Annotated in this window: 112 protein-coding genes and 2 pseudogenes (1 of these 114 only partly in view); 53 read left to right on the top strand and 61 right to left on the bottom strand. The window is 68.5% G+C overall.

All coding sequences use genetic code 11. The annotated features are described in order from the left end of the window. Nucleotides 1–160 carry the final stretch of a siroheme decarboxylase subunit beta gene (gene ahbB / locus F3H13_RS12000; protein ID WP_149799259.1) on the top strand. Its footprint begins 899 nt before the window's first position, so the window shows 160 of its 1,059 coding nt (coding positions 900–1,059); its start codon lies beyond the left edge, outside the window; the stop codon is at nt 158–160. A 33-nt stretch (nt 161–193) separates the two neighbouring features. On the opposite strand, the gene F3H13_RS16260 is transcribed toward ahbB, so the two are convergent. Continuing rightward, complete coding sequence (locus F3H13_RS16260; RefSeq protein ID WP_223174419.1) at nt 194–370, bottom strand: hypothetical protein; 177 nt, start codon at nt 368–370, stop codon at nt 194–196. Between the two features lie 207 nt (nt 371–577). Continuing rightward, nucleotides 578–1,132: a DoxX family protein gene (locus F3H13_RS11990; protein WP_149799258.1), complete on the bottom strand. Its 555-nt coding sequence runs from the start codon at nt 1,130–1,132 to the stop codon at nt 578–580. A gap of 173 nt (nt 1,133–1,305) precedes the next feature. Here F3H13_RS11990 and F3H13_RS11985 point away from each other — a divergent pair. The 5 genes and pseudogenes from F3H13_RS11985 to F3H13_RS11965 form a co-directional block, all read left to right on the top strand. Then, nucleotides 1,306–1,617 (top strand): annotated as a pseudogene (locus tag F3H13_RS11985) (aldo/keto reductase); the annotation flags it as partial. Between the two features lie 126 nt (nt 1,618–1,743). Further along, entirely contained in the window at nt 1,744–3,000 is a 1,257-nt protein-coding gene (locus F3H13_RS11980) for an RNA-guided endonuclease InsQ/TnpB family protein (RefSeq protein ID WP_149799257.1), read from the top strand. Beyond that, a pseudogene (locus F3H13_RS11975) lies at nt 2,987–3,520 on the top strand (aldo/keto reductase); the annotation flags it as partial. The gene F3H13_RS11980 and the pseudogene F3H13_RS11975, both read left to right, overlap by 14 nt. A gap of 124 nt (nt 3,521–3,644) precedes the next feature. Then, the gene (locus F3H13_RS11970; RefSeq protein WP_149799281.1) at nt 3,645–3,854 is read left to right on the top strand and encodes a hypothetical protein; all 210 of its coding nucleotides are present in this window, start codon (nt 3,645–3,647) and stop codon (nt 3,852–3,854) included. A 125-nt stretch (nt 3,855–3,979) separates the two neighbouring features. Next, nucleotides 3,980–4,384 (top strand): DUF5790 family protein, encoded by a 405-nt coding sequence (locus tag F3H13_RS11965; protein ID WP_149799256.1) that lies wholly within the window; start codon nt 3,980–3,982, stop codon nt 4,382–4,384. A 24-nt stretch (nt 4,385–4,408) separates the two neighbouring features. On the opposite strand, the gene F3H13_RS11960 is transcribed toward F3H13_RS11965, so the two are convergent. Continuing rightward, nucleotides 4,409–5,167 (bottom strand): creatininase family protein, encoded by a 759-nt coding sequence (locus F3H13_RS11960; protein ID WP_149799255.1) that lies wholly within the window; start codon nt 5,165–5,167, stop codon nt 4,409–4,411. Between the two features lie 67 nt (nt 5,168–5,234). On the opposite strand from F3H13_RS11960, the gene F3H13_RS11955 reads away from it, so the two are divergent. Further along, nucleotides 5,235–5,573 (top strand): DUF5789 family protein, encoded by a 339-nt coding sequence (locus tag F3H13_RS11955; RefSeq protein ID WP_188128058.1) that lies wholly within the window; start codon nt 5,235–5,237, stop codon nt 5,571–5,573. A gap of 72 nt (nt 5,574–5,645) precedes the next feature. Here F3H13_RS11955 and F3H13_RS11950 read toward each other — a convergent pair whose 3' ends face one another. Continuing rightward, nucleotides 5,646–7,592 carry an ABC transporter ATP-binding protein gene (locus tag F3H13_RS11950; RefSeq protein WP_149799253.1) on the bottom strand — a complete coding sequence of 649 codons (1,947 nt, stop codon included), beginning with the start codon at nt 7,590–7,592 and terminating at the stop codon, nt 5,646–5,648. 149 nt (nt 7,593–7,741) lie between these two features. Then, nucleotides 7,742–8,020: a DUF7538 family protein gene (locus F3H13_RS11945; protein WP_149799252.1), complete on the bottom strand. Its 279-nt coding sequence runs from the start codon at nt 8,018–8,020 to the stop codon at nt 7,742–7,744. A 120-nt stretch (nt 8,021–8,140) separates the two neighbouring features. On the opposite strand from F3H13_RS11945, the gene rnz reads away from it, so the two are divergent. The 13 genes from rnz (at nt 8,141) to F3H13_RS11880 (ending at nt 25,771) form a co-directional block, all read left to right on the top strand. Continuing rightward, a complete protein-coding gene (gene rnz, locus F3H13_RS11940) occupies nt 8,141–9,070 on the top strand; it encodes a ribonuclease Z (RefSeq protein ID WP_149799251.1) in 930 nt (309 codons plus the stop codon). Between the two features lie 651 nt (nt 9,071–9,721). Beyond that, entirely contained in the window at nt 9,722–10,648 is a 927-nt protein-coding gene (locus F3H13_RS11935) for a replication factor A (protein WP_149799250.1), read from the top strand. Next, nucleotides 10,649–11,314 (top strand): RPA family protein, encoded by a 666-nt coding sequence (locus F3H13_RS11930; protein WP_149799249.1) that lies wholly within the window; start codon nt 10,649–10,651, stop codon nt 11,312–11,314. Nucleotides 11,315–11,528: 214 nt separating this feature from the next. Next, nucleotides 11,529–11,933: a CopG family transcriptional regulator gene (locus F3H13_RS11925; RefSeq protein WP_149799248.1), complete on the top strand. Its 405-nt coding sequence runs from the start codon at nt 11,529–11,531 to the stop codon at nt 11,931–11,933. A gap of 332 nt (nt 11,934–12,265) precedes the next feature. After that, on the top strand, nt 12,266–13,369 hold the full coding sequence (pdhA, locus tag F3H13_RS11920; RefSeq protein WP_149799247.1) for a pyruvate dehydrogenase (acetyl-transferring) E1 component subunit alpha: 1,104 nt from the start codon (nt 12,266–12,268) through the stop codon (nt 13,367–13,369). Continuing rightward, nucleotides 13,370–14,356, top strand: coding sequence for an alpha-ketoacid dehydrogenase subunit beta (locus F3H13_RS11915; protein WP_149799246.1), 987 nt, complete (start codon nt 13,370–13,372; stop codon nt 14,354–14,356). Nucleotides 14,357–14,443: 87 nt separating this feature from the next. Further along, on the top strand, nt 14,444–16,105 hold the full coding sequence (locus tag F3H13_RS11910) for a 2-oxo acid dehydrogenase subunit E2 (RefSeq protein WP_149799245.1): 1,662 nt from the start codon (nt 14,444–14,446) through the stop codon (nt 16,103–16,105). Further along, nucleotides 16,105–17,532 carry a dihydrolipoyl dehydrogenase gene (lpdA, locus tag F3H13_RS11905; RefSeq protein WP_149799244.1) on the top strand — a complete coding sequence of 476 codons (1,428 nt, stop codon included), beginning with the start codon at nt 16,105–16,107 and terminating at the stop codon, nt 17,530–17,532. The genes F3H13_RS11910 and lpdA overlap by 1 nt, the downstream gene beginning before the upstream one ends. Before the next feature lie 232 nt (nt 17,533–17,764). Then, nucleotides 17,765–19,900 carry a catalase/peroxidase HPI gene (gene katG, locus F3H13_RS11900; RefSeq protein WP_149799243.1) on the top strand — a complete coding sequence of 712 codons (2,136 nt, stop codon included), beginning with the start codon at nt 17,765–17,767 and terminating at the stop codon, nt 19,898–19,900. Between the two features lie 303 nt (nt 19,901–20,203). Further along, nucleotides 20,204–20,533, top strand: coding sequence for a DUF5783 family protein (locus tag F3H13_RS11895; RefSeq protein ID WP_004598655.1), 330 nt, complete (start codon nt 20,204–20,206; stop codon nt 20,531–20,533). 78 nt (nt 20,534–20,611) lie between these two features. After that, nucleotides 20,612–20,992: a NifU family protein gene (locus F3H13_RS11890; protein WP_149799242.1), complete on the top strand. Its 381-nt coding sequence runs from the start codon at nt 20,612–20,614 to the stop codon at nt 20,990–20,992. Nucleotides 20,993–21,225: 233 nt separating this feature from the next. Continuing rightward, nucleotides 21,226–21,645 carry a PPC domain-containing DNA-binding protein gene (locus tag F3H13_RS11885; protein ID WP_004598657.1) on the top strand — a complete coding sequence of 140 codons (420 nt, stop codon included), beginning with the start codon at nt 21,226–21,228 and terminating at the stop codon, nt 21,643–21,645. A gap of 40 nt (nt 21,646–21,685) precedes the next feature. After that, nucleotides 21,686–25,771 carry a DNA-directed DNA polymerase II large subunit gene (locus F3H13_RS11880; RefSeq protein WP_149799241.1) on the top strand — a complete coding sequence of 1,362 codons (4,086 nt, stop codon included), beginning with the start codon at nt 21,686–21,688 and terminating at the stop codon, nt 25,769–25,771. Nucleotides 25,772–26,094: 323 nt separating this feature from the next. Here the strand turns inward: F3H13_RS11880 and F3H13_RS11875 are convergent, their stop codons facing one another. Then, nucleotides 26,095–26,736 (bottom strand): bifunctional 4-hydroxy-2-oxoglutarate aldolase/2-dehydro-3-deoxy-phosphogluconate aldolase, encoded by a 642-nt coding sequence (locus F3H13_RS11875; protein WP_149799240.1) that lies wholly within the window; start codon nt 26,734–26,736, stop codon nt 26,095–26,097. A 219-nt stretch (nt 26,737–26,955) separates the two neighbouring features. Between F3H13_RS11875 and F3H13_RS11870 the strand changes: the two genes are divergently transcribed. The 3 genes from F3H13_RS11870 to F3H13_RS11860 all read left to right on the top strand — a co-directional run bounded on the left by F3H13_RS11870 (nt 26,956) and on the right by F3H13_RS11860 (nt 31,690). Continuing rightward, the gene (locus tag F3H13_RS11870) at nt 26,956–29,145 is read left to right on the top strand and encodes an elongation factor EF-2 (RefSeq protein WP_149799239.1); all 2,190 of its coding nucleotides are present in this window, start codon (nt 26,956–26,958) and stop codon (nt 29,143–29,145) included. Between the two features lie 1,537 nt (nt 29,146–30,682). Then, nucleotides 30,683–31,090: a helix-turn-helix domain-containing protein gene (locus tag F3H13_RS11865; RefSeq protein WP_149799238.1), complete on the top strand. Its 408-nt coding sequence runs from the start codon at nt 30,683–30,685 to the stop codon at nt 31,088–31,090. A gap of 48 nt (nt 31,091–31,138) precedes the next feature. Then, nucleotides 31,139–31,690: a hypothetical protein gene (locus F3H13_RS11860; RefSeq protein ID WP_149799237.1), complete on the top strand. Its 552-nt coding sequence runs from the start codon at nt 31,139–31,141 to the stop codon at nt 31,688–31,690. Between the two features lie 106 nt (nt 31,691–31,796). Here the strand turns inward: F3H13_RS11860 and F3H13_RS11855 are convergent, their stop codons facing one another. Further along, the gene (locus tag F3H13_RS11855) at nt 31,797–32,006 is read right to left on the bottom strand and encodes a hypothetical protein (RefSeq protein WP_149799236.1); all 210 of its coding nucleotides are present in this window, start codon (nt 32,004–32,006) and stop codon (nt 31,797–31,799) included. Between the two features lie 344 nt (nt 32,007–32,350). On the opposite strand from F3H13_RS11855, the gene F3H13_RS11850 reads away from it, so the two are divergent. After that, nucleotides 32,351–32,608 (top strand): hypothetical protein, encoded by a 258-nt coding sequence (locus F3H13_RS11850; protein WP_149799235.1) that lies wholly within the window; start codon nt 32,351–32,353, stop codon nt 32,606–32,608. Nucleotides 32,609–32,671: 63 nt separating this feature from the next. Here F3H13_RS11850 and F3H13_RS11845 read toward each other — a convergent pair whose 3' ends face one another. The 3 genes from F3H13_RS11845 to F3H13_RS11835 all read right to left on the bottom strand — a co-directional run bounded on the left by F3H13_RS11845 (nt 32,672) and on the right by F3H13_RS11835 (nt 34,851). Continuing rightward, nucleotides 32,672–33,664, bottom strand: coding sequence for a tyrosine-type recombinase/integrase (locus F3H13_RS11845; RefSeq protein WP_149799234.1), 993 nt, complete (start codon nt 33,662–33,664; stop codon nt 32,672–32,674). Continuing rightward, nucleotides 33,661–34,203, bottom strand: a complete 543-nt coding sequence (locus tag F3H13_RS11840; protein WP_149799233.1) for a hypothetical protein — start codon at nt 34,201–34,203, stop codon at nt 33,661–33,663. The genes F3H13_RS11845 and F3H13_RS11840 overlap by 4 nt, the downstream gene beginning before the upstream one ends. Nucleotides 34,204–34,368: 165 nt before the next feature. Continuing rightward, a complete protein-coding gene (locus F3H13_RS11835) occupies nt 34,369–34,851 on the bottom strand; it encodes a DUF3592 domain-containing protein (RefSeq protein WP_149799232.1) in 483 nt (160 codons plus the stop codon). A gap of 410 nt (nt 34,852–35,261) precedes the next feature. Here F3H13_RS11835 and F3H13_RS11830 point away from each other — a divergent pair, with 410 nt between their 5' ends. From F3H13_RS11830 to rpsJ, 4 genes are all read left to right on the top strand, one after another. Next, nucleotides 35,262–35,897 (top strand): amino acid-binding protein, encoded by a 636-nt coding sequence (locus F3H13_RS11830; RefSeq protein WP_149799231.1) that lies wholly within the window; start codon nt 35,262–35,264, stop codon nt 35,895–35,897. Continuing rightward, nucleotides 35,894–36,904 (top strand): homoserine dehydrogenase, encoded by a 1,011-nt coding sequence (locus F3H13_RS11825; RefSeq protein ID WP_149799230.1) that lies wholly within the window; start codon nt 35,894–35,896, stop codon nt 36,902–36,904. Before F3H13_RS11830 ends, F3H13_RS11825 begins: the two co-directional genes overlap by 4 nt. A 219-nt stretch (nt 36,905–37,123) precedes the next feature. Beyond that, nucleotides 37,124–38,389: a translation elongation factor EF-1 subunit alpha gene (gene tuf / locus F3H13_RS11820; RefSeq protein ID WP_149799229.1), complete on the top strand. Its 1,266-nt coding sequence runs from the start codon at nt 37,124–37,126 to the stop codon at nt 38,387–38,389. A gap of 3 nt (nt 38,390–38,392) precedes the next feature. Further along, a complete protein-coding gene (rpsJ, locus tag F3H13_RS11815; protein ID WP_004048854.1) occupies nt 38,393–38,701 on the top strand; it encodes a 30S ribosomal protein S10 in 309 nt (102 codons plus the stop codon). Nucleotides 38,702–38,840: 139 nt separating this feature from the next. On the opposite strand, the gene F3H13_RS11810 is transcribed toward rpsJ, so the two are convergent. Both F3H13_RS11810 and F3H13_RS11805 read right to left on the bottom strand, forming a co-directional pair. Beyond that, nucleotides 38,841–39,401 (bottom strand): rhomboid family intramembrane serine protease, encoded by a 561-nt coding sequence (locus tag F3H13_RS11810; RefSeq protein WP_149799228.1) that lies wholly within the window; start codon nt 39,399–39,401, stop codon nt 38,841–38,843. Between the two features lie 164 nt (nt 39,402–39,565). Next, nucleotides 39,566–39,868: a hypothetical protein gene (locus F3H13_RS11805; protein ID WP_149799227.1), complete on the bottom strand. Its 303-nt coding sequence runs from the start codon at nt 39,866–39,868 to the stop codon at nt 39,566–39,568. A 110-nt stretch (nt 39,869–39,978) separates the two neighbouring features. Here F3H13_RS11805 and F3H13_RS11800 point away from each other — a divergent pair, with 110 nt between their 5' ends. The 4 genes from F3H13_RS11800 (at nt 39,979) to F3H13_RS11785 (ending at nt 45,919) form a co-directional block, all read left to right on the top strand. After that, a complete protein-coding gene (locus F3H13_RS11800) occupies nt 39,979–41,112 on the top strand; it encodes a lysylphosphatidylglycerol synthase transmembrane domain-containing protein (protein WP_149799226.1) in 1,134 nt (377 codons plus the stop codon). Between the two features lie 30 nt (nt 41,113–41,142). Next, complete coding sequence (locus F3H13_RS11795) at nt 41,143–42,324, top strand: alpha-1 4-glucan-protein synthase (protein WP_149799225.1); 1,182 nt, start codon at nt 41,143–41,145, stop codon at nt 42,322–42,324. A 39-nt stretch (nt 42,325–42,363) separates the two neighbouring features. Next, nucleotides 42,364–43,518, top strand: a complete 1,155-nt coding sequence (locus tag F3H13_RS11790; protein ID WP_149799224.1) for an extracellular solute-binding protein — start codon at nt 42,364–42,366, stop codon at nt 43,516–43,518. A 61-nt stretch (nt 43,519–43,579) separates the two neighbouring features. Continuing rightward, the gene (locus F3H13_RS11785) at nt 43,580–45,919 is read left to right on the top strand and encodes a DUF7846 domain-containing protein (RefSeq protein ID WP_149799223.1); all 2,340 of its coding nucleotides are present in this window, start codon (nt 43,580–43,582) and stop codon (nt 45,917–45,919) included. Here the strand turns inward: F3H13_RS11785 and F3H13_RS11780 are convergent. From F3H13_RS11780 to F3H13_RS11765, 4 genes are all read right to left on the bottom strand, one after another. Then, nucleotides 45,916–46,143, bottom strand: a complete 228-nt coding sequence (locus F3H13_RS11780; protein ID WP_223174416.1) for a hypothetical protein — start codon at nt 46,141–46,143, stop codon at nt 45,916–45,918. The genes F3H13_RS11785 and F3H13_RS11780 overlap by 4 nt on opposite strands. A gap of 496 nt (nt 46,144–46,639) precedes the next feature. Then, nucleotides 46,640–47,293 (bottom strand): dolichyl-phosphate hexose transferase, encoded by a 654-nt coding sequence (locus tag F3H13_RS11775; protein WP_223174418.1) that lies wholly within the window; start codon nt 47,291–47,293, stop codon nt 46,640–46,642. Nucleotides 47,294–47,535: 242 nt separating this feature from the next. Beyond that, the gene (locus F3H13_RS11770; RefSeq protein ID WP_149799221.1) at nt 47,536–49,194 is read right to left on the bottom strand and encodes a GMC family oxidoreductase; all 1,659 of its coding nucleotides are present in this window, start codon (nt 49,192–49,194) and stop codon (nt 47,536–47,538) included. Beyond that, complete coding sequence (locus F3H13_RS11765; protein ID WP_149799220.1) at nt 49,191–49,760, bottom strand: gluconate 2-dehydrogenase subunit 3 family protein; 570 nt, start codon at nt 49,758–49,760, stop codon at nt 49,191–49,193. Before F3H13_RS11765 ends, F3H13_RS11770 begins: the two co-directional genes overlap by 4 nt. Nucleotides 49,761–49,875: 115 nt before the next feature. Between F3H13_RS11765 and F3H13_RS11760 the strand changes: the two genes are divergently transcribed. Then, the gene (locus F3H13_RS11760) at nt 49,876–51,486 is read left to right on the top strand and encodes an ABC transporter permease (RefSeq protein WP_149799219.1); all 1,611 of its coding nucleotides are present in this window, start codon (nt 49,876–49,878) and stop codon (nt 51,484–51,486) included. A gap of 80 nt (nt 51,487–51,566) precedes the next feature. Here F3H13_RS11760 and F3H13_RS11755 read toward each other — a convergent pair whose 3' ends face one another. Next, nucleotides 51,567–52,625 carry a sulfite exporter TauE/SafE family protein gene (locus F3H13_RS11755; protein ID WP_149799218.1) on the bottom strand — a complete coding sequence of 353 codons (1,059 nt, stop codon included), beginning with the start codon at nt 52,623–52,625 and terminating at the stop codon, nt 51,567–51,569. Continuing rightward, complete coding sequence (locus F3H13_RS16255; RefSeq protein WP_188128057.1) at nt 52,615–52,779, bottom strand: DUF7512 family protein; 165 nt, start codon at nt 52,777–52,779, stop codon at nt 52,615–52,617. Before F3H13_RS16255 ends, F3H13_RS11755 begins: the two co-directional genes overlap by 11 nt. A 221-nt stretch (nt 52,780–53,000) precedes the next feature. On the opposite strand from F3H13_RS16255, the gene F3H13_RS11750 reads away from it, so the two are divergent. After that, a complete protein-coding gene (locus tag F3H13_RS11750) occupies nt 53,001–53,846 on the top strand; it encodes a universal stress protein (protein WP_149799217.1) in 846 nt (281 codons plus the stop codon). A 574-nt stretch (nt 53,847–54,420) separates the two neighbouring features. On the opposite strand, the gene F3H13_RS11745 is transcribed toward F3H13_RS11750, so the two are convergent. The 4 genes from F3H13_RS11745 to F3H13_RS11730 are packed head-to-tail and all read right to left on the bottom strand — an operon-like array spanning nt 54,421 to nt 57,827. Then, a complete protein-coding gene (locus tag F3H13_RS11745; RefSeq protein ID WP_149799216.1) occupies nt 54,421–55,596 on the bottom strand; it encodes an inorganic phosphate transporter in 1,176 nt (391 codons plus the stop codon). A gap of 12 nt (nt 55,597–55,608) precedes the next feature. After that, the gene (locus F3H13_RS11740; protein ID WP_149799215.1) at nt 55,609–56,067 is read right to left on the bottom strand and encodes a YeeE/YedE family protein; all 459 of its coding nucleotides are present in this window, start codon (nt 56,065–56,067) and stop codon (nt 55,609–55,611) included. Next, entirely contained in the window at nt 56,068–56,625 is a 558-nt protein-coding gene (locus tag F3H13_RS11735) for a YeeE/YedE family protein (protein ID WP_149799214.1), read from the bottom strand. Nucleotides 56,626–56,633: 8 nt separating this feature from the next. Next, nucleotides 56,634–57,827, bottom strand: coding sequence for an MBL fold metallo-hydrolase (locus F3H13_RS11730; protein ID WP_149799213.1), 1,194 nt, complete (start codon nt 57,825–57,827; stop codon nt 56,634–56,636). A gap of 248 nt (nt 57,828–58,075) precedes the next feature. Here F3H13_RS11730 and F3H13_RS11725 point away from each other — a divergent pair, with 248 nt between their 5' ends. After that, entirely contained in the window at nt 58,076–58,321 is a 246-nt protein-coding gene (locus F3H13_RS11725) for a sulfurtransferase TusA family protein (RefSeq protein ID WP_149799212.1), read from the top strand. 2 nt (nt 58,322–58,323) lie between these two features. Beyond that, entirely contained in the window at nt 58,324–58,968 is a 645-nt protein-coding gene (locus tag F3H13_RS11720; RefSeq protein WP_149799211.1) for a DsrE/DsrF/DrsH-like family protein, read from the top strand. 67 nt (nt 58,969–59,035) lie between these two features. On the opposite strand, the gene F3H13_RS11715 is transcribed toward F3H13_RS11720, so the two are convergent. The 7 genes from F3H13_RS11715 to F3H13_RS11690 form a co-directional block, all read right to left on the bottom strand. Beyond that, nucleotides 59,036–59,656, bottom strand: a complete 621-nt coding sequence (locus F3H13_RS11715) for a DUF1641 domain-containing protein (RefSeq protein ID WP_149799210.1) — start codon at nt 59,654–59,656, stop codon at nt 59,036–59,038. A gap of 2 nt (nt 59,657–59,658) precedes the next feature. Then, nucleotides 59,659–60,804 (bottom strand): NAD(P)/FAD-dependent oxidoreductase, encoded by a 1,146-nt coding sequence (locus F3H13_RS11710; protein ID WP_149799209.1) that lies wholly within the window; start codon nt 60,802–60,804, stop codon nt 59,659–59,661. Then, a complete protein-coding gene (locus tag F3H13_RS11705; protein WP_149799208.1) occupies nt 60,801–61,037 on the bottom strand; it encodes a sulfurtransferase TusA family protein in 237 nt (78 codons plus the stop codon). The genes F3H13_RS11710 and F3H13_RS11705 overlap by 4 nt, the downstream gene beginning before the upstream one ends. 141 nt (nt 61,038–61,178) lie before the next feature. Next, nucleotides 61,179–61,772, bottom strand: coding sequence for a class I SAM-dependent methyltransferase (locus tag F3H13_RS11700; RefSeq protein ID WP_149799207.1), 594 nt, complete (start codon nt 61,770–61,772; stop codon nt 61,179–61,181). 2 nt (nt 61,773–61,774) lie between these two features. Then, entirely contained in the window at nt 61,775–61,906 is a 132-nt protein-coding gene (locus F3H13_RS16545; RefSeq protein WP_262488606.1) for a hypothetical protein, read from the bottom strand. Nucleotides 61,907–61,993: 87 nt separating this feature from the next. After that, on the bottom strand, nt 61,994–63,277 hold the full coding sequence (locus F3H13_RS11695) for a M20 family metallopeptidase (protein ID WP_149799206.1): 1,284 nt from the start codon (nt 63,275–63,277) through the stop codon (nt 61,994–61,996). An 84-nt stretch (nt 63,278–63,361) separates the two neighbouring features. Next, nucleotides 63,362–63,778, bottom strand: a complete 417-nt coding sequence (locus tag F3H13_RS11690; protein WP_188128056.1) for a helix-turn-helix domain-containing protein — start codon at nt 63,776–63,778, stop codon at nt 63,362–63,364. 163 nt (nt 63,779–63,941) lie between these two features. Between F3H13_RS11690 and F3H13_RS11685 the strand changes: the two genes are divergently transcribed. The 5 genes from F3H13_RS11685 (at nt 63,942) to prf1 (ending at nt 69,439) form a co-directional block, all read left to right on the top strand. Beyond that, on the top strand, nt 63,942–64,382 hold the full coding sequence (locus F3H13_RS11685; RefSeq protein ID WP_149799205.1) for a DUF302 domain-containing protein: 441 nt from the start codon (nt 63,942–63,944) through the stop codon (nt 64,380–64,382). Between the two features lie 66 nt (nt 64,383–64,448). Beyond that, nucleotides 64,449–65,384: an NAD-dependent epimerase/dehydratase family protein gene (locus tag F3H13_RS11680; protein ID WP_149799204.1), complete on the top strand. Its 936-nt coding sequence runs from the start codon at nt 64,449–64,451 to the stop codon at nt 65,382–65,384. 545 nt (nt 65,385–65,929) lie between these two features. Next, nucleotides 65,930–67,738: an arginine--tRNA ligase gene (argS, locus tag F3H13_RS11675; protein ID WP_149799203.1), complete on the top strand. Its 1,809-nt coding sequence runs from the start codon at nt 65,930–65,932 to the stop codon at nt 67,736–67,738. A gap of 80 nt (nt 67,739–67,818) precedes the next feature. Next, nucleotides 67,819–68,079: a glutathione S-transferase N-terminal domain-containing protein gene (locus F3H13_RS11670; RefSeq protein WP_149799202.1), complete on the top strand. Its 261-nt coding sequence runs from the start codon at nt 67,819–67,821 to the stop codon at nt 68,077–68,079. A gap of 109 nt (nt 68,080–68,188) precedes the next feature. Next, nucleotides 68,189–69,439, top strand: coding sequence for a peptide chain release factor aRF-1 (gene prf1, locus F3H13_RS11665; RefSeq protein ID WP_149799201.1), 1,251 nt, complete (start codon nt 68,189–68,191; stop codon nt 69,437–69,439). Between the two features lie 28 nt (nt 69,440–69,467). Here prf1 and F3H13_RS11660 read toward each other — a convergent pair whose 3' ends face one another. The 6 genes from F3H13_RS11660 to F3H13_RS11635 form a co-directional block, all read right to left on the bottom strand. Then, a complete protein-coding gene (locus tag F3H13_RS11660) occupies nt 69,468–69,911 on the bottom strand; it encodes a metal-dependent transcriptional regulator (RefSeq protein WP_149799200.1) in 444 nt (147 codons plus the stop codon). 43 nt (nt 69,912–69,954) lie between these two features. Further along, nucleotides 69,955–70,440 (bottom strand): ferritin-like domain-containing protein, encoded by a 486-nt coding sequence (locus F3H13_RS11655; RefSeq protein ID WP_149799199.1) that lies wholly within the window; start codon nt 70,438–70,440, stop codon nt 69,955–69,957. A 150-nt stretch (nt 70,441–70,590) separates the two neighbouring features. Then, the gene (gene sufD, locus F3H13_RS11650) at nt 70,591–71,805 is read right to left on the bottom strand and encodes a Fe-S cluster assembly protein SufD (RefSeq protein WP_149799198.1); all 1,215 of its coding nucleotides are present in this window, start codon (nt 71,803–71,805) and stop codon (nt 70,591–70,593) included. Nucleotide 71,806: 1 nt separating this feature from the next. Next, a complete protein-coding gene (sufB, locus tag F3H13_RS11645; RefSeq protein ID WP_149799197.1) occupies nt 71,807–73,237 on the bottom strand; it encodes a Fe-S cluster assembly protein SufB in 1,431 nt (476 codons plus the stop codon). Between the two features lie 52 nt (nt 73,238–73,289). Continuing rightward, the gene (locus F3H13_RS11640) at nt 73,290–74,216 is read right to left on the bottom strand and encodes an ABC transporter ATP-binding protein (RefSeq protein ID WP_149799196.1); all 927 of its coding nucleotides are present in this window, start codon (nt 74,214–74,216) and stop codon (nt 73,290–73,292) included. A gap of 145 nt (nt 74,217–74,361) precedes the next feature. Continuing rightward, nucleotides 74,362–77,160, bottom strand: a complete 2,799-nt coding sequence (locus tag F3H13_RS11635) for a DNA-directed DNA polymerase (protein ID WP_149799195.1) — start codon at nt 77,158–77,160, stop codon at nt 74,362–74,364. A gap of 102 nt (nt 77,161–77,262) precedes the next feature. Here F3H13_RS11635 and F3H13_RS16250 point away from each other — a divergent pair, with 102 nt between their 5' ends. The 3 genes from F3H13_RS16250 to F3H13_RS11625 all read left to right on the top strand — a co-directional run bounded on the left by F3H13_RS16250 (nt 77,263) and on the right by F3H13_RS11625 (nt 78,492). Continuing rightward, a complete protein-coding gene (locus F3H13_RS16250; RefSeq protein ID WP_188128055.1) occupies nt 77,263–77,436 on the top strand; it encodes a DUF7331 family protein in 174 nt (57 codons plus the stop codon). Nucleotides 77,437–77,503: 67 nt separating this feature from the next. Continuing rightward, complete coding sequence (locus tag F3H13_RS11630) at nt 77,504–78,001, top strand: DUF7322 domain-containing protein (RefSeq protein WP_149799194.1); 498 nt, start codon at nt 77,504–77,506, stop codon at nt 77,999–78,001. A 26-nt stretch (nt 78,002–78,027) separates the two neighbouring features. Further along, entirely contained in the window at nt 78,028–78,492 is a 465-nt protein-coding gene (locus tag F3H13_RS11625) for a DUF7346 family protein (RefSeq protein ID WP_149799193.1), read from the top strand. 239 nt (nt 78,493–78,731) lie between these two features. Here the strand turns inward: F3H13_RS11625 and rad50 are convergent, their stop codons facing one another. From rad50 to F3H13_RS11605, 4 genes are all read right to left on the bottom strand, one after another. Then, nucleotides 78,732–81,425, bottom strand: coding sequence for a DNA double-strand break repair ATPase Rad50 (rad50, locus tag F3H13_RS11620; RefSeq protein ID WP_149799192.1), 2,694 nt, complete (start codon nt 81,423–81,425; stop codon nt 78,732–78,734). Beyond that, nucleotides 81,422–82,735, bottom strand: coding sequence for a DNA double-strand break repair protein Mre11 (mre11, locus tag F3H13_RS11615; RefSeq protein WP_149799191.1), 1,314 nt, complete (start codon nt 82,733–82,735; stop codon nt 81,422–81,424). Before mre11 ends, rad50 begins: the two co-directional genes overlap by 4 nt. Continuing rightward, nucleotides 82,732–83,109, bottom strand: coding sequence for a hypothetical protein (locus F3H13_RS11610; protein WP_149799190.1), 378 nt, complete (start codon nt 83,107–83,109; stop codon nt 82,732–82,734). The genes mre11 and F3H13_RS11610 overlap by 4 nt, the downstream gene beginning before the upstream one ends. Nucleotides 83,110–83,216: 107 nt before the next feature. After that, entirely contained in the window at nt 83,217–83,480 is a 264-nt protein-coding gene (locus F3H13_RS11605) for a helix-turn-helix domain-containing protein (RefSeq protein WP_004598708.1), read from the bottom strand. A gap of 205 nt (nt 83,481–83,685) precedes the next feature. Here F3H13_RS11605 and pan1 point away from each other — a divergent pair, with 205 nt between their 5' ends. Further along, a complete protein-coding gene (gene pan1 / locus F3H13_RS11600) occupies nt 83,686–84,903 on the top strand; it encodes a proteasome-activating nucleotidase Pan1 (protein ID WP_149799189.1) in 1,218 nt (405 codons plus the stop codon). Between the two features lie 79 nt (nt 84,904–84,982). Here pan1 and F3H13_RS16540 read toward each other — a convergent pair whose 3' ends face one another. From F3H13_RS16540 to F3H13_RS11545, 12 genes are all read right to left on the bottom strand, one after another. Beyond that, nucleotides 84,983–85,114 carry a hypothetical protein gene (locus F3H13_RS16540; protein ID WP_262488605.1) on the bottom strand — a complete coding sequence of 44 codons (132 nt, stop codon included), beginning with the start codon at nt 85,112–85,114 and terminating at the stop codon, nt 84,983–84,985. An 89-nt stretch (nt 85,115–85,203) separates the two neighbouring features. Continuing rightward, nucleotides 85,204–86,379 carry a DHH family phosphoesterase gene (locus F3H13_RS11595; protein WP_149799188.1) on the bottom strand — a complete coding sequence of 392 codons (1,176 nt, stop codon included), beginning with the start codon at nt 86,377–86,379 and terminating at the stop codon, nt 85,204–85,206. 123 nt (nt 86,380–86,502) lie between these two features. Then, nucleotides 86,503–87,405 carry an NAD-dependent epimerase/dehydratase family protein gene (locus F3H13_RS11590; protein ID WP_149799187.1) on the bottom strand — a complete coding sequence of 301 codons (903 nt, stop codon included), beginning with the start codon at nt 87,403–87,405 and terminating at the stop codon, nt 86,503–86,505. After that, nucleotides 87,402–87,854 carry a DUF5791 family protein gene (locus tag F3H13_RS11585; protein WP_149799186.1) on the bottom strand — a complete coding sequence of 151 codons (453 nt, stop codon included), beginning with the start codon at nt 87,852–87,854 and terminating at the stop codon, nt 87,402–87,404. The genes F3H13_RS11590 and F3H13_RS11585 overlap by 4 nt, the downstream gene beginning before the upstream one ends. An 81-nt stretch (nt 87,855–87,935) precedes the next feature. Further along, nucleotides 87,936–91,157 carry a DUF7286 family protein gene (locus F3H13_RS11580; RefSeq protein ID WP_149799185.1) on the bottom strand — a complete coding sequence of 1,074 codons (3,222 nt, stop codon included), beginning with the start codon at nt 91,155–91,157 and terminating at the stop codon, nt 87,936–87,938. After that, the gene (locus F3H13_RS11575; protein ID WP_149799184.1) at nt 91,151–91,762 is read right to left on the bottom strand and encodes a DUF7284 family protein; all 612 of its coding nucleotides are present in this window, start codon (nt 91,760–91,762) and stop codon (nt 91,151–91,153) included. Before F3H13_RS11575 ends, F3H13_RS11580 begins: the two co-directional genes overlap by 7 nt. Then, nucleotides 91,753–92,226 (bottom strand): DUF7285 family protein, encoded by a 474-nt coding sequence (locus tag F3H13_RS11570; RefSeq protein WP_149799183.1) that lies wholly within the window; start codon nt 92,224–92,226, stop codon nt 91,753–91,755. The genes F3H13_RS11575 and F3H13_RS11570 overlap by 10 nt, the downstream gene beginning before the upstream one ends. Nucleotides 92,227–92,232: 6 nt before the next feature. Then, entirely contained in the window at nt 92,233–92,733 is a 501-nt protein-coding gene (locus F3H13_RS11565; protein ID WP_149799182.1) for a DUF7283 family protein, read from the bottom strand. Nucleotides 92,734–92,814: 81 nt separating this feature from the next. After that, the gene (locus tag F3H13_RS11560) at nt 92,815–94,656 is read right to left on the bottom strand and encodes a type II secretion system protein (protein ID WP_149799181.1); all 1,842 of its coding nucleotides are present in this window, start codon (nt 94,654–94,656) and stop codon (nt 92,815–92,817) included. After that, the gene (locus tag F3H13_RS11555) at nt 94,653–96,593 is read right to left on the bottom strand and encodes an ATPase, T2SS/T4P/T4SS family (RefSeq protein WP_149799180.1); all 1,941 of its coding nucleotides are present in this window, start codon (nt 96,591–96,593) and stop codon (nt 94,653–94,655) included. Before F3H13_RS11555 ends, F3H13_RS11560 begins: the two co-directional genes overlap by 4 nt. 73 nt (nt 96,594–96,666) lie before the next feature. Continuing rightward, complete coding sequence (locus tag F3H13_RS11550; protein WP_149799179.1) at nt 96,667–97,131, bottom strand: DUF7311 family protein; 465 nt, start codon at nt 97,129–97,131, stop codon at nt 96,667–96,669. A gap of 7 nt (nt 97,132–97,138) precedes the next feature. Beyond that, nucleotides 97,139–97,735 carry a DUF7310 family coiled-coil domain-containing protein gene (locus F3H13_RS11545; protein ID WP_149799178.1) on the bottom strand — a complete coding sequence of 199 codons (597 nt, stop codon included), beginning with the start codon at nt 97,733–97,735 and terminating at the stop codon, nt 97,139–97,141. A gap of 74 nt (nt 97,736–97,809) precedes the next feature. On the opposite strand from F3H13_RS11545, the gene F3H13_RS11540 reads away from it, so the two are divergent. Together F3H13_RS11540 and F3H13_RS11535 are read left to right on the top strand one after the other, a co-directional pair. Beyond that, nucleotides 97,810–98,889, top strand: coding sequence for a tubulin/FtsZ family protein (locus F3H13_RS11540; RefSeq protein WP_149799177.1), 1,080 nt, complete (start codon nt 97,810–97,812; stop codon nt 98,887–98,889). Between the two features lie 74 nt (nt 98,890–98,963). Beyond that, nucleotides 98,964–99,671 (top strand): phosphoglycerol geranylgeranyltransferase, encoded by a 708-nt coding sequence (locus F3H13_RS11535; RefSeq protein ID WP_149799176.1) that lies wholly within the window; start codon nt 98,964–98,966, stop codon nt 99,669–99,671. 705 nt (nt 99,672–100,376) lie between these two features. Here F3H13_RS11535 and F3H13_RS11530 read toward each other — a convergent pair. Next, nucleotides 100,377–100,994, bottom strand: coding sequence for a riboflavin synthase (locus tag F3H13_RS11530; protein ID WP_149799175.1), 618 nt, complete (start codon nt 100,992–100,994; stop codon nt 100,377–100,379). A gap of 110 nt (nt 100,995–101,104) precedes the next feature. Here F3H13_RS11530 and F3H13_RS11525 point away from each other — a divergent pair, with 110 nt between their 5' ends. Next, complete coding sequence (locus tag F3H13_RS11525; RefSeq protein ID WP_149799174.1) at nt 101,105–101,377, top strand: DUF7533 family protein; 273 nt, start codon at nt 101,105–101,107, stop codon at nt 101,375–101,377. Between the two features lie 15 nt (nt 101,378–101,392). Here F3H13_RS11525 and F3H13_RS11520 read toward each other — a convergent pair whose 3' ends face one another. From F3H13_RS11520 to F3H13_RS11500, 6 genes are all read right to left on the bottom strand, one after another. Beyond that, entirely contained in the window at nt 101,393–102,406 is a 1,014-nt protein-coding gene (locus F3H13_RS11520; protein WP_188128054.1) for a BGTF surface domain-containing protein, read from the bottom strand. A gap of 72 nt (nt 102,407–102,478) precedes the next feature. After that, a complete protein-coding gene (locus F3H13_RS11515; RefSeq protein WP_149799173.1) occupies nt 102,479–103,813 on the bottom strand; it encodes a M24 family metallopeptidase in 1,335 nt (444 codons plus the stop codon). After that, nucleotides 103,810–105,654 (bottom strand): UvrD-helicase domain-containing protein, encoded by a 1,845-nt coding sequence (locus tag F3H13_RS11510; RefSeq protein ID WP_149799172.1) that lies wholly within the window; start codon nt 105,652–105,654, stop codon nt 103,810–103,812. Before F3H13_RS11510 ends, F3H13_RS11515 begins: the two co-directional genes overlap by 4 nt. Before the next feature lie 105 nt (nt 105,655–105,759). Next, entirely contained in the window at nt 105,760–105,918 is a 159-nt protein-coding gene (locus F3H13_RS16245) for a DUF7563 family protein (RefSeq protein WP_167551915.1), read from the bottom strand. 86 nt (nt 105,919–106,004) lie between these two features. Then, nucleotides 106,005–106,187 (bottom strand): HVO_0416 family zinc finger protein, encoded by a 183-nt coding sequence (locus tag F3H13_RS11505; RefSeq protein WP_017341975.1) that lies wholly within the window; start codon nt 106,185–106,187, stop codon nt 106,005–106,007. A 108-nt stretch (nt 106,188–106,295) separates the two neighbouring features. Then, nucleotides 106,296–107,006: a plastocyanin/azurin family copper-binding protein gene (locus tag F3H13_RS11500; RefSeq protein ID WP_394349066.1), complete on the bottom strand. Its 711-nt coding sequence runs from the start codon at nt 107,004–107,006 to the stop codon at nt 106,296–106,298. Between the two features lie 128 nt (nt 107,007–107,134). Here F3H13_RS11500 and F3H13_RS11495 point away from each other — a divergent pair, with 128 nt between their 5' ends. Genes F3H13_RS11495 through F3H13_RS11485 form a run of 3 tightly spaced genes read left to right on the top strand, consistent with a single transcriptional unit; the run spans nt 107,135 to nt 108,059 of the window. After that, nucleotides 107,135–107,485, top strand: coding sequence for a winged helix-turn-helix domain-containing protein (locus F3H13_RS11495; RefSeq protein ID WP_149799171.1), 351 nt, complete (start codon nt 107,135–107,137; stop codon nt 107,483–107,485). 2 nt (nt 107,486–107,487) lie between these two features. Continuing rightward, nucleotides 107,488–107,787: a DUF7521 family protein gene (locus tag F3H13_RS11490; protein ID WP_149799170.1), complete on the top strand. Its 300-nt coding sequence runs from the start codon at nt 107,488–107,490 to the stop codon at nt 107,785–107,787. After that, nucleotides 107,784–108,059, top strand: a complete 276-nt coding sequence (locus tag F3H13_RS11485) for a DUF7521 family protein (RefSeq protein WP_149799169.1) — start codon at nt 107,784–107,786, stop codon at nt 108,057–108,059. Before F3H13_RS11490 ends, F3H13_RS11485 begins: the two co-directional genes overlap by 4 nt. Before the next feature lie 20 nt (nt 108,060–108,079). Here F3H13_RS11485 and F3H13_RS11480 read toward each other — a convergent pair whose 3' ends face one another. Both F3H13_RS11480 and F3H13_RS16535 read right to left on the bottom strand, forming a co-directional pair. Beyond that, entirely contained in the window at nt 108,080–108,622 is a 543-nt protein-coding gene (locus tag F3H13_RS11480; RefSeq protein WP_149799168.1) for a CDP-2,3-bis-(O-geranylgeranyl)-sn-glycerol synthase, read from the bottom strand. After that, complete coding sequence (locus F3H13_RS16535; RefSeq protein WP_262488604.1) at nt 108,619–108,744, bottom strand: hypothetical protein; 126 nt, start codon at nt 108,742–108,744, stop codon at nt 108,619–108,621. The genes F3H13_RS11480 and F3H13_RS16535 overlap by 4 nt, the downstream gene beginning before the upstream one ends. Here F3H13_RS16535 and F3H13_RS11475 point away from each other — a divergent pair. Both F3H13_RS11475 and F3H13_RS11470 read left to right on the top strand, forming a co-directional pair. Continuing rightward, entirely contained in the window at nt 108,743–109,582 is an 840-nt protein-coding gene (locus F3H13_RS11475; protein ID WP_149799167.1) for a proline dehydrogenase family protein, read from the top strand. The genes F3H13_RS16535 and F3H13_RS11475 overlap by 2 nt on opposite strands. A gap of 108 nt (nt 109,583–109,690) precedes the next feature. Further along, nucleotides 109,691–110,419 carry a DUF502 domain-containing protein gene (locus tag F3H13_RS11470; RefSeq protein WP_149799166.1) on the top strand — a complete coding sequence of 243 codons (729 nt, stop codon included), beginning with the start codon at nt 109,691–109,693 and terminating at the stop codon, nt 110,417–110,419. Between the two features lie 56 nt (nt 110,420–110,475). On the opposite strand, the gene F3H13_RS11465 is transcribed toward F3H13_RS11470, so the two are convergent. Continuing rightward, a complete protein-coding gene (locus tag F3H13_RS11465; RefSeq protein WP_149799165.1) occupies nt 110,476–111,405 on the bottom strand; it encodes a branched-chain amino acid transaminase in 930 nt (309 codons plus the stop codon). Between the last annotated feature and the right edge of the window lie 480 nt (nt 111,406–111,885).

Genomic DNA, 111,885 nt, shown 5'->3' with positions numbered 1-111,885 from the left:
GTTCACGATGATCCACGGCCGCGAGGCCGAGGCGGTCGACGCGAAGATCGACGAGCTGGCGGCCGACCACCTCCCGTTCGACCACGAGCGGCTCTACTCGACGGAGACGCTGAAACAGACCGGCGCGCGGTACGAGGACCTCGTCGCGGACGGGGAGTAAGGGAAGAAGCGGGCGAGGGAAACGGCGCGGGACTCAGCCGTCGGCGAGGACGGTCGTCTGTTCCTCGTCTGCGGATTCGGCCGCGACGAATTCGTCTTCGCCGTTGAGCGCTCTGTCGGCGCCCAGCCGGTCGAGCGCGTCCGCGCTCGCGGCCCCTGCCTCCTCCGCGCGGAGGTAGACGATGACTCCGTATGAAACCGAGACCCCCATGACCTGATCAGCAACAGCGCGACCTTCGCGCCGTACCTCGATCGGACGCCGGAGGACGATCCCTCTCACATATGTCCTAACTAGCAGGGATCGGACGGGATAATAACTGCCACCCGAATATTATCTGTGAAACTGTGATCGGCGTTGCGTCCGTTCAGCGCGCGGTTGGCGGCCGAATCGGTCCGAGAAACCGACCCTCCACTCCTCTCACCCGAGGAGGTAGCGCATCCACGGGTACCGCTCGACGAGCGGTTGCCCGCCGACTTCGTACTCCTCGACGATGGCGTCGAGCCCGAGGATCCGCCCGGCGCCGAAGGCGGCGACCGAGAGGAACACGAGCATATACGCGAAGTCGCCGTTGATGTAGCCGTGCGAGATGTCCCAGTTGCCAAGATAAAAGAGGAGCATCATGAACGCGCCCCAGAATGCGGCGAGCCGCGTGAGGAGCCCGACGATGACGCCGAGCCCGATGAGCAGCTCGCCCCACGGCACCGCGACGTTCACGAAGTCGATGAACAGCGCGTTCTCGCCCATCGCGGCGAACAGGCCCGCCGCCGGGCTCCCGTTCGCGGCTGGCGCGTTCTGGAGGTAGCCCACGGCGCTGAACTCCCCGCTCAAGACCTTGTCGAGGCCGCTCTGGAAGAACGCGAGGCCGATCATCAGCCGGAGCGCGAGGATGAACCAGACGCTGAGCGTGTGTAGCTTCCCTTCCACCGAAACGCCGCCGATCGTGCTTCGCAGCGCGACTTCTCTTGTTGAGATAGGTTACCCGACTCTCGCAGGGCGTTTAAACACGAGGCAGGATTCTCGCCCGCCGCGATCCGTCCGATGTCGCCTCCGCGACGCGCTCAGGAGAGATCGCGACGCGCTCGGGAGAGATCGCGACGCACTCGGGGACCGGTACGTTGAGGGCGTCGCCGTCCGCACGGGAGTACATGACGACCGCCTTCGACCGCCTCGGGTACGGGACGTATAAACTGGCCGACGGCGAGGAGTGCGTCTCCGGGGTCGCACACGCGATCGAGACCGGCTACCGCCACGTCGACACCGCGCAGGGGTACGAGAATGAGGCGTCCGTGTCGGCGGGGATCGACGACACCGACGTCGACCGCGAGGACCTGTTCGTCGCGACGAAGCTCTCGACGGACAACCTCTCGTACGACGACGCGACCGCGACCGCCCGAGTGAGCCGCGACCGGCTCGGCGTCGACTCGATCGACCTGCTGTACGTCCACTGGCCGATCAACTGAAGCGGTAGCGCGGAGTCCCCTTCCTCAAGGAGCGACCGAAGGGAGTGAGTAGGGAGGAGAGGAGCGGGTTCGTATCTGTAACAAACGCCAGCTTATAAATAGCCTCTCACACACATTGAAACTGTGGCAGACGATTACGTGCGTCGGACGGCAATCACTCGTCTCTCGGTAGACGATGAGCAACGCGAGTTGCTTGAGGAAACCATCTCCGAGTGGAGGCGTGGGTGCCAACTCGCCACGGACATGGCGTGGGGGAAGTGTAACGCCAAGAGCGACGTACAACCCCTCGCTTACGACAACGTGCGCGAGGAAACCGACCTCGGGAGTCAGCACGCGATCCTCGCCACCCACCAAGCCGCCCAAGCCATCACCGGCTGTCTCGAACGCCGCTCGAACGGCAGGCAGGTCAGTAAACCCACATTCACCGCACCCACGGTAACGTACGACACTCGAACGATGACGCTGTTCAATGACGATACAGTGTCACTCTCCACGACGGAGAGTCGCGTTCGATGTGAACTTGCGCTCCCTGACGCCGAGGATGGCTACCAACGGCAGTACCTCGACGCCGACGAGTGGAGCGTCACGGAAAGCACACTCACCGCTCGTGACGGCGACTACTTTCTACACATCGGCTTCCGCCGACCCAAGACCGACATTGAGCGAGACACCGCCGAGGACGGAACGGTTCTCGGGGTCGATCTCGGTATTGAGAACCTCGCCGTCACCAGCACAGCACGATTCATCAATGGGCGCGAACTCTCACACAACCTCCGCGAGTTCGAGAAAGTCCGTGCGGGACTCCAACAGACAGGCACGCGAAGCGCCCACAGAACGCTCGAACAATCAAGTGGACGCGAACGACGATACGTTCGTGACGTGGTTCACCAAGCGTCGAACGCCATCGTAGACGAAGCACTCCGATACGAGTGCGACGTGATTGCGTTTGAGGACTTGACAGACATCCGCGACCGAACGGGTGCGTCGTGGGGGCACAAGTGGGCGTTCCGAACGCTGTACGAGCAAGTGGCGTACAAAGCCGAAACAGTCGGCATCTCTGTGAAGCAAGTGGGTTCGGCGTATACGTCGCAACGGTGCGCCGAGTGTGGATTCACGGCAGACGAGAATCGCCGAACTCGCACGGAGTTCCGGTGCGTGAAGTGTGAGTCGGAAGCGAACGCGGATTACAATGCGGCGAAGAACATCGGGATGCGGTATGTCCGTCGAGGCCGACAGTCGTCTCGGCGGACGGGCGACAGTCAACTCGTCTTAAAGTCTGGAACTGTGACGCCAAGTGGCGGATTCACCGCCCACCCGGACGGGTTCGAGGCTGAGCTCACGGACAAGCCCCTCCCTCAACGAGCGAACCCGTCAGGGTGAGCGAAGTAGGGTGGGGTTGTTGACCAGCTACGACCTCGCGGAGACGCTGCCCGCGCTCGACGATCTCGTCGACGACGGCGTGATAGATCGGATCGGGCTCTCGAACTTCCGCCCCGACCAGCTCGACGAGGCGATCGACCGGCTCGACCACGACGTGTTCGCCCATCAGGTGGAGTGTCACCCCCTGCTTCAACAGGAGCGCCTCCGCGAGTACGCCGTCGAGCACGACCACTGGCTCGTCGCCTACTCGCCGATCGCGCGCAACCGCGTCGCCGACGTCGACGTCCTCCAGGAGATCGCGACGAGCCACGACGCCACCCCGGCGCAGGTGAGCCTCGCGTGGCTGCTCTCGAAGGAGCGTGTCGCGCCGATCCCGAAGGCGGCCGACTTCGGCCACGTCGAGGAGAACTGGGCCGCCCGCGAGATCGACCTGACCGACGACGAGATCGCCCGGATCGACGCGCTCGACCGCGACGAGCGGATCGTCGACTTCGAGGAGGCGTCGTGGAATCAAGGGTGATCTCCGGAGCGCTCAATACCGGTACCGTCCCCTCATAGTCGGTTTTACGGGCTTTTCCGTCGAACGGCTGACCGTGCCGGACCCGAACCCCCAGGCGGACGTGCGTCCCGACCCCCAGACGGACATGCGTCCCGACCCCCAGACGGACATGCGTCCCGACCCCCAGCGCGATTCCGGTTCCCACGACTCCGTCTCTCACGACGGCCCGGCCCTCCTCGCGGCGACGCCCGACGCCGACGCGGTGTTCGACCGGCTCCGGACGCTCGCCGTCCTCGCGGGGTTCCTCGCGCTCCTCGTGACGCTGATCGCGGCGGAACTGCTCGTCAGGATCTGACCGGCCCGGCCGAACCGAAACTGAACGCGAGATCCGCCCGATCCGGCGACGGACCCGTCCTCACCGCCGGTTTCACTTCCGCTTTCGGGCGCGTTTTTAAAAGGTGCGGGCACGACGGTCCGGATATGGCCCAGTCCACGTTCGACGACGACGACCTGTTCGGCGAGGCGGCCGAGGAGACCCGCGCGGAGGTCCGAGAGCACCTCGCAGCGGCGCGCGAGGAACTGCCCGACCCGGACGCGGTGTGGGAGACGGACGCGGACAACGTCCTCGGGGCGCTCAACGGGCTGAAGTCCGCGCTCAACGCCGGCGACGCGGTCGACAGCGTCCGCTCGGCGAAGAAGGCGTACGTCCTCGGCGAGCGCGCCGACGCCTTCGAGGACGCCGACGATTTACAAGAAGAGATCGAGGAGCTGGAGTCGCTCGTCGGCGACATCGAGAGCGCCGCCGACGAGGTGGCCTCGCTCACCGGCACCGTCCCCGCGATCCGCGGGGCGCTCCAAGACGCGGCAGAGGAGGACGAGGAGTAGCGTCCGCGCCGCGCTTTTTCCCTTTTAAACTGCGTCGCGATCGACGACGGCCGCGGTCAGCTCCGCGAGCGACGCGCTCGCGCGGTCGAGCAGCTCCGCCCCGCGCTCGGCGTCGCCCTCGCGGGGATCGCCGACGACGCCGTTGTCGGTAAACTCGTCTGAGTCGTGCGCGAGGTTCACGCCCGCGACCCACTCGCCCCACCGGTCGGCGGCGCCCGCGCTCGCCTCCTCGACGCGCTCCTCTCGGACCAGCTCCGGGTTCGTCGCGCGCAGCAGCGCCGTCTCCAGCGGGCCGGCGTGGCCCATGTCGCTCGCGTGGTCGCCGACCGCGTCGAACCAGGTGAACGCGACGCCGTACCCCGCGTGGGCGTCGTCGCGCGAGAACTGGCGGGCGACCTCCGCGAGCGCCTCGACGTTCCCCCCGTGGCCGTTGACGAACACGACGCGGTCGACCCCGTGCGAGACCAGCGACTCGGCGGCCTCCCGGACGTACGCCCGGAACGTCTCCGGCGAGACCCACATCGTCCCGTCGAACGCGCGGTGTTCCTCTGCGACGCCGACCGGAATCGGCGGCGCAACCGCGACCTCGCCGCGGTCCGCCCCCTGCCCGTCGCCCGCCCCTTCGTAGGCGTCGGCGCCGGCCTCGGCGACCGCGACGGCGTTCAGCGCGTCGGTGCCGAGCGGGGCGTGCGGCCCGTGCTGTTCCGTGCTGCCGACCGGCAGGAACGCGACGTCGACGTCGGCGTCGCGGACGTCGGTCCACGTGACCTCGCTGAGGCGCATACCGGAGCCTCGGCGCGCGGCGTGGTATAGGCGGCGGTCACCGTCGAGCGAACGCTCCCGGGGTATTATGCCCCTCGCCGTGGATCGCGACCGTATGAGCAGTGACAACGCGGAACACGACCTGGAGGCGCACGATTCGGCTCCCGCCGTGACGTTCGGCCCGCTGAAGCAGGCGCTCCGCGAACACCGCTACCCGGTGACGGCGGCGGAGCTGATAGAGCAGTACGGCGCCGCGGCGGTGGAGACCCCGACGAAGACGGCGCGGCTCGACGGCCTGCTCGAGGACTGCGGGGAGACGCAGTTCCGGAATCCGTCGGAGGTCCGGGCGGCGGTCCTCGACGCGCTCGGCCACGCCGACGCGTCGCCTGAGGCGGCCGCGGACGAGTGGACCGAACTCCGGCGGTGACTCGTTCGCTGACCCTCGCGGTGACGGCCCGATCAGCGCGGCGCGTCGCCCCGCTCGCTCGGGCGGTCCGGATCAGTCGTCGTCGCTCTCGGCGTCCTCGACGATCCGGGCGGTGCGCTCCTGCGCGCGGTCGATGAACTCCTGGGGAAGCTCGTCTATCTCGCCCGCCTGAACGCCCCAGAGGTGCGCGTACAGTCCGTCGTTGTCGAGGAGTTCGTCGTGGGTGCCGCGCTCGACGATCCGCCCGCCCTCCAACACGAGGATGGTGTCCGCGTCCTTGATCGTTGAGAGGCGGTGCGCGATCGCGAACGTCGTCCGGTCCTCGGTGAGCCGGTCGAGCGAGCGCTGGATAAGCATCTCCGTCTCGGTGTCGACGTCGGAGGTCGCCTCGTCTAAGATGAGGATGTCCGGGTCCTTTAGCACCGCGCGCGCGATGGTGACGCGCTGGCGTTGCCCGCCGGAGAGCTTGACGCCGCGCTCGCCGACCATCGTGTCGTAGCCGTCGGGGAGGTTCTCGATGAACTCGTGGGCCTCGGCGGCCTCGGCGGCCTCGCGGACCTCCTCGTCGGTCGCGTCGAAGGTGCCGTAGGTGATGTTCTCGCGGACGGTGCCGTAGAACAGGTACGACGACTGGCCGACGTAGCCGATCGACCGGCGGAGCGACTTGAGCGTCACGTCGCGGACGTCCTGTCCGTCGATCTCGATGGCGCCCTCGTCGACGTCGTACATCCGGAGGAGCAGCTTGAGGACCGTGGACTTCCCGGCGCCGGTGGGGCCGACGAGGGCGAGGGTCTCCCCGCCCTCGACCGTGAAGTCGACGTCCTCGATGATCGTCTCCTCGTCGTAGCCGAAGGAGACGTCGTCGTAGACCACGTCGCCGTCGCCGACGGTGAGGTCCTCGGCGCCCGGGTCCTCCGCGAGCCGCGACGGCTCGTCCATCAGCCCGAAGATCCGCGCGGAGGAGGCGCGGGCGCGCTGGTACATGTTGATGATCTGGCCGAACTGGGCCATCGGCCAGATGAACCGCTGGGTGTAGAGGATGAAGACGACGAACATCCCGACCGAGAGCTCGCCGGTGAACGGCCCCGGCGGCGTCTCCTGGAACACCCAGAGGCCGCCGACGACGAACGTGAGCACGAAGCCGATGCCGGCGAGCACGCGGAGCCCCGGGAAGAACTTGATCCGGGTCGTGATCGCGTCCCAGTTGGCGTCGAAGTAGTCCATCGAGACGTCGTCGACGCGGTCGGACTCGTACGGCTCCGTGTTCGACGACTTGATCACCTGAATCCCGCCGAGGTTGTTCTCTAGGCGGGAGTTCATCTTCCCGACCGACGAGCGCACCTCGGCGTACTTCGGCTGGATGATCCTGATGAACAGGTAGGTGAACCCGCCGATGATCGGGACGGGCAGCAGCGCGACTAAGGCGAGCTGCCAGTTGATCCAGAAGAGGAGGACGCCGATGCCGACGACCATCACCGACAGGCGGAACAGGGAGTTCATCCCGTCGTTGAGGAATCGTTCAAGTCGGTTCACGTCGTTCGAGAGGATCGACATCATCTCCCCGGTCTGCTTGTCGGAGAAGAACTCCATGTTGAGCCGCTGCATCTTGTCGTAGGTGTCCGTCCGCACGTCGTGCTGGATGTTCTGGGCGAAGGCGTTGAACCCCCAGTTACGGATCCAGTGGAACCCGGCGCCGATACCGAACGCGCCGCCGATGACGGCGATGGTGAACCAGAACTGCTCGGTCTGGGCCGTCGGGAGCCACGCGTCCGGGAGGACGACGAGCGGGATCTGCTCGCTGAACAGGGCGTCTTCGTAGAACACGGCGTCGATGGCGATCCCGAGCATGAGCGGGGGAAGCAGGTCGAGCAGCCGCGCGAAGATGCTCGCGAAGATCCCCACGGTCACCTGCGGGACGTAGTCGCGGCCGTACTCGACGAACAGCCGCTTCATCGGATTCTCGATTTTGTCCCGCTGCTCCTCGAAGGGATCGTCTTCCTCCCAGTCGACGCCACTCATCACCAGTCCGTATCAGTCAGGGCGGCAAATAGGTTTCCTTCGAACCGAAATACATCGGCAGAAAACACCGGTAACACGCGTTCGATCGGCTGATCTCGTCCTCGGATGCGCGATCACCGGCCTCGGATCGCCCGGTTCCCGGAGCGGACTCAGAGGTCGCGTCGCTCGACGGCGGGATCGATCCCGGCCTCGTCGAGGTCCCCGCGAACGCGACGCCGGAGCGGGTCCGGAACGCCGTCTCGCGGGACCGGCGCGGCCGTTCCGCCCTCGTCGTCGTCGGTCGGCACGGACCAGTAGAGGACGTGGCCCGTCTCGGCGTAGAACTCCACCGCGTATCGGTCGCGGCCCCCCTCGTAGTGGACGCGGGCGGCCGCGCCCTCCGCGCGCCACCCCTCCTGTCTGACCAAGGCGGCGATCGGTTCTCGCATGGTCGGGCTCGGGCGGCCGGACACATGTGGGTGTCGACCGCTCCGCGGGCCGAGCGTGGCGTCGCCCCCCGCTTCACCCGCATCGACACCGGTTTACAACCGCCGCTCCGACGAGTGGACATGTCTCTTCGCGTCACGTTCCTCGGGACGGGCGGCGCCGTCCCGACCGTCGAGCGCGCGGCGAGCGCCGTCTTCGTCAACCGCGAGGGCGACCGCTTCCTCTTCGACTGCGGCGAGGGCACCCAGCGCGAGATGATGCGCAGCGGGACCGGCTTCGCCGTCGACCGCGTGTTCGTCTCGCACCTCCACGGCGATCACGTTCTCGGCCTCCCTGGCCTCGTCCAGACGCTCGGGTTCAACGACCGCACCGACCCGCTGACGGTCCACTGCCCGCCGGGCACCGACGACCACCTCCGCGACTTGGTCCACGCGGTCGGCCACGACCCGGCGTTTCCGATCCGGATCGAACCGGTCGCCCCGGGCGAGGTCGCCTACGAGGCCGACGAGTACGTCGTGCGCGCGTTCGAGACGGAACACCGGACGATATCGCAGGGGTACGTCTTGGAGGAGGACGACCGCCCCGGCCGCTTCGACCGCCCGAAGGCGGAGGAACTGGGCGTCCCCGTCGGCCCGAAGTTCGGCCGCCTCCACGAGGGCGAGCCGGTCGAGGCCGATGACGGTACCGTCGTCGAGCCGGAGCAGGTCGTCGGCCCGCCGCGTCCGGGTCGCAAGCTGGCGTACACCGCGGACACGCGTCCGCGAGAGACCACCGTCGAGGCGGCCGAGAACGCCGACCTGCTGATCCACGACGCCACCTTCGCCGACGACATGGCCGACCGCGCCCGCGACACGGCCCACTCTACCGGCCGCGAGGCGGGGTCGATCGCGGCCCGCGCGAACGCGAAGCGGCTCGCCTTGGTCCATATCTCCTCGCGCTACGCGGCCGACGCGCGGCCGATCCGCCGAGACGCCCGCGAGGCGTTCGACGGCAAGTGCCTCCTGCCCGACGACGGCGACCTGATCGAGGTCCCGTTCCCCGACGCGGACTGAGACGTTGCCGGTTCGACCGGTCAGTACGACGCGGACGGCTTTGCGACCGACACGGAGACCGCCGCTACATTCTCCTCCGTTCGCTTATAAATAATTGACTGCCGATCGGCGGCGAACACCGCCGAAGCCCCAGCCGCGAGGCGGGCGCACGCTCGCTACGCACCTCAGTCGTTCGCTCCGCTCACTCCTTGCGGTGCTTACGTCGCCTGCGCCCGCCTCACGGCTGCCCCTTCGAGTCCCGCCCCGCCCAGCACCGCAGCCTCACACCTCCCCAGCCTCGTCAGTCGCCTCCGCTTCGCTCCGGCGACTGACTCCCTCGCGCGTGCTGCTCGGCCGCAAACGCGGCCTCGCAGGCACGCGCCACCGCTTCGGTCCGTTGGTCTCGTCGAGTCCTCGTCCCGTACGGCTGCGATCCGTGTGATCGTTCCACTCGAAATGAAGCCCGCGCGTGGCTGACGCGCGTCTGACGCGGCCGCCGCCGGGCCGGGGTCGCTCCGGAGCCGGTCCGGCCTCGATTCGACGAACCGACGGAAGACGGCTTCTCGGGCCCGATCCGTTCACTTTCACCGCGGTTACGGGCGTTTTAATACGGTGAGGAACCAACCCTCGTACGCCTCCCACTGAAAACAAGACCGGAGGCGGAGACACCCCATGAGCGAACTGCGACAGGAAGCGAAAGCGATAGCGGAACAGTTCTCGGACCACACCGACGTCGACCCAGACGACGTCGAGGAGCGGCTGACGACGCTCGTCGACGAGTACCGCGTGCCGCTCGACGAGGCGAGCCGGAGCGTCACCAACAGCTACCTCGAAGACGCCGGGATGGAGCGCGACGAGCTCGGCCGCGGCGGCAGCGAGGAGGTCCTCGTCAACGACATCGACGAGGACGAGCAGTGGGTCGACTTGCGCGTGAAGCTGGTCGACCTCTGGGAGCCGCGCAGCGACTCCATCTCGCAGGTCGGCCTCCTCGGCGACGAGTCGGGCACAATCAAGTTCGTCGCCTTCGAGACCTCCGACCTCCCCGAGCTGGACGAGGGGCAGGCGTACGAGCTCTCGAACGTCGTCACCGACGAGTACGAGGGCAGCTACTCGGTGAAGCTCAACCGGACGACCGGTATCACCGAGATCGACGAGGAGATCGAGGTCGGCGACAACGCCGACACGGTCGAGGGCGCCTTAGTCGACATCCAGTCCGGTTCCGGGCTGATCAAGCGCTGCCCCGAGGCGGACTGTACGCGCGTCCTCCAGAACGGGCGCTGCTCCGAACACGGGCAGGTCGAAGGCGAGTTCGACCTCCGTATCAAGGGCGTCTTAGACGACGGCGAGACCGTCACCGAGGTCATCTTCGACCGCGAGGCCACCGAGGAGCTCACCGGTATGACCCTCGAGGCGGCCAAGGACATGGCGATGGACGCGCTCGACACCACCGTCGTCGCCGAGGAGATGGGCGAGGACGTGCTCGGGCGCTACTACCGCGTCACCGGCCCGACGTTCGGCCGGTACGTCCTGGTCGACGAGATGGAGGACCCGGGTACCGTCGACGTTGAAAGCGCGCTGATCGAAGCGAGGTCGATTTAAATGAGCCAATCCGCACCCACCCGAGAGGTCGCCCGGCGCGTGTTCGCGACCGAGTTCAACGACGCCGGCTACACGTTCACCGAGTCCGACGACGAGCGCGCCCCCGTCTACGCGCTGTTACCGACGGGGGAGTCCTCGAACCGCGTCTTCTTCGTGGGGACGCTCACGGAGAAGGAGGACGTCGGCGAGGACAGCGAGTACTGGCGCGGCCGCATCGTCGATCCGACGGGCACGTTCTTCGTGTACGCCGGTCAGTACCAGCCGGAAGCCGCTTCCAAACTCCGGGACTTAGAGCCCCCGGCCTACGTCGCAGTCGTGGGGAAGCCCCGGACGTACGAGACCGACGACGGCACGGTCCGGGTCTCCGTCCGCCCCGAGTCGATCACCGAGGTCGACGCCGCTACCCGCGACCGCTGGGTCGCGGAGACCGCCCGCCGCACCGTCGAGCGCGTCGCCGCGTTCGACGACGAGGGCAACGAGTACGCGCGGATGGCCCGCGAGGAGTACGACTTCGACCCCCAGACGTACAAGGCCGCCGCGCTGTCGGCGCTGGAGGACCTCGACGAGAGCGGCGACGAACTCGCGGGCGACGGGTCCGCGGACGACGACGCCGCGCTCGGCGACGCCCCGGACGGGACCGACCCGGCGGGCGCGCCGGAGCCCTGACCCGGCCGGCGTCTCGGCGGTCTGACCCGGCGGGCGCGCCGGAGCCCTGACGTGGCCGGCGTCTCGGCGCTCTGACGTGGTCGGCGGCCGGAACGCTGACGCGCCGATCCCGGGTTTTCGCGGCGTTCGGCGCGGTTCTCCCCGCGAACGCGTTTCTCGTTCTTGGGACCGTCTGACAAACGCTTAAGTGATCCGCGGAACGAACAGTCCGATAATGGGCAACAAGAACAAGACGATCTCGTTCCGCGTCAACGAGGACGCGTTCGAGACCCTCCGCGACATCGCCGAGGAGCGGGACATCTCGCTGTCGGCGGTCTTCCGGGACTACGTGGATACGCTCGTTGCCCACGACGGCCAGGTCCGGGTCATCCCGGAGGCCGAACTGGACAGCATGGGCGACAGCGGGGAGTCGTTCCCCCCGAAGATCGAGGTCCCGAAGAGCTTCGTCCGCGAGCACGAGCGGCTGGAGCTCGAGGCCGAACACCTCCGCGAGCAGCTCGAAGAGCACAAGCGGTACGTCAACTACCTCCGCGAGCAGCTTGAGGACGGCGACGAGGACGTGATCCAGCTGGAGGACCTCGACGGCGAGCCCGACGAGCCCTCGTTCCGGCTCGGATAACGGCCCGCTTCGCGTCGGCAACTCACGTCCCCCGATCACCTCGCTCTGTCTCGACCGCCGAGCCGCGGCGCCGCGACGCCCGGATCCCGCTTCCGGCGGTCGACCGCGCGCCGGAAAACCTTCCTGTTCGTCCGTTATGGACCGACGAAACGCCGATGTTGGCGAAAATATTGCCGAACAGCTCGGAGTTTGTTCAGAAATGTCCGATTCTCTCCCAGTCTGATGGACGGTCTCTCATCGCGAAGCCGCTATTTCTGAGTATAATAAATTATTTACGAAAACGATATTACCCGGGCGGTGGACGTATCGGCCATGCGAAGGTGGGTTCGACCGTGACCGTGTTCGACAGGGCGTACGACGATACGGTTCGCGTCCTCGACGAGGACGGCGAGGTCGTCGGCGATCTCCCCGACCTCGATGAGGGGTCGCTCGTCGAGATGTACAGGCACATGCGGCTGGCGCGCCACTTCGACGGCCGCGCGGTGAGCCTCCAGCGACAGGGCCGGATGGGGACGTACCCCCCGCTCTCCGGGCAGGAGGGCGCCCAGATCGGGTCGGCGTACGCGCTCGACGCGGACGACTGGATGGTCCCGTCGTACCGCGAGCACGGCGCCGCCTTGGTCCACGGGCTCCCCCTGAAACAGACGCTGCTCTACTGGATGGGCCACGAGGACGGAAACAACGCGCCGCCGGACGTCAACGTCTTCCCGGTCGCCGTCCCCATCGCGTCGCAGGTCCCCCACGCGACGGGCGCCGCGTGGGCCTCGAAGCTCCGCGGCGAGGACGACGCGTTCATCTGCTACTTCGGGGACGGGGCGACGAGCGAGGGGGACTTCCACGAGGGGGTCAACTTCGCCGGCGTGTTCGACACGCCGACCGTCTTCTTCTGTAACAACAACCAGTGGGCGATCTCCGTGCCACGCGAGCGGCAGACTCGGAGCGCGACGCTGGCGCAGAAGGCGGAGGCGTACGGGATCGACGGCGTCCAGGTCGACGGGATGGACCCGCTCGCGGTGTACAGCGTCACGGAAGCGGCCTTGGAGAAGGCGCGCGACCCCGAGGCCGACCGCCCGCGGCCGACGCTCATCGAGGCCGTCCAGTACCGCTTCGGCGCGCACACGACCGCCGACGACCCGACCGTCTACCGCGAGGACGACGAGGTCGAGCGCTGGAAGGACAAGGACCCGATCGACCGGCTGGAGGCCTACCTCCGCGACGAGGGGATCCTCGACGACGAGCGCGTCGCGGAGATCGAGTCGTCGATCGAGGCGCAGGTCGCGGACGCGATAGACGCGGCGGAGTCGATGGCGCGGCCCGAGCCGCGGGAGCTGTTCGAGCACGCCTACGCGGAGCTTCCGCCCGAACTGGAGCGGCAGTACGAGGCGTTCGCCGCGCTGCGCGACGAGCGCGGCGACGCGGCGTTCTTGGAGGAGTAAATGACCGAGACACAGAACCTCACGCTGGTACAGGCGGTCCGAGACGGATTACACACCGAACTTCGCGAGGACGACGACGTCGTCGTGATGGGCCAAGACGTCGGGAAGAACGGTGGCGTCTTCCGCGCCACGGAAGGCCTCTTCGACGAGTTCGGCGGCGACCGGGTGATCGACACCCCGCTCGCCGAGTCGGGCATCGTCGGCACCGCGGTCGGGATGGCCGCGATGGGGATGCGACCGGTCCCGGAGATCCAGTTCTCCGGGTTCATGTACCCCGGCTTCGACCAGATCGTCTCGCACATGGCGCGGTTCCGCACCCGCAGCCGCGGGCGGTTCACGCTCCCGATGACGCTCCGGGCGCCCTACGGCGGCGGCATCCGCGCGCCGGAGCACCACTCCGAGTCGAAGGAGGCGTTCTACGCCCACGAGGCCGGGCTGAAGGTCGTCACCCCTTCGACCCCCCGCGAGGCGAAGGGACTGCTCGCGGCGTCGATCCGCGACCCCGACCCCGTGATCTTCCTCGAACCAAAGCTGATCTACCGGGCGTTCCGCGAGGAGGTGCCCGAGGAGCCGTACACGGTCCCCATCGGCGAGGCCGCCACCCGCCGCGAGGGCGACGACGTCGCCGTGTTCACCTACGGCGCGATGACCCGCCCCACGCTGGAGGCCGCCGAGACGCTCGGCGAGGAGGGGATCGAGTGCGAGGTCGTCGATCTCCGAACAGTCTCGCCGCTCGACCGCGAGGCGATCGTCGCGGCGTTCGAGAAGACCGGCCGCGCGGTCGTCGTCCACGAGGCGCCCAAGACCGGCGGGCTCGCGGGCGAGATCACGGCGATACTCCAGGAGGAGGCGCTCCTCTATCAGGAGGCGCCGATCGGCCGCGTCACCGGCTTCGACGTGCCGTACCCGCTGTACGCGTTAGAGGACTACTACCTCCCGTCGGCGGCGCGCATCGAGGAGGGAATCCTGGAGGCGGTCGAATTTTAAGATGGCCGCCGGAGATACACGCATGACCGACGAGGACCGACGCGCGTTCGGCGAGCGTCGACGCGCGGCCGTCGAGGGGGCCGATCGATGACAGTCAAGGAGTTCAAACTGCCCGACGTCGGGGAGGGCGTCGCGGAGGGGGAACTGGTCTCGTGGCTGGTCGCGCCCGGCGACCGCGTCGAGGAGGACCAACCCGTCGCCGAGGTCGAGACCGACAAGGCGCTCGTCGAGGTGCCGTCGAGCTACGACGGGACCGTCGAGGAGCTGTTCGTCGAGGAGGGAGAGATGGTCCCCGTCGGCGACGTGATCATCTCGTTCCGCGTCGACGAGGACGGCGAGGCCGGGGCGGCCGCGGGAGACGACGCGGAAACCGACGCCGAATCGGAACCCGACTCGGCCGCGACCGACGAGTCCGAGCCGCAACCGGACGCGGCCGACGACGCGGCCGACGCCGAGTCTGCCGAGCCGGAGACCCCCGACGGACGCACCTTCGCGCCGCCGTCGGCCCGCCGGATCGCGCGCGAGCTCGGCGTCGACGTCGCGGCGGTCGACGGGAGCGGCCCCGGCGGCCGCGTCAGCGAGGCCGACGTCCGAGCCCACGCCGAGGGCGACGCCGGGTCCGCCGGCTCGGGCGACGCGGGCGACGGCCCCGAACCGCGCCCCGCGCCGACGCCGACCGACGCCGGTTCGGGTGAGCGGAAGTCCGCGGTCAGCAAGCGCGGCGCCGACGGCTCCGCGGACGCGGCGTCGGCGACCCCCGCCGGCGGTCCCGAGCCCGCGGGTCGCGAGACGACGCTCGCGACGCCCGCGACGCGGAAGGTCGCTCGCGAGCGCGGCGTCGACCTCGACGACGTGCCGACCGACGAGACCCGCGACGGCGAGGCGTTCGTCACGGCCGAGGCGGTGGAGGCGTACGCGGACGCGCTGGAGTCGGCGGCCGAGTCGACGCCCGAGCCGGAACCGGTCGACGTCGACACGGGCGCTGAGCCGGCTGCGACCGACGCCGCCTCGGCGACCGCGTCGGCTGACCCCGCCGACGGCGACGAGACCGTTCCCTACCGCGGCGTCAGGCGGACCATCGGGAAGCAGATGGAGCGGTCGAAGTTCACGGCGCCGCACGTCACCCACCACGACACCGCCGAGGTCGACGCGCTCGTGGAGGCCCGCGAGACGCTGAAGCCGACGGCGGAGGCCGAGGGGGTGAAGCTCACCTACATGCCGTTCGTGATGAAGGCGATCGTCGCCGGGCTGAAGGAGTACCCCTACCTGAACAGCGAGCTCCGCGAGGACGACGAGGAGATCGTCTTGAAGGGCAACTACAACCTCGGTATCGCGGTCGCGACCGACGCCGGCCTCATGGTCCCCGTCGTCGAGGACGTCGACGAGAAGGGGCTCTTCGAGCTGGCCGACGAGGTGAACGACCTCGCCGCCCGCGCCCGCGAGCGCAAGCTCAAACCGGCTGAGATGAAGGGCGGGACCTTCTCTATCACCAACTTCGGCGCCATCGGCGGCGAGTACGCCACGCCGATCATCAACTACCCCGAGACCGCGATCCTCGGGCTCGGCGCCATCGAGGAGCGCCCCGTCGTCCGCGAGGGGGCCGACGGCGAGAGCGCGGTCGTCCCAGTGCCGACGCTGCCGCTCTCGCTGTCGATCGACCACCGGGTGGTCGACGGCGCGATCGCGGCCGAGTTCGCGAACACCGTCATGGAACACTTAGAAAACCCCCTGCTGCTACTCAACGAATAATGGTCGTCGGAGACGTCACAACGGGAACGGAGGTACTGGTCATCGGCGCCGGACCGGGCGGCTACGTCGCCGCCATCCGCGCCGCACAGGAAGGGCTCGACACGACTTTAGTCGAGAAGGACGCCTACGGCGGCGCCTGTCTCAACCGCGGGTGTATCCCCTCGAAGGCGCTGATCACGGGCAGCGGGCTCGCCCACGAGGCGGGCAACGCGGAGTTCATGGGCGTCCACGCGGACCCCGCCGTCGACATGGGGAAGATGATCGAGTGGAAAGACGGCGTGGTCGATCAGTTGACGGGCGGCGTCGAGAAGCTCTGTAAGGCGAACGGCGTGAACCTGATCGAGGGGGCCGCCTCGTTCGTCGGCGAGGACACCGTCCGGGTCGCGCACGGCGGCGACGGGCAGGGCTCGGAGACGCTCTCGTTCGAACACGCGATCGTTGCGACCGGTTCGCGGCCGATCCAGATCCCCGGCTTCGAGTTCGCGGAGGACCACGTCTGGAGCTCCGCGGACGCGCTCGACGCCGACACCGTCCCGGACCGGCTCGGGATCGTCGGCGGCGGCTACATCGGGATGGAGCTGGCGACGACGTACGCCAAGCTCGGCGCGGACGTGACGGTCGTCGAGATGCTCGACGACATCCTCGACCCCTACGAGGACGATGTAAAGCGGATCGTCCGCACGCGCGCCGAGGAGCTGGGCGTCGAGTTCGGCTTCGGCGAGGGCGCCAGCGAGTGGTCGGAGGCGCCCGACGGCGGCTACCTCCTCCACACCGAGACCGAGGAGGGCGAGGAGTCGACGTACGGCGTCGACAAGATCCTCGTCGCCGTCGGCCGCCAACCCGTCTCCGAGGAGCTCAACCTCGCCGAGGCCGGGATCGAGACGGACGACCGCGGCTTCGTCGAGACGGACGACCGCACCCGCACGTCGGTCGAGCACGTCCACGCCGTCGGCGACGTCGCCGGCGACCCGATGCTCGCGCACGCGGCCTCGAAGGAGGGGATCGTCGCCGCCGAGGTGATCGCGGGCGAACCCGCCGCAATGGACCAGCAGGCGATCCCCGCGGCCGTCTTCACCGACCCCGAGATCGGGACGGTCGGGATGACCGAGGCGGAGGCCGCGGACGCCGGCTTCGAGCCCGCGGTCGGCGAGATGCCCTTCAACGCCTCCGGGCGGGCGATGACCACCGGCCACACCGAGGGGTTCGTCCGGATCGTCGCCGACGAGGAGACCGGGTTCGTCCTCGGCGGACAGATCGTCGGTCCCGAGGCGTCGGAGCTGATCGCCGAGGTCGCGCTCGCGATAGAGATGGGCGCGACGCTCGAGGACGTCGCCGCCACCGTCCACACCCATCCGACGCTCGCGGAGGCCGTGATGGAGGCCGCCGAGAACGCCCGCGGACAGGCGATCCACACGCTGAACCGCTGACGGTCCGCCCGCCGCGGGCGATCACAAACCTGTCCTTTCACCGATTTTTTCGCTCCTTCGTCTCCGGCCGTCTACCTCCGGAGGCTCTGAGAAGCGGCTTCCGGGTTTCTCGAGCCGACTTCTCGGATCCGCAAATAGAACTTCATTATTTCGATAGAAACCCTCCAGTATAACGATTTTTCTCTCTCCGACTTAGACAATATTATCAGCGAAGAGGGTCGACCATTTTTTGATGGCTAGTAACACCCAAGACTGGTGGCCGGACCAGTTGGACCTGGAGCTACTCGATCAGAACGCCGCCGACATCAGTCCGTACGGCGCGGACTTCGACTACGCGGCCGAGTTCGAGGAGCTCGACCTCGAGGCGGTCAAATCTGACCTCGAAGACGTGATGACCGACTCGAAGGAGTGGTGGCCCGCCGACTACGGGCACTACGGCCCGCTTTTCATCCGGATGGCGTGGCACAGTGCCGGCACGTACCGCTCTCTTGACGGGCGCGGCGGCGCAGCCGGCGGACACCAGCGCCTCCCCCCGATCAGCAGCTGGCCGGACAACGTGAACCTCGACAAGGCCCGGCGGCTGCTGGAGCCGGTCAAGACGAAGTACGGGAGCAAGCTCTCGTGGGCGGACCTCATCGTGCTCGCCGGCAACGTCGCGCTGGAGTCGATGGGCTTCGAGACGTTCGGCTTCGCGGGCGGCCGCGAGGACGACTTCCGCGGCGACGACGCCGTCGACTGGGGCCCCGAAAGCGAGTTCGAGACGAGCTCCGAGGAGCGCTTCGACGAGAACGGTGACCTGAAGGCGCCGCTCGGCAACACCGTGATGGGCCTCATCTACGTCAACCCGGAGGGGCCGAACGGCGAGCCGGACCTCGAGGGCTCGGCGAAGAACATCCGCCAGTCGTTCAGCCGCATGGCGATGAACGACAAGGAGACCGTCGCGCTCATCGCCGGCGGTCACACGTTCGGCAAGGTCCACGGCGCCGACGACGGCGAGAACCTCGGGCCGGAGCCCGAGGACGCCCCCATCGACCTCCAGGGCCTCGGCTGGGACAACGAGTTCGGCGAGGGGAAGGGCCCCGACGCGATCACCAGCGGCATCGAGGGACCGTGGAACGCCACCCCGACCGCCTGGGACCTGAGCTACGTCAACAACCTGCTCAGCTACGAGTGGGAGCCGGAGAAGGGCCCCGGCGGCGCGTGGCAGTGGACCACGAAGAACGACGAGCTCGACGACGCCGCGCCCGGCGTCGCGGACCCCAGCGACAAGGAGGACGTGATGATGCTCACGACCGACGTCGCCCTGAAGCACGACGACGACTTCCGGGCGGTCTTAGAGGAGTTCCGCGACGACCCCGACGAGTTCCAAGAGACGTTCGCGAAGGCGTGGTACAAGCTCATCCACCGCGACATGGGCCCGCCGGAGCGGTTCCTCGGCCCCGAGGTCCCGGCGGAGACGATGATCTGGCAGGACCCCCTGCCGGAGGCCGACTACGAACCGATCGGCGACGCGGCGGTCGCCGATCTCAAGGGCGCGCTCCTCGACTCCGGGCTGTCGACCGGCGAGCTCGTCAAGACCGCGTGGGCGGCGGCGTCCACCTACCGCGACAGCGACAAGCGGGGCGGCGCCAACGGCGCCCGCATCCGCCTCGAACCGCAGCGCAGCTGGGAGGCCAACGAGCCCGAGGAGCTCGCCGACGCCCTCTCGACGCTCGAAGACGTTCAGGCCGAGTTCAACGAGTCGCGGTCCGACGACGTCCGCGTCTCGCTCGCCGACCTGGTCGTGCTCGGCGGGACCGCGGCCGTCGAGCAGGCCGCGGCCGACGCCGGGTACGACGTCGAGGTGCCGTTCGAGCCCGGCCGCGTCGACGCGACCGCGGAGCAGACAGACGTCGACTCCTTCGAGGCGCTCAAGCCCGAGGCCGACGGCTTCCGTAACTACCTCGGCGACGCGGACGACCCCGTCGAGGACCTCATGGTCGACAAGGCGGACCTGTTGAACCTGACCGCCAGCCAGATGACCGTGCTCGCCGGCGGCCTGCGCGCGCTGGGCGCCACCTACGGCGACTCCGACCGCGGGGTCTTCACCGACGAGCCCGGCACGCTCACCAACGACTTCTTCGCGAACCTGCTCGACATGGAGTACGAGTGGGATGCGGTCACCGAAGACGAGGACGTCTACGAGATCCGCGACCGCGGGACCGGCGAGGTCGCGTGGGAGGCGACGCGCGCCGACCTCATCTTCGGCTCGAACGCGCGGCTCCGCACCATCGCGGACGTGTACGCCAGCAACGAGGAGAAGTTCGTCGAGGACTTCGCCGAGACGTGGAGCGAGGTCATGAAGCTCGACCGCTTCGACCTCGACTAGGCTCCCCGTCGCGGTCGCCTTTTTTTTGAGTTGCTCCGAGCCGACTCCCTAGCCCGCCGTCGCCGCTCGTCTGTCGCCGGCCGTCCGCGGATTCCTCCGAATCTCCGCCGAGCGCCCGGCTCGCGGCGTGAGGCCGGTCTGCCGGCTATCGTCGCGGGAAACAAATTCTATATCGCGCCATATAGTTTATACTGCCTGCTGCGTTCGGATCGCTCGTCGGACCACACGCTCGGTCTCTCCGTCCGATCCGGCGTCTCGGCGGCGATCGACCGGCTTTTTTCCCGCCGGACCCACGCTCGCGACATGGCCGACGAGTTCGACCCGGAGAAGTTCGAGGACAAGTACGCGCACTACTTCAACGAGCTCCAGCGGGCGTACAAGAACGCGTTCGAGCAGATGAACGACCGGTACGACTCGGAGCTGATCCACGGGATCGACCAGACCGTGCTCAACGAGTCGGAGCCGTTCTACGAGGACGGCGAGTTCCGCGTCGAACTCCCGGAGAACCCGCGCGAGCGCATCCGCGGTGCCGTCGCGGTCGACGACGAGACGTTCGAGGAGACGCTTGAAGAGTACGTCGAGCGGATCGAGTCCGAGCTGTACCGGACGCTCGGCGTCGACCGGCCGGAGTGAGCGGACCGACCGGAGGCCCGCAGCCCACGGATCCGGCCGAACCAAAGGCATAAGCCCGCCGCCCGCCAACTCGCGGGCATGAGCACGGACACGGCTGACGCGGACAACGAACTCCGCGAGCGGATCACGAACTTCCTGCGCCGCAACTTCCCGCAGATCCAGATGCACGGCGGCAGCGCTGCCATCGCCCACCTCGACCGCGAGAAGGGCGAGGTGACGGTCCAGCTCGGCGGCGCCTGTTCCGGCTGCGGTATCTCCCCGATGACGATCCAGGCGATCAAGTCCCGGATGGTCAAGGAGATCCCCGAGATCGAGACGGTCCACGCCGACACCGGCGCAGCCGCCGGCGCCGACGGCGACCTCGGCGGCACCAGCAGCGGCGGCGGGATGTCCCCCTCCTTCCCGGGCGAGACGACCGACGACGGCGGCGACGACGAAGGCCCGCAGGCCCCGTTCTGAGCCGGTTCGACCCGCGACGTTCCTTCTCGCTTTCCGTTTCGTGAGTCACATCGTTGTTTGTCGGTAGCTGGAAGTTTAGCGGCTAAAACGCATGTTTTCGGCTCCTCTGTCGTTTCTTCCGGGTTCCCCTCTCGATGCCAATTAAATTGTATAGCGCTATATCGAATCTACTCTATGGGGTTCACTCGGCCCGACTGAAGCCTTTTTCTCCCCGGCAGCCGTGGGGAGTTGCTATGTACCATCGCGAGGTCGAACCCACGGCGGAGTACGTCGCGCGGTTCGAGACGGGCGCCGACTGGCGCGAGGAGATCGAGTCCCTCGCCCGCGAGGAGGACGTCGAGGCCGGCTGGTTCACGGCGCTCGGCGCGGTCCAGGACGCGGACGTCTGGTTCTACGACCAGGAGGAGACCGAGTACCGCTCGGTGACGTTCGACGAGCCGCTGGAGGTGGCCGCCTGCGTGGGGAACGTCTCGCTGTTGGAGGGTGACGTGTTCGCGCACACCCACGCGGTGCTCTCGCGGCCGAGCGGGCAGGCGCTCGCGGGTCACCTCGACTCGGCGACCGTCTGGGCCGGCGAGTGTCACCTGCGCGCGTTCGCCGAGCCGCTGGAGCGCTCGCACGACGAGGCCACCGATCTCGACCTGTGGCTGTGAGCCGACGAACGCGCCGCGCGATCCCCCCGACCGAGGCCCGATGAGACCGGACGACGAGCGCTACTTCGCGCGGATCGAGGAGCGCCTCGACGAGGCGTGGGACGTCGCGGAGACGGCCAAAGAGCAGGGGCGTGACCCGGAGCCGGAGATCGAGATCCCGGTCGCCCGCGACATGGCCGACCGCGTCGAGAACATCCTCGGGATCGACGGCGTCGCGGAGCGCGTCCGCGACCTGGAAGGGGAGATGTCCCGCGAGGAGGCGGCCCTGGAGCTGGTGACCGACTTCGTCGACGGCAACGTCGGCGACTACGACTCCCGCGAGGGGAAAATCGAGGGCGCCGTCCGGACCGCCGTCGCGCTGCTCACCGAGGGCGTCGTCGCCGCGCCGATCGAGGGGATCGACCGCGTGGAGCTGTTGCAAAACGACGACGGCACCGAGTTCGTCAACGTCTACTACGCCGGCCCGATCCGCTCGGCGGGCGGGACCGCGCAGGCGCTGTCGGTGCTCGTCGCCGACTACGCTCGGTCGCTGCTCGACGTCGACGAGTACAAGCCCCGCGACGTAGAGGTCGAGCGCTACGCCGAGGAGATCGCCTTATACGACAAGGAAACCGGGCTCCAGTACACGCCGAAGGACAAGGAGTCGAAGTTCATCGCCAAGCACATCCCCGTGATGCTCGACGGGGAGGCGACGAGCGACGAGGAGGTGTCGGGGTTCCGCGACCTCGAACGCGTCGACACCAACTCCGCGCGCGGCGGGATGTGCCTCGTCGCCGCCGAGGGGATCGCGCTGAAGGCGCCGAAGATCCAGCGGTACACCCGCGACCTCGACGAGGTCGACTGGCCGTGGCTTCAGGACCTAATCGACGGGACGATCGGGAAAGACGGAGCGGGCGACGGCGACGCCGCGGAAGCCGAGGGCGACGCGGACGGCGGCGACGACGCGGACGAGGACGCCGACCCGGATGCGGCGGAGCCCGAACCGGCGGCCGACGAGGCGGATGGCCCGCCCCGCGCCGAGCCCTCCCAGAAGTTCCTCCGGGACCTCATCGCGGGGCGGCCCGTGTTCACGCACCCGAGCGAGGCGGGCGGGTTCCGGCTCCGCTACGGTCGCGCGCGCAACCACGGGTTCGCGACCGGCGGCGTCCACCCCGCGACGATGCACATCGTCGACGACTTCCTCGCGGCCGGGACGCAGATCAAGACCGAGCGGCCGGGGAAGGCGCACGGCGTCGTCCCCGTCGACTCCATCGAGGGGCCGACGGTGCGGCTCGCGAACGGCGAGGTCCGGCGGATCGACGACCCCGAGGAGGCGAAGGCGGTCCGCAACGGGATCGAGAAGGTGCTGGACCTCGGCGAGTACCTCGTCAACTACGGGGAGTTCGTCGAGAACAACCACCCGCTCGCGCCAGCGTCGTACGCCCCCGAGTGGTGGGTTCAGGAGTTCGAGGCGGCCGGCGCCGACGTCCGCGCGCTGCGCGACGACCCGCACGTCGACCTCGAACACCCGACGGTCGATCGGGCGCTCGACTGGGCGCGCGAGTACGACTGCCCGCTCCACCCCGAGTACACCTACCTCTGGCACGACGTGTCGGTCGACGCGTTCGAGGCGCTCGCCGACGCGGTCGCCGCGGGCGAGGTCGTCGAGGGCGTCCTCGCCATCGAGCGCACTGACGCGGTCCGGGACGCGCTGGAGTCGCTGCTGGTCGAGCACGCGGCGACCCCGGACGCGCTCCGGATCCCGACGTGGCGCCCGCTCGCGCGGTCGCTCGGGATCGACGACGGGCTCCGGAAGGAGTGGAGCGAAGCGGACCTCTCGACACCGGCCCGCGGCTACGCCGACGGCGAGAACGCGATCCGCGCCGTCAACGAGGTTGCCCCGTTCGAGGTGCGCGAGCGGGCACCGACTCGCATCGGTAACCGGATGGGCCGCCCGGAGAAGTCGGAGAGCCGAGACCTCTCGCCGGCGGTCCACACCCTCTTCCCGATCAACGAGGCGGGCGGCCCCCAGCGCGACGTCGCCGAGGCCGCGAACGAGATGGACGACACCGGTCATCGGGGACGGCACGAACTCCAGGTGTCCGACCGCGTCTGTCCCGACTGCGGCGAGCACACTTACGCCGCGCTCTGTCCCGACTGCGAGACGCACACGGAACCCCACTACGAGTGCAACGACTGCGGCACGGTCTGCGAGCCCGACGAGGCCGGCCGCGTCGAGTGCCCGAACTGCGAGTGGGAGGTGACGGCCGCGACGTATCAGGAGGTCGACGTCAACGACGCCTACCGCTCCGCGCTGGAGACCGTCGGCGAGCGCGAGTCCGCCTTCGAGATCCTCAAAGGGGTTCAGGGGCTCACCTCGCGGAATAAGACGCCCGAGCCGATCGAGAAGGGCGTCCTCCGCGCGAAGAACGGCGTCACGTCGTTCAAGGACGGGACGGTCCGGTACGACATGACCGACCTCCCGGTCACCGCGGTCCGGCCCGAGGAGCTCGACGTCACCGCCGACCACTTCCGCGAACTCGGGTACGAGACGGACATCGACGGCGAGCCGCTGCGCCACGACGACCAGGTGGTCGAGCTCCGCGTCCAGGACATCGTCCTCTCGGACGGCGCGGCCGAGCACATGCTCAAGACCGCGGACTTCGTCGACGACCTGCTCGAACAGTTCTACGGGCTCGACCGCTTCTACGAGGTCAACGAGCGCGACGACCTCGTCGGCGAGCTCGTCTTCGGGATGGCGCCGCACACGAGCGCCGCGACTGTCGGGAGAGTGGTAGGATTCACCTCGGCCGCGGTCGGATACGCGCATCCGTACTTTCACGCCGCGAAGCGAAGGAACTGCTTCCATCCGGAGACCGAGATTGAGTATCAAGACGACGCGGGGTGGCACCGCAAAACGATCGAGACGTTCGTGGAGGACCGGCTGGACGATCCGCGGACCGACGACTTCGGAACGCTCGTTGAAGAACTCGACGGCGCGATCGAAGTCCCATCGATCGACGAACGCGGAAACAGGTCGACACAGTCGGTGACTGCCGTCTCGAAACACCCGAGTCAGGATCATCTCGTACGGATCGAGACACGTCGTGGGCGTTCGATTCGCGTGACGCCCGACCACACGATGCTGCGAGTCGTCGACGGGGGAATTCAAAAGATCGCCGCGAACGAACTGGAGGTCGGTGATACCGTTCCGTTGAGTCCTTCGCAGCAGAACGTGCCGATGGATGCCGCCACCAGCACGGCGACGGACGGGAGAATCAAAACTGACGAGGTTACGTCGGTTTCGTTCCTCGAAAGCGACGTCGAGTACACGTACAATCTCACCGTTGCCGAGACGCACACGCTCGCGGCGAACGATTTGTCAGTATCCCAATGTGATGGCGACGAGGATTGCGTGATGCTCCTCATGGACGGACTTCTCAACTTCTCGAAGACGTTCTTGCCGGACCAGCGTGGCGGGCGCATGGACGCACCACTAGTGATGTCCTCGCGGATCGACCCCTCGGAGATCGACGACGAGGCGCACAACGTCGACATCGTTCGTGAGTACCCGCTGGAGCTGTACGAGGCGTCGCGCGAGCTGGCCGATCCCGAGGAAGTCGAGGAGCTGATCCAGATCGGCGAGGACACGCTCGGCACCGACGGCGAGTACCACGGGTTCGACCACACCCACGACACGACGGACATCGCGATGGGGCCGGATCTCTCGGCGTACAAGACGCTCGGCGACATGATGGAGAAGATGGACGCACAGCTGGAGCTGGCCCGGAAGCTGCGCGCGGTCGACGAGACGGACGTGGCCGAGCGGGTCATCGAGTACCACTTCCTGCCGGACATCATCGGGAACCTCCGGGCGTTCTCGCGGCAGGAGACGCGCTGTCTCGACTGCGGTGAGAAGTACCGCCGGATGCCGCTTTCGGGCGAGTGCCGCGAGTGCGGCGGCCGCGTGAACCTCACGGTCCACGAGGGGTCGGTGAGCAAGTACGTCGACACCGCCATCGAGGTGGCCGACCGGTTCGGCTGCCGTCCCTACACGAAACAGCGGCTGAAAGTGTTAGAACAGTCCCTCGAATCGATCTTCGAGGACGACACGAACAAGCAGTCGGGCATCGCCGACTTCATGTGACGCTGCGGCCCCCGTCGCCGCGGCGCGGGTCGCGGCGACGGGGGCGGTCCCCCCGCCAGAGGAGACGGTGGCTAGTAACCGTGGTTGGGTGCCGGTAGCGTTTCGTGACTCCCAGACAGGTGGCTCTCGACTGCGGGCTGGAAGTCACACGACGGTTGTGCCCTCGCACGCCTATCTATTTGGCATGACACACAAAACCATTGAAAGGGCGGGCTCCTGCGAGGTCCCTTCGCCGCCGCCGTCGTCGCCTCGGTCCTCGGTCGCTCGGTCGTCGCACCGTCTGTCGTCCGGGACTCGGCTGGCCGCGCTCGGTCGTCCGGCGCTCAGTCGGCGCGCGCCTCTTCGACCACTCGCGTGAACTCGCGGGCGGTCTCGGTGATGCTCTCGTAGTCGCCGCGCTCGGCGGCGTCGTAGTCGACGAGCGCGCCGCCGGCGCCGACCGCGAACGCGCCCGCGTCGATGTAGTCGGCGGCGTTGTCGGGGCTGACGCCGCCGGTCGGCATCATCGGGATCTGTCCGAGCGGGCCCTTCATCGCGCCGAGGTGAGCCGGGCCGACGGTCTTCGCGGGGAACACCTTCACGAAGTTGGCGCCAGCCTCGTAGCCGCGGACCGCCTCCGTCGGGGTCATCACGCCGGGCGCCGTGACGGCGCCGTAGCGGTTACACGTCTCGATCACGTCCTCGTGGAGGCTCGGCGAGACGACGAACTCCGCGCCCGCCATCAGCGTGGTCCGGGCGGTCTCGCTGTCGAGGACCGTCCCCGTGCCGACGACGACCTCGTCGTCGAAGGAGCCGGCGACCTCGCCGATGAGGTCGGCGACGTCCGGCGTGTCGGCGGTGATCTCGACGGCGGTGACGCCGCCCTCGCGCAGCGCCTCGGCGATCTCGATGAGCTGGTCGGCGGGGACCCCGCGCAACACCGCGACGACGCCGCTGTCGTCGAGCCGTGAGAGCGTCTCGTTCATGCCTCCCGTTTCCCGAGTCGGGACTTAAAACTGCGCCGATGGCCGGGGGCGCTTCCGCCCGCGGCGCGCGCTGGCGTCGCCCTCGACCGAGCGGCGCTCCGCCGCCTGCGCCGTGACACCGGTCGACACGAAATCGGCGGCGATCGGGGGTACTCGCCCGCGAAACGGCCGCGACGAAACACTACCCTTTTGACCCTGCTTTCGGTAACACTCGGTATAATGGGCCGACGCAAGAAGATCGTTCAGGAATGTGAGCGGCTGATGGACAACCCGGAGCACATCCGGAACATCGCCATCGCCGCCCACGTCGATCACGGGAAGACGACGCTCTCCGACAACCTGCTGGCGGGCGCCGGCATGATCTCCGAGGACACCGCGGGCGAGCAGCTCGCGATGGACACGAAGGAGGACGAGCAGGAGCGGGGCATTACCATCGACGCGGCGAACGTCTCGATGACCCACGAGTACGAGGACACAAACCACCTCATCAACCTCATCGACACCCCGGGCCACGTGGACTTCGGGGGCGACGTCACCCGCGCGATGCGCGCGGTCGACGGCGCGCTGGTGGTCGTCGACGCCGTCGAGGGCGCGATGCCCCAGACGGAGACGGTGCTCCGGCAGGCGCTCCGCGAGGGCGTGAAGCCGACGCTGTTCATCAACAAGGTCGACCGCCTCATCTCGGAGCTTCAGGAGGGGCCTCAGGAGATGCAAGAGCGGCTGATGTCCGTCATCGCCGACGTCAACGAGCTCATCCGCGGGATGGCCGAGAACATGGACGACATCCCCGAAGACTGGACCGTTTCCGTCGAGGACGGCACGGTCGGGTTCGGCTCCGCGCTGTACAAGTGGGGCGTCTCCATGCCGTCGATGCAGCGGACCGGCATGGACTTCGGCGACATCATGGAGCTCGAACAGAACGACAAGCGCGAGGAGCTCCACGAGCGCACGCCGCTGTCGAACGTCGTGCTCGACATGGTCTGTGAGCACTTCCCGAACCCGGTCGACGCGCAGCCCCGTCGTGTCCCGCGCATCTGGCGCGGTGACGCGGACAGCGAGCTGGCCGACACGATGCGGATGGTCGACGAGGACGGCGAGGTCGTCTTCATGGTCACCGACATCTCGATGGACCCGCACGCCGGCGAGATCGCGACGGGCCGCGTCTTCTCCGGCACGCTGGAGAAGGGTCAGGAGCTGTACGTCTCGGGGACCGCGGGCAAGAACCGCATCCAGAGCGTCGGCCTCTTCATGGGGTCCGAGCGCGAGGAGGTGGACCGCGTCCCGGCGGGGAACATCGCGTCGGTCACCGGCCTCCGTGACGCCATCGCCGGATCCACCGTCTCCTCCGTGGAGATGACGCCGTTCGAGTCGATCGAGCACATCTCCGAGCCGGTCATCACGAAGTCCGTCGAGGCCCAGAACATGGACGACCTGCCGAAGCTCATCGAGACGCTCCAGCAGGTCGCCAAGGAGGACCCGACGATCCAGATCGAGATCAACGAGGACACGGGCGAGCACCTCATCAGCGGGCAGGGCGAGCTCCACCTCGAAGTGATCACCCAGCGGATCCGCGACAACCAGGGCATCCCGGTCATCACCGGCGAGCCCATCGTGGTCTTCCGCGAGCAGCCCCAGGAGGCGTCCCGCGAGGTCGAGGGGCAGTCACCGAACCGCCACAACAAGTTCTACCTCACCGTCGAGCCGATGGCACAGGAGATCGTCGACGCCATCCAGCTCGGCGAGGTCTCGATGGACATGCCCGAACTGGAGCGCCGCGAGGCGCTCCAGGACGCCGGCATGGACAAGGACACCTCCCAGAACGTCGAGGACATCCACCGAACCAACATCCTCATCGACGACACGAAGGGTATCCAGCACCTCAACGAGACGATGGAGCTCGTCTTGGAGGGGCTTCAGGAGGCGCTCGACGACGGCCCGCTGGCCGCCGAGCCGGTCCAGGGGTCGCTGTTCCGACTCCACGACGCGAAGCTCCACGAGGACACCATTCACCGCGGGCCCGCTCAGGTCATCCCGGCGGTCCGCGACGCGGTCCACCGCTCGCTGATCGACGGCGAGGTCCGCCTGCTCGAGCCGATCCAGGACGTCCGCATCGACGTCCCCTCGGAGCACATGGGCGCCGCCTCCGGCGAGATTCAGGGCCGCCGCGGCCGCGTCGACGACATGTACCAGGAGGGCGACCTCATGGTTGTCGAGGGCATCGCGCCCGTCGAGGAGATGATCGGGTTCTCCTCCGACATCCGCTCGGCCACCGAGGGCCGCGCCTCGTGGAACACCGAGAACGCGGGCTTCCGCGTCCTCGTCGACAACCTCCAGCGCGAGAAGATCATGGAGATCCGCGAGCGCAAGGGGATGAAGCTGGAGCTGCCGCAGTCGATCGACTACTTCTGAATCCAGATTGAATAGGTTTTGAGTAGCCTGTTCAACTGACGGAGCGTATTTGTTTTGCGTGCGACGTTACGCACAGCCCGATTCTGACGGTCATGTGTGTATATCAAAAACGGGGTCCATGAAGAAAAGCTAAGAAACGATTATAGAAGCTAAAGGCTTCCCTCCAGTTGTTACACCAACCACTTTCCGCGCGCGCTATATTGGTAACCCGGCTCACACCACAGAGTCATTTCAGTCAGAATTTCGCGGAAATCGTAGGTGTGAATGAACTATGAGAACCTACTGTATGTCGTGTCTGTCCATCTCTGGCGTTTCTGATCGCTCCGAGGTGAGAACATCATAACGAGTCTAAGCCTCGTGAGGTGTACGCTAACCGCTTGCTGTCCAAACCTCACGGGCCGACTTTTCGAGCGCATCGGCGGCCCCGACAAGTTCCGTGTCCCCCATGTCTTGAGACTCCCGACGTAGCCGCGCCAGTTCTGCCGCTAATCTCAACGCTTTCTTGCGGTTTTGATTGTCGTCCCGACGTGCGTCATGGAGGTATCGGGCGGCTTCTAGTAATGTCCACAGTTCGCCGTTTACGTGGATCGGTGTGGTAGCCTGTTCCTCTGTCAATCCGAGCTGTTCTTTCGTCTGAACCACAGTCTACCTTTGTCGACCTATCACTTAGCTATAAGGACGAAAGCGCGAGACTTGAGTCTTAGCCGCGAGAACGGTGCGGGCGAGAGAACGATTTATTAGGTCTAGAACTACTCTAGTCTATTCTCTACGCTGTATTAATGTGAAAATCCGTAAGCCGCCTCAAAACCAGCAAATGTTGCGGGAAAGTGAAATGCGATATTCTGACGTTTTAGACTCTCTACCTCCGGCTCCACCCCACCCTATATAAACCGATGTCCTTTCATTGTAGTGGACGGTTAGCTACAGACTCCTTTCAAGCTGAAACGGGGGGTCTCACCCCCCACGGTATATAAACCCTTTACCTTTCATTGTAGTGGACGACTGGGTACGACCGTAGCCGTCCTTTCCTGAAATCAATCATGGCACGAGGAACGACGATCCGCGTTAGTCAGAACGAAAAGCAACGACTAGATGAAGCCGGCTACCAGATGACTGGAACCACCGAGGTCCCATACGGCGAGATTCTATCTCTCCTAATGGAACGCGCGCCGGACGTCGACGTCTAGGAAACAGTTGAACAGGTGGGAACGCCCCGCCCTTATCGAGTAGGATCGTGCGGTAACGACAGTCGGCGGGTTCCGGCTGAGTAGTACATCCGTTTGAGGTCATGGGCCGGTATCCACAGGGTACGGCTCTCGCGTACAGCTTTCGGTGGTAGGCCGCCACGGGAGGGACACGTAATCGGAAGGGGAACACAACCCGACTGATTGCGCCCGTGTTAGGCGTCTAAGAGCCTTTAGGAAGTAGCCGGAAAGCTCGCGCAGCCGATGGATGAAACCCATCTCAGGGGGGAGACTGCCGCTTGACAGCGGCTTCCGTCCCCCCTTCGATGGTAACGTTATCAAACAATTTCTAGATGAGTTCTACTCAGAACACGACTAGTAGGCAGTATAGAAACGCAGAGTGGCTTGAAGCGCAGTACATAGAGAAAGACCGTACTCAAGCAGAGATAGCGAGTATTTGCGGTTGCTGTCCAAGTACAATTAGCAAATGGCTAGACAAGTTCGACATAGAGAAGACTGAGGTAGCGCAGTTCGGATTACAGACAGACGGTTACGAACAATGGAAGTGTGAAGCCGGGCCGGGCAAAGCTGATACCGTGACGGTTCACCGACTGATGGCGACGTTGAAGGTTGATGATCTGTCCGAATTGGACGGGAAGGAAGTCCACCACAAGAGTGGTGTAGAGTGGCATAACACGCTTGACAATGTTGAGATATTGATCCCAAGTGAACACAGGCAGCGACACATAAGCGGCAAATAAGTAATCAACCCATAATGTAAAACGGATTGACTATAACCATTCTCTACCATGAGTCACAAGCAAGGACGACGGAAGCTGATAAAAGGAGCATCTGCTGCCATCGTAGCTGGACTTGCTGGATGTACTGGAGGTGGAGGAGGTGGTAGCGACGGGGATAGTCCAATTGATCAAGTACAAGACTCTGATGACGATGGTGTGCCTGATAGTGAAGATGATTATCCAAATGACCCTGACCGAAGCGAACAACTCCGGTCTATCTCAGACACGAGAAATCTAGAAGAGGATCAATGGCGACACATACCCCTTGAGTTTAGCCAAACTGGTTACATTGAATACGACTTTATTGTTCGAGATGGCCCCGCAATTGATGTTATATTATTAGATGAGTCAGAATATCAATACTTTGATGAGGGTGAGAGGTCTGAATACTATCCCGAACTGAGTGCGACGGACAGCACGGGAGACGACGTTCAGGGTGAGATTCCATCTGGGACCTACAGACTAATACTTGACAATTCGAATAGAGGTGAGGCCACCCCACCAACAAACTTCAGCAATGACGTAGTGTCTGTAGAATATAGTATTGAAACATCTCAATAAGTAGAGGATATATAAAATCCAAATTGTGTGGTTGGGGCGACCGTTTGCGTTGCGGTTGGTCGCCGTCGCAGACCTAGACGATCTTGATTTGATCCTTTACCACTCTTCAAGTGTTATTTTGTATTTGATAAAAAATCCCAAAGACAACAGCTATCATCGCCACCAGAAGGGCACCATCTTGTAATGGTATGTTACTCCCAAATAACAGGTAGTTTGCTGGCAGTTCGCCATTGTATATGAGATAAAAAGGAACACCGCCAAAGACTATGCCAAGAATAGTCCAACTTGGTACATCAACAGGGCCAATCTCAACCATATAATCTCTATCTGTGTCGGTGTTTATGATGTTTTGGTATCAACATGTTCAAATTTAATCCTTCATTACCTAATTGTCTGTACTGCGGCGGCAGAGCAAACCGGCTTTGGCTATTCTATCCCTGTGTCTGCGGAAATCCGGGCGGAAACTGGGAGTTTGTGTTAGGAGAACGCCCCTGAACGGACTTACTCGATAAGGGGCGGGGCTTCTAACTTTCCGCAATCAGTCTGCGGTGCGGTTGCGGTCGGCGGTGCCGTCTGCCTGCCCCCGTTATCGCGTTTGACCCTGAAAGGGAATCCTATTCTTGTCGGTACTAATTTATAGTTAACCTATCAGGTCGTTGTATGGACCGAGCGGCGGTACTGGTTGCTGTTGGTAGTGTGTTGTTGATAGCTGGGCTGTTGATGCCTACTGTGTTAATTAGTGAGTCTAGGGAGTGTATGGAATTAAACCCGCCAAGTGAATCACCTCCCGCGTGTGAGGAATATGTTACCAATGATGAAGTTTCCCCAAACCAGTTTCGATTTCCCACAATACTAACTGGGTTTGTTGTCGGGGTTGTTGGGATTTCTCTCTGGGGATTAGACATCTCTGGGGATTAGCTCAGACTCCGTTTTAGCCGCCGGTCGGTGCGGTGGCGGCAGAGCAAGATCGCGTTATTACACCTACCCTAGTGGCTGAAAAGCTCTTGAATTTTCCTTAGCTTCGTCTTTTGCTTGGTCCAAGTAGATAAGAGTAGTATCAAGTTCTTCATGTCCTAATAGAGTCTGAAGCGTCTTGATGTCAATGCCTGAGTTGATTGCTCGCATTGCGAATGAGTGACGTAACGTGTGAGCCGTCACTTTGTGTATCTCGCGACCATCAACGTACTCATCAATCACTTCCTGAAGACCGGCATTTTTAGCGGCTTTCCTGACCATCCGGTTCATTGCGACACCAGAGATGTGTTCGCTGTTGTTTGTCGGAAAGAGGTATTCTGACTCTTCAGCGTAGGTCATACTATCACGACCACCGTAATCGAGCCATTGATCAAGCTGAAAGCCAAGATAATCCTCCTTGTAAGCGACAGTACGCGACTCTGGCGATTTTCGAGGAGGGATGAAAATAGATCTGTCTTCTCTGTCAATGTGTTCTATCTTTGTTTTGGCTAGTTCTCCGCGCCGAAACCCACAATTATAGAGTAACTTGATAATCAACTCGTTACGTAGCCGGGGCGATGGGACGTTATCAACAAGCTGTGAAATCTTGTCTGGTTCCAAGTATGGGTACTCGTCTCCACCACTCTCTTTCATCGCTTCTTTCTTTTTTGTATCTCCTCTGAGTAATTGCTTATCCTCGCTATCTAGCCCTCCGTATGGGTTTTCTTGTACATCCGGCATGTCGTACTTCTTTGCCATCTTTTCACAATCTTGGTAGAACTTCGAAACGGCAGACACCTGTTTAGTGATTGTTGAAGGGGCTTTGCCCGCGTCTGTCATACTCTCCATCCGAACACGGAGGTCAACCGTCTCCGCGTTCCAGAGTCCCTTATCCCGTTCCTCCGTTAGCCATTGCCGCCAATTGCGGATCTCTCGTAAGTAGATGTTTGCTGTTGTCTCACTAGAGATTCTGCTACGGCGGTTTTTGAACCGTTCTAAAATCTCGTCAAAGTCCATCATTGCCCACCCTCACGGGCGTAGAATTGCTGCCCTTCCTCGCTAGCAGTCACTCTAATGGCCCCTGTTTGTTCCTCTAGTCGTGTGAGAACATCTGAAACCCTATCTCTCTCTGAGTTGATTTCCTCCGCTATTTGATCTGCTGATTTTCCGTCCGGACTATCTTCTGACTCGTACTCAGGTAGCGCATCAAATACCTCGTTCTTTAGTTCCGCGCGCGCGGTAGCCGTGACTTCTTGTTCAACGTTCGTGAGACGGCTGTCTAAGTCTGATAGGGTTGTTTCCATCCGACTGAGTGTCTTCGTTATCTGCTCTATTGCCTCCGTTTGAGCTTCTGTCTCCGCCGGCTGTGTCGTCTCGCGGCCCTTTGCTGTGCGTGAGGCCGCGCCCGGCGGTTGGGAAAGCTCATGCGCGACTGACTGGCGGATTAGGTCGGAAAGGCTACTGTATTCTGGCGAATTTTCTTTTGCGCTATCCCATCTCTCTTTCTGGCCTTTACTAACTACGAGATTGACACGAACGTCTTCCTCTGAGTCTGCCATCGTACTTCGACTGTCACAAGTCTGTTGAATAAAACTTGTGTAAGATTATTCCAGATCGACTACTTCTAAGTCGACGGCGCGGTCGCGGTTCGCGGCTCTCGGCGGTTTCGGTCTTCTGCGGTCTCTCTCGGTACTTTCCGCGCGTTCGCCCCGACAGCGGCGAGGCTACCGGATCGCCGACCGCCCGCCGACGAGGACGAAGCCCACTCCGACCGCCACCGCGACGAGCGGCGCGTTCGACGTCTGGGACCTCAGGAACGCCGCGTCCGGGTCCGCCGGGTCGACGTACGCGGTCGCCGACTCGCCGACGGCGTACCCCTCGATCGCCGACCGGGCCGCCGACTCGGTGTCGTAGGTCGGCTCGATCGCCGCGGGGAAGACGTTCGTACTCTCGTACTCGGTCCCCTCGTACTCGTAGGCGAACCGCACGACCGGGCGGTAGTCGACAGCCGTGCTGCTGCCGGACGAGGTCGACTCCACGCCGAGCTCGGTTATCTCGGCGTCGACCTCGACAGCGTCCGCGACGGCGTTCGACTGCTGGGTGTAGTCGTACGCGCCGTACCCGGTCGCCGCGAGGCCGATCAGCAGCATGAGGACCGCGCCGCGTCTCGTCTTCGGCCCATCGATCGAGAGTCCGTCGTCCCCCATCGCTACCTCGCTTCGGGGCGGCGGAGGGCGGTTCCGGACGAGCGGTGGCGCTGCGACTGTCGCCAAACGCCGTGGAGGGAGTTCACATCGACTCGACACCCGCCCGACACAAAACTCTGCGGGGGTTCCGCGCACACCGCCTCCGCGGAGTCGCCCGGTTTCCGCTCGATCGGCGGGGACCCGTCTCGGACCGTGTGCCGCGTTGGCAGACGCGAGAGCGAGGCAACGCCTGCCAGCGCCGAAGGCTTATACCGGATCGTCCGACTCCGTTCTGGTATGCAGACGGGCACGACTCCCCCCCGGCGCACCGCGACGGAGCCACCGAGCGACCGCTCCACGCCGGGAACAGGAACGTGTCTACGAACGCGCGCCACCGACCGGGGCGCCCCCCGCGCGCCGGGGGTGGCGGCGTGAGCGACCGTCGCGACGGGACGCCGGAGGCCGCGCTCGACGCCGAGGACGCGGCCGATTCGGCCGACGGAAGCGCGGGTGCGGACGCCGACCCGTCCCCGGACGGCGGCCACGCGGCCGCGGCTCCCTCGACGCACACGGTGCGGCTGGAGCTGGTCGACGAGCCGGGGCAGCTGCTTGCGGCGCTCCATCCGATCGCGGACAACGGCGGGAACCTCCTGTCGATCTACCACGAGCGCGGGAACAAGACGCCCCGCGGGCGGATCCCGGTGGAGGTCGACTTCGAGGCGACCCCGGATCGGTTCGAGGAGATAGTCGAGGCGCTCCGCAGCGAGGGCGTGAACGTGATGCAGGCGGGCACGGAGCGGTACGCGGAGGAGGTGACCCTCCTCCTCTTCGGCCACCTCATCGACACCGACCTCTCCGACACGCTCTCGCGGATCGAGGCCTGCGAGTCGGCGTCGGTCGCCGACGTGTCGCTCGCGGCCCCGCAGGGCACCGAGGAGGTGTCGAGCGCGCGGCTTCGGCTCGAGGCGCGCGCGGGCGAGACGGACGCGGCGCTCGCGGCGGTCCGCGACCTGGCCGCGGAGAAGGAGCTCCGCGTCGTCGAGCCGCTCACGGGGGTGGAGGCGTGAGACTCGCCGTCATCGGCGCGGGCGCGGTCGGGCGCTCCGTCGTCGAACTGGCGAGCGAGTACGGCCACGAGATCGTCGCGGTCGCGGACTCCTCGACGGCGACCGTCGCCGACGGGAGCGGCCCGGACGGGACCCGAGGCGGTGCGAACAGCCCCGCTGGCGTCGACCCCGACGCTGTCGTGGCGCGGAAGGCGGAACGCGGGATCGTCGGCGACGACGACCCGGAAGACGCGCTCGCGGCCGACTACGACGTCCTCGTCGAGGCGACGCCGACGACGCTCGGCGACGCCGAGCCGGGCTTCTCGCACGTGACTCGCGCGCTGGAGCGCGACCGCCACGCCGTCCTCGCGAACAAGGGGCCCGTCGCGGAGCGGTTCGGGGACCTCCGGGCGGCCGTCGACGACAGCGACGGCGAGATCCGGTACGAGGCGACGGTGGGCGGCGCGATCCCCGCGGTGTCGACCGTCGAGGACATCGAACCCGGCCACGTCACTGCGGTCCGGGGCGTGCTCAACGGGACGGCGAACTTCATCCTGACGCGGATGGCCGCCGAGGGGCTCGACTACGACCACGTGCTCGCGGAGGCGCAGGACCTCGGCGTCGCCGAGGCGGATCCCTCCTTCGACGTGGACGGCACCGACGCGGCGCTGAAGTGCGTCATCCTCGCGAACGTGCTCTCCTTCGGCGCGGCCGACGACCCCGCGGACGCCCGGGAGTTCACGCTCGACGACGCCGACGTCTCCGGGATCCGCGACGTGCCCGGCTCCGCGCTCCGGCTCGCGGCCGAGGACGGTCGGACGGTGCGGCTGATCGGCGAGGCGACCGGCGAGACGGTCCGGGTGGCGCCGCGGCTCGTCCCGGAGAACGGGACGCTCGCCGTCTCCGGCACGCAGAACATCGTCCAGATCGAGACCTCTCACGCCGGCCGGCTCAACATCTCCGGCCGCGGCGCGGGCGGCCCCGAGACCGCGAGCGCGGTCCTCGGCGACGTCGGCCGGCTGGAGTAGAGCGGTTCGCTCGGCCGGAGTCGGTCGGTTCGCCCGGCCGGAGTCGGACGGTTCGCCCGGCGACGCCGTCGCCGGAGACCGGGCGTGTGTCGTTCTGCCGTGCCCCGCGTTGTCGAGAATCGCCGGACGGCGGCGCGATACTCTGTGGGCCGTATCGAAACCGTTTTAGTGGAATCTACCGAAACTTACTCACAGAGCGCCTTAGCGCGTGATTACCCCATGAGTGACAAACCGCACCAGAACCTGGCCATTATCGGCCACGTCGACCACGGCAAGAGCACGCTCGTGGGTCGCCTCCTCTTCGAGACGGGGAGCGTCCCCGAGCACGTAATCGAGCAGCACCGCGAGGAAGCCGAAGAGAAGGGCAAGGGCGGCTTCGAGTTCGCCTACGTGATGGACAACCTCGCCGAGGAGCGCGAGCGCGGCGTCACGATCGACATCGCCCACCAGGAGTTCGACACGGACAACTACTACTTCACCATCGTCGACTGTCCGGGCCACCGTGACTTCGTGAAGAACATGATCACGGGCGCCTCGCAGGCCGACAACGCGGTGCTCGTCGTCGCGGCCGACGACGGCGTCGCGCCCCAGACCCGCGAGCACGTGTTCCTGGCCCGCACGCTGGGCATCAACGAGCTCATCATCGGCGTCAACAAGATGGACCTGGTCGACTACCAGGAGTCCACCTACAACGAGGTCATCGAGGAGGTCAAGAACCTGCTCAACCAGGTCCGCTTCGCGACCGACGACACGACCTTCGTGCCGATCTCCGCGTTCGAGGGCGACAACGTCGCCGAGGCGTCCGAGAACACGTCGTGGTACGACGGCCCCACGCTGCTGGAGTCGCTCAACGACCTGCCGGAGTCCGAGCCGCCGACGGACGCGCCGCTCCGACTCCCCATCCAGGACGTCTACACCATCTCCGGCATCGGGACCGTCCCCGTGGGACGCGTCGAGACCGGGATCTTAAACACCGGCGACAACGTCTCCTTCCAGCCGTCCGACGTGGGCGGCGAGGTGAAGACGGTCGAGATGCACCACGAAGAGGTGCCCAAGGCCGAGCCCGGTGACAACGTCGGATTCAACGTCCGCGGCATCGGCAAGGACGACATCCGCCGCGGCGACGTCTGTGGCCCGGCCGACGACCCGCCGAGCGTCGCCGAGACGTTCAAGGCGCAGGTCGTCGTCATGCAGCACCCGTCGGTCATCACGGCCGGCTACACCCCGGTCTTCCACGCCCACACGGCGCAGGTCGCCTGTACGATCGAGTCGATCGACCAGAAGATCGACCCCTCGTCCGGTGAGGTCGCCGAGGAGAACCCGGACTTCATCAAGTCCGGCGACGCCGCGGTCGTCACCGTGCGCCCGCAGAAGCCGCTCAGCATCGAGCCGTCCGGCGACATTCCGGAGCTCGGCAGCTTCGCCATCCGCGACATGGGTCAGACCATCGCGGCCGGCAAGGTGCTGGAAGTCAACGAGCGATAATCGATGCAGCAGGCACGCGTCCGCCTCGCCGGCACGAGCCCCGAGGACCTCGACGACATCTGCGACGACGTCCGCGAGATCGCGGACTCGACGGGGGTCGCCCTGTCGGGCCCGATTCCGCTGCCGACGAAGACGCTCGAGATCCCGTCGCGCAAGTCCCCGGACGGTGAGGGGACGGCGACGTGGGAGCACTGGGAGATGCGCGTCCACAAGCGTCTGATCGACATCGACGCCGACGAACGCGCGCTCCGCCAGCTGATGCGCGTCCAAGTGCCGAACGACGTCAGCATCGAGATCGTTCTCGAAGACTGAGCGCTAGGGCGTTTCTCTTTCACCCTTTCGTTTTTCGACCCCCCTAGCCGCGGCGCCGTTGCTCCGTCTCGCGGCTGACACTCCGTTTGTTCCGCGTACCGCGGGGTCGCGCCCCGCGCACTGAGATGTTGTGCCCCGCTTACCGCGCGTCGAGAAGGCCGGCACGCCCCGCGAGGAGCCCGCAGAACGCGCCGGTCGCGTGGGCGATCAGCGCGACGCCGGGGGCCGCGGTCGTCGCGGTGAGGACGACCGCGACGAGGCCGAACAGGAGCAGTTGGGCACGCTGGGAGAGCCGAAGCCGGTCGAACAGCGTCGCGCTCACGACGTTGCCGGCGAGCAGGTAGCCGCCGAGCGCGAAGACGGCGCCGCTGATCCCCAACACGGCGGGCGAGGGGCCGAGCAGGCCCCCGAGCGTCACCTGCGCGACGCCGGCGAGGGCGCCGGTCGCGACCACGAACGCGTGGAATCGCGGGCGTGTCGTCCGGCGCTCCACGAGGGGGCCGACGAGCAGCAGCGCGAGGGCGTTCGCCAGCAGGTGGCCGACGGAGCCGTGCGCGTACACGCTCGTGACGAGCGTCCACGGGGCGACGGAGACGGGAGTCGACAGCGCGAACAGCCCCGCGAGGCCGACGACGCCGAGCGCGGCTTGCGCGGCGCCGACGAGGAGGGCGATACCGAGCGTTTCGAGGGTTGCGCGCATCGAGCGAGGGTTGGGACCGCGCGGTAAAAAGGGTGTGTGGGCCGCTTGCGGGCTCGCTCCGGTGACGGGCCTCTCACGACTCGCGCGGCGCAGTTCACCTCGGGGCGCGGCGTAGCACAGGTCGGAGCGTGGCACAGCTCACGCCGCTTACGTCGGGGCGCGGCTCAGATCACGTCGTCGGGGTCGTGCGCGTTCGCCATCCGCGTCGCCTCGGCGGCGTAGCGCTCGCGGTCGTCGGGGTCGTCGACGGTCCCGACGTTCGCCGGCGGCGCGTCGACGGCGGCCGTGGTGTCGCGCACGTCGGTGAAGGAGGTGAGCGCGCGCTCCTTCCGGAAGTAGCGCTCGCCGTCCGGCGTCGCGTACGTGAGGATCACCATGTTTTGCTCGTCGTCGGAGTAGGTGCGCTCGACGAGCCACATCCGAACGCCGCCGTCCGCGGGGTCGGCCTCCGCCTCGCTCACGTTCATGGATAGTATTTCGACATCCATGAACAAACGTGTTAGGTCGGGCCGCCTCGCCGCCGCTCGGCTCCCCGAACCGCCAGCGTTTTACCCTTTAGGCCGACCTAAACGAATAGATGAACCCGCGCGTCGCCGCTGCTCGGCTCCGCGAACGTTTGTTCCGCCTCCGTGAGCGACTCCCTCGGGGGATGCTGACGATCGCCGGAACCCTCTTGATCCTCGCCGTCGGCGGCGCGGTGCTGGCCCGCACTCTCGACGTCGGGGCCGTCGTCGCGGCCGCCGTCACCGCGGACCCGGCGCTTCTCCTCGCGGCGCTCACCGTCTACCTCGCCTCGTGGCCGGTCCGCGGCCGCCGGTACGGCGACCTGCTCGCGCCGATGGGCCACCGGTGTCGCACGGCGTTCCTCACGGCGACCGTGTTCGCGAGCCAGACCGCGAACCTGATCGTCCCCGCGCGGGCGGGAGACGGAGTGCGCGCGTACCTGCTGAACGACCGCCGCGAGGTGCCGTACCCCACCGGCGTCGCGTCGCTTGCGGTCGAGCGCGCCTTCGACCTGGTCGCGCTCGGCGTCCTCGGGGGCGCCGCGCTCGCGGTCCTCCTCCTCGACGGCCGGACGGTGGCCCCGAGCGGATCGGAGCGGGCGGTCGCGGCCGCCGCCGGGACAGCCCTCGCGGCCGCGCTGTTCTCCGCGGCCGTCGTCGCGGTCGCCCGGAGCGACCGCCGCTTCGGGGCCGCGCTCCGCGACCGGTTCGACGGCCCCCGGCTCTCGCGGGTCGTCGACGCCGCGGTCCGGTTCGGCGCCGCGGTCCGCATTGTCGCCGCGGACGCGGGCGCGCTCGTTCGGGTGTCGCTCGCGAGCGGCGTCGTGTGGGGGGCGGACGTCGTCACGGCGGTCCTTATCCTCGCGGCGCTCGTCGGCGGGTTCGGCGGGAGCGTCGCCCCCGCGACGCTGCTCGTCGTCGGTACCCTCGCCGTCTCGGCCGGGAACCTCGCGAAGGTGTTGCCGCTCTCGCAGGGCGGGATCGGGTTGTACGAGGCCGCGTTCACCGGTATCGTCGTCGCGGCGACGCCGATACCGGCCGTGACCGCGCTCGCCGCGGCGGCGCTCGACCACGCGCTGAAAAACGCCGTCACGCTCGCGGGCGGCGGCCTCGTCGCGGCCGCGTTCGACCTCTCGGTGACGGGGGCGCCCGACGACTCCGAGCGGGAACCGGACGCGGGCCCGACTCGGCCCGCGCCGGACCGCTAAGCTTTTAGGTTAGCCTAAAAACGATCGCGTATGAATCCGACCGCCTCCGACCGCGACGGTCCGGACACCTGCGTGATCGTCCCGACGATACGGGAGTACGAGTGCGTCCGCGCGTACGTCGAGAACGCCCGCGACCACGGCTTCGACGTCTCGCGGCTCCACTTCCTCTTAGTCACCGAGGACTTCTGTGAGGTCGACGAGATGCGCGCCATGCTCGACGACCTCGGCGTCTCCGGCGAGGTGTTCGACGGCACCCGCCGCGAGGAGTGGTACGCGGCCAACGACGTCGCCGAGTACGGCCACGTCGTCCCGGCGGCGAGCCACGCCGAGACGAGCTTCGGCCTGCTGTACATGTGGGCCGACGAGTCGTTCGACTACGGCGTCTTCATCGACGACGACACGCTCCCGCACGACGACGCCGACTACTTCGGCCGTCACATGGCAAACCTCGCGTTCGGCGGTTCGATCGAATCCGTCAGCTCCGACGAGAACTGGGTGAACGTCCTCTATCAGAACGCCGACGACCACGGGTTATACCCGCGCGGCTACCCGTACTCGGCGATGGACGAGACGGTAGAGACGGGCACCGCCGAGGTCGAGGCCGGCGAGGTCGTCGCCTCGCAGGGGCTGTGGACGAACGTCCCCGACCTCGACGCGGTCCGAATCTTGATGGACGGCGACTTAGAGGGCCAGGCGCAGACGCGGACGGCCGCCGACGACTTCGAGGGCGACTTCGTCGCCGAGCGCGGCAACTACCTCACCGTCTGCTCGATGAATCTCGCGTTCCGCCGCGAGGTGATCCCGGCGTTCTACCAGCTGCCGATGGACGACAACGAGTGGGACGTCGGCCGCTTCGACGACATCTGGTCGGGCCTGTTCTTGAAGCGCGCCTGCGACGTGCTGGGCAAGCGGATCTACAACGGCGGCCCGCTCTGTGAACACAACAAGGCCCCGCGCTCGACGTTCGACGACCTCGCGAACGAGGTGGCGGGATTGGAGCTGAACGAGCACGTCTGGGAGGTGATAGACAATGCGGGCGACGACGCCGACTCGTACGCGGCGGTCTTCGACGAGATGGCCGACGCGCTCGCCGAGGGGGACTTCGACGAGTGGAACAACGGCGCGTTCCTCAACCACTGCGGCGAGTACATGCGCGACTGGCTCGACTGCCTCGACGCGATCCGCCGGACGCCGGCGGTCGCGGACGACTGAACCGACACGACTAAACGTATTTAGGTAAGCCTAAAACACATGACGAACCACGAGTCCGACGGACGAGACGGGCGCGACGTTCGACGACGGAAGTTCCTCGCCGCGGCCGGCGCGGTTGGCGTCGCGGGGATCGCCGGCTGTACCGGGACCGGCGACGACGAGGGGGAGGACGGCGGCGACGGCACCGACGGCGACGCCGTGGGCCAGATCGGGTCCGGTCGCGAGGGCCGGGATGCCCCCGGCGGCACGTCGATGGACGAGATGCCGGCGCTCGAGGGCGAGCTCACCGTCTACTCCGGCCGCGGCGAGTTCCTCGTCGGCGAGCTCGTCAGCTACATCGACGACCTGTACGACGACCTCGACCTCACCGTCCGGTACAACAACTCGACCGACCACGTGAACGCGATCATCAACGAGGGCGAGGGCTCGCCCGCGGACGTGTTCTACTCGGTCAACGCGGGGTCGCTCGGCGCGCTCGCGGACGAGGGGCGCACGCAGGCGCTCCCCTCGGACGTGACGGAGAAGGTCCGCGAGGAGTTCCGCACCGAGCAGTGGGTCGGCACCTCCGGGCGCGCCCGGACGGTCCCGTACAACACGGAGGAGTTCTCCGAGGAGGACCTCCCGGACGACATCATGGCGTACCCCGAGGAGTTCGAGGGAGACCTCGGGTGGGCCCCGTCGTACGGCTCCGCGCAGGCGTTCATCACCGCGATGCGGCTCCTCGAGGGCGAGGATGCCACCCGCGACTGGCTCGAAGCGATGGTCGAGCGCGGCGCCGTGACGTACCCCGACGAGTTCCGCACGTGTCAGGAGATCGCCGACGGCACCATCGACGCCGCGTTCACGAACCACTACTACATCCAGCGCGTGCTCGACGGCAACCCGAACGCCTCGATCGCGACCGCGTTCACCGAGGGCGACGCGGGCGCGGTGTTCAACGTCGCGGGCGCCGCGGTCGTCGACACCGCCTCCGACGCCGACCTCGCCTCGAACTTCGTCCGGCACCTGCTGTCGTCGGAGGCGCAGGACTACTTCGCGCGCTCCACCTTCGAGTACCCGCTGATCCCCGAGGTCGAGCCGATCGGCGACCTCCCGACGATCGACGAGCTGAACGTCCCGGACATCGACCTGACGGAGCTGTCGAACCTCGAACCGACGGTCGACCTCATGCGAGAGGCCGGCGTCGACATCTGATCGGCCGCCGCGCTCCGTACCACGCTCCGCACCACGCTCGTTTCACCACTCCCACCCGCCCGTGTCATTCCTTCCACCGTCCGCTCGCCCTCGTCGGCTCGCCGCCCGCCTCCGCGAGCGGCTCGACCGCGCCGACCGGGTGAGCGTCGCCGCCGCGCTGGTCGCCGTCGCCGCCGGCGTCGCGACGTTCGCGATCGCGGCGACCGTCTTCTCGCACCACTCCGCGAACCACGACGAGGGGGTCTACCTCACGCAGGCCGCGCTGCTCCTCGGCGGGCAGTTGGAGTTCCACGCCGGCCCGCTCGCCGACGCCGTCCACCCGTGGTTCTTCATCGAGGACGGCGGGCGGCTCTACCCGAAGTACAACCCCGTCCCGGCGGCGATGTTCGCGGTCACGATGGGCGCGTTCGGCGAGCCCCGCGTCACGCTGGCGGCGGTCGCCGCCGGGAACGCCGCCCTCGTGTACCTGCTCGGGTCATTGACCTTCGGCCGCCGGGCGGGCCTCGCCGCGGCCGTCCTCTTCGCCGCGTCGCCGATGGCGGTCGCGACGAGCGCGGTGTTCCTCCCATACGCGCCGACGACACTTTTCAACCTGACCTTCGCGGTCGCGTACCTCCGGAGCGTCCGGGACCGGTCGCTCCGGGCCGCGGGGGTCGCGGGCGTCGCGATCGGCCTCGCGTTCTTCGCGCGGCCGTACACCGCGGTGCTGTTCGCCGCCCCGTTCATCTGTCACGCCTTGTGGCGGGTGGGGTCGGCGGTCCGTCGTTTCGGCGCCGAGACGGGGCGGTCGACGCCGCGCGCGCTCGCGTCCCTCGGCCGCCGCGCGCTCTCGGTCGGCGGCGTCCGCGGGCTCCCCGACCCGATCCGCCGCCACGGGCTCACGGCGCTGTTCGGTACCCTGTTCGTCGGCGTGACCCTCGCGTACAACGTCCGGATGACCGGCTCGCCGCTCACGTTCCCCTATCAGGTGTTCGCGCCGATGGACGGCCCCGGCTTCGGCGAGCGCCGCATCCTCGGCCACTCGGTCGACTACACGCTCGGCCTCGCGCTGGAGTCGAACCGGTACGCGCTACAGGAGATCGCGACCCGGTGGTTCGTCGCCGGCCCGCTCGGGACGGCCATGGCGCTCGTCGGCGTCGCGGTCGCGCTGTGGGGCTGGCGCGCGAGCGGCGACCCGAGCGGGCCGGTGGTCGCCGACCGGACCCTCACCGGAGATCGCGCCCCCGCCGGCTCGCCCGCCTTCCGGCGGACGGCGGCGCTGCTCCTCGTCGGCGTCGCGGTCTCGGTCGCCGTCGGGAACGTCTACTTCTGGGGGACGCACAACGCGCTCGCCGACCTCTCGGACCCGACCGACGGGCTCGCGTCGCTGTTCGGTCCGTTCTATCACTTCGACCTGCTCGTCCCGCTGTCGGCCTTCGGCGGACTGGCCGTCGCCGCCGTCGCTCGGGCGCTGTCCGCGGCCCGCGAGCGGGCCGTGGCCCGCGGCGTCTCGCCGGCGGTCGCGGGCGCCGCGCTCGCGGTCGTCGTCGCGCTCGCGGTCGCCGGCGGGGGCGTCGCCGCCGTCGACGCGGCCGCGGACCCGATAGAGCGGAACGCCGCGGTCGATGAAAAACACGAAGCGGCGTACGCGCCGTTCGACGAGACGACGTTCGAGGACGGGCTGGTGTTCCTCCCCACGCCGTACGGCGAGTGGCAGAACCACCCGTTCCAGTACCTCCGGAACGAGCCGGGGCTCGACGGCGACGTCGTGTACGCGCTCGACCGCGACCCGGTCGAGAACTTCGCGGTGCTCGACGCCTACCCCGACCGGACGCTGTATCGGTACGGCTATCAGGGGGTCTGGACCGCGAGCCCGGAGACCCGGGTCACGCCGAAACTGGAGGCGCTCGACCGGCGGTCGGGGGCCCGGATCGACGCCGAGACGACCGTCGGCGTGCCGGACCGCGTCGCCCGCGCGCAGGTCCGCGTCGACCCGCGTCGGGGCGCGGCGGGCGGTCCGGACCACGTCTCCTACGCGGTGAGCGACCTCGGCGACTCGCTCGCGGTCGACTGGACGGTGACGCCCGAGGGCGTCCGGCTCCCCGACGCGGCGGCCGCGGGCGACGCCGACGCGGCCGAGCCCGTCCCGTTCGATCCCGAGGGCGACGTGGTCGCCGTGACGGTGACGCTCGTCGACCCCGCGGGATCGACGTTCACCTACCGACAGGAGGTGACGGTTCGGGTGACCGAGGGCGGCGAGGTCGGAGCCGACGACGAGCGCGTCGAGGCTGTCTGGCCGCCCGAGCGCTCGACCTGCCGGCTCGTCTCGGAGTGCGGGACCAGGGGGACGTACCTCCCCGACGAGCCCGACGCCCACCCCGAGTGGGTCGCCTTCGAGACGGACGCCGAAACGAGCGATTAAGTGGTTGATTGCTTATAAATAGCTGTCAGTAGATCGGCGGCGAACAGCTCCAAAGCCCCAGCCGCTTGCTTATAAATGGCAGTCAGTAGATCGGCGGCGAACAGCTCCAAAGCCCCAGCCGCTTGCTTATAAATGGCAGTCAGTAGATCGGCGGCGAACAGCTCCAAAGCCCCAGCCGCTTGCTTATAAATGGCAGTCAGTAGATCGGCGGCGAACAGCTCCAAAGCCCCAGCCGCGAGGTCGCAGTACGCTCGTTGCGCTCCTCGCTCGCTCCGCTCGCTGCGGTGTCGCCGGCGGCTCCGCCGCCGGCTTTCCGTGGCGCGTCGCGCCACGCTACTTACGTCGCCTACTGCGACCTCGCGGCTGCCCCTTTGAGTCCCGCCCCGCACAGCGACCGCGCCTCGCGCCTCCCCAGCCTCGTCGCTCGCTTCGCTCGCGACTCCCTCGCGCGTGCTGTCGCCGGCGCTTCGCGCCGGCTTCCAGAGGGACCTTCGGTCCCTCGCGGCTCGGCCGCAGGGCGGCCTCGCAGGCACGCAGGGAGGCGCGACGCGCCTCTTGCAGCCGGCGGCAGAGCCGCCGGCGACGCCACCGCCTCGTTCATTTATAAAAAAAATCGGCGCCGCCGCTCACGATTTTAAAAACGTCGCCGGCGGCGGTCCACTGTGCCCACAGTGTACGTCCGGACCGCCCTCCGACGACTTCGTTGGGGGCGAAGCGCCCTCAGAAGCGCCGGAGTTGCTCTTCGAGGCAGACGGTGACGATCGACTTCGCGATGGCGGCGCCGCCGCCGATCGGGTCGAGCTTCGTCTCGCCGAGGCGCTCGGCGTAGCGGATCGGGCGCTCGCGAACGTCGTAGCCGCGCATCAGCGGGCGGATCAGGAGTTCGGCGGAGAGGCCGGTGTTCTCGGTCCAGCCGATTTCCTCGACCACGTCGCGGCGGTACGCGCGCATCCCGGTGGTCGTGTCGTGGACGCGCTCGCCCATCAGGAGGGAGGCGAGCGCGGCGAACGCGTGGTTGCCGAACCGGTTGAACGCCGGCATCGCCTCCGCGCCGTGGTAGAGCCGGTCGCCGCTCACCACATCCGCACCGTCGTTGATCTCGGCGAGGAACTCCGGCAGCGCCTCCATCGGGTAGGTGTCGTCGCAGTCGGTCGTGACGACCACGGGGCGATCGGGAGTCAAGACCGCCTCGCGGACGGCGACGCCGTACCCCTGCGGCTCCTGCTCGATGACCCGCGCGCCGTGTTCGCGGGCGATCTCCGGCGTGCGGTCCGAGGAGCCGTCGACACAGACGACCTCGGCCTTCCCGTCGGTGACCTCGTCGATGTCCTCGAGGACCGTTGCGATGGCCTCCTCCTCGTTGTACGTCCCCATCACGACGCTGAGGTCGTCGAAGGTGTACGGTTCGCCGACGGCGGCGGTGTCCGCCTCGCCCGTGGCGCCCGTCTCCTCGCGTTCGGCTGTCGCGTCGATATCGTCCATCGCGGCCGCCTCGGTGCCGTTCTCGACTGCGGCCGCCGAGCCGTTCGTCGCGTGCGCTGAGTCGCTCATTACCCGCATCTCCGTCCGCACCCACTTGAGTTTTTAGGTTTACCTAAAATAGTGGCAGCAGACCGTCAGGAGTCGTCGCCGAGCCAGTCGGCCACGTCGTCGCCGACGCGAAGCGCGAGCGCGGCGATGGTGAGCGTGGGGTTCATCGCGCCGCTCGTGGGGAAGACGGAGCTGGAGGCGATCCAGCAGTTCGTCAGGTCGTGGGTCCGGCAGTCGGCGTCGACGACGCCCGCCCCCGGGTCGTCGCTCATCCGCGTCGTCCCCATGTGGTGGTAGGCGGGGCCGGTGGCGTCCGGGCCGGCGATCCACTCGACGTCGGCGCCGAGCTCTTCGAGGATCGCCACCTGGATCTCGTTGGCGCGCTCGATCGTGTCGAGCGCGCGGTCGTCGACGCTCCACTCGATCCGCGGCACCGGGTTCCCGCGGTCGTCGGTGCGGTCGTCGGCGAGCGTCACGCGGCTGTCGGCGTCCGGGAGCTGCTCGACGAGCCCGCCCATCGCGACGTGGTTGCCGTATCCGTCCCGCAGGCGGTCGACGAGCGCGTCGCCCCAGTCGTCGCCCGCGAGCGCCATCTCCACCGGCGAGGGGCCGGCGTAGTTGAAGAACTCCAGCTTGAACGGGGCTTGTTCCTCGTCCGCCTCGTCGTAGAACTGGTCGCAGGCGCTGGTGTAGAAGCCGACGTGGTTCTGTCTCGTCTCCTCGTCGAGCGTGCCGCCTGCGCCCGCGAACAGGTGGTCCATGAAGAACTCGCCGACGTGGCCGCTCCCGTTCGCGAGCCCGTCGGGGTAGCGGTCGGACGCGGACAGCAGGAGCAGCCGCGGCGTCTCCACGCCCCCGGCGGCGACGACGAACGCCTCCGCCTCCTGTCGGTGTCGCTCCCCGTCCGGCGTCGCGTAGACGGCGGCGGTCATCCGGTCGTCGCCGTCGTGTTCCAGCCGCTCGACCGGCGCGCGGTCGATGACGGTCGCACCCTTCTCCTCGGCGCGCTCGACGTGGACCGTCGCGTCGTACTTCGCGCCGCTCGGACAGACGGGCTGGCAGGTGCCGTAGCCGACGCAGGGCGACCGTCCCTCGTACGGCTCGGAGTTGCGCGCGTTCGGCACCGAGTGCATGTCGATCCCGAGCGACTCGCAGGCCTCGGCGAACAGCGAGTCGCTGTAGGAGGGCTCGAACGGCGGCATTGGGTGGGGCTCCTCGCGCGGCGGCGCGTAGGGATTGTCCGACGCGCCCGCGACGCCCAGCTCGCGTTCCGCCTCGGCGTAGTAGGGGCGCAGGTCCGCGTAGTCGACGGGCCAGTCGGCGCCGACGCCGCGCTCGCTCGCGGAGTCGAAGTCGTCCTCGTGGAGCCGCATCACCATCCCCTGCCAGTGGAGCGTCGACCCCCCGACGCCCTTCACGCGGGCGTGGTTGAGGGGGTACGAGCGGTCGCCGGCGTTCTCGTGGGCGTCGCGCGCCCCGCCGACGCCCCACACGTCCGGTCTGTCGTAGGACGGCCGGATCGCCCGCTCCTGTCTGGCGAGCCGGTTGTTCGGGTCGAACCTCGGCCCGGCGTCGAGGACCACCACGTCGCGGTCGCTGGCGAGCCGGTCGGCGACGAGCGCGCCCGCGGGCCCGGCGCCGACGACGCAGACGTCCGCGTCCGGGACCGGGCTGCGGTCGACCGCCCCGCCGGCGTCAACGTCGGCCGCCGACCGCTCGCCGTCGACGCTCTCGGCGCCGCTCATCGCGGCCCCCGCTGGTAGCTCTCCGCGCCGCCGGCGTGCCCCTGCGGGTTCTCGATGCCGACGAGTTCGCCGCCGGTCGGCGACGAGTACAGCGCGAGCAGGAGCTCGTTCACGACGTAGTAGCGCACCCGCTCCGCGGTCGTCCCGTCGGGGTCCTCTTCGGCCGTGTCCGCGCCGAGTTCTCGGAGCAGCTCGTCCCGGTCGGCGGGCGGGAGGTCGGCGACCGGCGCGTCGTACCACGACCGCGCCGCCGACTCCACCTCGGCGACCGCCGCGCGGATCCCCTCGCAGTGGGGCGACCCGTCGAGCCGGCCGTCGAGGAACGCCCCGACGAACGCGTCGACCCCGGAGACCGCGCCGGGATACACCGCCTCCGCGACCGCGGTCATCGCCGTCCGGACCGCCTCGTCGCCGGGGAGCCCCTCGCCGTCCCACGCCGGGTCGGCCTGCTCGCCCCCCGGTCCGCCGCCCCGCCGGTCGGCCGTCCGACGGACGCCGAGCGCGACGCCGCCGGTCGCGCCGATCGCGGCCAGCGCGGCCGCCGCGTCGCGTCGCGTCAATTCCATAAAAGAGTTTAGGCAGCCCTAAATTCATATATCCGTCGGAGCGCGCTCGCCGGGCGATCGGAACCACTAACGCTCGGCGCGCCCTCATTCCGACAACTCGGCTCCACCCCGCACAATGACCCTGCGAACCCGGATCCGCGACCGGCTGACCGACGGCGACGGCAGGCTCCCGATCGGGCTCACGCTGCTTTGCGCGGCGATCGCCGCCACCCTCGTGTTCCCGCTCGCGTGGCTCGTCATCGAGGCGGTCGCCGTCGAGCGCGAGCGCGCGGTGGACCTCCTCTTTAGCACCGCCACCGCCGACGTGCTCGTCAACAGCCTCCTCCTGATGGCCGGCGTCACCGCTCTCTCTATCGCGGTCGGCGTCCCCCTCGCGTACCTCACGGCCCGGACCGACCTCCCGTTCCGCCGCTTCTGGTCGGTCGCGGTCGCGCTCCCGCTCGTCGTCCCGAGCTACGTCGGCGCCTTCTCGTTCGTCTCCGCGTTCGGCCCGCAGGGCGAGTTCCACGAGGTGCTCTCGCCGCTCGGCGTCGAGCGCGTCCCGGAGGTCTCGGGCCTCTCGGGGTCGATCCTCGTCATCACGCTGTACACGTACCCGTACGTCTACCTGACGACCCGGGCCGCGCTGCTGTCGTTCGACACGACCCTCTTAGAGGCCGCCCGGACGCTGAACCACGGCCGGATGGCGGCGTTCCGCCGCGTGACGCTCCCGACCATCCGACCCGCGGTCGCCGCGGGCTCGCTGCTCGCCGCGCTGTACGCGGTCTCGGACTTCGGCACCCCGTCGATCATGCGGCTTCCGGTGTTCACCCGGCAGATATACGTCGAGTACAACGCGTTCGGTCGCGACTACGCCGCGCTGCTTTCCCTCCAGCTGCTCGTCGTGGTGGTCCTCGTGCTCACGTTGGAGTGGGCGGTCCGCTCGGACCGCGAGACGAGCGGCGACGACGCGGGCCGGACCGAGGACCGGGTGTTGCTCGGCCGGTTACGCTGGCCCGCGACGCTGCTGCCCGCCGGCGTGTCCGCGTTCGCGCTTCTGGTGCCGCTGTGGATCCTCGGGCTGTGGCTGGTCCGGTCGGAGGCCGGGCGTCGCCCCTCGCTCGCGTTCGAGCCGATACAGGTGCTCAACTCGGTGTCGGTCTCGGCGGCCGCCGCGGTCGTCGCCGCGCTCGCCGCCATCCCCATCGCGTACTTCGCCGCGAACCACGACTCGCCGCTCGCGGTCGTCTTTGAGCGCGCGACGTACGTCGGGTTCGCGGTGCCCGGAATCGTGCTGGCGCTCGCGTTAGTGTACTTCGGCTCCGGGTACGTGCCGTGGATCTATCAGACGCTGCCGCTGTTAATCTTCGCGTACGTCGTCCGATTCCTCCCGCAGGCGGTCGGGTCCACCCGGACGTCGATCCTCCAAGTCGACCGACGGCTCGTCGAGGCCGGACGCACGCTCGGCGAGTCGCCGACCGGCGCGTTCCGCCGCGTGACGTTCCCGCTCACTCGATCCGGGATCGTCGCCGGGGCCGCGCTCGTGTTCCTCACGACGATGAAAGAGCTCCCCGTCACCCTCGTCCTCCGGCCGTCCGGCTTCGATACGATCGTCACCCAGATCTGGCGCGCGCAGTCGACCGCGCTCTACCAGTACGCGGTCGTCCCGACGCTCATCCTGCTCGTCATCTCCGGGCTCTCGATGGTCGTTATCCTCACGCAGGAGGGCGGCGAAGAGGGACTGTGAGGGAGGAGACGACGACCAGACTCGCGCGACTGTTGTGGAATGAAGGCGATTCCACGCCCGCGGGTCGAGGGGAGCAATCCTCAGTCCGTGGTGGACGGCTGCTGTCGACTCGTCACGCGGAGCGAGCTGACCGCCGTGTAGAGGACCGCGAACGCGACGACGACCGCCGCGCCGACCACGAGCACCAGTCCGAGCAGCTCCAGCGTGGGGTTGCCGAGGTAGGAACCGACCTCGCCGATGCCGACGGCGATGGAGCCGATCAGTAACATCCCGCCGAAGTACACCTTGATGCCGTCGGCGTCGACGACGGCGGTCGCCGCGGAGCCGACGCGCGCGCCGAGGGCGCTCCCGAACAGCAGCGGCGCGACGATGCCGAGGTTCACGCCCCCGCCCTGTCCGTAGAGGTAGCTGCCGAGCCCGCCGGAGAAGACGATCTCGAAGAGGTCCGTCCCGACCGCGACGGGCACCGGGACGCCGATCGCGTAGATCATCGCGGGCATCCGGATGAAGCCGCCGCCGACGCCGAGGAACCCGGACAGGACACCGGTCGCGAAGGCGACGGCCGTGATGACCCACGCGGAGACGCGGACGTCGCCGCGGAGCGTCACCATCGGCGGGATCCGAACAGTCCATTGGATCGTCTTCGCGATCTCGGGGATCTCGTACTCGTCGAGGTCCTTGTCGGCCGCCTCGTGGTCGATCCCGCCGCCGCCGTCTCCCCTTAGGGCGTCGCGGGTGACCATCGCGCCGACGCCGCCGAGCAGGACGACGTAGGCGACGCTGATGACGCCGCCGGCGAGCCCCATCGACTCGAGGTAGTAGACGCTGGCGCGGCCGACCTCGATACCGATCGTCGTCCCGGTGATCATGATCACGCCGAGCTTGTAGTCGACCTGCCCGAGGTCGTGGTGTTTCAGCGTCGCGATGACGGCCGTCCCGAAGACGAACGCCATCCCGCTCCCGACCGCGACCGGCGCCGGGTAGTCTAACATTAGGAGCGCCGGGGTGACGAGGAACGACCCGCCCATGCCGAAGAATCCGAACAGGACGCCGACGACGAGGCCGAACCCGACGAACAGCGCGAGCATCTCTGGGCTCGTCCCCAGGAAGCCGGGCCCGCTGAGAAGGCTACTGAGCACTCGTGTCACCCCCGACGATGAGTCTCATGAGATAGGGGCCAACGAGCCGTTCGAGGCCGCCGTAGCCGACGTACAGCACGAACGCTTCGAGGAGGATCGCGCCGATAAGCAGGGCCGTCTCCGGGTCCCAGCTGGGGATCTCTAGTCCCGCCATCGACTCTCCCTCCGACTTCCGTCCGCGGAAATTCGCATCTGGTACATTTCTGCTCACTCTCCCCTACCTGCCTCGTGCCTATAACGGTTTTGGGCTCACTGTACAATACTATATTCCGGTAACCTCGGTCGGAGTACCGATAACTTACGGAGAAGTTTTTGGGTGGCACGTCCGCCGACCCGAGCGCAACCGTGTAGTCGTCGCTCGCCGTACGTGTCGTCATGAGGGCCCTGTGCGCGACCGACCTGTCGGCCGCCAGCGAGGCGACGATCGAGAACGAGACCTGTCTCGACTGCCTGGGCCGTATCGGCGTCCGGACGATCCACCTCGTCACGGTCGTCCCGGCGAACGTCCACGCCGGGACCCCCGGCGTCGACTTCGAGGCGCGCCGGCGGCGGGGGCTCGACAGGTACCGGGCGGTGATCGAGGCCGCGGGGTTCGACGTCGAGACGCACGTCGTCCGCGGGACGCCGCACCGCCGCCTCAACGACATCGCCGAGACCGTCCACGCCGACCTCTCGGTCGTCGGGTCGCGGGGACAGAGCCCGCTGGAGAACCGGGTCATCGGCTCGACCGCGCGCAACCTCGCGCGGACCACCGTCGTCCCGCTTTTAGTCAACCGCGTCGAGCGCGCGGCCGACGACCCGGACATCCGCCGCGAGCACCTCTTTCGGCGGATCCTCTTCGCGACGGACTTCTCCGAGCACGCCGATCGGGCGTTCGACGCCTTCTCGTACCTCCGTCACGCGACCGAGGAGGCGACGCTCGTCCACGTCCGGTCGCCGAAAGACGCGGAGGCCGACGACGGCGTCGGCCCGGCGAAGCGGTTGGCCGAGCGGGCGCGCACGCTGGAGAAGTGGGGGATCGAGACGCGGACCGAGGTCCGCCGCGGCGACCCCGCCGAGGAGATCCTCGCCGTCGAGGCGGCGGTCACGCCGTCGACGGTCCTCGTCGGATCGAAGGGGCGGAGTCGCATCCGGCGGCTCCTCTTGGGCAGCGTCTCCGAGGACATCGTCGCGCGGGCGACCGGGAACGTCTTCCTCGTCCCGCCGCCTCGAGCGACGTAAAAAGACGAGTGCTTCGGTGGCGCGCTCGTTGCGCCGCGGTGACGCGGTCGCTGCCGTGGCGGCTACTTCAGTAGCTCCTCCCGCTTGTTTATAAATGGACGCCGGAGAACCGACGGGGAACACCTCCAAAGCCCCAGTCGCGAGGGCGCCGTACGCTCGCTGTCGTTCGAAAGGCGCTTTGCGCCTTTCGTGATGACGAGACGCCGGAGGCGTCTCGAACCACGCGCTTCAGTCGCTCACTCCGTTCGCTCCTTCCAGTGCTTGCGTCGCCTACGGCGCCCTCGCGACTGCCCCTTTGAGTCCCGCCCCGCTCCGCACAGCGACCGCGCCTCACGCCTCCCCAGCCTCGTCACCGGACTACGTCCGGTTTCAAGCGAGAGCTTCGCTCTCGCCCTGTCGGCCTCCCTCCGCTTCGCTCCGGTCAGCCGACTCCAGCGAGGGAGCGAAGGTCCCTCTGGCAGCCGGCGCGTAGCGCCGGCGACCTCGCGCGTGCGACTCGCGCCCTGCGGGCGCTCGTCGGCACGCGCCACCGCGGCGTTCATTTATACGGAATTGACGCCGCGGCGCGGCTCGCTTATAAAAGGAGCATCGCGGCGGCGTACGCGAGCGCGAACGAGAGGGCGAACGAGCCCACCCACGCGCCCACCGTCACGAGGATCTTCCGGGCGTCCACGGCGGCTCGGCCGCCGACGGCGGCGCCGCTCCCGATGATGGCGCTCACGACAATCTCGTTGAACGAGACGGGGACGCCGAGGAGCACGGCCAGCTGCGCGATCAAAAACGACGGGACGAGCGCGGAGATGGAGCGCCGCGGCCCCAGCGACGAGTAGTCCTGCGCGAGCGACTTGATCATCCGGGGCGCGCCGGTCCACGAGCCGACCAGCATCCCCAGCCCGCCGCCCACGAGGACGGTCATCGTCGAGATCATCCCCACCTCGTCGAGCAGCGGGAGCAGGGGACCGACGGCCAGCCCGACCTGACTCCCACCCGCGGAGAAGGCGACGAGCGACCCGAGCGCGAGCAGCACGCGCCGCAGCCCGCCCGCCTCGTCGCGACGCACGTCCCACCAGACGACGGCCGCGACCGCCAGCGCGGCGAGGCCGGTAATCGCGGCCGCCGACGCGAGGCCGTCGGCCGCCAGCATTTGCTGCCCGAGCCCCCGGACGGTGCCCGACGTGGCCCCCTCGCCGAGGAAGCTGAACCGAACGTTCACGAGGACGGCGCCGACGAGGCCGGCGAGCGCCGCGACGCTGTATCGCTCGGGCACTCCGGGCCGCGGGAGGACGCCGGCGATGGCGAACGCGATGCCGCCGCCGACGAACGGGGTCAGGGCCCAGACGGCGCCGATCTGCTGGTACTTCGCCCAGACCGGCGTCCCGCCGAGCGCGAGGCCGACGCCGATGACGGCGCCGGTCACGGTGAACGCGGTCGCGATCGGGATCCCGGTCGTGATGCCGACCGCCATCAGCCCCGCGCCGAGGACGAGAACGAGGATGACGCCGGCGACGGGCAGGCTGATCCCGCCGACGAGGCCGCTACCGACGGCCTCCGAGACGTTGCCGCCCTGGGTGACCGCGCCGGCGAAGCCGAAGACGCCGACCAGGAGGGCGGCGCGCATCGTCCCAATGGCGTTCGCGCCGACGGCGGGGGCGAACGGGGTCGCGCCGCTCGACCCGGCGCCGATCACCCACGCCATGAACAGGCTGGCGAGCGCCGCGCCGACGAAGAGGGCGATGAGAGCGGGGTCCATGGAGCCGGTGTGTCAGTCCGCGCCCGCCGCCGCGGCGTCGCGGGCCCCGCTCCGACTCCGCCAGTAGCCCTGCGCGTACGCCCCGACGAACATGCCGCCGAGCGCCCAGAGGATGGTGACGTTGCCGACCCCGAGGCTGGCGTACGCTGCGCCCGGGCAGATCCCGGAGAGCCCCCAGCCGACGCCGAAGACGGCGCCGCCGATGAGGACGTTCCGGTCGAACGGCTTCAGGCGTCGCTCGTAGGGGTCGCCCGTGAGGGGCGCCGCGTCTCGGATTCGGGGCAGCAGGGCGAACGCGACGCCGGAGACGATCGCGGCCCCGAACATCACGAACGGGAGGCCGAGGTCCTCGAACAGGAGGAAGTTCACCACGACCTCCGGCCGCGCCATGTGGCTGAACCCGAGCCCGAACCCGAATATCAGGCCGCCGACGAACACCAGCGGCTTGAACAGGGGATGGCGGTCCGCCATCTATGGGCTCACCCCCAACGCGGCGACGACCTGGGCCGTCCCGATCGCCACGGTCAGGAACGTCGCGACGCCGACCAGCGACGTCTTCGACGCCGAGCCGACGCCGCAGACGCCGTGTCCGGACGTACACCCCTTGCCGATCCGGGTTCCGATGCCGACGAGGATGCCGCCGAAGAACAGCCGCCACGGCTGGACGTCGGTCGTCCAGAGCGTCACGCCGGCGACCTCGTACAGCCGGCCGGTCGTCCCGGGCTCGTACAGCGAGGTCGTGACTACGCCGGACTGGACCGTCGCGGCGAACGCGAGCCCGCCCAGGACGATCCCGGCCGTGAACACGAGCCGCCAGTCCCGCGAGCCGACGTACCGCTGAAACCGCGACCGGCCGGAGACGTACGACAGCGTCGACTCGAGGAACGTGCTCGCTCCGGCCGGGATACCGGTCCCGACGTAGACGACGACGGTCCCGAGGCCGACGAGCAGCCCGCCGACGGCGTACCGGCTGACCCCGTTGGGGAACAGCTCGGCGACAGCCTGAAGCAGTACTGGGTCAGCGACCATTTGCGTCGTTAGTCACCCGCGAGCGAGTCCTGGCTGGCGGCGCAGTTGTTCGGCCCGAGCTCTAAGGTGAACGCCTCCTCGTCGTCGACGGCGTTCTGGCCGAGGTTCGTCGCGATGATGTCCTCGTAGTTGGCCGGCCGCGGGGGCATGTCCGAGAGGATCAGGTCGACGAAGTCGTCTTCGTCCATCGTGAGCGCGTCCATCTCCGCGACGAGCTCGCCGATCGGCGCCGTGTAGGTGCCGTCGTCGGCCGGGACGGCCGCGTCGCTGAAGTGCGCGCCGCCGATCAGAGTGTCGTCGGGCAGCGTGAGGACGCGCTCCTGAAGCGACTCGTACAGGGTGCGCGCGGCGTCGGGCGCGCCCTCGTCGCCCTCTTCGAGGTCCGGGCGCGCGACGCTCTCGACGAACAGCCCGTCGCCGGTCGCGAGGAGGCTCTCGTCGACGAGGTAGGAGGTCATCCCGGTGGTGTGGCCGGGCGTGTGGACGGTCTCGATCGTCGCGTCGCCGACCGAGAAGGCGTCGCCGTCCTCGGCCGTGGTCAGCTCGTCGGCGTACGTGACGCCGCGGTCGACCGCGGCCGCGGGGATGACGCCCTCGACGCCTTCCGCGTCGAGGTCGCGCACGCCCGAGATGTGGTCTGCGTGGACGTGCGTGTCGACGGCGTACGTCAGGTCGACGCCGAGGTCGTCGGCGTCGTCGAGGTAGCGATCGGTGAACGCCCGGAGGGGGTCGATGATCGCGGCCTCGCCGTCGTGATAGAGGAGGTAGCCGAGACAGCCCGACGAGGGGCGCTGGTACTGGAGGAGCGTGCCGGCGCCGTCGTAGCGCTCGACCTCGACGGCCTCGTAGACCCTCGCCCAGCCGTTCATCCCGTCTTCGAGGTGGTCGACGTCGTAGCCCCGCTCCGCGAGCGCGCCCGCGACGTACTCGCTGGCGCCGCCCTTCGCGCAGAGGACGGTCACCTCGCGGTCGTCGGGGATCCGGTCGAGGACGTCGTCATCGATGTCGTCTTCGAGGAACTCGAAGTACGGGACGTTGATCGACGTGACGTTCTCGCCGTCGATGCGCCACTCCTCGTAGTCGGACCCCATGCGCGTGTCGAGGATCGTGACGGCCTCGCCCGCGTCGATTCGGTGTTTAAACGATTCCGGGTCGACTGAGTCGACCTCGACGTCCGGCGTCGGGAAGTCGTCGGCATTCATATTTCGCAGTCGGTTCTACCGGGTCGACGCACAAAAGCATTTTCATAGTATTTCCTCATCTAAACAATACTACTGCCGGCAACTCTCCTCTGTCGTCCACTTAATGTCTCCATACAAGGTTTAATGGCCATCTAAACAAATTTCACTTTATACAATAGTTGGCGCTCTTCACAAGAATCGACAATCTTTTACTTTGCCGGGGGGTATTGTGCGCTAGCTCCAATACAGACAACCGGAGCAGATTTCCAATGAGTGCCGAATTCGACATCGCGGAGACGCTCGACGTGAAAGGCGCATCGTGCCCCATGCCAGTGGTGAAGACGAAGTCCGCCATCGACGGCCTCGCCGCGGGCGAGGTCCTCGAAGTGCTGGCGACCGACCCCGGCAGCATGAGCGACATCGACGGCTGGGCCGACGGCACCGCGGGCGTCGAGCTCGTCGACCAGACGGAGGGAGACGACGTGTACAAACACTACGTCCGCAAGACGGAGTAACGATGGGGACGGACACACCCGACGCGTCGGCCGCGGACGCCCCGGCTGACGAGGGGCCGGCCGAGGACGTTCCGGCCGACGAGGCGCCGGTCGAGGACGTTCCGGCCGGCGAAGCGCCCTCTCGCGCGGAGCTAGCCGCGCGCGTCGACGAGCTTGAGGACGCGCTCGCCGAGGCCACCGACGACGGCGGCAAGAAGATGAGCATCATCGCCACGAAGGGAACGCTGGACATGGCGTACCCGCCGCTCATCCTCGCCAGCACCGCGGCCGCATTCGGCTACGAGGTGACCGTCTTCCACACGTTCTGGGGGCTCGAGATCCTCCACGAGGAGCGCTCGAAGAGCCTCAAGCTCAGCTCCGTCGGCAACCCCAACATGCCCGTCCCGAACGCCGTCGCCGCGCTCCCCGGCATGGACCGCGTGACGACGAAGCTGATGGAAAAGAAGATCGCGGACAACGACACCGCCACGATCGAGGAGCTCCTCGAAACGAGCCTCGACATGGGCGTGGAGTTCCAGGCCTGTCAGATGACCATCGATCTGATGGGGTACGACGAGGACGACTTCTACGACGGCGTCACCACGGGCGTCGGCGCCGCGACCGCCCTCCAGGACATGGCCGAGGCGGACATCCAACTCCTCGTCTAAGCGCCGCGGAACGGACTCCGGTTCCGATTCTCGAACGCTCGTTCCCCCGCTACGACTCCGCGGCGGTTCACTCGCGGTCGGACCGCTCGCGACCGATCGCGCTCGCCACCGCCAGCAGGTAGCCCAGCCCGTACTGGACCTCCGGGTCGCGCACGCCGCGGAGCAGCCCGACGGCCCCGACCCGCTCGGGCGACTCGCTTTCCGCCTCGCCGACACTTTTCAGCAGCGTCTCGACGCCGTCGCGGGTGTCGTCGTCGGCCGCGGTCTGTGCCACCTCGCCGAGCGCGGCGCCGGTCCCGGCCAGCGACGTCACCATCTCGTCGTCGAGGGCCGCGGTCGCCAGCGACCCGACCGCCGCGACCTCGGCCAGCTCGTTGAGCGTGCCGCTCCGCTGGAGCGTGAGCAGCGTGTCGAGCGCCGCCCGCAGCTCCTCGCCGTTCTCGCCGACGGCCTCGGCCAGCGCCACGGTCTCGTCGGTGGCGAGGCCGTCGGCGGACTCCGCGAGCGTCGACCCGGTGGCCGAGAGCTCGCGGACCATCTCGTCGGAGAGCGCGCCCTCGCCCAAGGAGAGCACGTCCAGCAGCTCGTTGACCGCGTCGAGCCGCTCCACGAACGCGGCGACCGCCTCCGGGTTCTCCGCTATCGCCGCCTCGAGGTCGGTCGACTCGGAGCGTTCCGTCTCGGACATGGTCAGAGCAACCCTCGCGCGGTGAGCCAGTAGGACTCGTTGTACGCCAGCTTCGACCAGTGAAGCTTCTCGGAGGGCGGCGCGGGCGACGGCGGGCGCTCGTAGTCGAACTCGACGAACGACGCCGCGTCCATCCCGGTCTCGATGAAACACAGGGTCTTGCCGTCGTACGTCGCCGTCGCCGGCCGGTCTCGGATCTCGCTCGCGAGGCGCTGTCCGACGACGCCGGCCTGGTAGTGCGCCACGCTGCCCGCGTTCGGGACGCCGGTGTCGGCGGTGTCGCCGAGCGCATAGACGTTCTCGGCCGCCTCGGCCTCCAGCGTGTGCTTGTCGACGTCGACCCAGCCGTCGTCGCCGAGCCCCGCCGCCTCGATCAGGTCGACGCCGCCGTGGGGCGGAATCGACACGAGGAGGTCGTAGTCGAGCTCGGTCCCCTCCATCGACGTGATCGTCTCCGCGTCGGGGTCGACCGACTCGGCGTTGAAGAACGTCTCCACGTTGATCCCGCGCTCCTCCATGATGGGTCGGGCCCACTCGGCGATGTGCGGGTTCCCGTGGACGCGCTGGATCGGGTACGTGTAGGTGATCTCGACGTCCTCGCGCAGGCCGCGCTCGCGGAACCAGTCGTCGGCCATGAAGACGAACTCCAGCGGCGCCGCCGGACACATGTGGGGCGTCCCGATCACGCTCAACACGAGCTCGCCCTCTGTGAACGACAGCAGCTCGTCGCGCAGGGCGGTCGAGCCCGACTCGCTGTAGTAGTCGTGACCGCCCTCGGCGAGACCGGGGATCTGTTCTGGCTCCAGCGTCGACCCGGTCGCTAACACGAGGTGGTCGTACGCCAATGCCGGCCCGTCGCCGTCGAACCGGAGCCGCTGGGAGTCCGTGTCGATCGCGGACACGCGGTCGATCCGGAGGTCGACAGCGTCGTCGACGAGCTCGTCGAGCGCGCGGCGACCGTCCGCCGGCTCGCGTTGGCCGAACGGCACGTACAGCCAGACCGGCTTGTAGACGTGGTCGGGGCCGTCGTTGATCAGGGTGACCTCGACGTCGCCGGCGTCGAGCTCCGGTTCGAGCCGGTCGGCGAGGTCGTTGGCGAGCACCGACCCGCCGGTCCCGCCGCCCACGATGATGACGCGCTCGGTCATGCTTTCTCCACGTAGAACGCGTTGTGGTCGTCGAGCTCCTCGACGGCGAGCAGTTCGTTACCGGCCTCCTCGGCCCACTCGGGGACGTCGGTGAGCGACCCCTCGTTGTCGCTCAGGAGTCGCACGACGTCCCCGGACTCGGCGCCTCGGATCGCTCCGATGAGGTCCATCAGGGGACCGGGGCACGCCGCGCCTCTGGCGTCGACGGTGTCGTCGGGTTCGATGTCGGTCATGGCGGTCTCACACCCGACGGTTGCGGACGTACCGTATTAGTCTTGTGCGAGTATTCCACAATTCTAAAAATACCATATTCAGTGCGGTTCTGGGGTCGCGGCATCGAGGGTATCCGCGCGGTATCGAGGGGTTCAGCGCGGCTACCGACGGAACACGAGCGCGTAGTGGTACGGGGGCAGCTCGACCCGGCGGTCGAGTTCGAACGCCGCGGCTCGGCTGACGGCTTCCGCCGTTTCCTCGGGGGGCATCCGTAGCTCCGTCGGCGGCCCTCGGGGTTCGTTTCCGACCGTCGTCGCCTCGCGCGGGCGGTCGTGCCAGTTGACGACGATCAGGCTCCCGCCGGGGGCGACCGCTTCGAACGCCCCCTCGACGAATCCGGAGCGGTCGTCGACGCCGTGGAAGGTGTTCGCCACGACGAGCGCGTCGACCGGGTCCGGGAGGAGTTCGGTCAGGTTCCGGGCGTCGCCGTGGACCGGAACGACGTTCTCGATCGCCTGTTTCTCGGCGAGCGCGTCGAGCTCGTCGAGCAGCGCCTCGTCTACGTCGACCGCGTACACGGGCGCGGGCTCGACGATCCGGGCGGCCGGGAGCGCGAAGTAGCCGCTCCCGCAGCCGACCTCGGCGACCGACCGGCCGGGCGCGAGCCCGAGCTCCCGGAGCGTCGCGCCCGGCGTCGGCCAGAGCTTGCCCCACCAGTCCCAGTCGGGCTGGCCGGTGTTCTGAAACCGCTCCATCGTCAGCGGGCGTCCGTCGTGTCGGCGTCCGGCGGCCGGTACGGGAGTCGGCGTCGCTCGCCTCCGACGTCCACCGAGTCGGGCCCCTCGCCCTCGCGGGCCTGTCCGTTCGCCGTCGTCGTATTGTTCCGCATACCCACCGGTGGAACGGCCGCTTATCTATATTTTTCTCAGCCGCGCCGAATCGCCCGCGAGTCGCTCTTCCCGTCGTTCGCGGACCGCTACCGGTCGATCTCCGCCCGCCACGCCGCCGGAAGCCGGGCGTAGACGACCGCGTTGTCGACGAGCGCGTCGACCGGCACGTGCTCGTCGGGCGCGTGGACGGTGTCGGTCCCCAGCGCGAACTCGACGGTCGAGATCCCGGCGTTCCGGAGCTTCTTGGCGTCGCCGCCGCCCGTGGCGCTCCGCCTGAAGACGCGGTCGCCCGTGACGGCCGCCGCCGTCGACGCGACGGCCTCGACGAGCGGACTGTCCGGCGCCTCGGCGGTGCCGACGCTCCATGAGACGTCGGCGACCGTGATCCCCTCGCAGTCGGCGACGCACTCGCGGATCCCGGCGAGCAGGTCGGGCGTGTGGACGCTCGCCGTCAGCCGCACGTCGATCTCGGCGCGCGCGGCCCCCGGGACGGCGTTCACCGCGTCGCCGCCCTCGAAGACGCCGAGGTTGATAGACGGGTACCGGAAGAGGTCTCGCGCGGCCGCCTCGCCCATCGACGGCGCGTAGTACTCGACCGACTCCGCGACGATCGGCTCCATCTCGGTCCCGATATCCAGCCGCTCGGAGCCGAACCGCCGGCGCAGCGTCTCGACGGCGTCGTAGAGCCGGTCGACGGCGTTGACGCCGAGCGTCGGCCGGGAGCCGTGCGCCGCCTCCCCGCTCGCCTCGAGCGTCAGCCAGATGCTCCCCCGGTCCGCGACCGTGACGGAGTGGCGGCCCTCCTCGCAGGTCGGCTCGCCGATCACGCACGCGTCCGCGTCGAGCGCCCCCGCGTCGAGCAGCGCCGGGAGCCCCGCGTCGCCGCCCACCTCCTCGTCGCTCACGAAGGCGAACAGGAGGTCGACGGGCGGGTCGGCGTCAGCGGCCGCGTGGGCCCGGATAGCGAACAGCAGTGACGCCACGGCGCCCTTCATGTCGGTCGCGCCCCGACCGTAGACGCGGTCCTCGACGCGCTCGCCGAGCGGGTCGCGCGTCCACGCGTCGGCGTCGAACGGCACGGTGTCGAGGTGCCCGTTGAAAAGCAGCGTGCGGTCGGACGCACCGGGGACGCGCACGAGGAGGTTCGGCTTCGCCGGGTCGACGGCGAACCGCTCGACCGCGACCGGAAGCGGGTCGAGGAACCGCTCGATCTCGGCGACGATCCCGCGCGTGTCGCCCGGCGGGTTCGACGTGTCGACCGCGAGCAGATCGAGGGCCAGCGAGACCAGCTCCTCGCGGTTGGCCCGCACGTACGCGGCGGGAGCGTCGTCCTCGGTCGTCGTCGGGGGCGCTCCCGTGTCCTCGGCCATACGTTCCCCTTCGGTCTCTACCGATTTAGTTGTTTGTACAAATTAGACAATACTGTCGCGGAGAGCGGTGCGGCCGCCCGCGCGTCAGTCACCGGGCCGGATCGGCCGGTCCTCGCACCCGTCCGCCTCTCGGCCGTATCGGTCTTCGAACTCCTGGATGAGCTGGCCGACGGTCGCGTACCAGCTGTTGAGCAGCCGCCGCATCTCGCGTGCGGCCTCCTCGGGCGTCCGGGGTTGGTACACGTAGTAGTACCCGCCCTGCTCGTAGTTCACCTGCCGTTGGACGACGACGCCCGCCTCGACGAGCCGCGAGATCGACCGGTACGCCGTCGACCGCTCGCAGTCCAGCCGGTCCGCCACATCGTCGACGGTGAGCCCCTCGTCCGTCCCGTGGAGCGTCCGATACGCCGCTCGGTCTCGCTCGTTGAGCCCGTGGACGCACTCTAAGAGGTCCAGACACTCCATGTCGCGTTCGAGGTCCTCGCGCACTGACCCGGTCATCGTGTGGGACGGTAGGGCGGCAGAGCGAGTTAAAGTTGTTCCCAAACAGCACAATACTGCTGCGGCCGCCGGTCGGTCCGACGACGTTCGGCCGGTCCATTCTTCGATCTCTCGATGGGGTATCCGAAGAGACTTTGTTACGTAGACCCAAGACGATACACGAATGACGCTCCCAATCGACCCGAGCCAGATCGATCCGGACGACATCGGCGAACAGCAGACCACCCTCGAGATGGGTCACGAGGAGGCGATCGAACACGTCCGCGAGGTGTTCACCGACGCCGGCTTCGGCGTCCCCGTCGAGTTCTCGCCCTCCGAGATGCTCAACGAGAAGGTGGACGCGGGCCGGGACCCCTACTACGTGCTGGGCGCGTGTAACCCCGAGGTCGCCGACCGTGCGCTCGACGCGAGCGACAACAAACTGGGCGCGCTGATGGCCTGTAACGTCGTCATCTGGGAGGAAGAGCCCGGTACGCAGCGCGTCTATCACGTCTCCATCATGCGTATCGCCCGGCTCGTGGGCATGGCGCCGGACGACGACGAGATGGCGGATATCGTCGCCGACACCGGCGAGATCGTCGACGAGGCGTTCGAGAACCTGTAGTCGGGTTCCGCCGCTGGCTCCGTCTCGATTCCACACGTACTTATCCGCGACCGCCGACGGACCGGTATGAACCTCGCCGATTCGCGCGTCCTCGTCACCGGGGGCGCCGGCCTCGTCGGGAGCCATCTCGCCGCCAGCCTGCTCGACCGCGGCGCGACCGTCCGCGTCGCCGACGACCTCTCGAAGGGGACCCGGGATCGGGTGCCCGGCGGTGCCGAGTTCGTGAAGGCCGACATGACCGACCCCGACGACGTCGCCCGCGCGGTCACGGGCGATCTCGACGCCGTCTTCCACTTCGCGGCGTACACGGACACGAACTACGACGACGACCGCGCGTTATTCGAGGAGAACACCGCGATGACGTACAACGTCTTAGAACGCATGCGCGAGGTCGGCGTCGACCGCTTCGCGTTCACCTCCTCGTCAACGGTGTACGGCGAGGCGCCGCGGCCGACCCCCGAGGATTACGCGCCGCTCGCACCCATTTCGATGTACGGCTCCGCGAAGCTCGCGGACGAGGCGCTGATCTCGACGTTCGCGCACTCCTACGGCGTCCGGTCGTGGGTGTTCCGCTTCGCGAACATCGTCGGCCCGCGCCAGCGCGGCAACGTGATCCCCGACTTCATCGAGAAGTTAGACGAGGACCCGACCGAACTAGAGATCCTCGGCGACGGCCGCCAGGAGAAGTCGTACATGTACGTCTCCGAGTGCGTCGACGCCATCCAGCACGTCGTGGAGCAAGCGGACGACGACCTGAACGTCTACAACCTCGGAACGCGGACGACGACCTCTGTGACCCGGATCGCCGACATCGTGAGCGACGAACTCGGCGTCGACCCCGAGTACAGCTACACCGGCGGTGACCGCGGCTGGACCGGCGACGTGCCGAAGATGCGCCTGTCGATCGAGAAGCTGTCCGCGCTGGGGTGGGAGCCGTCGATCGAGAGCGACGCGGCCGTGCGGCGGAGTGCGCGCGAGCTTATCGACGAAATCGTCTCATAAGTAGCGGCTGACGGGCTGTGTGACGCCCTGAATCGCCGCTCAGAGTGAGCATTTATAAATCGTTGATCGCGGTCGACCGAGGGCGCCTCCAAAGCCCCAGCCGCTCGTTTATAAATAGTTGAGCAGAGATCAGAGACGAACACCTCCAAAGCCCCAGCCGCGAGGGCGGCGCACGCTCGTTGCGCTCCTCGTCGCTCGTTTCACTCGCTCCTGCGGTGCTTACGTCGTCATCAGAACGCGAAGCGTTCTGATTGGCTCACGAGAGCTTCGCTCTCGTGAACGCCTGCGCCGCCCTCGCGACTGCCCCTTTGAGTCCCGCCCCGCACAGCACCGCAGCCTCACGCCTCCCCAGCCTCGTCAGTCGCCTCCGCTTCGCTCCGGCGACTGACTCCCTCGCGCGTGCTGCTTCGCGGCCGCCGGTGGCGGCCGCTCGCAGGCGCGCGCCACCGCACCCCCGATCGTCTCAATTTCGCTCCTGCGATCACCTGTCTCTCCCGCCGAGCCGCTTCGGAAGGGCCTTTTAACCCGCCCGTCGAACGGACGGTATGTTCAGGCAGTTCCGGTCGGAGGTCGAGGCGGCGCTCGCGGACGCGCTCGGCTCGCTCGACCTCCCGACCGACGACCTCGGCATCGAACGCCCGCCCGACGACATGGACGCGACGCTCGCCTCCAGCGTCGCCTTCCGGCTCGCGGGCGAGGTCGGCGACGCGCCGCCGAACGTCGCGGCGACGGTCGCGGAGGCGGTGTCGGTCGAGAGCGCCGACTACGTCGCGAGCGTCGACACCGCGGGGCCGTACGTCAACTTCCACGCGAACGAGCGCTACCTCACGGACACGCTCGACGCGGCGGCCGTCGACGCCGACTACGGCGCGCTCCCCGACCGGGACACCTCCGTCGTCGTCGAGCACACCAGCGCGAACCCGACCGGCCCGGTCCACGTCGGCCGCGCGCGCAACCCGATCGTCGGCGACGCCGTCGCGAATCTCATGGAGTACGCGGGCTACGACGTCGACCGCCACTACTACGTCAACGACGCGGGCCGCCAGATGGCGGTGTTCACGTGGGCGTACGAGCGGTTCGACGAGGCCGACCTCGACGAGGCGCCCGCCCGCGACCGCGCGGAGTACGACCTCGTGCGCTACTACCGGAAGGGGAACGCCTTCTTGGAGGCGGCCGACGACGACGCGGTCGCGGCCGCGGAGGAAGAGATCCAGTCGATCCTCCAAGGGCTCGAAGCCGGCGACGAGGAGACGTACGAGCGGGTCGGCGAGGTTGTCGACACCGTCCTCGGCGGGATGAAGGCCTGCCTCGGCCGGCTCCCCGCCGAGTTCGACGAGTTCGTCAAGGAGACGCGGTTCATGCGCGACGGCTCGACGGACGATATCGCCGCGCGGCTCAAGGAGACCGACCAGGCCGTCTACGAGGAGGACGCCTGGCAGCTGGAGCTCGACGAGTGGGGGATCGACAAGAACCTCGTCTTCCTGCGCTCGGACGACACGAGCCTCTACACCACCCGCGACCTCGCGCACCACGAGTGGAAGTTCGACAACTACGACCGCGCGGTCACCGTCCTCGGCGAGGACCACAAGCTCCAGGCCGACCAGCTCGGCGCGACCTTAGAGCTGCTCGGCAACGACACCGACCGGCTCGGCCACGTCATCTACTCGTACGTCAACCTCCCCGACGGAAAGATGTCGACCCGGCAGGGGACCGGCGTGATGCTCGACGACCTGCTCGACGAGGCCATCGACCGCGCCCGCGAGGCCGTCGAGTCCCGGATGGACGACCGGATCCGCGACGACGACCTCACCGAGACGGACGTCGAGCGCATCGCCCACCAGGTCGGGATCGGCGCGGTCCGGTACGACATCGTCTCGAAGCAGCCCGCGAAGGCGATCACCTTCGAGTGGGAGGACGCCCTCGACTTCGAGGCGCAGTCGGCCCCGTTCGTCCAGTACGTCCACGCGCGCTGCGCCGGCATCCTCGACGAGGCTGCGGCCAAAGGCATCGACGTGCCGGGCGTGACCGCGGACGCCGACGGCGACGTCGACCTCGACGCGCTCGACGTGAACGCGGACGCCTTAGAGACCGAGGCGGCCCGCGACCTCCTCCGCGAGGTCGCCCGCTTCCCCGCGGCGATCGAGGAGGCGGCGGACGACTTAGAGCCCCACACGATCGCGACGTTTACGCGCGAGTTCGCGGACGCCTACAACGCGTTCTACCGCGAGTGCCCGGTCGTCACCGCCGAGACCGACGAGCTGCGCGACGCCCGGCTCGCGGTCGTCGCGGCCGCGAAGCACACGATGGCGAACGCGCTCGACGTGCTGGGCGTCGAGGCGCCGGAGTCGATGTAGCCCGGCCGGAAGACGCGACTCCGGGACGACGTTTCCCGTCCCCGCAAACGGTTTTTCCTCGGGCGCCGTACTGCCGACCGATGCTCGAACTTTACCAGTCGGAAGGCTGTCCGCACTGCGCGAAGGTCCGCGAGACGCTCTCCGAACTCGGCGTCTCCTACGTCGCGCACAACCCGCGGCTGCCCGGCGACGTCGGCGGCGACGTCACCAACGAGGTCACTCACGACGAGCTCACCGCGGCCGGCGACGACCAGATCCCGTACCTCGTCGACTCCGACCGCGGCGTCGCGATGTACGAGAGCGACGACATCGTCGAGTACCTCGAGGAACACTACGCCTGAGAACGAACCCGGCTTCGACGCCGCCGCTCGCCCCTGATCCGGGGGGTCTCACCGGGGAGAGCCCGCCAGGTCAAAGATTACTTACCCGCACGGGAGCGAACGGTACGTAATGAGCAGCGACGCACAGGAGGCGAACGCGGACCGCCGGAAGTACGAGTTCCGCAAGGTCATCGAGGAGCTCAAAGACTTCGAGGGCTCCGGCACCCAGCTCGTCACCATCTACATCCCCGAAGACAGGCAGATCTCCGACGTGGTGGCCCACGTCACGCAGGAACACAGCGAGGCGTCGAACATCAAGTCCAAGCAGACCCGAACGGCCGTCCAAGACGCGCTGACGTCGATCAAGGACCGACTGCGCTACTACGACACGTTCCCGCCCGAGAACGGGATCGTCGTCTTCTCCGGCGCCATCGACGCCGGCGGCGGCCAAACCGACATGGTCACCCGGACGCTGGAGTCGCCCCCGCAGCCCGTCGAGTCGTTCCGCTACCACTGCGACTCGGAGTTCCTCACCGAGCCGCTCGAACACATGCTCGAGGACACCGGGCTGTTCGGGCTCATCGTCTTAGACCGCCGCGAGGCGAACGTCGGCTGGCTGAAGGGGAAACGCGTCGAGCCCGTCAAGTCCGCCTCCTCGCTCGTCCCCGGTAAACAGCGGAAGGGCGGCCAGTCCGCACAGCGGTTCGCCCGCCTCCGGCTCGAAGCGATCGACAACTTCTACCAGGAGGTCGCGGGGATGGCCAACGACCTCTTCGTCGACAAGCGCCACGAGCTCGACGGCATCCTCGTCGGCGGCCCCTCGCCGACGAAAGACGAGTTCCTCGACGGCGACTACCTCCACCACGAGCTGCAAGACAAGGTGCTGGGCAAGTTCGACGTCGCGTACACCGACGAGTCCGGGCTGAAGGACCTCGTCGACGCGGGCCAAGAGGCGCTCGCCGACCAGGAGATCGTCCAGGACAAAAACGACATGGAGGAGTTCTTCGAGAAGCTCAACACCGGCCAGGAAGCGACCTACGGGTTCGAGCAGACCCGGCGGAACCTCATCATGGGCTCCGTCGACCGCCTGCTCATCTCCGAGGACCTCCGCTCCGACGTCGTCGTCTACGAGTGCCCGAACGGCCACGAGGAGTACGAGGTGCTCGACGCTCGCCACTCGACGCCCGACCACGAGTGTAGCGAGTGCGGCGAGCCGGCCGACGTCGAGGAGCGCGAGGACGTCATCGAACACCTGATGGCCATCGCGGAGCAGCGCGGCACCGAGACGCGGTTCATCTCCACGGACTTCGAGAAGGGCGAACAGCTGCTCGACGCGTTCGGCGGCATCGCCGGGATTCTGCGCTACTCGACGGGCGTCTAAGGGACCGAGAGACCGCCCGGCGGCCCTCTTACTGCTGTTCCGGCTCGACCGGCGCCGCCGCGACCTCTAGGCACGCGCAGGCGTCGGACTCGGGGTCGAAGCAGTCCGGACACTCCGGCTGGCGGTCGATGATCGTGTCGAGCCGCTCGGCCACCGTGTCGTCGATGACGGCCTCCAGCTCGCGGGCCTCGGCCTGGAAGTCCTCGACCGCGAGGACGTTCGCGAGGAACCGCTCGATGATACAGTATGTCTGGAGCGCGTCTCGCGCACGGACGATTCCGTCGTCGGTGAGCTTGACGCCCTTGTACTTCTCGTGTTCCGCGAGGCCGCGCGCTTCGAGCTTGCCGATCATCTCGTTGGCGCTGGCCGGGCTGACGCCGAGCGCGTCGGCGATCGACCCGGTCGAGGCGGGGCCGTCTTCGCTGTCCTGTACGACGTATATGGTCTTGAGGTACTGATCTGCGGTGTTCACGGCTGTCCTCCGTCGGCGCTCGTCGGCGACTCGTCTGCCCGGTTCATCGGCGCTCCATGACCTCCGTGACCTCGCGCACTCCCTCGGCCTCCTCGTCGCGGATCGTCGTCAAGGTGGCGAGCAGCTCCTCGCGGTCGATCGAGAACGCGGCGTCGGATCCCTCGATCGCCTCGATGAGGTCGTCGTAGAACTTGTACGCCGTCTCCTCGTTGCACAGCTGGTCGTACAACACGTCGTCGAAGTCCTCCGGTCGCGTCCGCCCGTAGCGGGCGTCGACCAGCGACTCGATCTCGCCGAACGGGACGCTGTCGACGCCGAGCCCCTCGACGAGGGCCTCCAGCCGCTCCCGGTGGTCGGCCGACTCTTCGGCGGCGTCCGCGAGTAGGGTCTCCACCTCCGCGTCGAGCTCGGCGTCCAGCTGTTGGTAGTGGCGGTGCGTTCGCGCTTCGACGACCTCTTCGAGCACGATTCCGATCTGGAGCAGCCGCGCGAGCTGGTCGTCGGAGGCGACCCGCTGGCTCACGCTCACCGCGACCACCCAAGACGGCACGATACGCGGGTACGCATACTCCGGACTCGGGCGTCGTCGGTCTTAAGCCGTTCCCCTCGCGCACCGGTCGCTCCGCGGGCGAGGCGAGACTGAAAAATTCGTTCGGCGGACGAGAACCGAGCGAGGGCCTTACTGGAGGCGCTCGATGACGAGCTCCTCGACGTCGTCGCGGAACTCGTCGACCGCGATCTCCTCTAGGACGGGCACGAAGAAGCCCTCGACGAGCATGTTCCGGGCCGTCCGCGAGTCGATCGAGCGGCTCTCGAGGTAGAACAGGTCCTCGGCGTCGACCTGACCCACCGTCGCGGAGTGGGAGGCCTCGGTGTCGTGGTTGTGGATGATCAGCTTCGGCGACGCGTCGGCCTCGGCGTCGTCCGACAGCATCAGCGTGTTCTCGCGCTGGTAGCTGGAGGTGTTCCACGCGTCCTCGCCGACGTCCTGGACGCCCTCGTAGACGGAGCGGGCGACGTCGTCGAGCACGCCGCGCGTGACGAGGTCCGCGGTCGTCTGCTCCGCCTGGTGCCACACGCGGGCGTTGATGTCGAAGTGCTGGTCGTCCGTGCCGAAGAACGTCCCGACGATCTGGCTCTCGGAGCCGTCGCCGTTGAGCTCGGTCTCGATGTCCGAGCGGGTGAGCTTCGAGCCGAAGTTGCTCTCGATCCAGTCGACCGTCGCGTACGTGTCGGTCACGCCGCGCTTCAGCGAGTAGGTGTACGCGTCGTCGTCGAGGTTCTGGAGCGAGCCGAACTGGACGTTCGCGTTCTCGCCCGCGACGACCTCGACGAGGTTCGAGAAGTAGCGGTCGTCGGCGACCTCGTCGTCACCCGTCTCGATCGACTCGAGGATCGTCACGGACGACGACTCCTCGGCGACGACGAGCGTCTGGCTGAACAGCGAGCGGGAGTTCATCTCCGCGCGCACCGTCACGTCCTCGACGTCGACGCCCTCGGGGACGTAGACGAACGTGCCGGTGGTGAACAGCGCGACCGAAAGCGCCGTGAGGTAGTTGTGCTCGGGGTCGAGGACGGAGCCGAAGTTCGCCTCGATGACGTCGCCGTACTCGTCGAGCGCCTCGGTGAACGGCAGGACGACGACCTCGTCGTCGCCCGCGCTCCGCTCGGTCGCGTCCGACTGGTTCAGCGGGTCGACGAGCGCCTCGAAGTCGAGCGCCCCTAGGTCGGTCCAGCGGCGGCCGGGCGTCTGGATGACGTCGGGGAGCTCCGCCGTCTCCAGCGCCGAAAGCGCGTTCAGGCGGGTTTCCAAGAGCCACTCGGGCTCGTCGCGTTCCTCGGCGATGCGTCGTACCGTGTCCTCTGAGAGGCTCTCGATTGCTTGCGTGCTCATGTTATCCGAGCGAGCCCTCCATTTCGAGTTCGACGAGCCGGTTGAGCTCGACGGCGTACTCGATGGGCAGCTCTTCGGTGATGGGCTCGATGAAGCCCGAGACGATCATCTGTTTGGCGTCGTCGTCGTCCAGCCCGCGGGACTGGAGGTAGAAGATGTCCTCGTCGCCGATCTTGCCGACGGTCGCCTCGTGGGCGACGTCGACTTTCGACTCGTTGATCTCCATGTACGGCATCGTGTCCGAGGTGGACTCGTTGTCGAACATCAGGGCGTCGCACTCGACGGCGGTCGAGGAGTTCTCGGCGCCGTCGGCGATGTGGACGAGGCCGCGGTAGTTAGTGCGGCCGCCGTCTTTCGCGATAGATTTCGACTCGACGGTGGACTTGGTGTCGGGCGCGTTGTGGTACACCTTCGCGCCGGTGTCGATGTCCTGGCCCTCGCCCGCGAAGGCGATGGTGATGTGGTTGTCGGAGGCGCCGCGGCCTTTCAGGATCGTCGAGGGGTACAGCATCGTCGCCTTCGAGCCCATCGATCCGGAGATCCACTCCATGCGGCCGCCCTTCTCGGCGATGGCGCGTTTCGTGTTCAGGTTGTACGTGTTCTTCGACCAGTTCTGGACGGTCGAGTACTGGACGTGGGCGTCCTCGCCGACGAACACCTCGACGCCGCCGGAGTGGAGGTTAAAGGCCGAGTACTTCGGGGCGGAACAGCCCTCGATGTAGTGGACCTCGGAGCCCTCTTCGGCGATGATGAGCGTGTGCTCGAACTGGCCCATCCCCTCGGAGTTCATCCGGAAGTACGCCTGTACGGGCATCTCCACGGTGGTATTCTCCGGGACGTAGACGAACGAGCCGCCGGACCAGATGGCGCCGTGAAGCGCGGCGAACTTGTTGTCGCTCGGGGGAACGCACTTCGTCATGAAGTGCTCGCGGACGATCTCCTCGTGCTCTTGGACGGCCTTGTCCATGTCACAGAAGATGACGCCCTTCTCCTCCCACTGCTCTTGCATGTTCTGATAGACGATCTCGGACTCGTACTGCGCGCCGACGCCCGAGAGCGCGTTCTTCTCTGCCTCCGGGATGCCCAGCTTGTCGAACGTGTCCTGGATCTCCTCCGGAAGGTCCTCCCAGCTGTCGGCGCCGCCGCGCTTGTCGATGTCCGGGCGGATGTACGGTACGATCTCGTCGATGTCGACCTCGCTCAGGTCCGGCTGGCCGGGCCAGTCGGTCGGCATCGGCATCTTCTGGAACTGCTTGAGCGCGCGCAGGCGGCGCTCCAGCATCCACTCCGGCTCGTCTTTGTCCTCCGAGATGACGCGGACCGTCTCCTCGGTGAGGCCTTTCTCGCTTTTGAAGGCGGAGTTCTCCTCCTTCTTGAACTCGAAGCGAGCCTCGGTGTCTGTCTCCTTGAGGTCGTCCTGTTGTGAACTCATAGTGTATTGTTACGGATTCCCGTGTTTACGTGTGTTGCGTGACCACATTCGATTACGCCGCCTCGAAGGCGTCCTCGCGGACCCAGTCGTACCCCTCGTCCTCGAGCTTCTCGGCGAGCTCCGCGCCGCCGCTCTTCACGACTTCGCCATCGAGCATGACGTGGACGTGGTCGGGCTCGACGTAGTCGAGGATGCGCTGGTAGTGGGTGATCTGGAGGATGCCCGTGCCCTGCTCGTCGCGGAGCGCGTTGATCCCCTTTGAGACGTCCTTCAGGCGGTCGATGTCGAGCCCGGAGTCGATCTCGTCAAGTACGGCGACGCTCGGCTCCAGCATCGCGGCCTGGAGGACCTCGTTCTGTTTCTTCTCGCCGCCGGAGAAGCCGGCGTTGAGGTAGCGCTGCATGAACTTCTCGTCCATGTCGAGCAGCTCCATCTTCTCCGAGAGGATCTCCTGGAACTCGGCGACGCCGATCTCGCCGTCGTCCGCGGGGCCCTCCATCGGGGAGGTCTCGTACCCCTCGTCGTCGTCGGCCTCGTCGGCCTCCGCCTCCTCTTCGTCTTCATCTTCGAACAGCTCCTCGCGCTCGTCGGCCTTCGCGTTGAGGGCCTGTCGGAGGAAGTTGGTCATGGTGACGCCTTCGATCTCGGCGGGGTACTGGAAGCCGAGGAAGATGCCGAGCGCGGCGCGCTCGTTCGGCTCCAGCTCGAGCAGCTCCCAGTGGTAATCGTCGTCGTCGAGGTCGGCGTCGACGTCGGCGACGTCCTCCTCGCTGAGGTGGAGGGCGATCGACCCGTCGGTCACCTCGTAGGCCGGGTGGCCGGCGATCACCTTCGCCAGCGTCGACTTCCCCGAGCCGTTGGGACCCATCAGCGCGTGGATGTCCCCGGACTCGACGGTCAGGTCGACGCCGCGAAGGATCCGTTCACCGCCCTCTTCGGCCACTCGTGCCCGAAGGTCGTTGATTTCGAGAGTTGCCATTGTGTTCTCGTGCCTCGTGTGCGTACAGTAGGTGTTGCTGGGGTTAACGGTTACGCATCTCTGCCTCAAAAATCGCAGATCGACCAAGAAATTTTCTTCCGATCGAAAACTGCTTTCGGCACGCAGTGTTTCTCCTCGCCGAAGGTCACATGAACGAGCCGAGTCCGGTCTGCTCTTGGCCCGTCTTCACCTCCTCCCACGACATCCCGAGCGCCTCGATCACGCGTTCTATCGGCCCCTTCAGCGTCTTGTCCAGCATCTTCTCCCAGTCGACCTCGAACTCGTCGGGCACCTGATCCGCGTACTCGAAGCAGATCACGTCCGGATCGCGTTTGAACTCCCCGTACAGGCGGTCGCGCTGCGGGTCGAGCCCCTCCTCGTCTTCCATCCGCGCCCAGAAGTCGGGGTGGACCTTCTCGATGTAGAGCCGCTTCGGCTTCGACCCGCTCCCGAAGTTGGTCCCGAGCAGCAGGTTCGCGTACTTCGCCCCGCGGACCTGCGCGGTCGGCGTGTCGTAGGCGTCGAGCTTCTTCCCGATCCCGCCGGGGATCCCGATCTCGTCGAGGTCCATGTCGCCGTCGAGCACGCGCGCGATGACGTCCACGAGGTACTCTTTCACTTCTCCCATGTCCTCGTCGATGTCGTCGCCCGTGACGATCGTCTCGATGACGTTCTGCTGGACTTCCTTCGTGATGCCGGCGATGTCCGAGCGCTTGTACTCGAAGCCGGTGATGTCGATGTCGTCGACGTCTTTCCCCTCCTTCCAGATGATGTGGCCGGCGTACCGCTTCTTTTTGCCCGCCTGGAAGAACCGCCGGTAGAGCTTCTCGAACTCGATCTGGAAGCGATGGTCGTCGGCGTTCAGCTCCTCGCGCGCGAAGTCGTCGTAGCGCTCGTTGATGTGGTCCTCTATCTCGAAGGAGGTCTCGATCGCCTCCTCCTTCGACATGTCAGATAAAGATAACATAACGCTGTCGGTGTCACCATAAGCAACTTGATAGTTTAGCTCCTCTGCGGCCTCCTCGGTAAAGTCGATGACTTCCCGACCGGTCGCTGTGACGGCTGCTGCGCCCTCTTTGTCGTAGAGACGGAACCGATCCCATCCCGTTACCCCATATAAAGAATTCATAATAACCTTGACAGAGGCCTGCTGTCGGTCGTACTGCTCGTAGGGTTCGGTGCCGGGATCGTGGTCGTTGCGGAGCGCCTTCTTCTCCTCGCGCTCGGAGAGGAGTTCGTCGACCATCTCGCGCATGATCCCGTCGGGCTCCTTCTGAAAGTGCGTCCCGTTGGGCGCGACGTACGTCTCGCCGTCGTACTCGTCGGGGTCGACTTTCGTCTCCGGGCCGGCGTTTATCGTCACCATACACATCGGGTAGAGGCTCTTCAGGTCCTGGACCGTCACCATCTCCTTGACGCCCGTGATCGGGTCGAAGACGGCGCCGCCCTCGAACTCCTCCGACTCCTGTTGGCCCTTCGTCGGGAGCGCGAACTTCCCGAACGCCTTGTGGAGGACGTACATGTCGACGGTGTCGCCGGGGGTCGGCGCGTCCTCGATCTTACAGCCGACGAAGGTCCGCACCTCGTCCCAGAAGGCGATCACGTCCTGTTTCCGGTCGATCTCGACGCACAGCTCCACGTCGCGGATGCTGTACTCCAGTAAGCGCTCGGGGTCCTGCTCCCAGAGGTCGCCGATGTCGCCCGTGTAGCGCTCCTTGCCGACGCCGAGTTCGCGCTCGCCGACGGCGTCGAGTCGGTACGACTCCAACTCCGTGAACATCGTGCGCTTGTAGGCGTACAGCAGGTCGAAGACGACCCGGCCCTTGACGTTGGGGCCGCCCCAGCCGGAGCGCCACACCTCGCCGATTCGAGAGAGCCGGTCGACGGAGAGGTCGTACTGGCTCCCCTCGTCGAGCACTTCCATCCGATCGAGCAGGTACGGCGCGTCGAAATCTTCGAAATTCCACCCCGTCATAAGATCTACGTCGGTTTCGCCGATGTACTCGACGAACGCGTCGAGCATCGCGGCCTCCTCTTCGAAGGTGCGGACCCTGAAGTCGAGATCTTCGCCATCGCCGACGATCCCCTCGTAGTCGGGGAGGTCTTCGGGCGGCGGCACCTCCGCTTCCGGCGCGTCGTACAGCCAGACGACGTACTCGTCGTCGTAGGAGTCGTGGCTGGTGAGACAGATGATCGGCTCCTCGCCGTCCTCGGGGAACCCGCGCCGGTCGTCCACCTCGATGTCGAAGGTGTTCACGCGCATCTCGGCGTCGACCTCGGCCGGTTCGAGCATACCTTCGTGGACCTGGATCGTCCCCTCGCCGTCGTCGAGCCGGCGCTCCTCGACGCGGATCCCGCCGTTGAGCCCGTTGTCGATCAAAAAACGGTTCGGGAAGAGGATGTCCGCCTCGAAGCTGGTCGCGAAGTCGTCGCGGATGTTCCCCACGTCGCGGGGCGTCCGGGTGACGATCCGGGTGAGCGGCTCACCGCGGATGCTCTCGTACGGCTCGCCGTCGGGGTTCTCTTCTCGGGTCCCGATCACCACGTCGTACTCCTCGACGGGGTCGCGGTCGAGGTCGGCCGTGGGAACGTAGAAGTACGGCTCGACCCCCAGCACGCGGAGGTGTTCGACGACGTCGTGGTCGGCGTCCTCGACGTGCTCCGCGGGTCGTCGGCCGAACACGTGGACGACCGGGTACTCGTCGCTGCCGTACCCCTCGACGGCGTAGTCGATCTGGGTGATCATCAGCTCGACGGTCCCGGTCGACTCCGGGAACTTCGCCTCGTCGACGTCGACGACGTCGCTGACGTGCCCGCGTCCGCCGCCGGCGACGACGGCCGCCTCCTGGGCGGCCAGCTCCTCCCGTTCGGTGTCCGTGTCGCCGTCGGTCCCGTCGCCCGCGTCCCCGGTCGACGAGAAGTCCGACAGCCCCGACTGAGTCATATCCGCCCTTCGGCGTCACCCGGCTAAAAAACTCGGCTTTCGGGTGCGGCGAGCTATCCCGCCACGGAAAGGCATATATTGTGTGATGACTTACCACGGTCCATGTCTTCGGACCCACGCTCCGAATCCGAGGTGGCTCGCCCGGCCGACTCCGACGCGGTCGACGCCGAGGTGGAAGCGTACGAAGACGACGGGAACGTGGTGCTTTTCGACGCCACGAATCCCCTCGCGTGGGTCGAAGCGAGCCGAACGGTACGGCTCGCCGACGCGCTCTGAGGCGGCGAGCCGGATCCCGCCGCCACCGGACGGAACCCCTTTGCCCCGGCGCGGCGTACGTCCGGGCGTGTTCAGCCTCGACGAGGACGACGAGGGCGAGATCTCCATCGGTGAGAGCTCCGACGCCGAGCGGGAGATGACGCCCGACATCCCGAAGGCGCCCTCGGTGAAGTCGTTCGACGACGACGGCGACTTCTCCGGTGCCAGCGACGTGGACCAGGGGACCCTCCGCGCGTTCGTCGTCGCCGTCATCTACGCGAACGCCGCCGTCCTCCTCGTCGCGCTCGGCCCGATGGTGTGGTACTTCGAGGGCTGGTCGCGCGTCGGCCCCGCACTGCTCGTCGGCGGGCTCTTGGCCGGCGTCCGGACCTACCAGACGTACCGGGCGTGGGAGCGCTCGCGGGACGAGGCCGACGAGTCAGCGCCCGACGGAGACGGCGAGGGGGACGGGGACTCCGAGGCCGGCGGAGACGCCGCGGGCGATGAAGACGCTGCGGGCGATGAAGACGCGGCGGCCGACGAAGACGACGACCGCGATTTCGACGCCGCGCCCCCGGAAGCGTAATGTCCGACGGGCACGCTGTTTCGGCCATGCAGACGGTTCGCGACGGCGACGGCGAGACGTACCTCCTCGTGAAGCACTCCGCCGAGTCGAGCCGCGTGCGGGACCCCGCCACCGGCGAGGAGCGGTACGTCGACAACGACCGACTCTCGGTCGTCGACGGCGAGTCACCGCTCGCGACAGCGGCCTCCGGCGTGCCGGAACCGGTCCGCCGGACGCTCGGTGCGGTCCGCGACGACCGGTCGCTCGGCCTGCTCGCGGTGGTCGTCGACGAGGGGCCGATCGCGGCGATCGACCTGCTCGACGCCGCAGACATGTGCGAATCCGACCTCCACGGCGCGCTCTCCGAGTTCCGCGCGGCGGGACTGGTCGCGGAGGCCGAGGTCGCCGGGCGACGGGGCTACGAGGCGACCGCGGTCGCGGAAGAGGCGCTGAGGCTGTTGCGGGGCGGGTCGGCGGACGAGGGCGCCGTTGGCGAGGGCGACGGCGACTGATACTCTATTTATACGTGCGATTCGTGGCGGTCTGCGGCCGTTCGCGTCTGAATCCTCGATCAGCCGAGCGTGAGCCTCACGCCTCCCCAGCCTCGTCAGTCGCCTCCGCTTCGCTCCGACGACTGACTCCCTCGCGCGTGCTGCTCGGCCGCAGAGCGGCCTCGCAGGCACGCGCCGACGTGGAGGTACGGGCTGTCGCTGTCGGATACTTATAAAAAGAACCGTCGCACCGGTGGCACTCAGTCGCCCGCGAGTTCCGCGACGTCGAGGTCCGCCGCGTCCTCCCGGCGGACGGTCGAGCGGTTCGAGCGCGGGTCCTTCTCGACGGTGACCAGTTCGTCGGCCGCGCCCACCAGCTCGTCGTCGTGGCTCACGATGACGATCTGTCGCACGCCGAACCCGCGCATCTCCTCGACGAGCCGGACGAGCCGGGAGACGTGGCCGGAGTCGAGGAACACCGTCGGCTCGTCGAGGATAAGCGGCGGCGTCGGGGCCGCGCCCTCGATCCCCTCGGAGAGCAGCCGGTAGATGGCACAGCGCAGCGAGAGGTTGAACAGGGCGCGCTCGCCGCCGGAGAGCTGCTCGGGGTCGAGCGGCTCCCCGTCCTTCTGGTACACCGTGAGAACGTACTCGCCGTCGAGCTCGATGTGCGAGTAGGCGTCGTTGCCGTAGACGAGTTCGAACGTCTCGTTGAGCGTGCGCTCTAGCTCGGTGACGTTGCGCTGGCGGAGCTCCGCGCGCAGGTCGCCGTACATCGACTCCAGCTCGCTCGTCTCCTCGTGGAGCGTTTCGAGGGCCGCCACCCGGTCGCCGAGCGCCTCGCGCTCCTCGCGGAGCTCCTCTAACTCGCGGATCTCGCCTTTCACCCCGCCGATCGCGTTCTGGAGCTCCTCGCGCCGCTCGTCGAGCGTGTCGAGCTCTTTGGCGACCTTCTCGAGGTACTGCTCGGCGTCTTCCTTCCGTTTCTCGGCCGTCTCGACCGCAGCCTCGTCGACCGCGGCCGCGAGCTCGTCGCGGCGCTCGCGCTTGTCGGCGAGCCGATCGCGGCGTTCGTCGTTCATCTCTTCGAGGTTCTCCCGCTTCTCGCGGCGGCGCTCGATCTCGTCTTCCGCGTCGGCGATCGCGGCCAGGTCCTCCTCGACCGCCGTCACCGCCTCGCGGGCGTCGTCGATCGCCGACAGCGACGCCTCCAGTTCCGCGACGCGTTCCGCGGCCGCCTCGGCCTCCTCGCCCTTCTCTGTGGCGACCTCGCGGGTCTCCTCGGCCTCCGCACGGAGATCGGCGGCGCGCTCGCGTTTCTCCTCGGCCGCCTCCCGCTTCCGGTCCGCCTCCGCGCGTTTCTCTTCGACCCGCGCGTCGAGGGTCTCGACCCGTTCGTCGATCTCGTCGAGCCGATCTGCCGCGCTCGCGAGCCCGTCCAGCTCCGCGATCCGTTCGTCGAGGTCGCTCTCGCGCTCGCGGGCGTCCGCCAGCTCGGCCTCGAGCTCCGCCACCCGCTCGCGGTCCTCGTCGATCCCGCTGGCGTGCGGGGAGTCCTCGACCGGCTGGCCGCACTCGGGGCACTTCCCCGCCGCGAGCAGCTCCTCGGCCTCCTCGACGCGCTCGCGGGCGTTTTTCAGCTCCGCCGACAGCTCGGCGATCCGCTCGCGCAGCGCGCCCCGCTCGTCGCGCAGCGCGTCGCGCTCGTCGGCAACGCCGTCGCGGTCGACGTCGGCGTCGGCGGCCGCGAACCGCTCGCGGAGCCCGTCGACCTCCTCGCGCAGCTCCTCGATCGACGCCTCGCGCTCGTCGGCCGCCGCCGCCGCCGCCTCGGCCTCGTCTGCGAGGCCGTCGGCCTCGGATTCGATCTCCGCGGCGCGCTCGGTCCGGTCGTCCGCTTTCCCGGCGAGGTTCGTCGCCTGGTTCCGGAACGCCTCGGCGCTCACCCGCTCGTCGTCGAGGTCACCGCGGATCGACGCCTCGCGGTCGTCGAGCTCCGCGCGGCGGTCGGCGACGGCCGCCTCGCTCGCCGCGTCGAGGCCGGCGTCGTCGAGCCGGTCGTCGATCGCGGCCTCGATCTCGTCGATCCGCTCGCGGGTCTCGCGGATCGCGTCGCGGTGGTCGTCGCGCTCGCGCTCGGCCTCGCGGATCGTGGCCTCGATCTCGTCGATCTCGGCCTCGACCGACTCCAGCTTCTCCCGCTTTTCGGCGTGGGTCTCGAGCGTCTCCGCGGCCGCGTCGCGCGTCTCCCTCGCCTGTTCTCGCTGAGACTCGTACCGGTCGATCTCGTCGGTGACTTCGCCGAGCTCGCCCTCCAACTCGTTGAGCCGCCCGTGGAGGTTGCGGTCCTCCTTCGCGGCGATCTGCTCGTCGAGCTGGTCGAGGCGCCCGCGCCGATTCTCGAGGACGTCCTCGACGCCGAGGCGCGCGTCCCCGGCGCGCTCGCGGTACTCCTCTAACTTCCCCAGCTGGAGCAGGTCGTCGATGGTGTCCTGTCGCTCCCGGGGAGTGGCGTTGATGAGCTTGTTCACCTCCCCCTGTCTGACGTACGCGCAGTTGACGAACGCCTCGGCGTCCATCCGCAACAGTTCGGTGACGAACTCGCGGACCGCCCGGGCGCCGTCGCGCGTCACGTCGCTCCCGTCGGTCGATTCGAGCGTACTCTGGTGGTCGATCCGGCCGTCGTAGGACCTGAGTCGTCGCTCGACCCGGTAGGAGACGCCGTCGTGAGTGAACCACAGTTCGACCTCCGTCTCCTCCTCGCCGTTCGTGATGACGTCTTCGAGGGTCCCGTCGAGCGCCTTCGAGCCGTACAGCGCGAAGAAGCAGGCCTCCAACAGCGACGACTTCCCGCTGCCGTTGAGCCCGTGGATCACCGTGACGCCCTCCGTCAGCCGCAGGTCGGCGTCGCCGTACGGCTTGAAGTTCGCGAGGCGGACGCGGTCGAACTTCACAGGTAGTCCTCCATGGAGACCTGGCCGTCGTTCGACGCCGGATCGGGGTCCGCGGTTTCCGCGGGGTCGGATTCGGCATCCGGTTCGTCAGTGGTCGATTCGTCGCCGTCTGGTTCGCCTGCGTCCGCCTGCGCCTCGCCGTCACCGCCCTCGCCGGCCCTGGCGTCCGTCTCGACGGCCTCGAACGCGTCGAGGCCTCCGTCTTCGTCGAGCCGCTCCTCGACCCTCCGTTTCACCGTCTCGCGGACGTTGGCGTCGGGGACGGCGTCCTCGCGGACCGCGCGTTCCACGTCGCGCGCGGCGGTCGAGAGCGATAGCTCGTCGAGGCGGTCGCGGACGGCGTCCTCCGGGTCGGCGAAGCTCACGTCCACCTCGCCGTCGGCGTCGACCTGCCGTCGGTCCGTGACGCGCGCGAAGAGCGCGCCCTCGTCGTTCGCGAACTCCTCGACGGCCGCCGGCGTCACCGGGTCGCCCTCGCCGGTGATCTCGACGTGGACGACCGCCTCCGCGAGGTCGAACTCGCGGACGCGCTCGCGGACCCGCGACTCGCCTTCCCCCTCGCGCAGTTCGACGGAGACGAAGACGAACGGCCGGGTGTCGAGCGCGCGGCGCCGGATCTCGACGCGGTCCTCGCCGCCGGCCGCGTCGGCGTCGAAGACGACGAGGTTGTAGCCGCGCCCCTCGCGCTCGCTCGCGCTCGCGCGCTCGGTCGACCCCGGGTACGTGACCCAAGTGTCCGCGACCCGCGCGGTGTCCGGCGTGTGGTTGTCGCCGAGCAGCATCGCGTCGAACTCGACGTCGCTCTCGGTCAGCACCGTCTCGGTGTCCCAGTCCGCGTAGCCGAACGGCTCGAAGAGGCCGTGCGCGACAAGCGCCGCGTACTCGGCGTCGTGGTCGGCGAACGCGTAGTCGAGCTCGTCGCGCCGGGAAACGGGGACGTGGTCGAGCCCGTAGAAGGCGGTGTCGCCCACGACGACGGGCTCGTCGCCGAGCCGCGTGGCGAGGCCGAGGCGCTCGAAGAGGTCGAGCCACTGGCCGCCCCGCGTCGACTCGTGGTTGCCGACGACCGCGAGGAAGGGAACGCCCGCGTCGTCGAGCCGGCGGAGGACGGAGATGGTCCCCATCAGGTCGCGGAGTTCGGGCCGGCGGTCGTTGAAGAGGTCGCCCGCGTGGACGACGGCGTCGACGCCGTCGTCGACCGCGTCGTCGACCACGGCCTCGAACGCGTCGAGGAAGTCCTGCCGTCTGACCGGCGAGTGGTACTGCGAGTACCCGATGTGGGTGTCGCCGGTGTGGATCACCCGTGTCATCTGGTCGCGTCTTGGCCGGTGTCCGGCTTAGGGATTCCGGGGCCGGAGCGGAAGTGGTCGCGGTCGGTGCGCCCGCCGTCGCCGCGGTCGCGGTGATCCGTCTTTTCGCCCGCCGCCGCCCGTCGAAACGCCCGGTACGCGACGAGCGCCTCGCGTCCGCGCTCTGCGGCGGCCTCGTTGCCCGCGCGATCCGCGGCGTCGACCGCGTCCGCCAGCCGATCCAGGCCGACGGCGTCGGCGAACTCGGCCGCGCGACGCAGGTCGGTTCGCGCGGCGTCCGCCTCGTCGATCACGGCGACGTATGGGCGTCTCGCGGTATCGGTGCGCGTCGCGAGCGCGGCCAGGGCGCGCTTGACGGCGGTAGTCGAGACCACGGGCGGACTGGCGCGGTATCGGATATAAACGGTCGCGGACGCCTCTCCCCTCGATGCGGCGGCTCGCGACGCCCGTCGAGTCTCGCGTTCAGCTGGCGACCCAGCGTTCAGATGCCGAGCGAGTACAGCCGCTTGCGCGCGTCGGTGAAGGAGAACCGGGAGTCGACGACGCCCTCCTCCTCGAGCCGTGACAGCGCGTAGCGGACGGTTCGCGGCGGGAGCAGCGTCTCCTCGGCCAGCTCGCTCTGGGTCAGCGTGTCGTTGTAGTCCAGCACCTTCGCGACCAGCTTCGCGCTCGGGGGGAGGTCGCGAACGGCCGCCCAGCGGTCCGCGGTCCCGTCGTCGGCGGTGACGGCGTCGGTCGTGCTCATGCGTGTCTCGATCGTCGTCATGCTAGTTGATAATATTTACTATCCATTTTAATTATCGTGGAGCATATAGCGGCGGTCGAGGGTACTGATCGGCGGGAGCGCGGCACGCCGCTCCTCGCCGCCTCGCGCCCCCGCTCGGCCCGCGGCACGGGGTATCGTGCCCCCACCCGAAGCCTCTTATCCGCGAGACGCTTTAATAAACACAATGAGCGACACGGTCGACGACGTCGATATGCCCTACGACGAGGGAGCGGCGTCGAAACAGGAGAAGATCGACTCCCTACAGGAGCGGCTCGACGTCTTAGAGTCCCAAAACGAGGAGATGCGCGACAAGCTCCTCGACGCCAACGCAGAGAACAACAAGTACCAGCAGAAGCTCGAGCGGCTCACCCACGAGAACAAGAAGCTGAAGCAGTCCCCGCTGTTCGTGGCGACGGTCCAGGAGATCACGCCCGACGGCGCCGTCATCAAGCAGCACGGGAACAATCAGGAGGCGCTCACCGAGATCACCGACGAGATGCGCGAGAAGCTCGACCCCGACGACCGCGTCGCGGTCAACAACTCCCTGTCGGTGGTCAAGAAGTTAGAGAAAGAGACCGACGTCCGCGCCCGCGTGATGCAGGTCGAGCACTCCCCGGACGTGACCTACGCCGACATCGGCGGGCTCGAAGACCAGATGCAGGAGGTCCGCGAGACCGTCGAGATGCCCCTCGAACACCCCGACATGTTCGAGGACGTGGGCATCACGCCCCCGAGCGGCGTCCTGCTGTACGGCCCGCCGGGCACCGGCAAGACGATGCTCGCGAAGGCGGTCGCGAACGAGACGGACGCGACGTTCATCAAGATGGCCGGCTCCGAGCTCGTCCACAAGTTCATCGGCGAGGGCGCGAAGCTGGTCCGCGACCTCTTCGAGGTCGCCCGCGAGAACCAGCCGGCCGTCCTCTTCATCGACGAGATTGATGCCATCGCCTCGAAGCGGACGGACTCGAAGACCTCGGGGGACGCCGAGGTCCAGCGGACGATGATGCAGCTGCTCTCCGAGATGGACGGCTTCGACGAGCGCGGCGAGGTCCGCATCATCGCCGCGACCAACCGCTTCGACATGCTCGACCCCGCTATCCTCCGCCCGGGCCGCTTCGACCGGCTCATCGAGGTGCCCAAGCCGGAGACCGAGGGTCGCGAGATCATTTTCCAGATCCACACCCGCAACATGAACCTCGCCGACGGCGTCGACTTCGCCGAGCTGGCGGAGCTGACCCCGGAGGCCTCCGGTGCCGACATCAAGGCGGTCTGTACCGAGGCCGGGATGTTCGCCATCCGCGACGACCGGACGGAGGTCACGCTCGACGACTTCCTCGAGGCCCACGACAAGCTCCGGCAGGACGAGGAGACGAGCGCCGACGACTCGCTCGCGTTCGCCTGATCGGGCCGATATCCCGCCGACTCGGGACCCGTCGCCGGGTCGCTCTTTTTGACCGTCGTTCCCCGACCGGAGCGCCGCGCTACAGCGCTGCGACGGCCAGATACGGAACGACGAAGAACAGTAGGAACACCAGTCCGACCGCGAGCGCGTAGCCGGCGCCCACGCCGGCAAGCGCGAGCCACCCGTCATCGAGCGCGTCAGCGACGTCCATGGCGGATACACCGCAGCTCGGGACTTAAATCCGAGCGCTCGTGTTCGCCGCGGATACCCCGAGCATCGGCCGGACCGCGTCGCCCCCGGTCACACGTCGCCGGCCATCGCACGGAACAACCCGTCAGCGAGGGCGTCGCGGTCGACGGTCTCCGGCTCTCCTTCCCCGGTGGGGTCGACCTCCGGTTGGATCGTCCCGCCGCCCATCCGGGAGTGTCCCCCGCCGTTCGCGTTGTCGACGTCGTTTAACACCGCTGCGATTGCGTTGCCCATGTGGACCCGATCGTCGCGCGACCGCCCCGAGAGGTGGACGGTCCCGTCTCGCTCCCCGATCACCACGACGGCGCTGACCCCCTCGAGCTGGATCAGCTCGTCGGCCGCCTGCGGGATCGCGTCGACGTTGTTCACGCCGCCGACGTCGGCGACCCCGAACGACCCTTCGATTCGGCGTCCCGCGATCGCGCGGGCCTTCACCTCCAGCACCTCCGCGTCGACCGCGGGGTTCGCGATGCGGTCGAGACGGTCCTGGTCGACGCCGGGGTAGAGGTAGGCGGCCGCCGCGAAGTCGGGTTCGCTGGCGCCGACGGTGAGATGTTTCGTGTCGGCCAAGATCCCGTACAACAGCCCGGTCGCCGTGTCGGTCGACAGCGTCAGGTCACTCGTGGTCTCGCTCGCGTGCTTGTCCGGCGGGACCGGAACGGCGTCGTTGTCTCGGAAGTACTCGGCGACGACCGAAGCGGTCGCGCCGTAGTTCGTCCGCACGTCGGTGAACGACTCGCCGGCGCCGTCGCCGGGGTGGTGGTCGACGACGGCCGTCGGCAACACGCCGTCGGCGCCGGCGAACCCCCGCGGCTCGTTGTGATCGACCAAGACGACCGACTCCGCCGCGAGGTCGCTCACGTGTTCGATCGGCTCCAGTTCGAGGTCGAGGACGGTTCGGAACGCCCGGTTCTCCTGATGGCGAATCTGACCGGGGTACTGGACCGTCGCGTCGACGTCCACCTGATTGGCGAGCGAAGCCACCCCGACCGCGGCCGACATCGCGTCGGGGTCCGGGTTCGGATGCATCAACACCGCTATCTCGTCTTCGGCGGCCAGCAGCCGGCGGAACCTCACTCCCGGCGTCCGCCGGGACCACAGTACGACGAGGGCGACTCCGACGGCGATCAGGACGGCGAGCGCCGCGGCGACGGCGATCTCGGGATTCTCCCGGGCCATGGCCTCCGCCTGCGAGAACCGGTCGCCGACCGCGCTCATCGCTCGCATGGGTTGTGGCGAATCGCTCCCGACACATGAAGGTTCGTTACCGTTCCGACGGACTGGAACCGACGGAAAACCCAGTGATCGGGCGACGACGCCCGGAACCGGCCGCCGTCCGGTCGAGCCGCCCTACTCCGCCCGCGCCCGCCACGCGCGCACGGCGCCGCGGTACCCCGACCGGAACGTCGGGTGAGCGAACTCGTAGCCGAGTTCGCGGAGCAGCGCGTTCGAACACCGCTTGCTCGTCCGGATCCGACGCTCCGCGGCCGCGGAGAGGTCGCCCGCCGCGATCCGCTCGTCCTTCGACAGCTTCTCCGGACGGGGGACGCCGCAGGCGTCCGCGAGCCAGTCGGCGAACGCGTGCTTGTCGGCCGGTTCGTCGTCCGCGACGAGGACGACGCGGTCGCGCGCGCGGTCCGTCTCCAGCAGGTGTCGGATCGACCCCGCGGCGTCGTCGCGGTGGACCATGTTCAGGTAGCCGGCCGTCACCGGCCCCTCCACGTACCGCTCCAGCCGGTACCGGTCGGGACCGTACAGCCCCGCGAACCTGACGACCGTCCCGTCGATTCCGACGTCGGCCGCGCGCTCCGTCGCGATCCGCTCGGCCTCGGCGAGGACGCGGGTCTTCTCGGTGGTGGGCTCGACCGGTGTCTCCTCGTCGACCCAGCCGCCGTCGTGGTCGCCGTACACGCCGGTCGAGGAGGTGTACACCAGGCGGTCCGGCGGGGACGCCCGCGAGCCGTACTCGTCGACGACGTTCGCCAGCCCGTCCACGTACACCTCTCGCGCCGCGTCGGCGCCGCGTCCGCCGGAACTGGCCGCGAAGACGACCGCGTCCGCGTCCGGCAGCGCCGTGAGCGAAACCGGATCGGTCGCGTCCGCCCGGACGGCCTCGACGTCGGGGCCGACGGCGTCGACCGCGTCGAGCCCGCCGTCGGACCGCCGAACGCCGGTCACCGCATGCCCCCGGGCGTCGAGCTGTTCCGCCAGCGCCAGCCCGACGTAGCCGCAGCCGACGACGACGACCCTCATGGCTTCCGGCGCTCGATGACCGCGAGGATCTCCGCGAGCTGTCCGAGCGTCATCGCGGTCCGCCCCTCCAGCGCCTGCTGGACCTCCTGGCCGGTGAGGTCGGCGTCGATCTTCGCCGCGATCGCGTCGACGTCGAGGACGGCGGTCGCCATCCCCATCAGCAGGTGATCGCGGACCTCCGCCACCATCGCGTCGGCGTCGCGGTCCGGATTCGCCGCCGCGAGGACGGCCGCGCCGTCCGCGAGCGAGAGCGCCGCGACGTTCCCCTCGCGGGCGGCGCCAGCGTCCGCCTCGCTCAGGCCGACCTCGTCGACGAGCCGGTCGCCCTCGACGCTCGCCGCCGCCTCCGTCACCATCGATCCGAAGGCGACGAGTAACTCCCCTGCCGCCGGCTCGTCAGCGTCGACCTCGGGTCCGGCTCCGCGGTCGACGACGACTTCGTGAAACATATCCTCATTCGGTCACCGCGTCTCAAAACGCCTGCGGTCGGGCGCGTCCCGGTGGTCCGACGCCCGCGACCGGCAGACACCTCACGTCTCCGTACACTCGTCGCCCGCCCCCGGCGACGCGCTCAGCGCTCCCGGACACGGCCAGCCGCCGGAGGTCTCCTCGCGCGTCCCGTCGACGTCGCCGACGCCGGGCGGCCCGGCCGGGACGGCGACGACGACGACCGTCCGCGTCTCGAACGCGATTGCCTCCGTCTCCCCGAGCGTGACCGACTCGCCGTTCACGTCCACGCCGACCGCGCCGGGCTCTCTGACGTACTCGAACGGACGGTCGGGCGTCCCGACGTTCGCCCGGAGCGCGAACCGCGGGTACTCGCCGCGAACCTCGACGTTCCACGCGTTGACCGTGGCCACCCAGTACCCGGGGACGGGCGCGACCGGAAGCCCCGCTCCCACGCTCCGAACGGGCTTCGGAACTCGCTCGTCCGGCACCGACGCGACCGCCTCCTCGGCGCGGCCCTCGATCGCCGACTCGACCTTCTTCCGACGGATCTGCCGGGACGCGGCCGTCGTCTCGTCGACGAACCGGGCCGGAACGCGGACCGCGTCCCGCCCCGCCTCCTTTCGCGTCTCGACGCGGAGGTGCGCCGCGAGCCCGAGCCGTTCGGCCGACGACAGAGATCCCATCCGGGCCGCCTCCCTCGCGACGCGGTCCGGATACTCGCCGTCGCCGACCGCGACGGCCCTGTCGCCGAGCGAGTCGTAGTCGACGGCGGCGTTCTCCAGCACCGCGTTCCGCTGCTCGCGCGAGAGGTCGGTCCGCTCTGCGAGCCGGTCCGCCAGCGCGTCGTCGACGCGCCGCAGCGAGTCGTCGACCCGTCCGGCGAGGACGTTTCGGTCGGCGCGGAGGTCGTTGTCGTCGGCCGCCGCGAATGCCTCGTCGGCCGCGAGGAGCGACCGCCCGGCGACGCCAAGCCGGACCGTGTCGTCGGTGCCGAGGATCCGGTCCGCGATCCCGCCGGAGACGTCGCTGTACGGGAGCGTGACGTAGTTCACGTTTCGCGTCGCGAGCGGCCGTGTCGTCGTGCCGTCGACGCCCTCGACGCGCTCGCCGTCGACCGCCGTCCGCGGGAGGTAGCCCGGCGACCCCTCCGGGGCGAACGTGACGGCGCCGCCCGGCCCGCCGTCGCCGACGGCGTAGGTCCCCGGGTCGCGGGCGGCCTCGCGGCTGGCGATCACCTCGCCCACCGGCGGCCCGCCGAACGCGTCGTTCACGCGGTCCAGAACGCCGTCTGTCGCCTTCTTCCTGTCGTCTGCCGCTAATTCGAGCTCCTCGATCACGGCGTCGAGATACGCGGTGCGGGCGGCGACGCGCCCGCGGTCGACCGCGCCGTCGTACCTCGACGGGGCGTCCCGGAGGCGCTCTCGTCGGTCGCGTACGGTCGCGGCGAGGTCCCGGTAGGGGGTCGACTCGCCGACCGCCGCGTCGGCCATCGACGCCTCGGTCTCTAGCTCACGGACGCGCTCCGACAGCGACGAGACGTCCGCCGCGATCCGGTCCAGATCCGCGTCCGACCGGTCGCCGTACACGACGGTCGACCGCGTCTCGTCGCCCCCTTCGACGGCGTCGCGCGCCAGCCGGTCGACGTCGCCGTCGGTCTCCACGTTCAGGTCCGCCCTCGCGGCCGCCGGCGTGTCGGCGAGGTCCGGCCCGTCCACGTCGCCGCCCTCGGCGGCGCCGAACGTCGCCGTCGGTCTGTCGGGCGCGTCGTCGCGCGGCGCGTACGTCCCGGTCACCGACACCCGGACGCGGTACCGGTCCGTCGCCTCGTCTCGCGTCACGGCGCGGTCGACGCTCACGTTCCGTACCGTCCCGTTCGGTCCCCGCTCGACGACTCGCCGCTCCCACGTCGCGGTCTCGGCGCGCTCGACGACGACCTCCCGGATCGCGCCGCCGAACGACACCGACTCGCCGGCCGACACCGTCGCGCCGTCGGTCCCCGTTCGGAGGTCGCTCCCGCCGACCACGCGGACGCGTTCCGTCCGCGACGTGTCGACCCGCCGCCACGGCTCGTCGAGCAGCGATCGGGGGCGGTCCGGCGTTACGGGCCCTCCGTCGACCACCCGCGTCGCCTCCGTCTCCGCGGTCGCTTCGACGCGGTGGCTCGCCCGCGCGATCGATTCGAGGTCGTCGTGGACGCGGGTCGCGGCGCGGTCGGCCGCGTGCCCGACCTCGACCGACGCCGACTCGCTCGTCGGATCCGCCGCCGGGTCGAACGCCGCGTCCTCGCTCGCCGTCGCGTCCCCGGTCGTCGGTCCCTGCTCTCCTTCGACTTTCGGCCTCGGCGTCGGCGCTCCGAGGACGGCGTCCGTCCAGGAGGCCTCGTCGACCCCGGTCGGCGACAGCAGATCGGTCACGCCGGTCCGGGCGGTCGCCCGCGCGACGCCGCCGCGCGCGTCGGGGTCGCTGGTCCCGAACACGTCCCGCTGAACCCGGACGATCCCGGCGTTCGTGGACAGCTCGACGTGGCGGTTCGCGACGACGTTCTCGACGGGAGCGCCGGCGTACTGACCGTATCCCCGGGCCCACGCCGTCGCGTAGAGGCTGGCGGTGACCTGTCGGCCGAGCCCGGGCCCCTCGACGGGCCCGCGGTTGAGTCGGCGCTCGAACCGCTCGGTCCGCTCGTGCGCGGCCAACGTCGGCACCGCGACCGTGACCGTCCGCGACCGCGTCCGGTTCACGACGGTTCGCCCGTCCCGGGTCGCGGTCGTCGAGACGTCCTCGAACGTCACCCGCGTCGCGGTCCCGTTCGCGGTCGGTTCGACGCTAATCCGCTCGCGCGCCGCGACGAGATCGTCGGCCGAGTCGACCGCCGGGAGCGTGGCGTTCGCCTCGACGCCGCCGACATCGCTGTCGACCGCGCGCAGCGCCTCGGCGCCGGCGATCGCGAGCCGGACCCGGAAGGCGTCCTCGAACGCGGAGCCCTCGCGGACCGCTTCGGCTCCCGGTTCCGTTCCGGTCGGCGCACGCGTCACCGGCTCCGCCGCCGCGTCGTGGGCCGCCTCACGAGCCGCGCTCCTGAGGGCGGCGGTGACGTCGGCGTCGACGCGCTCGACCGCGCGTTCGACGCGGCGGTCCTCGCCGACGAGCCCCTGCCCGGCGAGTCCCGCTGCGTAGGCCGAACTCGTCACGAGCAGCAGCACGCCGACGAGCGCGAAGGGAACCCGCGCCCGCTCGTCCACGACGATCGTGCGCCGCCGGCCGGCGCTCGACCGACCGCCGTTCCGGCTCCCCACGGTCACCACCTCCGGACGACGATCCGGACCTCGGAACCGGAGCCGCGGCCGTCCGACTCCCCAGCGCCGCTGCCGACGCCTGTCGGAAGCGGGTGTCTGACGACCGCGACGCCGACGGTGGCGTCTCGCGGCGGTTCCGCTCCGACGGCGATCGTCCACCGGTCCTCGTCCGTGGTCGCTCCGGACGAGGCGGTCGCCGGCGCCGTCCCCGGGGACGCGCCCCGCGCCCGGTATCGCTCCGGTACGCCGGCCACTCTCTCGTCCGTCCGCCTCGGCCCGTCGACGGTCACGTCGACGCGCGTCCGCGGACCGACACCGGACCGAACCCTGTCGACCGCCCGGCGGTCGAACGCCGTCCTCTCGCCTCCGTCCGCGCTTCGTTCGGCCACTAGCGCGAGCAACTCAGCGCGTGTCGCGTGGACGCGGCGCGTGTCGTTCGGCGCGTCCTCGTCGGGGTACGTCACGGTCGCGGTCTCGGTGACGAGTCTGTCCGCGGCGTCGGTCGCCGTCGGTCCGTCGGGGCCGCCGGCGTCGCTCGCGCCGAGGGCGACGACGCTCGCGGAGACACAGAGCAGCAGCACGGTCACGTCGAGGACGGTGCTGGTCACCGCCACACCACCGCCCGGAGCGTCCCGCGCACGTTCCGCCCCGGCGCGACCCGGACCGTCACCCGCCGCTCGGCGACCGCGACCGCCTCCGCCGACCGGACCTCCGGCGGCCCCGGCGCGTCCGGACCCGACGCGGCCAGCCACCGCTCGCCGGCCGCCTCCAGTTCGATCGCGGTCGCGGTCCCCGGAGCCTCGATCCGCCGCATCCGATCCGGGTCGACGACGCCGCCGACGGTGATCGCCTCCTCGGCTCGGTCAAGGGCGCCCTTCGCGGTAGACCGGTCGTCATCGGGCGCCGCGTCGGCGAACGCACCGGCGTACAGCCCCAGCGCGAGCCCGACGACCACCACCGCGACGAGCGCAGCGATCGGTTCGACGGCGGCGCGGTCGGCGTTCGAGAACGTCGCGGTCGGCCGCTTCGACTCCCCCGCCGTATCCGATCCGTCCGAACTCGCGGGATCGTATGACACGCGAGATCACCCCACGAGCGTCACGCGGACGTCGCCGTAGTGTACCCGTCGGACCGTGATCCGCTCCGGTGCGGGTCTCCACGTCGCGTCCGCCGCTCGCGCGCGCTCGGCCGCCGCCGCGAACGCAGCCGGATCGTCGAATGCGGCGTCAGGGGGAGCGCCGGCGAGGATGCGCCGAAGGCGCGCGTCAGTCGTCGCCTCCGGCGGCACGCCTGCCGCCGGTCGGACCACCGGCGTGACCCGCGCGGCGTCGAGCGTCGCTCGCGCAGTCCCCCGATCGTCACCGAGCGACACGGAGCCGTTCGCGATCCGAATCCGATCCGCTGCGACGCCGTGTTCGGCGGTCGACGGGTACTCCCCGCCCGCGACCGAGTCGACCGTGCGCGCGACGCCGTCGGCGTCCGGCGGCGGCGAGGCCGGAAAGGCGGCGGCCACGCCGACGGTCGCGACGCTCACGACTGCCAGGCCGAGCCACGCGTACGTGGCGTCAGGGTACGTCTCGAACATGGCGCGGCTGGCCGCGGCTTGGTATATAAATGATCGGCGCAGAGGTCGGGTCCGATCCCGGTCTCCCCCCGTCGCCCGGCTTCAAAACAGCAGGCCGGCGCCGGCGAACGCGACGAGGAACGTCGCGGTCGCCGTCGGCAGCGCGATGCCGATCCGATACGCCACCAGCGTCCGGTCGAATCCTCGCTCTAACCCCGTCGCGAGCCCAGTGAGAAGCGCGGCGAGCAGCAGTACGTACGTCCCCACAATCCGGCCGAGCACCGGTACCGACAGGGACCCCGCGCCGCCGCCCGTCTCGGCCGCGCCGCTCCCCCCGGCCGCACCGGCGGTGCCGCCGCCGCTCAGCCCGCTGCCGCTCAGCCCGCCGCCGCCGAGCACGTCGGCGCCCGCCGCCGCCCCGGCGCCGAGGCCGCCGACATCGACCGCGCCGATCCCCGTCGCGAGCGCGACGGTCGCCCCGCCGACGAGCGGCGCGAACACCGCGGCGGTGTTCGAGAGCGTCCCCGTGACGCTCGCTAGCTGGCGTCGCGCGTCGCGTTCGAGGTCGCGCAGCGACTCCAGCTGGTCCGCGAGTTCTAACAGCACGTCGCCCGCGGGGCGGCCCTCCCGCGCGGCGACCGAGAGCAGCGCGATAGCGCCCCGGAGCCGAGGCGACGGGACGGGAGCAGCCGGCCCGCCCTGTCCCAGGAACGCCTCGCGGACGCCGACCCGAAGCGTGTCGCTGCGCCGCCCGGCGCGTTCGAACAGCTCACCGGTCGCGCCGTCCAGGCGCTCGCCGGCGTTCGCGACCGCGGTCTCGACCGCGACGCCCTCGGCCACGTCGCCGCCGATCACGGTCATCGCGTCCGGGAGGCCGCGCTCGACGTCCCGCACGTCAGACAGCACCGCCCGGCGGGGTCGCGCGAGGACGAACAGCGCGCTTCCGACGCCGACGCCGACCCCCGCGACGGGCCACGCCCACGGCGCGACGGCCCGCGCGGCGACGACGGCCGCCGCCGCGCCGAGGGCGCACCCGGCGAGGAGCGCGTGGCCGCGACGCTCCGGCACGTCGGGGTGGTCGCCCCCGATCTGCGGCGGCGGAAACGCGACCGGTCGGCGGAAGAGCAGCCACGCCGAGGCGGCCACCAGCCCGCCGGGGAGCGCGACGAGGTACAGGCCGGCGACCAGCCCGGGGCCGATCGCGACGCCGGCCGCGGCGCCCGCGGGAAGCAGCGCGATGAGCGCCAGCGGCAGCAGCACGCCGAACGCGTACAGTGCGGAGACCGGGCCCCGAACCGCGCCGACGAACGACGCGAGCCGGTCGGTGGTTCCCGAGAGCGTCGCGTCGAGCGCGCGGTCCAGACACCGACCGCGACGCTCAGGCGGCGCGGTCGCCGCCGTTCGGACGAGCGCCGCGGCGCGATCGATCGCCGGGAACCAGGGGCGCCACTCGCGGGCAAACGCCTGAATCCCGCTCGTCGGTCCGTCCGCGCTCCCCCGCTCGTGGCGCGAGAGTGCCTCGGCCAGCGGTCCGTCGCCCGTCCGTCCGGCGAACCGCACGGCCCGTTCGGTCGAGGGGTCGAGTCGCATCCGCAACACGAGCCGCCCGACTAGGCCCGGCGCCGCGCCGAGCGCCCGCGTCCGTCGGAGCGACGCCAGCCACACCGGGGCCCGGTGGACCGCGTGTACCCCGGCGACGAAGGCGGCCAGCCCGGCGGGCGCGGCGGCGACCGCGCCGACGACGAGCGCCGCGACGGCGGTGACGACCGCGCCGGCGACGGCGCCGACGCGGTACCCGACACCCACGACCCGCTCGGCGGAGGAATCCCACCCGAGGAACGCGACCGCGCGTCGCAGTTCCGCCGAGGCGGCCGAGTCGTCCCCGGTGCCGGAACGGATCGATCTGCCGGATTGGCTCGACTGGATCGACTCACGCTCCGTCATCGATCGCCTCCATCGTACCGCGCCGGCGCGATCCGTCCCGCTCGAACCGCGTCGCGGATCCGGCCGCTCCGCCGATCGACGGCCTCCCGCACCGCGGCGTACGACTCGTCCGAATCGGCGAGGTCCTCGATCAGTCGGCTCTCTCCGCGGTCGATCCGACCCGTCGCGACGAGTCCCCGCTCGGTCCGCTCGAAGAGCGGATCGAAGCTCGCCCCGTCGTCGTGATCGCCGACTTCGACGATCGATTCGACGCGGTGGTCGTCGAGGACCGCGATCAGGTCCGTCGCGGCGAACGACGAGCGGGCGACCCCGAGATCGGTGACGACCCGCTCCTCGACGGCCGCCGGGTCCTCGCCGTGGATCGTCCCGAGGACCGTCTCACCGGCGGCTCCGACGCGCATCGCCTCGTACAGTGCCCGCGCTTCCTCGCCGCGCACCTCGCCGACGCTTATCGCGCCGCCGCCCATGCGGAGCGCGGTCCGCACCGCGTCCGCCGGCGCGAGTTCGGCGCCGTCCCCGACGCGCAGTCGCTGCGCGTCCCGGCCGACGTCGGCGAGCGCGTCCACCGGGAGTTCCGGCGTGTCCTCGATGACGATCGTCCGCGTCTCGGGGGGCAGCTCCCACAGCAGCGCTCCGAGTGCGGTCGTCTTGCCGGCCGCCCGTCCCCCCGCGACCAGCCCGGTCACGCCGCGCTCGACGGCGACCGACAACAGCCCGGCCGCCGCGGGCGTGAGCGTGTCGACGGACACCAGCCGAGCGAGCGTCCACGCCTCCGGATCGCCGCGTCGGAAGGTGAACGAGAGGCCGTCGCTCGCCGGGGCCGTGGCCGCGGCCACCCTGACCCGCCCGGTCTCGGACTCGATCGTCGCGTCGAGCGTCGGCGTCGCCCGCGAGAAGGCCCGCCCGCTCGCCCGCCGGAGCCGCGACGCGAGCGTGGCGGCCCCCTCGGGCGGGAGCCGCACGTTCGTCCGGCACCGTTCGCCGTCGAGGACCACGCGGAGGGGATTCTCCGCGACCGGCGCCGTCACCGTCGCGTCGCTCACCCGGTCGTCGGCGAAGACGTGTTCGAACGCGCCGTAGCCGTGCGTGTGCCGCCGCAGAATCTCGGTCAGGTCCGCAACCGGGTCGCCGTCGGTAGCCACCTCCCGCACCGCGCGCCCGGGCGCCCTATCACCGCCGCGGGGGTCGTCGAGTAGTCGGTCCCGCGCGGCGGCGAGGGTCGCCACGCTGTCGGCGTCGAGGTCGGCGCTCGGCGTGGTGAGGTGATACGTCCTGAGCGAGTCGTCGCCCTCGTAGAGCCGTACCGTCGCTCCGGTCGGAACCGTCCAGCGGTCGACGAGCGCCGCACCCGGCGGGGGCGCGGCCGCGACGCGCGCGGTCGCGGCGGTCGGGCCGACGTGCGCACGCAGCCGTTCGCGCATATCGCGTTCGCCCGCTCCCCCGTCCGCGTCTCCGGCGAGTTCCTCGGCGGCCGCCAGCAGCCCTGTCTCGGTCGCGATCCGCTTCGCAGGGCCGGCGCGGCCGGCCGCCTCCGCGGCCGCCCCGAGCGGATCGCGGACGACGCGGTCGGCGAGCCGCTCCTCGTGGAACCCGATCCGCTCCCGGAAGCGCCCCGCGGCGATTAAGAGGTCGGCCGCGCGGTCGGCGTAGGCGCGCTCCCGCCCGCGGTGTCGCGTCCTGATCACGTCGGCGTCGCGGTCGGTGAGCGCCGTAATAACGGTCGCGAGGCAGTCCGGGCTCGCGGCGAGGTCACCGCGTCCGGGACAGCCGTCCGTGTCGACGTCGAGTACCGCCCGGTCTTCGACGCCGGTTCCCACCGGCTCGCGGAACGTCGGCTCGCACCGGCACTCGCGGGTGTCGCCGTCGATCCACGGGAGCAGTCGGAGCGGCGTCTCGCCGCCGTTGCCGGCGACCTGCTCGACGAGATCGAGGTTCATGGCGGGCGTGGCCGCGCTCTGGTATATAAACGATCGCTCGGACGTCCGCCCGCGTCGCCTCCGGTCGACCCGCTCATCCGATGCGACGGATCTGGACCGTTGGCCCGTCGTCGTCGACGTATCGGACCCGGATTCGGTTCGCTCCGCCCGGCCGGAGCTCGATCGGCCCGCCGCCGAGATCGACGGCGGTCTCCGCGGGCCCTGTCCCGACGCGGAGCGTGCGCTCCGGCCGGCCGTCGACCCGGTACGCAAGCGCGACGCACCCCGGCCGGTCCGGCGGTTCGACGAGCGCGATTCGGTCGATGTCAGCCGCGGCGAACCCCGTCGGAACGCGGAGGAGGACGGTCGTCTGCGCCGCCATTGCGGGGTCGTTCACGGGGGTCGCATCTGCGACGACGCCGCCGATCGCGCGCTCTAACCGGTCCGCCTCGGCGCCGATCCGCTCCGCCGTCGTCGCGGTCCGAGCCGTCTCGACCGCGGGCATCGACGCCGCCAGCAGCGCGACCGCCACGAGGACGGTGAGAACCACGCGGATCACGGCTCGCTCACAGCGACTCCCGGAGCCGGTCCAGCGCGTCCGTCGCCCACGCGCCGTCGTCGTCACCCGTGGCCCCACCGTCCTCGTTGCTCCCGCTGCTGCCGGTGTGCGGTCCGGATGCCGGCCGGTCGTCCGGCAGGGCGGCGTCGAGGGCGCTCTCCGACGGCACGGCGCCGTCGGCGTGTTCTCCACCGCTCGCGCCGCGTTTGATATCGCCGTGGCCGACGCCTCGGCCGCCCTCTCGCCCGGCCTCGGTCGCCCGCGCCAGCGCGAGGTCGGCCCGCCGCTCCACCTCGCGGTTGACGGCCCTGACAGCCCCCGCGTAGCCGCGGACCGCCTGCGTCGCCGCCTCCAGCTCCGCGACGCGCTCCTCGAGGTCGTCGAGCCGCGACTCGAGCCGCTCGCGCTCGGCGGTCGCCTCCGCCTCCGCGGCGGCGTCCGCCGGCCGCGCGTCGCTCCCCGTCACCGCGCGCTCGACGGCGCGGAGTCGGGCCTCGATCCGGTCGCCCGGTCCGTTTGTCCCCGTCGGTGCCGCCTCCGTTTCTGATCCCGCGGCCTCCGTTCCCGCCCTCGACGGCTCGGTGCCCTGTGCGTGGTCGGTCATGCGACCCGTTGCCCGCGGTTTCACTCTTAAATGTCGGGGAAAGTGTATTGTCGAGGGAACTGGTACGTCTTCGTATGAAAGCAGTCCTCCTCGGCGTCGGACAGGCGGGCGGCAAGCTGACGACCGCTCTCGCGGAGTTCGACGCCGACGCCGGCTACGGCGCGGTCCTCGACGCGCTCGCCGTCAACACGGCCGCGGCCGACCTCGATCCCCTCCCGCTCGAAACGGTCCTCGTCGGGCAGTCGCGCGTCAGCGGGCACGGCGTCGGCGGCGACAACGAACTCGGCGCAGAAGTGATGGACGAAGACGCCGTCGAGGTGCTCGACGCGCTCGCGCCGAAGGTCACTGCGGAGGCCGAGGCCATCTTCGTCGTCGCCGGCCTCGGCGGCGGCACCGGATCCGGCGGCGCGCCGGTCCTCGTCCGCGAGCTGAACCGGGTGTACGACGTCCCCGTCTACGCGATCGGGGTTCTCCCCGGCCGTGACGAGGGGACGATGTACCAGGTGAACGCCGGGCGGTCGCTCAAGACGCTGGTCCGCGAGGCGGACGCGACGATCCTGCTCGACAACGACGCGTGGCGCTCCTCGGGGGAATCCATGGAGGGCGGCTACGAGGCGATCAACGCCTCGATGGCGAAGCGGGTCGGGCTCATCCTCGCCGCCGGCGAGGCGGTAGAGGGGGTCGGCGAGTCGGTCGTCGACACGAGCGAGGTGATCAACACGCTCCGCGCCGGCGGGATGGCCGCGGTCGGGTTCTCGTCGGCGCCCGCGGCCGAGGACCCGGAAGAGAACGTCACCACGGTGACGAGCGCGGTCCGCAGCGCGGTGATGACCGGCCTCTCGCTGCCGAGCGCCACCGACGCCGACGCCGCCCTCGTCGCGGTCGCCGGCGACCCGGACCGGATCTCGCGGAAAGGCGCGGAGAAGGCCCGTAAGTGGCTCCAAGAGGAGACGGGGTCGATGCAGGTCCGCGGCGGCGACTTCCCGCTCGACTCCGAGCGGGTCGCCGCGCTCGTGCTCCTCGCGGGCGTCGAGCGCTCGCAGCGCGTCGAGGCGTTCCTAGAGCGCGCGCGGCAGGCGGTGCGCGACGAGCGCGAGGAGAAGCCGGACCCCGCGGCCGCGTTCGAGAACGACGAACTCGACGACCTGCTGTAGCCTCCGCTCTCGCGTCGCCCGCTCGCGGGACAGGTTCCGCACCTTTTTGGTTCCCGCCGGTGGAGTCGCTTCCGATGAACAACCCGTGGGACGACTGGGACCACGTGCTGAAGGTCGACCCCGACAAGGACCTCCGGCCGGGGGAGACCTTCGAGGACGTCTGCCGGACCGGGACGGACGCGATCGAGATCGGCGGGACCCTCGACGTCACCGCGGAGAAGATGTCGCGCGTCGTTGACGCCGCCGCGGAGTACGACGTGCCGCTGTACCAGGAGCCGTCGAACCCGGGTGTCGTGATCGACTCGCCGGCGCTCGACGGCTACCTGATCCCGACCGTGTTCAACGCGGGCGGCCCCTTCTGGATCACCGGCGCGCACAAGGAGTGGGTCCGCATCGACGACCTCGACTGGAGCCGGACCCACACCGAGGCGTACATCGTGATGAACCCCGAGGCGTCGGTCGCCCAGCTGACGGAGGCCGACTGCGACCTCAGCGCCGACGACGTGGCGGCGTACGCGAAGGTGGCCGAGCGCATGTTCGGCCAGGAGATCGTCTACGTCGAGTACTCGGGCACCTTCGGCGACACGGAAAAGGTCGCGGCCGCCCACGACGCCGTAGCCGACGCCACGCTCTTCTATGGCGGCGGCATCCACGACTACGAGTCGGCCAACGAGATGGCCGCCCACAGCGACGTGATCGTCGTCGGCGACCTGCTCCACGACGAGGGCGTCGACGCCGTCCGTGAGACGGTGGAAGGCGCGAAGGACGCCCACGACGACTGACCACCTTTTCGCTTCCACTTTTTTCTCGTCGGGTTCCCTCGCTCACTTCGTTCGCTTCGGGAACCGCTCCTCGAAAAACCTGGAGGGAAAAAGCCAACGGCTCGGCGTTCGCCTCGCCGTCGGTGAACCGCTCGCTTCGCTCGCGGATGCTCCGTACGGGGAAGACAGTCGATCTGCTGGACCGAGTGGACCGGCGATGCGGTCGGCGCGTGCCTCCGAGTGCCCATCGGGCGCGAGGAGCACGCGCGAGGGAGTCGGTCGCCGAGCGAAGCGACGGCGACCGACGAGGCTGGGGAGGCGTGAGGTGCTGTGCGGTTGCGGTCGGGTGGGGCTCAAAGGGGCAGCCGCGAGGCGGGCGCAGGCGACGCAAGCACCGCAACGAGAGAGCGAACGGAGTGAGCGATCGAGTGAGGAGCGTGGTTCGAGACGCCTTCGGCGTCTCGTCATCCCGAAAATCTCTGATTTTCGGGCGACAGCGAGCGTGCGTCCGCCTCGCGGCTGGGGCTTTGGAGGTGTTCGTCGTCGCGCCGGGGTCAACTATTTATAAGTGAGCGGCTGGAGCTTTGGCGGTGTTCGTTGCCGATCCGCAGGCAGCGGCTTATAAACGAGCGACCTGAATTTAAAAACGGGTTTCGTAGTCTCGTCTCCGGAGTCACAAAACCGAGCAACCCTAAATTTCGATATGCCACCTCGCCGCAACAGCGCTCAGGCGTATCCGTCCAGCATGTTCTCGACGTACTTCGCAATCACGTCGACCTCCAGGTGGACCGGGTCGCCGACCGACTTCTCCGAGAGCGTCGTCAGGTCGTACGTCGTCGGGATGATCGCGACGTCAAACTCCCCGTCGCGCTTTTCGGCGACCGTCAGCGAGATCCCGTCGAGCGTCACGGAGCCCTTGTCGACGAGGTAGTCGCCGTGCCCCTCGGGGATCGCGAAGGTGAACCGCCAGTCCTCGCCGACGCGCTCGATCCCCCTGACTTCGGCGACGGTGTCGACGTGGCCCTGGACGACGTGGCCGTCGAACCGCCCGTCAGCGGGCATCGCGCGCTCGACGTTGACCGCGTCGCCCTCGGCCACGTCGCCGAGGTACGTCTTCGCGACCGTCTCGCTCGCGAGGAACACCGCGAACCAGTCGCCGCCGGCGTCGGTGGCGTCGTCGTCGCTCCCGTACTCTTCGACGGTCAGGCAGACGCCGCTCACGCTTATCGACTGGCCGTGGTGGAGGTCGTCGAACCCGTCGACGCCGATCCGCAGGCGAAGCCCGTCGTCGGTCTCGGTCCGCGCGCGGACCGTTCCGGTGTCCTCGACGATGCCGGTGAACATACCGGAACTGGGGGCGGGCGACGGATATCGGTTCTGGGTCGACGCGGTCGGGACGCCCGCCCCGTCGCGCGCCGCGTCCCTTTTGCCCCCCGGGGATCAACGGAGGGTCGATGCGACTCGGACTGCTGGACATGATCGGGCTGGCGGCGTCGCTCGTCTTCGCGCTGCCGCTCGCGAACTACGCCGTCATCCGGCTGGTCGCCGGCGAGGTCGCGCTGGGCGGCGGCCTGCTGGTCGTCGCCGTCGCGATGGTGGTCCTCCCGCAGTACTTCCTCGATCCGGCCCGGATCGTCCGCCGCCTGCTCTCCGGGCTGCTCCCCCGACAGCTCAGGGGGGACGACCCCGACGCCAACGGCTCCGAGGGCGATTCGGTCGAGAAGTAGCCCGGTCCAGCCCCGTTACCCTCGTCGCCCGGCCACGAGTGCGGCGGCGAGAAGCGCGAGTCCGCCAGCGACGGCCCCGAACCCGGGCGTCTCGACGTCGAGACCGCCGTCGCGCTCCTCGACACCGACCTCCTCGTCGACGACGAGCACCTCTCGCTCGACTGGCTCGTCGAGGGCTTCGTTCCCACGGACGGTCAGCGTCGCGCGGTCGCCGTGGGTCGCCTCGCTCAGGTCGACGGTCGCGGTGGCCGACTCGTCTTCGACGGTCGTCTCGTTCTGTACGATGAACCTCGGACTCGCGTCTCCGGCCGACCGAACCCGGACGCTCACCGTCTCGCCGTCGTCGAGGTCCACCGGAACGCTCACCTCCGTCTCCGCCGGCTCGACGAGCAGGTCGGCCCCCTCCACGTCGGACTCGGTGACGGTGGCGGGCTCGGTCGACCCCTCTTCCGCGTCGCTTTCCCCGGTCGCGTTTCCGCCGCTCCCGGTATCGTCCTCTCCGTCTTCGACGACGAGGGTACCGACGTCGGTCGGTTCGCCGCCGGCGACGAACAGCTCCACGTCGTAGTCGCCGGGGGCGACCGCGTCGTTGAGGGACGTCTCGTAGTCGACTTCGACCGTTCCGTCGCCCCGGGCGGTCACGGTTTTGCCGTCCCCGCCGGCCTCGGCGTGGTCGAACACGAGCGACGTGGCACCGTCAGCTGCCGGCGTCACCGTCGCGCGGAGCTCGTATCCGACCTCGTCCTCGTCGCCGACGGTGACCTCGAACGCCTCGACTGAGCTGCTATTGACGACGATAACGGCGGTTTCGCCCTCGCTTACGGTGCTGAGTTCCGTGTCGAACTCGGCGCTCCCGTGAGCGGTGGCGGCGCCGGTCCCGACGAGAGCGACGCCCGAGACCGAGACGCCGACGAGTGCGACCGCCGCTACGAGAAGCGTCAGTGCGGCCGGGAGTCTCTTCGGCACGATACGCCGACCCGGATCGGCCTCGTCGGCCTCACCGGTTTCGATGGAGGGCTTCGATCGCATGCGTATCGGGCTTCGACGGGTACAGAAAAAGACACGCCGATAGCTCAAACAGCGGTCGTAGCTATCGGCCGGTCACTCGCGCGCCTGCGGCACGATCCCGAACGGGTACGCGGCCAGTATCTCGTACCCCTCGTCGGTGACGAGGACCAGGTCCTCCAGTCTGACGCCGCCGACGTCCGGGTCGTAGACCCCGGGCTCGACGGTCACCACGTGGCCCGGCCGCAGTTCGCCCGCGCCCGACAGCGACGGTCCCTCGTGGAGGCTCACGCCGACGCCGTGTCCGGTGCCGTGCGTGAAGCCGGCCTCGCCCTCGTCGCCGTTCGGGTCGAACCCGTACGCGGCCAGTTCCGCGGCCGCTTCGCCGTGAACCGTCTTCGCCGGGACGCCCGGTTCGACCTCGTCGAGCGCGGCCTCGCGGGCGGCCTCGACCGCGACGTACGCGCGGCGCTCCCAGCCGCCGTCGCCGTCGACGACGAACGTCCGGGTCACGTCTCCGTAGTAGCCGTCAGGGCCGCGCGGCGAGACGTCGAGCAGCACCGTCTCGCCGGGCCGGACCGGGTCGTTGCCGACGTAGTGGAGGTCGGCCGCGGACGGGCCGGCACCGATCACCGTGTTGCCGGCATCGCGGACCCCGCGCGCGGCGAGGACCCGATTCACCTCGCGCCGGAGCCGCTCCGTCGTCAGGGGCTCGCCCTCCCAGCGGAGCGGCGGGGGGCGGCTCGATTCGGGACCCCCGTCGACCGCTTCGACGACCTCGCTCTCGGCGAGGACCGACTCGGCGCGGGCCATCCCGGCGACCGCCGCGCGCTGGACGCGGCGGAGGCGGTCGACCTCCGCCGGCGTCTTGCGCGCCCTCGCGGCCGCGACCGCGTCCGTCGATGCGAGGTCGTTGCCGGCGCGTTCCAGGTACACCGCGGCGTCGTGGGGGACCGACGCGGGGGTGAGAACGGTTCGGTCGCCGTTTTCGGCCGAGACGAGGTCGCCGAGGACGGCGGCCGCGCGCTCGCCGGCGTGGTCGCCGAGGTCCTCCGTCCGGACTTCGCGGACGACGCCGTCGTGGAACCCCGCGCTCGCGTCGTCGGTCGGCTCAGCGTCGTCGTCGGTCAACTCCGCGGTCGAGACGCGCGCGCTCGCGACGAACTCGCGTTCTGTCTGCTCGCGGAACAGCGCGGGGGCACAGAGGACGGCTCTGTCTGCGGGCTCATCCGGAACGACGACCAGCGCTGACGGTCGGTCGGGTCCAGAAAAGCGCGTCAGGTACCGCAGGTCGTCGTCGAAGCGGTCGCCGACGGCGACGAACGCGGCCGCGTCGGCGTCGCGGACCGCCTCGACGACCGGCCGGAGGTCAGTCCGGAGGGGGCGGAGGTCCGCTTCGGCGGCTTCCGGCGTCGCGTCGTCCCCGCTCACGGCTCGGGCTCGGGCACCGCCAGCTCCGCCTGGACCTCCTCGACGAGCTCCTGGGCCGGCTCCTCGCGGAGCTCGTTGAACAGGAGGACGCTGATCGGGAGCGTCGGCGCGCCGCTGATGAGGCTCTCCATGATCACGAGCCGCTCGCGGGCACGTGACATCCCGACGTAGAAGACGCGGCGCTCGTTGTCGGTGAGGACGGGCACGGGGCTCGTCGCCTTCGTGAACTCCTCGACGCCGTCGACGTCGGTCGGATCGTCGATGGAGGCCGCCATCTGCTCGACCACCTTCTCCGTGAGGTCGGTCGCGACGAACACGTGGTCGGCCTCGCGGCCCTTCGCGGAGTGGATGGTGCCGACGCGGACGCGGGTCGGGTCGGCTCCCCGGTAGTCGCCCTCGAAGTACGCGCCCATCGACTTGCGCTGGAAGCTCGTCACCTTCCGGACCATGTCGTCGGCGCTCGCGGTGTCCGGCATGAACGGGATGTACTCGTCGAGGGTGTCGGCCGCGATCTCGATCAGGGAAACGTCGTCGGCGTCGGCCGCCTCCTCGCGGTCGTCGAGGAAGTCGTAGAACTCCTCGCGGTCGTGGGTGCCGAACGCCGACTCCTGGAGCATGTCGGCCAGCCGGCGCGCCTCCAGGCCGGTGACCGGCTCGTCGGCCTCGGCCTTCTCGACCGCGCTGACGTAGTCTTGTACCCGGTCGGTCCACATCCGGCCGTCCGTGAGCATCGTGAACGGGATGCCGTGGTCGATGAACTCGTCGATAAAATCGAACATCTGGTACCGCGCCCGGAACAGGCACATCACGTCGCCCTCGTCGTCCTCGACGGTGTACCGGACGTTCCGAACGAGTTCGATCATCGAGGGCGACTCGATCGCCTCGACGGTGCCGCCCTCCTTGCGCGGGTGGAGGTCCTTCTCCTGGCGTTTGTCGATGTGGCGGATCTCCGCGTTGACGACGTTGAGGATCTCAGAGGGGAGCCGGTAGGAGTTCGGGAGGACCACGTCCTCGTCGACCTCGGTGTCGAGGAGGAGGTCGGGGTCGGCCCCCTGCCACGCGTAGACGACCTGGTCGTCGTCGCCGGCGATGAGCACCTTCTCCATGTGCGGGCGCCACTCCTCGAAGACGTTGTACTGGAGCGTCGTGATGTCCTGGAACTCGTCGATGATCAGGTAGTCGACGCTGGGGACGAGCGAGCGCTGCGCGACCCGTTCGAGCATGTCCGCGAAGCCGACGAGGTCGTTGTCGCCCTTGTACGCCCGCCACGCGCGGATCGTCTCGGGGATATCGATCCGGTCGTCGTCGGAGGGCCACGTCGGCGTGTACTTGTTCCCCTGCTGGGCGTTGGGGTCCTCCTCGGGCGGGAGCCGGACCTCCTCGACGTTCCACTGGAAGGGCACGTCGTACCAGTCGGCCACGTCGCGCTCGGTGCGCTGGAGCCACTGCGAGGTGGCGATGATCTTGTTGCCGATGGTCGTCGAACGCGCGGTCCGGCGGCCGGCGCCGCCGTGCTGGTCCTCGAACTCGATGCCGTACTCCTCGCAGAACGCCTCCTTGTCGTCCTCGCCGACGACGTCGCCCCGCGAGAGGTCGAGCAGCTCGTACGCCTTCGCGTGCATCGTGCTCACGTTCCCCTGAAGGCTCCGCGGGGAGACGTCGAGCCGCTCGGCGAGTCGCTCGCGGATCTCCGCCGCGGCCGCGCGCGTGTACGAAACGACGAGCACGTCGCGGACGTCGGCGCCCTCCTCGTCGAGGATCTCCTCGACGCGGTCGAGGAGCGCGGTCGTCTTCCCGCTCCCTGGCCCCCCGAACAGCCGCGTCACCGTGGTATCGGTCATTGTTACTCCCAGATTCCGACTCTCCTTAAACGCCGTGGCTCGGTGATACTCGACCCGGTCCCGGTTCGACCCCGGCGGATCGGCGTCTCATCTCTCCGTCGGCCGTCAGCTGCTCCGCGTCGCGCGCGCCTCGCGGACGTCGGCGCCGTCGCGGACCAGGTCTTCGCAGGCCGGACAGACGCGGGGCCGATCGACCTCGTTCGGGGTGAACACCCGAACGTAATCTGTCGTGACGAACGAACCGCAGTTCTGACAGGTCGGCATGGTAGTCACTATCGAGTAATTCCACATAATACTACCGGGGAGTATGACGGAAAGAAAATTCGCGGACCGCGTCGGCGCCGCGAGCGTCAGTTCGGCCGCCAGTCGCAGACCGAACAGCGAGCGGATCCCTCCTCGTGGAGCGCACCGCACTCGGGACACTGGAGCTTATTATAGGATCGCTCCCAGCGTACGATCTCTGTCTCGTGACCGTGATCGGAGAGGAACTCGTCGAACACGTCGTCGTCCGAGCTGGGTGCACTACTAGACATGCGTGTGAGTGAATGACACGCGAGTATAAATATCTTCTCACCGTTCCCATCTCGCTGTCGAGACGCGGACGAACGATCGATACCCTCGGCGAAAACGGGTGAATCCGATCAGTCGTGTCCGTGTCCGAGGGCCTCGTTACACATGTCGTTGAGTTCCGTGATCTTCTCGCGGACGGCGTCCGGCTTGTCCGCCGGCGGGTCGTCGAGCGCGGGCTGCTCGTGTGCGTCCGGCTCGCCGACGATCACGCTGCCGATCATCCCGCCGGCCTCGTGGGGAGCGCAGTAGTAGTGGTAGACGCCTTCGGTCTCGAACGTGTGTTCGAACGTCGCTCCGTCCTCCGAGAGCATTCCGCTGTCCCAGGCCTCGGTCCCCTCGGGGACGAGCCGCGGCTGGTCGTTGCCCGGGTGGTACGCCGCCGCGTTGTGACTCCCGCTCCCGAGGGTCCATGTGACGGTCCCACCGGTCTCGACCCTGGCGACGTGCGGTTCGAAGTGAGTCCCGCCGTCGTCGGTCGTCACCATCTCGACCCCGGCGGTCGGCGTCATGTCACCGACGCCCCCGTGCCCGTCGTCACCGTGTCCGCCGTCGTCGTGGCCGTCGCCGCTCTGTTCGTCCCCGGCCTCGTCGTGACTGTCGTCCTCGTCGCTGTGATCCTCTCCTCCGGACGTGTCGCTGTGATTCTCCCCATCCGACGTGTCGGTGGGTTCCGAACCCGACTCACCGGTGCTCCCGCTCGAACAGCCCGCGAGACCGACGGCCGCAGCAGCGCTTGACAGCTGTACCACCCGCCGACGCGTGTAGTGTTCTCGGTTTGTCATCGTCGGATTCCTCTGCACCTGAGAGTACACGGGGGAGTATCATAGACGGCTATCCTGTTTTGCGCGCGACGCAAAACGGCTCTTATATTACCACTCGACGGGGAGTATCGGTATCAGAGGGAATCTCTGTGTCAACAGACGATAGCAACGACGAGCTCCTCGAACTCCTCGGCCAAGAGCGCGTCCGACAGGTCCTGGCCGCGACGAGCCGCGGGCCGCTGTCCGCCAAGGAGCTCAGCGACGAGTGCGACGTCGCACTCTCGACTATCTATCGACGGGCGGAGGAGATGGTCGCCCACGACCTCTTAGTCGAACGGACACAGATCGAGCCGGACGGGAGTCACCACAGCGTTTTCGTGGCGAACATCGACCACCTCGACGTCGACATCGACGACGGTAAGATCGACGTCTCCGTCCACGTCCGCGAGGACGCTGCACAGCGTTTTTCGCGTATCTGGAGCGACATCAGGGAGCTATAACAATGCACATCGAACTCGTCATCGCGAAGCTCATTACGGTCGGATTAGGGCTGTTAATAACGAAACAGGCGTACAACGGCTACAGGTCCTACCGGAGCGAACCGATGCTGTACGTGGCCATCGGATTCCTCTTCATCACCGTCGGCTCGGTGCTCGAAGGGATCCTCTTCGACGTGGTCGGGCTGTCGATCTTCGTCGCGGGGACGATCCAGACCGGTCTCGTCGCCGTGGGGATGCTCGTGATCCTGTACTCGTTACACGGCCAGTTCTCCGAACCGTCGAGCGGGGGTGACACACCGTGACCGGCGACTGGGCGGTCGTTTTGACGCTCACCCGTGCCATCCTCCTCCTCTTGGGACTCGCCACCACCGCGGTCAGTTTCCGCGCCTATCTCCGCGAGGGGACACGCTACCTCCGCGACGCGACGATCGGGTTCGCGTTCATCACCTTCGGCGTTCTCATCGAGGGGTTCCTCTACCAGCTCACCGCCCTGACACTCACCCAGGTCCACGTCGCGGAGTCCGTCGCGATAGCCTGCGGGTTCCTCGTCTTACTCCGGTCGTTCCTCCGCTGATCCCGCCTCCCGAGTCGCGCCTACCACGGCTCGTTCTTCACGCCGAGCGCGTACGCGCCGACGTTCGTGACGACGTGGAGGACGGGGGTCATCACGAGGACGACTGCGAGGACGCTTGGCGTGAACACCGCGAGCGCCCAGTCGGTGTCGACGAGGAAGACGAGGGCCAGCGCGCCGACGACGAAGTCCAGCTGGTCGAGCCCCGGGAACGCCGCGCCGCGCTCGCGACCGGACCGGCGCTTGAGGAAGGAGGCGCCGATGTCGCCGCACATCGCGCCGAACGCGAGCGCGAACGCAGCCGGCAGCGCGAACGTCGGCAGCTCGGCGCCGAGCGCGGCGCTCGCGGAGTCGGCGAGCGCGTTGAGTCCGAGCGCGAGCAGGACGCCGACGAGGGTTCCGACCGCGGTCCCGCGCCACGTCTTCCCGTCGCCGAGCAGCCGCGCGCCGCGCCACTCGCGGCCGCCGTCGATGGGGCGCCCCCCGCCGGCCAACACCGCGGCGTTGTTCGGGACGTACGCCGGGAGCATCGCCCAGAACGCGGTCGCGACAAGCGTACCGATCATGTCTCCACCGGCGGCGCGCGGGGTGTTATAAACCTCGGATCGCGCTTCCGGTCGTGACCGCTCCCGGTCACGGCCGCCGGGTCGACAAAGGTAAAGTTCGCCCCGTCCGGAAGTATGAGCATGATTCCCCCTATCGCCCGGCGGTTCGTCGCCGGCGAGAGCGTTCCGGAAGCCCTCGATCACGCCCGCACCGCGAACGAGGACGGCGTCGCGGTCATCCTGAACCTGCTCGGCGAGCACTACGACGACGCCGCGGACGCCCGCGCGGACGCCGACACCTACCTCCAGTTGCTCGACGACATCGCCGACAGCGGCCTCGACGCCTGCGTCTCGGTGAAGCCCTCTCAGATCGGGATGGACGTCTCGACCGACCTGTTCGAGGAGCACTACCGCGAGATCGTCGCGCGCGCCGACGAGCTTGACGCCTTCGTCTGGTGTGACATGGAGGACGCCGACACGACCGACGCCACCCTCGACGCGTTCGAGTCCATCGCCGCCGACTACCCGTGGAGCGTCGGGCAGTGTATCCAGTCGAACCTGAGACGCACCGCGGACGACCTCGACCGCCTCGTCGACGTCCCCGGCAAGATCCGACTCGTGAAGGGGGCCTACGACGAGCCGTCGTCGATCGCGTACACGGACAAGGCGCGCGTCGACGAGGCGTATCGCGACGACCTCCGATACCTCTTCGATCAGCGGGACCGCGGGGTCGCCGTCGGCAGCCACGACCCCGCGATGATCTCGCTGGCGGACCGGCTCGCGCGCGAGCACGGCGCCGACTACGAGGTCCAGATGCTGATGGGCGTCCGCGAGGACGCACAGCGGGACCTCGCCGCGCAGGGGGTCGACGTGTTCCAGTACGCGCCGTACGGCGACAAGTGGCTCTCGTACTTCTACCGGCGCGTCCGCGAGCGCAAGGAGAACCTGACGTTCGCGGCCCGGGCGGTGTTGGGGCAGTAGTCGGGTGATGCCCGATCGCCGGCGGCCGAGCGCCGCCGACTGAGCGCCGACCGAGCGCCGCCGCGTGGAAGCGCTCTTAAGGGTCGCCGACAGATACCAACGCGATAGATGTCCACGTGGAAACGCGACTTCGCCAGCGGGCTCATCGTGCTGGCGCCGCTCCTCGTTTTACTCTTAGTCCTCCGCTGGATCTACCAGTACATCGCCTCGATCCCGCTGATCGAGGGCCTTCAGCCCGAAGTCATCCCCGCGCCGTTAGAGCCCATCTCTCGGGTCGTTATCGCGTTCGCGGTGTTCGCGACCGTCGTCCTCGCGGTCGGCTACTTCATGCGGACGACGCTCGGCCGGCTGGCGGAGTCGGCGGTGGACGACACGATAAACCGCATCCCGGCGCTCCGGGTGGTGTACAACGCCTCGAAGCTCGCGATCGAGACGGCGATCTCCGGCACCGACGAGCTGCAGAGCCCGGTGTACATCGAGACGTGGCCCGGAATCCGGATGACCGCCTTCCGGACGGGGAAGAAGACCCGCGACGGCAAGATCGTCTTATTCATGCCGACCGCCCCGAACATCACCACCGGCTTCGTCATCGAGGTCGAGCCGGAGCGGGTCGAGGAGACCGGCGAGACCGTCGAGGAGGGGATGACGCGGGTCCTCTCGGCCGGGTTCGCGGAGTCGGCCCATCAGGTCCCCGTCCACGAGGAGACCCCGGGCGAGGGCGACGGCGCGGACGCGCCGGACGGCTTCGGTCACGTCCGGACCGACGGCACCCCGGGCGACGGGGAGGGGTCGGCGACCGAGGGACGAGGGTCGGCGAGTAGCGGTCCTAGCGAGTAGCGGTTCTGGCGCGTCGCGATCCTGAAAACCGGTCGGCGAAAAGTTGGGGAGGCGGGTTAGAGGTACGTGAACCACTCGTCGTGGTCGTCGGTCCGCCGCTCGACCAGGTCGAAGAAGGCCTGCTGGAGCTCCTCGGTCACCGGGCCGCGGGTGCCCGCGCCGATCTCGGTGTCGTCGACCGAGCGGATCGGGGTGACCTCGGCGGCGGAGCCGGTGAAGAATAGCTCGTCGGCGGTGTACAGCTGGCCGCGGGAGATGACGGCCTCGTCGTGGACCTCGTAGCCGCGCTCCTCGGCGAGGGCGATCACGGTGTCGCGGGTGATCCCCTCGAGGATCGACTGGGCCAGCCCGGTGGTGTATATCTCGCCGTCGTTCACCAGGAAGATGTTCTCGCCGGGACCCTCCGCGACGTTCCCCTCCTTGTTGAGGACGATGGCCTCGACGTAGCCGTTCCGGCGCGCCTCCTCGCCCGCCAGCATGGAGTTGACGTAGAGGCCGGTGGTCTTCACGTTCGTCGGGACCTGCGAGGAGGCGTGTTTCCGCCACGAGGAGACCATCACGTCGACGCCGTCTTCGAGCGCCTCCTCGCCGAGGTACGCGCCCCACGGCCACGCGGCGAGCACGAGGTCGGTCGGGCAGTCCTTCGGCGAGACGCCGAGCGAGTCGTAGCCGTAGTAGGCGATCGGTCGGATGTACGCGGAGTCGAGGTCCTGCCGCTCGAGGAGTTCGAGCGTCGCCTCGGTGATCTCCTCCCGGGAGTGTTCGATCTCCATGTCGTACATCTTCGCGGAGTCGAACAGCCGGTCGAGGTGCTCCTCCCACCGGAAGACCGCCGGCCCCTGATCGGTGTCGTAACAGCGGACGCCCTCGAACACGCCGCTCCCGTAGTGGAGCGCGTGGGTCAGAACGTGGGTCGTCGCGTCCTCCCAGTCGAGGAACTCCCCGTTCTTCCAGATCGTGTCGACGTCCATCTCGTCGAATCCCATAGTACGTGGTTGCGGCCGGCGGGCTTAAAACTGTGACAACCGGCCGGGGACTGCCGCGAGAAAGCGAGGTCTGATCGCAGCGTGGGGTTGGGTTTCGAATACGGTGCTGCTACCGCGGTAGCCGGTTCCGGGACGCTGGCCGATGGGTTGTAAATGGATGTGCGCAGATCGCCGGCGAACACTGCTGAAGCGCCAGCTGATAACTTATAAATAGATTCCTGTGGGTTGCCGACGAACACCGCCAAAGCCCCAGCTGCTCGTTTATATAAGATCAAGGAGAATACCTGCGGCTTTAGCCGCAGGATGAATCCGACAACTTGGAATCAAACCACGTTGGACTCCCTAGTTCGAGTTTCTAATGGATACTTTGAAGTTTCAAGAATCGCTATATGTCGGTAAGGTCAGGTCGGAACGGAGCGGATTCCGAACGACCTTCGGAGGCGGCCTGTCCGCCCTCGTAACGAGGCAGTATCCGAAACG

The sequence above is a fragment of the Halorubrum xinjiangense genome (assembly GCF_900102375.1).
Lineage (GTDB): Archaea > Halobacteriota > Halobacteria > Halobacteriales > Haloferacaceae > Halorubrum > Halorubrum xinjiangense.
This window is presented reverse-complemented; position numbering and strand designations above follow the sequence as displayed.

Bases quoted from the DNA above. Each gene is read 5' to 3' on its own strand.
- F3H13_RS16260 (WP_223174419.1), bottom strand. From the start codon at position 370: ATGGGGGTCTCGGTTTCATACGGAGTCATCGTCTACCTCCGCGCGGAG.
- F3H13_RS11970 (WP_149799281.1), top strand. From the start codon at position 3,645: ATGCGTCCCGACCCCCAGACGGACATGCGTCCCGACCCCCAGCGCGAT.
- F3H13_RS11965 (WP_149799256.1), top strand. From the start codon at position 3,980: ATGGCCCAGTCCACGTTCGACGACGACGACCTGTTCGGCGAGGCGGCC.
- F3H13_RS11960 (WP_149799255.1), bottom strand. From the start codon at position 5,167: ATGCGCCTCAGCGAGGTCACGTGGACCGACGTCCGCGACGCCGACGTC.
- F3H13_RS11955 (WP_188128058.1), top strand. From the start codon at position 5,235: ATGCCCCTCGCCGTGGATCGCGACCGTATGAGCAGTGACAACGCGGAA.
- F3H13_RS11950 (WP_149799253.1), bottom strand. From the start codon at position 7,592: ATGAGTGGCGTCGACTGGGAGGAAGACGATCCCTTCGAGGAGCAGCGG.
- F3H13_RS11945 (WP_149799252.1), bottom strand. From the start codon at position 8,020: ATGCGAGAACCGATCGCCGCCTTGGTCAGACAGGAGGGGTGGCGCGCG.
- rnz (WP_149799251.1), top strand. From the start codon at position 8,141: ATGTCTCTTCGCGTCACGTTCCTCGGGACGGGCGGCGCCGTCCCGACC.
- F3H13_RS11935 (WP_149799250.1), top strand. From the start codon at position 9,722: ATGAGCGAACTGCGACAGGAAGCGAAAGCGATAGCGGAACAGTTCTCG.
- F3H13_RS11930 (WP_149799249.1), top strand. From the start codon at position 10,649: ATGAGCCAATCCGCACCCACCCGAGAGGTCGCCCGGCGCGTGTTCGCG.
- F3H13_RS11925 (WP_149799248.1), top strand. From the start codon at position 11,529: ATGGGCAACAAGAACAAGACGATCTCGTTCCGCGTCAACGAGGACGCG.
- F3H13_RS11915 (WP_149799246.1), top strand. From the start codon at position 13,370: ATGACCGAGACACAGAACCTCACGCTGGTACAGGCGGTCCGAGACGGA.
- F3H13_RS11910 (WP_149799245.1), top strand. From the start codon at position 14,444: ATGACAGTCAAGGAGTTCAAACTGCCCGACGTCGGGGAGGGCGTCGCG.
- lpdA (WP_149799244.1), top strand. From the start codon at position 16,105: ATGGTCGTCGGAGACGTCACAACGGGAACGGAGGTACTGGTCATCGGC.
- katG (WP_149799243.1), top strand. From the start codon at position 17,765: ATGGCTAGTAACACCCAAGACTGGTGGCCGGACCAGTTGGACCTGGAG.
- F3H13_RS11895 (WP_004598655.1), top strand. From the start codon at position 20,204: ATGGCCGACGAGTTCGACCCGGAGAAGTTCGAGGACAAGTACGCGCAC.
- F3H13_RS11890 (WP_149799242.1), top strand. From the start codon at position 20,612: ATGAGCACGGACACGGCTGACGCGGACAACGAACTCCGCGAGCGGATC.
- F3H13_RS11885 (WP_004598657.1), top strand. From the start codon at position 21,226: ATGTACCATCGCGAGGTCGAACCCACGGCGGAGTACGTCGCGCGGTTC.
- F3H13_RS11880 (WP_149799241.1), top strand. From the start codon at position 21,686: ATGAGACCGGACGACGAGCGCTACTTCGCGCGGATCGAGGAGCGCCTC.
- F3H13_RS11875 (WP_149799240.1), bottom strand. From the start codon at position 26,736: ATGAACGAGACGCTCTCACGGCTCGACGACAGCGGCGTCGTCGCGGTG.
- F3H13_RS11870 (WP_149799239.1), top strand. From the start codon at position 26,956: ATGGGCCGACGCAAGAAGATCGTTCAGGAATGTGAGCGGCTGATGGAC.
- F3H13_RS11865 (WP_149799238.1), top strand. From the start codon at position 30,683: ATGAGTTCTACTCAGAACACGACTAGTAGGCAGTATAGAAACGCAGAG.
- F3H13_RS11860 (WP_149799237.1), top strand. From the start codon at position 31,139: ATGAGTCACAAGCAAGGACGACGGAAGCTGATAAAAGGAGCATCTGCT.
- F3H13_RS11855 (WP_149799236.1), bottom strand. From the start codon at position 32,006: ATGGTTGAGATTGGCCCTGTTGATGTACCAAGTTGGACTATTCTTGGC.
- F3H13_RS11850 (WP_149799235.1), top strand. From the start codon at position 32,351: ATGGACCGAGCGGCGGTACTGGTTGCTGTTGGTAGTGTGTTGTTGATA.
- F3H13_RS11845 (WP_149799234.1), bottom strand. From the start codon at position 33,664: ATGATGGACTTTGACGAGATTTTAGAACGGTTCAAAAACCGCCGTAGC.
- F3H13_RS11840 (WP_149799233.1), bottom strand. From the start codon at position 34,203: ATGGCAGACTCAGAGGAAGACGTTCGTGTCAATCTCGTAGTTAGTAAA.
- F3H13_RS11835 (WP_149799232.1), bottom strand. From the start codon at position 34,851: ATGGGGGACGACGGACTCTCGATCGATGGGCCGAAGACGAGACGCGGC.
- tuf (WP_149799229.1), top strand. From the start codon at position 37,124: ATGAGTGACAAACCGCACCAGAACCTGGCCATTATCGGCCACGTCGAC.
- rpsJ (WP_004048854.1), top strand. From the start codon at position 38,393: ATGCAGCAGGCACGCGTCCGCCTCGCCGGCACGAGCCCCGAGGACCTC.
- F3H13_RS11810 (WP_149799228.1), bottom strand. From the start codon at position 39,401: ATGCGCGCAACCCTCGAAACGCTCGGTATCGCCCTCCTCGTCGGCGCC.
- F3H13_RS11805 (WP_149799227.1), bottom strand. From the start codon at position 39,868: ATGAACGTGAGCGAGGCGGAGGCCGACCCCGCGGACGGCGGCGTTCGG.
- F3H13_RS11800 (WP_149799226.1), top strand. From the start codon at position 39,979: ATGAACCCGCGCGTCGCCGCTGCTCGGCTCCGCGAACGTTTGTTCCGC.
- F3H13_RS11795 (WP_149799225.1), top strand. From the start codon at position 41,143: ATGAATCCGACCGCCTCCGACCGCGACGGTCCGGACACCTGCGTGATC.
- F3H13_RS11790 (WP_149799224.1), top strand. From the start codon at position 42,364: ATGACGAACCACGAGTCCGACGGACGAGACGGGCGCGACGTTCGACGA.
- F3H13_RS11775 (WP_223174418.1), bottom strand. From the start codon at position 47,293: ATGGGGACGTACAACGAGGAGGAGGCCATCGCAACGGTCCTCGAGGAC.
- F3H13_RS11770 (WP_149799221.1), bottom strand. From the start codon at position 49,194: ATGAGCGGCGCCGAGAGCGTCGACGGCGAGCGGTCGGCGGCCGACGTT.
- F3H13_RS11765 (WP_149799220.1), bottom strand. From the start codon at position 49,760: ATGGAATTGACGCGACGCGACGCGGCGGCCGCGCTGGCCGCGATCGGC.
- F3H13_RS11760 (WP_149799219.1), top strand. From the start codon at position 49,876: ATGACCCTGCGAACCCGGATCCGCGACCGGCTGACCGACGGCGACGGC.
- F3H13_RS16255 (WP_188128057.1), bottom strand. From the start codon at position 52,779: ATGGCGGGACTAGAGATCCCCAGCTGGGACCCGGAGACGGCCCTGCTT.
- F3H13_RS11750 (WP_149799217.1), top strand. From the start codon at position 53,001: ATGAGGGCCCTGTGCGCGACCGACCTGTCGGCCGCCAGCGAGGCGACG.
- F3H13_RS11745 (WP_149799216.1), bottom strand. From the start codon at position 55,596: ATGGACCCCGCTCTCATCGCCCTCTTCGTCGGCGCGGCGCTCGCCAGC.
- F3H13_RS11740 (WP_149799215.1), bottom strand. From the start codon at position 56,067: ATGGCGGACCGCCATCCCCTGTTCAAGCCGCTGGTGTTCGTCGGCGGC.
- F3H13_RS11735 (WP_149799214.1), bottom strand. From the start codon at position 56,625: ATGGTCGCTGACCCAGTACTGCTTCAGGCTGTCGCCGAGCTGTTCCCC.
- F3H13_RS11730 (WP_149799213.1), bottom strand. From the start codon at position 57,827: ATGAATGCCGACGACTTCCCGACGCCGGACGTCGAGGTCGACTCAGTC.
- F3H13_RS11725 (WP_149799212.1), top strand. From the start codon at position 58,076: ATGAGTGCCGAATTCGACATCGCGGAGACGCTCGACGTGAAAGGCGCA.
- F3H13_RS11720 (WP_149799211.1), top strand. From the start codon at position 58,324: ATGGGGACGGACACACCCGACGCGTCGGCCGCGGACGCCCCGGCTGAC.
- F3H13_RS11715 (WP_149799210.1), bottom strand. From the start codon at position 59,656: ATGTCCGAGACGGAACGCTCCGAGTCGACCGACCTCGAGGCGGCGATA.
- F3H13_RS11710 (WP_149799209.1), bottom strand. From the start codon at position 60,804: ATGACCGAGCGCGTCATCATCGTGGGCGGCGGGACCGGCGGGTCGGTG.
- F3H13_RS11705 (WP_149799208.1), bottom strand. From the start codon at position 61,037: ATGACCGACATCGAACCCGACGACACCGTCGACGCCAGAGGCGCGGCG.
- F3H13_RS11700 (WP_149799207.1), bottom strand. From the start codon at position 61,772: ATGGAGCGGTTTCAGAACACCGGCCAGCCCGACTGGGACTGGTGGGGC.
- F3H13_RS16545 (WP_262488606.1), bottom strand. From the start codon at position 61,906: ATGCGGAACAATACGACGACGGCGAACGGACAGGCCCGCGAGGGCGAG.
- F3H13_RS11695 (WP_149799206.1), bottom strand. From the start codon at position 63,277: ATGGCCGAGGACACGGGAGCGCCCCCGACGACGACCGAGGACGACGCT.
- F3H13_RS11690 (WP_188128056.1), bottom strand. From the start codon at position 63,778: ATGACCGGGTCAGTGCGCGAGGACCTCGAACGCGACATGGAGTGTCTG.
- F3H13_RS11685 (WP_149799205.1), top strand. From the start codon at position 63,942: ATGACGCTCCCAATCGACCCGAGCCAGATCGATCCGGACGACATCGGC.
- F3H13_RS11680 (WP_149799204.1), top strand. From the start codon at position 64,449: ATGAACCTCGCCGATTCGCGCGTCCTCGTCACCGGGGGCGCCGGCCTC.
- argS (WP_149799203.1), top strand. From the start codon at position 65,930: ATGTTCAGGCAGTTCCGGTCGGAGGTCGAGGCGGCGCTCGCGGACGCG.
- F3H13_RS11670 (WP_149799202.1), top strand. From the start codon at position 67,819: ATGCTCGAACTTTACCAGTCGGAAGGCTGTCCGCACTGCGCGAAGGTC.
- prf1 (WP_149799201.1), top strand. From the start codon at position 68,189: ATGAGCAGCGACGCACAGGAGGCGAACGCGGACCGCCGGAAGTACGAG.
- sufD (WP_149799198.1), bottom strand. From the start codon at position 71,805: ATGAGCACGCAAGCAATCGAGAGCCTCTCAGAGGACACGGTACGACGC.
- sufB (WP_149799197.1), bottom strand. From the start codon at position 73,237: ATGAGTTCACAACAGGACGACCTCAAGGAGACAGACACCGAGGCTCGC.
- F3H13_RS11640 (WP_149799196.1), bottom strand. From the start codon at position 74,216: ATGGCAACTCTCGAAATCAACGACCTTCGGGCACGAGTGGCCGAAGAG.
- F3H13_RS11635 (WP_149799195.1), bottom strand. From the start codon at position 77,160: ATGACTCAGTCGGGGCTGTCGGACTTCTCGTCGACCGGGGACGCGGGC.
- F3H13_RS16250 (WP_188128055.1), top strand. From the start codon at position 77,263: ATGTCTTCGGACCCACGCTCCGAATCCGAGGTGGCTCGCCCGGCCGAC.
- F3H13_RS11625 (WP_149799193.1), top strand. From the start codon at position 78,028: ATGCAGACGGTTCGCGACGGCGACGGCGAGACGTACCTCCTCGTGAAG.
- mre11 (WP_149799191.1), bottom strand. From the start codon at position 82,735: ATGACACGGGTGATCCACACCGGCGACACCCACATCGGGTACTCGCAG.
- F3H13_RS11605 (WP_004598708.1), bottom strand. From the start codon at position 83,480: ATGAGCACGACCGACGCCGTCACCGCCGACGACGGGACCGCGGACCGC.
- pan1 (WP_149799189.1), top strand. From the start codon at position 83,686: ATGAGCGACACGGTCGACGACGTCGATATGCCCTACGACGAGGGAGCG.
- F3H13_RS16540 (WP_262488605.1), bottom strand. From the start codon at position 85,114: ATGGACGTCGCTGACGCGCTCGATGACGGGTGGCTCGCGCTTGCCGGC.
- F3H13_RS11595 (WP_149799188.1), bottom strand. From the start codon at position 86,379: ATGCGAGCGATGAGCGCGGTCGGCGACCGGTTCTCGCAGGCGGAGGCC.
- F3H13_RS11590 (WP_149799187.1), bottom strand. From the start codon at position 87,405: ATGAGGGTCGTCGTCGTCGGCTGCGGCTACGTCGGGCTGGCGCTGGCG.
- F3H13_RS11585 (WP_149799186.1), bottom strand. From the start codon at position 87,854: ATGTTTCACGAAGTCGTCGTCGACCGCGGAGCCGGACCCGAGGTCGAC.
- F3H13_RS11565 (WP_149799182.1), bottom strand. From the start codon at position 92,733: ATGTTCGAGACGTACCCTGACGCCACGTACGCGTGGCTCGGCCTGGCA.
- F3H13_RS11560 (WP_149799181.1), bottom strand. From the start codon at position 94,656: ATGACGGAGCGTGAGTCGATCCAGTCGAGCCAATCCGGCAGATCGATC.
- F3H13_RS11555 (WP_149799180.1), bottom strand. From the start codon at position 96,593: ATGAACCTCGATCTCGTCGAGCAGGTCGCCGGCAACGGCGGCGAGACG.
- F3H13_RS11545 (WP_149799178.1), bottom strand. From the start codon at position 97,735: ATGACCGACCACGCACAGGGCACCGAGCCGTCGAGGGCGGGAACGGAG.
- F3H13_RS11540 (WP_149799177.1), top strand. From the start codon at position 97,810: ATGAAAGCAGTCCTCCTCGGCGTCGGACAGGCGGGCGGCAAGCTGACG.
- F3H13_RS11535 (WP_149799176.1), top strand. From the start codon at position 98,964: ATGAACAACCCGTGGGACGACTGGGACCACGTGCTGAAGGTCGACCCC.
- F3H13_RS11530 (WP_149799175.1), bottom strand. From the start codon at position 100,994: ATGTTCACCGGCATCGTCGAGGACACCGGAACGGTCCGCGCGCGGACC.
- F3H13_RS11525 (WP_149799174.1), top strand. From the start codon at position 101,105: ATGCGACTCGGACTGCTGGACATGATCGGGCTGGCGGCGTCGCTCGTC.
- F3H13_RS11520 (WP_188128054.1), bottom strand. From the start codon at position 102,406: ATGCGATCGAAGCCCTCCATCGAAACCGGTGAGGCCGACGAGGCCGAT.
- F3H13_RS11510 (WP_149799172.1), bottom strand. From the start codon at position 105,654: ATGACCGATACCACGGTGACGCGGCTGTTCGGGGGGCCAGGGAGCGGG.
- F3H13_RS16245 (WP_167551915.1), bottom strand. From the start codon at position 105,918: ATGCCGACCTGTCAGAACTGCGGTTCGTTCGTCACGACAGATTACGTT.
- F3H13_RS11505 (WP_017341975.1), bottom strand. From the start codon at position 106,187: ATGTCTAGTAGTGCACCCAGCTCGGACGACGACGTGTTCGACGAGTTC.
- F3H13_RS11500 (WP_394349066.1), bottom strand. From the start codon at position 107,006: ATGACAAACCGAGAACACTACACGCGTCGGCGGGTGGTACAGCTGTCA.
- F3H13_RS11490 (WP_149799170.1), top strand. From the start codon at position 107,488: ATGCACATCGAACTCGTCATCGCGAAGCTCATTACGGTCGGATTAGGG.
- F3H13_RS11480 (WP_149799168.1), bottom strand. From the start codon at position 108,622: ATGATCGGTACGCTTGTCGCGACCGCGTTCTGGGCGATGCTCCCGGCG.
- F3H13_RS11475 (WP_149799167.1), top strand. From the start codon at position 108,743: ATGATTCCCCCTATCGCCCGGCGGTTCGTCGCCGGCGAGAGCGTTCCG.
- F3H13_RS16535 (WP_262488604.1), bottom strand. From the start codon at position 108,744: ATGCTCATACTTCCGGACGGGGCGAACTTTACCTTTGTCGACCCGGCG.
- F3H13_RS11470 (WP_149799166.1), top strand. From the start codon at position 109,691: ATGTCCACGTGGAAACGCGACTTCGCCAGCGGGCTCATCGTGCTGGCG.
- F3H13_RS11465 (WP_149799165.1), bottom strand. From the start codon at position 111,405: ATGGGATTCGACGAGATGGACGTCGACACGATCTGGAAGAACGGGGAG.